Source organism: Pseudomonas sp. TE6288, from assembly GCF_054062095.1.
This window is the reverse complement of sequence record NZ_JBSSEW010000019.1, coordinates 1-113,446: the sequence shown is the minus strand read 5'-3', so window position 1 is coordinate 113,446 and position 113,446 is coordinate 1. Positions and strand designations below refer to the sequence as shown.

98 protein-coding genes, 3 pseudogenes and 1 riboswitch (1 of these 102 cut by a window edge) are annotated in these 113,446 nt (G+C 64.0%); of the genes and pseudogenes, 54 read left to right on the top strand and 47 right to left on the bottom strand.

Annotation, left to right across the window (positions count from 1 at the left end; all coding sequences use genetic code 11):
* The 6 genes from ACVWY1_RS20425 to ACVWY1_RS20400 form a co-directional block, all read left to right on the top strand.
* On the top strand, positions 1–700 hold the 3' portion of the coding sequence (locus ACVWY1_RS20425) for a DUF2066 domain-containing protein (RefSeq protein WP_110701159.1). It extends 356 nt beyond the left edge of the window; only the last 700 of its 1,056 coding nucleotides appear in the window; the start codon falls outside the window, past its left edge; it ends in the stop codon at positions 698–700.
* Positions 701–712: 12 nt separating this feature from the next.
* The gene (locus ACVWY1_RS20420; RefSeq protein WP_102683627.1) at positions 713–1,786 is read left to right on the top strand and encodes an AI-2E family transporter; all 1,074 of its coding nucleotides are present in this window, start codon (positions 713–715) and stop codon (positions 1,784–1,786) included.
* Positions 1,787–1,996: 210 nt separating this feature from the next.
* Positions 1,997–2,701 carry a DnaA regulatory inactivator Hda gene (hda, locus tag ACVWY1_RS20415; protein ID WP_031314897.1) on the top strand — a complete coding sequence of 235 codons (705 nt, stop codon included), beginning with the start codon at positions 1,997–1,999 and terminating at the stop codon, positions 2,699–2,701.
* A gap of 125 nt (positions 2,702–2,826) precedes the next feature.
* Entirely contained in the window at positions 2,827–3,462 is a 636-nt protein-coding gene (locus ACVWY1_RS20410; protein ID WP_031314898.1) for a C40 family peptidase, read from the top strand.
* A 145-nt stretch (positions 3,463–3,607) separates the two neighbouring features.
* A complete protein-coding gene (locus ACVWY1_RS20405) occupies positions 3,608–4,141 on the top strand; it encodes a C40 family peptidase (protein ID WP_102683628.1) in 534 nt (177 codons plus the stop codon).
* Positions 4,142–4,237: 96 nt separating this feature from the next.
* Positions 4,238–6,793, top strand: a complete 2,556-nt coding sequence (locus ACVWY1_RS20400) for a dermonecrotic toxin domain-containing protein (RefSeq protein WP_277505416.1) — start codon at positions 4,238–4,240, stop codon at positions 6,791–6,793.
* Positions 6,794–6,799: 6 nt separating this feature from the next.
* Here ACVWY1_RS20400 and ACVWY1_RS20395 read toward each other — a convergent pair whose 3' ends face one another.
* On the bottom strand, positions 6,800–7,378 hold the full coding sequence (locus tag ACVWY1_RS20395) for a hypothetical protein (RefSeq protein WP_457378686.1): 579 nt from the start codon (positions 7,376–7,378) through the stop codon (positions 6,800–6,802).
* Positions 7,379–7,527: 149 nt separating this feature from the next.
* Positions 7,528–7,745, top strand: a riboswitch (cobalamin riboswitch).
* 112 nt (positions 7,746–7,857) lie between these two features.
* Between ACVWY1_RS20395 and cobO the strand changes: the two genes are divergently transcribed.
* The 15 genes from cobO (at position 7,858) to ACVWY1_RS20320 (ending at position 20,329) form a co-directional block, all read left to right on the top strand.
* Positions 7,858–8,469 (top strand): cob(I)yrinic acid a,c-diamide adenosyltransferase, encoded by a 612-nt coding sequence (gene cobO, locus ACVWY1_RS20390; protein WP_046854540.1) that lies wholly within the window; start codon positions 7,858–7,860, stop codon positions 8,467–8,469.
* Positions 8,466–9,761 carry a cobyrinate a,c-diamide synthase gene (locus ACVWY1_RS20385; protein WP_102683631.1) on the top strand — a complete coding sequence of 432 codons (1,296 nt, stop codon included), beginning with the start codon at positions 8,466–8,468 and terminating at the stop codon, positions 9,759–9,761. The genes cobO and ACVWY1_RS20385 overlap by 4 nt, the downstream gene beginning before the upstream one ends.
* On the top strand, positions 9,758–10,408 hold the full coding sequence (bluB, locus tag ACVWY1_RS20380) for a 5,6-dimethylbenzimidazole synthase (protein WP_457378685.1): 651 nt from the start codon (positions 9,758–9,760) through the stop codon (positions 10,406–10,408). Before ACVWY1_RS20385 ends, bluB begins: the two co-directional genes overlap by 4 nt.
* The gene (gene cbiB, locus ACVWY1_RS20375) at positions 10,405–11,313 is read left to right on the top strand and encodes an adenosylcobinamide-phosphate synthase CbiB (RefSeq protein WP_102683633.1); all 909 of its coding nucleotides are present in this window, start codon (positions 10,405–10,407) and stop codon (positions 11,311–11,313) included. Before bluB ends, cbiB begins: the two co-directional genes overlap by 4 nt.
* Positions 11,306–12,298, top strand: a complete 993-nt coding sequence (cobD, locus tag ACVWY1_RS20370; protein WP_139673541.1) for a threonine-phosphate decarboxylase CobD — start codon at positions 11,306–11,308, stop codon at positions 12,296–12,298. Before cbiB ends, cobD begins: the two co-directional genes overlap by 8 nt.
* Positions 12,295–13,749 carry a cobyric acid synthase gene (locus ACVWY1_RS20365; RefSeq protein WP_457378684.1) on the top strand — a complete coding sequence of 485 codons (1,455 nt, stop codon included), beginning with the start codon at positions 12,295–12,297 and terminating at the stop codon, positions 13,747–13,749. The genes cobD and ACVWY1_RS20365 overlap by 4 nt, the downstream gene beginning before the upstream one ends.
* A 1-nt stretch (position 13,750) precedes the next feature.
* A complete protein-coding gene (cobU, locus tag ACVWY1_RS20360) occupies positions 13,751–14,272 on the top strand; it encodes a bifunctional adenosylcobinamide kinase/adenosylcobinamide-phosphate guanylyltransferase (protein ID WP_102683636.1) in 522 nt (173 codons plus the stop codon).
* On the top strand, positions 14,269–15,324 hold the full coding sequence (gene cobT, locus ACVWY1_RS20355) for a nicotinate-nucleotide--dimethylbenzimidazole phosphoribosyltransferase (protein ID WP_457378683.1): 1,056 nt from the start codon (positions 14,269–14,271) through the stop codon (positions 15,322–15,324). The genes cobU and cobT overlap by 4 nt, the downstream gene beginning before the upstream one ends.
* Positions 15,321–15,890 (top strand): alpha-ribazole phosphatase family protein, encoded by a 570-nt coding sequence (gene cobC, locus ACVWY1_RS20350; protein ID WP_457378682.1) that lies wholly within the window; start codon positions 15,321–15,323, stop codon positions 15,888–15,890. Before cobT ends, cobC begins: the two co-directional genes overlap by 4 nt.
* 1 nt (position 15,891) lies before the next feature.
* Entirely contained in the window at positions 15,892–16,623 is a 732-nt protein-coding gene (locus ACVWY1_RS20345; RefSeq protein ID WP_102683639.1) for an adenosylcobinamide-GDP ribazoletransferase, read from the top strand.
* An 84-nt stretch (positions 16,624–16,707) separates the two neighbouring features.
* Positions 16,708–17,898, top strand: a complete 1,191-nt coding sequence (locus tag ACVWY1_RS20340; protein WP_457378681.1) for a glycoside hydrolase family 5 protein — start codon at positions 16,708–16,710, stop codon at positions 17,896–17,898.
* A gap of 42 nt (positions 17,899–17,940) precedes the next feature.
* A complete protein-coding gene (locus ACVWY1_RS20335) occupies positions 17,941–18,345 on the top strand; it encodes a MarR family winged helix-turn-helix transcriptional regulator (RefSeq protein ID WP_102683641.1) in 405 nt (134 codons plus the stop codon).
* A 64-nt stretch (positions 18,346–18,409) separates the two neighbouring features.
* Complete coding sequence (locus ACVWY1_RS20330; protein ID WP_110701127.1) at positions 18,410–19,612, top strand: MFS transporter; 1,203 nt, start codon at positions 18,410–18,412, stop codon at positions 19,610–19,612.
* Positions 19,609–19,731, top strand: a complete 123-nt coding sequence (locus ACVWY1_RS20325; protein WP_256205968.1) for a hypothetical protein — start codon at positions 19,609–19,611, stop codon at positions 19,729–19,731. The genes ACVWY1_RS20330 and ACVWY1_RS20325 overlap by 4 nt, the downstream gene beginning before the upstream one ends.
* Before the next feature lie 46 nt (positions 19,732–19,777).
* A complete protein-coding gene (locus ACVWY1_RS20320) occupies positions 19,778–20,329 on the top strand; it encodes a glutathione peroxidase (protein ID WP_104445337.1) in 552 nt (183 codons plus the stop codon).
* A 38-nt stretch (positions 20,330–20,367) separates the two neighbouring features.
* On the opposite strand, the gene ACVWY1_RS20315 is transcribed toward ACVWY1_RS20320, so the two are convergent.
* Positions 20,368–20,628: a DUF2798 domain-containing protein gene (locus tag ACVWY1_RS20315; RefSeq protein WP_110701125.1), complete on the bottom strand. Its 261-nt coding sequence runs from the start codon at positions 20,626–20,628 to the stop codon at positions 20,368–20,370.
* A 115-nt stretch (positions 20,629–20,743) separates the two neighbouring features.
* On the opposite strand from ACVWY1_RS20315, the gene ACVWY1_RS20310 reads away from it, so the two are divergent.
* A complete protein-coding gene (locus tag ACVWY1_RS20310; protein ID WP_277505396.1) occupies positions 20,744–21,673 on the top strand; it encodes a LysR family transcriptional regulator in 930 nt (309 codons plus the stop codon).
* Positions 21,674–21,716: 43 nt separating this feature from the next.
* Here the strand turns inward: ACVWY1_RS20310 and ACVWY1_RS20305 are convergent, their stop codons facing one another.
* The 3 genes from ACVWY1_RS20305 to ACVWY1_RS20295 form a co-directional block, all read right to left on the bottom strand.
* Positions 21,717–22,994, bottom strand: a complete 1,278-nt coding sequence (locus ACVWY1_RS20305) for an OmpP1/FadL family transporter (RefSeq protein WP_102683646.1) — start codon at positions 22,992–22,994, stop codon at positions 21,717–21,719.
* Positions 22,995–23,138: 144 nt separating this feature from the next.
* Entirely contained in the window at positions 23,139–23,621 is a 483-nt protein-coding gene (locus ACVWY1_RS20300; RefSeq protein WP_102683647.1) for a hypothetical protein, read from the bottom strand.
* A 244-nt stretch (positions 23,622–23,865) separates the two neighbouring features.
* Positions 23,866–24,090 (bottom strand): hypothetical protein, encoded by a 225-nt coding sequence (locus tag ACVWY1_RS20295; RefSeq protein ID WP_102683648.1) that lies wholly within the window; start codon positions 24,088–24,090, stop codon positions 23,866–23,868.
* Positions 24,091–25,027: 937 nt separating this feature from the next.
* Between ACVWY1_RS20295 and ACVWY1_RS20290 the strand changes: the two genes are divergently transcribed.
* Both ACVWY1_RS20290 and rmuC read left to right on the top strand, forming a co-directional pair.
* Positions 25,028–25,447, top strand: a complete 420-nt coding sequence (locus ACVWY1_RS20290) for a tetratricopeptide repeat protein (protein WP_277505392.1) — start codon at positions 25,028–25,030, stop codon at positions 25,445–25,447.
* A 210-nt stretch (positions 25,448–25,657) separates the two neighbouring features.
* The gene (gene rmuC, locus ACVWY1_RS20285) at positions 25,658–27,016 is read left to right on the top strand and encodes a DNA recombination protein RmuC (RefSeq protein WP_198754057.1); all 1,359 of its coding nucleotides are present in this window, start codon (positions 25,658–25,660) and stop codon (positions 27,014–27,016) included.
* On the opposite strand, the gene ACVWY1_RS20280 is transcribed toward rmuC, so the two are convergent.
* Positions 26,988–30,464: a hybrid sensor histidine kinase/response regulator gene (locus tag ACVWY1_RS20280; protein WP_139673519.1), complete on the bottom strand. Its 3,477-nt coding sequence runs from the start codon at positions 30,462–30,464 to the stop codon at positions 26,988–26,990. The genes rmuC and ACVWY1_RS20280 overlap by 29 nt on opposite strands.
* 131 nt (positions 30,465–30,595) lie before the next feature.
* Positions 30,596–31,786 carry an MFS transporter gene (locus ACVWY1_RS20275; protein WP_258701402.1) on the bottom strand — a complete coding sequence of 397 codons (1,191 nt, stop codon included), beginning with the start codon at positions 31,784–31,786 and terminating at the stop codon, positions 30,596–30,598.
* A 159-nt stretch (positions 31,787–31,945) separates the two neighbouring features.
* Here ACVWY1_RS20275 and ACVWY1_RS20270 point away from each other — a divergent pair, with 159 nt between their 5' ends.
* Positions 31,946–33,085: a TDT family transporter gene (locus ACVWY1_RS20270; protein WP_277505384.1), complete on the top strand. Its 1,140-nt coding sequence runs from the start codon at positions 31,946–31,948 to the stop codon at positions 33,083–33,085.
* 6 nt (positions 33,086–33,091) lie between these two features.
* On the opposite strand, the gene ACVWY1_RS20265 is transcribed toward ACVWY1_RS20270, so the two are convergent.
* Together ACVWY1_RS20265 and ACVWY1_RS20260 are read right to left on the bottom strand one after the other, a co-directional pair.
* A complete protein-coding gene (locus ACVWY1_RS20265) occupies positions 33,092–33,661 on the bottom strand; it encodes a LemA family protein (RefSeq protein ID WP_102683652.1) in 570 nt (189 codons plus the stop codon).
* Between the two features lies 1 nt (position 33,662).
* Positions 33,663–34,778: a hypothetical protein gene (locus ACVWY1_RS20260; RefSeq protein WP_277505382.1), complete on the bottom strand. Its 1,116-nt coding sequence runs from the start codon at positions 34,776–34,778 to the stop codon at positions 33,663–33,665.
* Between the two features lie 272 nt (positions 34,779–35,050).
* On the opposite strand from ACVWY1_RS20260, the gene ACVWY1_RS20255 reads away from it, so the two are divergent.
* Positions 35,051–36,925 carry an MFS transporter gene (locus tag ACVWY1_RS20255; RefSeq protein WP_102683654.1) on the top strand — a complete coding sequence of 625 codons (1,875 nt, stop codon included), beginning with the start codon at positions 35,051–35,053 and terminating at the stop codon, positions 36,923–36,925.
* 16 nt (positions 36,926–36,941) lie between these two features.
* Here ACVWY1_RS20255 and sugE read toward each other — a convergent pair whose 3' ends face one another.
* The 8 genes from sugE to ACVWY1_RS20215 all read right to left on the bottom strand — a co-directional run bounded on the left by sugE (position 36,942) and on the right by ACVWY1_RS20215 (position 43,785).
* Positions 36,942–37,259 carry a quaternary ammonium compound efflux SMR transporter SugE gene (gene sugE, locus ACVWY1_RS20250; protein WP_023631604.1) on the bottom strand — a complete coding sequence of 106 codons (318 nt, stop codon included), beginning with the start codon at positions 37,257–37,259 and terminating at the stop codon, positions 36,942–36,944.
* 237 nt (positions 37,260–37,496) lie between these two features.
* Entirely contained in the window at positions 37,497–38,462 is a 966-nt protein-coding gene (locus ACVWY1_RS20245; protein WP_277505377.1) for a bile acid:sodium symporter family protein, read from the bottom strand.
* A gap of 42 nt (positions 38,463–38,504) precedes the next feature.
* Positions 38,505–39,158, bottom strand: coding sequence for an HAD family hydrolase (locus ACVWY1_RS20240; protein WP_139673503.1), 654 nt, complete (start codon positions 39,156–39,158; stop codon positions 38,505–38,507).
* Positions 39,159–39,171: 13 nt separating this feature from the next.
* Complete coding sequence (locus ACVWY1_RS20235; protein ID WP_139673499.1) at positions 39,172–40,161, bottom strand: ABC transporter ATP-binding protein; 990 nt, start codon at positions 40,159–40,161, stop codon at positions 39,172–39,174.
* A 1-nt stretch (position 40,162) separates the two neighbouring features.
* Complete coding sequence (locus ACVWY1_RS20230; protein WP_277505374.1) at positions 40,163–40,957, bottom strand: ABC transporter permease; 795 nt, start codon at positions 40,955–40,957, stop codon at positions 40,163–40,165.
* Positions 40,947–41,786: an ABC transporter permease gene (locus ACVWY1_RS20225; protein WP_094011831.1), complete on the bottom strand. Its 840-nt coding sequence runs from the start codon at positions 41,784–41,786 to the stop codon at positions 40,947–40,949. The genes ACVWY1_RS20230 and ACVWY1_RS20225 overlap by 11 nt, the downstream gene beginning before the upstream one ends.
* On the bottom strand, positions 41,783–42,589 hold the full coding sequence (locus tag ACVWY1_RS20220) for an alkaline phosphatase family protein (protein ID WP_046854568.1): 807 nt from the start codon (positions 42,587–42,589) through the stop codon (positions 41,783–41,785). The genes ACVWY1_RS20225 and ACVWY1_RS20220 overlap by 4 nt, the downstream gene beginning before the upstream one ends.
* A 137-nt stretch (positions 42,590–42,726) precedes the next feature.
* Positions 42,727–43,785: an ABC transporter substrate-binding protein gene (locus ACVWY1_RS20215; protein ID WP_198754019.1), complete on the bottom strand. Its 1,059-nt coding sequence runs from the start codon at positions 43,783–43,785 to the stop codon at positions 42,727–42,729.
* 336 nt (positions 43,786–44,121) lie between these two features.
* Here ACVWY1_RS20215 and ACVWY1_RS20210 point away from each other — a divergent pair, with 336 nt between their 5' ends.
* Complete coding sequence (locus ACVWY1_RS20210) at positions 44,122–44,835, top strand: UTRA domain-containing protein (RefSeq protein WP_102683661.1); 714 nt, start codon at positions 44,122–44,124, stop codon at positions 44,833–44,835.
* A 117-nt stretch (positions 44,836–44,952) separates the two neighbouring features.
* Here the strand turns inward: ACVWY1_RS20210 and ACVWY1_RS20205 are convergent, their stop codons facing one another.
* The 7 genes from ACVWY1_RS20205 to minC form a co-directional block, all read right to left on the bottom strand.
* Complete coding sequence (locus ACVWY1_RS20205) at positions 44,953–47,109, bottom strand: mechanosensitive ion channel family protein (RefSeq protein ID WP_277505370.1); 2,157 nt, start codon at positions 47,107–47,109, stop codon at positions 44,953–44,955.
* 44 nt (positions 47,110–47,153) lie between these two features.
* Positions 47,154–47,324: a hypothetical protein gene (locus tag ACVWY1_RS20200; RefSeq protein ID WP_167388396.1), complete on the bottom strand. Its 171-nt coding sequence runs from the start codon at positions 47,322–47,324 to the stop codon at positions 47,154–47,156.
* A gap of 132 nt (positions 47,325–47,456) precedes the next feature.
* Positions 47,457–48,746, bottom strand: coding sequence for a M18 family aminopeptidase (locus ACVWY1_RS20195; protein WP_110701091.1), 1,290 nt, complete (start codon positions 48,744–48,746; stop codon positions 47,457–47,459).
* A gap of 109 nt (positions 48,747–48,855) precedes the next feature.
* Positions 48,856–49,491 (bottom strand): RluA family pseudouridine synthase, encoded by a 636-nt coding sequence (locus tag ACVWY1_RS20190; RefSeq protein ID WP_046854572.1) that lies wholly within the window; start codon positions 49,489–49,491, stop codon positions 48,856–48,858.
* Between the two features lie 154 nt (positions 49,492–49,645).
* Positions 49,646–49,900 (bottom strand): cell division topological specificity factor MinE, encoded by a 255-nt coding sequence (gene minE / locus ACVWY1_RS20185; protein ID WP_023631120.1) that lies wholly within the window; start codon positions 49,898–49,900, stop codon positions 49,646–49,648.
* Between the two features lie 3 nt (positions 49,901–49,903).
* Complete coding sequence (minD, locus tag ACVWY1_RS20180; protein ID WP_023631119.1) at positions 49,904–50,716, bottom strand: septum site-determining protein MinD; 813 nt, start codon at positions 50,714–50,716, stop codon at positions 49,904–49,906.
* Between the two features lie 96 nt (positions 50,717–50,812).
* Entirely contained in the window at positions 50,813–51,574 is a 762-nt protein-coding gene (gene minC / locus ACVWY1_RS20175; RefSeq protein ID WP_277505362.1) for a septum site-determining protein MinC, read from the bottom strand.
* A 100-nt stretch (positions 51,575–51,674) separates the two neighbouring features.
* Between minC and ACVWY1_RS20170 the strand changes: the two genes are divergently transcribed.
* On the top strand, positions 51,675–52,610 hold the full coding sequence (locus ACVWY1_RS20170; RefSeq protein WP_102685446.1) for a lipid A biosynthesis lauroyl acyltransferase: 936 nt from the start codon (positions 51,675–51,677) through the stop codon (positions 52,608–52,610).
* Positions 52,611–52,670: 60 nt separating this feature from the next.
* Positions 52,671–53,813 carry a patatin-like phospholipase family protein gene (locus tag ACVWY1_RS20165; RefSeq protein WP_102685447.1) on the top strand — a complete coding sequence of 381 codons (1,143 nt, stop codon included), beginning with the start codon at positions 52,671–52,673 and terminating at the stop codon, positions 53,811–53,813.
* 118 nt (positions 53,814–53,931) lie between these two features.
* Here ACVWY1_RS20165 and ACVWY1_RS20160 read toward each other — a convergent pair whose 3' ends face one another.
* Complete coding sequence (locus ACVWY1_RS20160; protein ID WP_102685448.1) at positions 53,932–54,747, bottom strand: MlaA family lipoprotein; 816 nt, start codon at positions 54,745–54,747, stop codon at positions 53,932–53,934.
* A complete protein-coding gene (locus ACVWY1_RS20155) occupies positions 54,740–56,038 on the bottom strand; it encodes a serine/threonine protein kinase (RefSeq protein WP_102685449.1) in 1,299 nt (432 codons plus the stop codon). Before ACVWY1_RS20155 ends, ACVWY1_RS20160 begins: the two co-directional genes overlap by 8 nt.
* 217 nt (positions 56,039–56,255) lie before the next feature.
* Between ACVWY1_RS20155 and ACVWY1_RS20150 the strand changes: the two genes are divergently transcribed.
* Complete coding sequence (locus ACVWY1_RS20150) at positions 56,256–56,609, top strand: hypothetical protein (RefSeq protein ID WP_102685450.1); 354 nt, start codon at positions 56,256–56,258, stop codon at positions 56,607–56,609.
* Positions 56,610–56,724: 115 nt separating this feature from the next.
* Here ACVWY1_RS20150 and ACVWY1_RS20145 read toward each other — a convergent pair whose 3' ends face one another.
* The gene (locus ACVWY1_RS20145) at positions 56,725–58,272 is read right to left on the bottom strand and encodes a glycoside hydrolase family 17 protein (protein ID WP_277505357.1); all 1,548 of its coding nucleotides are present in this window, start codon (positions 58,270–58,272) and stop codon (positions 56,725–56,727) included.
* Positions 58,273–58,494: 222 nt separating this feature from the next.
* Here ACVWY1_RS20145 and ACVWY1_RS20140 point away from each other — a divergent pair, with 222 nt between their 5' ends.
* The 3 genes from ACVWY1_RS20140 (at position 58,495) to ACVWY1_RS20130 (ending at position 61,535) form a co-directional block, all read left to right on the top strand.
* Positions 58,495–59,355, top strand: a complete 861-nt coding sequence (locus ACVWY1_RS20140; RefSeq protein ID WP_031314875.1) for a glycine betaine ABC transporter substrate-binding protein — start codon at positions 58,495–58,497, stop codon at positions 59,353–59,355.
* A 207-nt stretch (positions 59,356–59,562) separates the two neighbouring features.
* Positions 59,563–59,874: a DUF485 domain-containing protein gene (locus ACVWY1_RS20135; RefSeq protein ID WP_102684287.1), complete on the top strand. Its 312-nt coding sequence runs from the start codon at positions 59,563–59,565 to the stop codon at positions 59,872–59,874.
* Positions 59,871–61,535: a cation acetate symporter gene (locus ACVWY1_RS20130; RefSeq protein ID WP_038706600.1), complete on the top strand. Its 1,665-nt coding sequence runs from the start codon at positions 59,871–59,873 to the stop codon at positions 61,533–61,535. Before ACVWY1_RS20135 ends, ACVWY1_RS20130 begins: the two co-directional genes overlap by 4 nt.
* Before the next feature lie 79 nt (positions 61,536–61,614).
* Here the strand turns inward: ACVWY1_RS20130 and ACVWY1_RS20125 are convergent, their stop codons facing one another.
* The gene (locus ACVWY1_RS20125) at positions 61,615–61,767 is read right to left on the bottom strand and encodes a DUF3309 family protein (RefSeq protein WP_046854586.1); all 153 of its coding nucleotides are present in this window, start codon (positions 61,765–61,767) and stop codon (positions 61,615–61,617) included.
* A gap of 225 nt (positions 61,768–61,992) precedes the next feature.
* On the opposite strand from ACVWY1_RS20125, the gene ACVWY1_RS20120 reads away from it, so the two are divergent.
* Both ACVWY1_RS20120 and ACVWY1_RS20115 read left to right on the top strand, forming a co-directional pair.
* Positions 61,993–62,805 carry an SDR family oxidoreductase gene (locus ACVWY1_RS20120; RefSeq protein ID WP_277505351.1) on the top strand — a complete coding sequence of 271 codons (813 nt, stop codon included), beginning with the start codon at positions 61,993–61,995 and terminating at the stop codon, positions 62,803–62,805.
* A 127-nt stretch (positions 62,806–62,932) separates the two neighbouring features.
* On the top strand, positions 62,933–63,118 hold the full coding sequence (locus ACVWY1_RS20115; protein WP_102684290.1) for a carbon storage regulator: 186 nt from the start codon (positions 62,933–62,935) through the stop codon (positions 63,116–63,118).
* 7 nt (positions 63,119–63,125) lie between these two features.
* On the opposite strand, the gene ACVWY1_RS20110 is transcribed toward ACVWY1_RS20115, so the two are convergent.
* The 5 genes from ACVWY1_RS20110 to ACVWY1_RS20090 all read right to left on the bottom strand — a co-directional run bounded on the left by ACVWY1_RS20110 (position 63,126) and on the right by ACVWY1_RS20090 (position 68,842).
* Positions 63,126–63,353: a YheU family protein gene (locus tag ACVWY1_RS20110; RefSeq protein WP_023630058.1), complete on the bottom strand. Its 228-nt coding sequence runs from the start codon at positions 63,351–63,353 to the stop codon at positions 63,126–63,128.
* 119 nt (positions 63,354–63,472) lie between these two features.
* The gene (locus tag ACVWY1_RS20105; RefSeq protein ID WP_110701073.1) at positions 63,473–64,657 is read right to left on the bottom strand and encodes an osmoprotectant NAGGN system M42 family peptidase; all 1,185 of its coding nucleotides are present in this window, start codon (positions 64,655–64,657) and stop codon (positions 63,473–63,475) included.
* A 90-nt stretch (positions 64,658–64,747) separates the two neighbouring features.
* Positions 64,748–66,493, bottom strand: a complete 1,746-nt coding sequence (gene ngg, locus ACVWY1_RS20100; protein WP_277505350.1) for an N-acetylglutaminylglutamine synthetase — start codon at positions 66,491–66,493, stop codon at positions 64,748–64,750.
* Between the two features lie 3 nt (positions 66,494–66,496).
* Entirely contained in the window at positions 66,497–68,284 is a 1,788-nt protein-coding gene (locus ACVWY1_RS20095) for an N-acetylglutaminylglutamine amidotransferase (protein ID WP_457378680.1), read from the bottom strand.
* A gap of 36 nt (positions 68,285–68,320) precedes the next feature.
* Positions 68,321–68,842 (bottom strand): site-specific integrase, encoded by a 522-nt coding sequence (locus ACVWY1_RS20090; protein WP_256582707.1) that lies wholly within the window; start codon positions 68,840–68,842, stop codon positions 68,321–68,323.
* Positions 68,843–68,949: 107 nt separating this feature from the next.
* Here ACVWY1_RS20090 and ACVWY1_RS20085 point away from each other — a divergent pair.
* A pseudogene (locus tag ACVWY1_RS20085) lies at positions 68,950–69,429 on the top strand (IS5 family transposase); the annotation flags it as partial.
* A gap of 463 nt (positions 69,430–69,892) precedes the next feature.
* On the opposite strand, the gene ACVWY1_RS20080 reads toward ACVWY1_RS20085, so the two are convergent.
* Complete coding sequence (locus tag ACVWY1_RS20080; RefSeq protein WP_457378679.1) at positions 69,893–70,834, bottom strand: LysR family transcriptional regulator; 942 nt, start codon at positions 70,832–70,834, stop codon at positions 69,893–69,895.
* A gap of 91 nt (positions 70,835–70,925) precedes the next feature.
* Between ACVWY1_RS20080 and ACVWY1_RS20075 the strand changes: the two genes are divergently transcribed.
* The 8 genes and pseudogenes from ACVWY1_RS20075 to ACVWY1_RS20040 all read left to right on the top strand — a co-directional run bounded on the left by ACVWY1_RS20075 (position 70,926) and on the right by ACVWY1_RS20040 (position 81,908).
* Entirely contained in the window at positions 70,926–72,236 is a 1,311-nt protein-coding gene (locus tag ACVWY1_RS20075; protein ID WP_457378678.1) for a D-serine ammonia-lyase, read from the top strand.
* Positions 72,237–72,332: 96 nt separating this feature from the next.
* Positions 72,333–73,673, top strand: a complete 1,341-nt coding sequence (locus ACVWY1_RS20070; RefSeq protein WP_430944485.1) for an MFS transporter — start codon at positions 72,333–72,335, stop codon at positions 73,671–73,673.
* Entirely contained in the window at positions 73,673–75,181 is a 1,509-nt protein-coding gene (locus ACVWY1_RS20065) for a M81 family metallopeptidase (protein ID WP_457378677.1), read from the top strand. Before ACVWY1_RS20070 ends, ACVWY1_RS20065 begins: the two co-directional genes overlap by 1 nt.
* 302 nt (positions 75,182–75,483) lie before the next feature.
* A pseudogene (locus tag ACVWY1_RS20060) lies at positions 75,484–75,777 on the top strand (hypothetical protein); the annotation flags it as partial.
* A gap of 302 nt (positions 75,778–76,079) precedes the next feature.
* The gene (locus ACVWY1_RS20055; RefSeq protein ID WP_457378687.1) at positions 76,080–77,522 is read left to right on the top strand and encodes a YadA family autotransporter adhesin; all 1,443 of its coding nucleotides are present in this window, start codon (positions 76,080–76,082) and stop codon (positions 77,520–77,522) included.
* 40 nt (positions 77,523–77,562) lie between these two features.
* Positions 77,563–78,714 carry an SDR family oxidoreductase gene (locus tag ACVWY1_RS20050; protein ID WP_457378676.1) on the top strand — a complete coding sequence of 384 codons (1,152 nt, stop codon included), beginning with the start codon at positions 77,563–77,565 and terminating at the stop codon, positions 78,712–78,714.
* A 129-nt stretch (positions 78,715–78,843) separates the two neighbouring features.
* Entirely contained in the window at positions 78,844–79,536 is a 693-nt protein-coding gene (locus tag ACVWY1_RS20045) for a response regulator (protein WP_430944482.1), read from the top strand.
* Positions 79,533–81,908, top strand: coding sequence for an ATP-binding protein (locus ACVWY1_RS20040; protein ID WP_457378675.1), 2,376 nt, complete (start codon positions 79,533–79,535; stop codon positions 81,906–81,908). Before ACVWY1_RS20045 ends, ACVWY1_RS20040 begins: the two co-directional genes overlap by 4 nt.
* Before the next feature lie 179 nt (positions 81,909–82,087).
* On the opposite strand, the gene ACVWY1_RS20035 is transcribed toward ACVWY1_RS20040, so the two are convergent.
* Positions 82,088–83,467 carry a sodium:solute symporter gene (locus tag ACVWY1_RS20035; protein ID WP_046854592.1) on the bottom strand — a complete coding sequence of 460 codons (1,380 nt, stop codon included), beginning with the start codon at positions 83,465–83,467 and terminating at the stop codon, positions 82,088–82,090.
* Between the two features lie 202 nt (positions 83,468–83,669).
* Positions 83,670–84,620 carry an agmatinase gene (gene speB, locus ACVWY1_RS20030; RefSeq protein ID WP_046854594.1) on the bottom strand — a complete coding sequence of 317 codons (951 nt, stop codon included), beginning with the start codon at positions 84,618–84,620 and terminating at the stop codon, positions 83,670–83,672.
* Positions 84,621–84,844: 224 nt separating this feature from the next.
* Between speB and ACVWY1_RS20025 the strand changes: the two genes are divergently transcribed.
* The 4 genes and pseudogenes from ACVWY1_RS20025 (at position 84,845) to ACVWY1_RS20010 (ending at position 88,204) form a co-directional block, all read left to right on the top strand.
* Positions 84,845–85,738: a LysR family transcriptional regulator gene (locus ACVWY1_RS20025; protein ID WP_102684298.1), complete on the top strand. Its 894-nt coding sequence runs from the start codon at positions 84,845–84,847 to the stop codon at positions 85,736–85,738.
* Positions 85,739–85,836: 98 nt separating this feature from the next.
* Positions 85,837–86,187: pseudogene (locus ACVWY1_RS20020) on the top strand (PAS domain-containing protein); the annotation flags it as partial.
* A 228-nt stretch (positions 86,188–86,415) separates the two neighbouring features.
* Positions 86,416–87,444, top strand: coding sequence for a methyl-accepting chemotaxis protein (locus tag ACVWY1_RS20015; RefSeq protein WP_371918135.1), 1,029 nt, complete (start codon positions 86,416–86,418; stop codon positions 87,442–87,444).
* Positions 87,445–87,604: 160 nt separating this feature from the next.
* Positions 87,605–88,204 carry a tRNA-uridine aminocarboxypropyltransferase gene (locus ACVWY1_RS20010; protein ID WP_277505343.1) on the top strand — a complete coding sequence of 200 codons (600 nt, stop codon included), beginning with the start codon at positions 87,605–87,607 and terminating at the stop codon, positions 88,202–88,204.
* A 138-nt stretch (positions 88,205–88,342) separates the two neighbouring features.
* Here the strand turns inward: ACVWY1_RS20010 and ACVWY1_RS20005 are convergent, their stop codons facing one another.
* The 3 genes from ACVWY1_RS20005 to ACVWY1_RS19995 all read right to left on the bottom strand — a co-directional run bounded on the left by ACVWY1_RS20005 (position 88,343) and on the right by ACVWY1_RS19995 (position 93,341).
* Positions 88,343–89,698 (bottom strand): HlyD family type I secretion periplasmic adaptor subunit, encoded by a 1,356-nt coding sequence (locus tag ACVWY1_RS20005; RefSeq protein WP_046854598.1) that lies wholly within the window; start codon positions 89,696–89,698, stop codon positions 88,343–88,345.
* A 56-nt stretch (positions 89,699–89,754) separates the two neighbouring features.
* Entirely contained in the window at positions 89,755–91,890 is a 2,136-nt protein-coding gene (locus tag ACVWY1_RS20000; protein ID WP_277505641.1) for a type I secretion system permease/ATPase, read from the bottom strand.
* 77 nt (positions 91,891–91,967) lie between these two features.
* Positions 91,968–93,341, bottom strand: a complete 1,374-nt coding sequence (locus ACVWY1_RS19995) for a TolC family outer membrane protein (protein ID WP_102684321.1) — start codon at positions 93,339–93,341, stop codon at positions 91,968–91,970.
* 489 nt (positions 93,342–93,830) lie between these two features.
* On the opposite strand from ACVWY1_RS19995, the gene ACVWY1_RS19990 reads away from it, so the two are divergent.
* Positions 93,831–100,214, top strand: a complete 6,384-nt coding sequence (locus ACVWY1_RS19990) for a retention module-containing protein (RefSeq protein ID WP_457378674.1) — start codon at positions 93,831–93,833, stop codon at positions 100,212–100,214.
* A gap of 41 nt (positions 100,215–100,255) precedes the next feature.
* Here ACVWY1_RS19990 and ACVWY1_RS19985 read toward each other — a convergent pair whose 3' ends face one another.
* Positions 100,256–100,621 carry a YbaN family protein gene (locus tag ACVWY1_RS19985; protein ID WP_110701035.1) on the bottom strand — a complete coding sequence of 122 codons (366 nt, stop codon included), beginning with the start codon at positions 100,619–100,621 and terminating at the stop codon, positions 100,256–100,258.
* Positions 100,622–100,629: 8 nt separating this feature from the next.
* On the bottom strand, positions 100,630–101,217 hold the full coding sequence (locus ACVWY1_RS19980; protein ID WP_023630694.1) for a YecA/YgfB family protein: 588 nt from the start codon (positions 101,215–101,217) through the stop codon (positions 100,630–100,632).
* Between the two features lie 244 nt (positions 101,218–101,461).
* On the opposite strand from ACVWY1_RS19980, the gene recQ reads away from it, so the two are divergent.
* Both recQ and ACVWY1_RS19970 read left to right on the top strand, forming a co-directional pair.
* Complete coding sequence (recQ, locus tag ACVWY1_RS19975; RefSeq protein ID WP_277505337.1) at positions 101,462–103,609, top strand: DNA helicase RecQ; 2,148 nt, start codon at positions 101,462–101,464, stop codon at positions 103,607–103,609.
* Between the two features lie 138 nt (positions 103,610–103,747).
* On the top strand, positions 103,748–104,185 hold the full coding sequence (locus ACVWY1_RS19970; RefSeq protein ID WP_102684306.1) for a MarR family transcriptional regulator: 438 nt from the start codon (positions 103,748–103,750) through the stop codon (positions 104,183–104,185).
* 80 nt (positions 104,186–104,265) lie between these two features.
* Here ACVWY1_RS19970 and ACVWY1_RS19965 read toward each other — a convergent pair whose 3' ends face one another.
* Positions 104,266–106,452, bottom strand: a complete 2,187-nt coding sequence (locus ACVWY1_RS19965; RefSeq protein ID WP_102684307.1) for a patatin-like phospholipase family protein — start codon at positions 106,450–106,452, stop codon at positions 104,266–104,268.
* A 66-nt stretch (positions 106,453–106,518) separates the two neighbouring features.
* Between ACVWY1_RS19965 and ACVWY1_RS19960 the strand changes: the two genes are divergently transcribed.
* Positions 106,519–106,800 (top strand): SelT/SelW/SelH family protein, encoded by a 282-nt coding sequence (locus ACVWY1_RS19960; protein WP_096049580.1) that lies wholly within the window; start codon positions 106,519–106,521, stop codon positions 106,798–106,800.
* On the opposite strand, the gene ACVWY1_RS19955 is transcribed toward ACVWY1_RS19960, so the two are convergent.
* The gene (locus ACVWY1_RS19955; RefSeq protein ID WP_102684308.1) at positions 106,801–107,688 is read right to left on the bottom strand and encodes a DMT family transporter; all 888 of its coding nucleotides are present in this window, start codon (positions 107,686–107,688) and stop codon (positions 106,801–106,803) included.
* Between the two features lie 170 nt (positions 107,689–107,858).
* Complete coding sequence (locus ACVWY1_RS19950; protein ID WP_102684309.1) at positions 107,859–108,632, bottom strand: helix-turn-helix transcriptional regulator; 774 nt, start codon at positions 108,630–108,632, stop codon at positions 107,859–107,861.
* A 124-nt stretch (positions 108,633–108,756) separates the two neighbouring features.
* On the opposite strand from ACVWY1_RS19950, the gene ACVWY1_RS19945 reads away from it, so the two are divergent.
* Complete coding sequence (locus tag ACVWY1_RS19945; RefSeq protein WP_102684310.1) at positions 108,757–109,572, top strand: UDP-2,3-diacylglucosamine diphosphatase; 816 nt, start codon at positions 108,757–108,759, stop codon at positions 109,570–109,572.
* Between the two features lie 66 nt (positions 109,573–109,638).
* On the opposite strand, the gene ACVWY1_RS19940 is transcribed toward ACVWY1_RS19945, so the two are convergent.
* Both ACVWY1_RS19940 and ACVWY1_RS19935 read right to left on the bottom strand, forming a co-directional pair.
* A complete protein-coding gene (locus ACVWY1_RS19940; RefSeq protein ID WP_214500429.1) occupies positions 109,639–110,223 on the bottom strand; it encodes an HD domain-containing protein in 585 nt (194 codons plus the stop codon).
* A gap of 101 nt (positions 110,224–110,324) precedes the next feature.
* The gene (locus ACVWY1_RS19935; protein ID WP_023631733.1) at positions 110,325–110,636 is read right to left on the bottom strand and encodes a DUF962 domain-containing protein; all 312 of its coding nucleotides are present in this window, start codon (positions 110,634–110,636) and stop codon (positions 110,325–110,327) included.
* Between the two features lie 154 nt (positions 110,637–110,790).
* On the opposite strand from ACVWY1_RS19935, the gene ACVWY1_RS19930 reads away from it, so the two are divergent.
* Entirely contained in the window at positions 110,791–111,837 is a 1,047-nt protein-coding gene (locus tag ACVWY1_RS19930; protein WP_102684312.1) for an AraC family transcriptional regulator, read from the top strand.
* On the opposite strand, the gene ACVWY1_RS19925 is transcribed toward ACVWY1_RS19930, so the two are convergent.
* Positions 111,794–113,248 (bottom strand): TrkH family potassium uptake protein, encoded by a 1,455-nt coding sequence (locus ACVWY1_RS19925; RefSeq protein WP_102684313.1) that lies wholly within the window; start codon positions 113,246–113,248, stop codon positions 111,794–111,796. The genes ACVWY1_RS19930 and ACVWY1_RS19925 overlap by 44 nt on opposite strands.
* Positions 113,249–113,446 lie beyond the last annotated feature (198 nt).

Genomic DNA, 113,446 nt, shown 5'->3' with positions numbered 1-113,446 from the left:
GTCGGTCCTGGGCTGGTGGCTGAACGACAGTGTCGAGGGCAGCAGCCTGGTCGGCGATGGCCAGGGCGCCGCTGAGCCATTGCGCCGTGCAGCCCAGCATCGCGGCCTGCCCCTGCGCCTGCCATTGGCCGATCTGCAGGAGCAACTGGTGGCCAATGCCAAGCTGCTCGAGGGTAACGACCCCGCGCCGCTGCGCGAGGCGTCCGAGCGCTATGGCGCCGATGCCTTGCTGGCGGTGCACGCCCATGAGGCCGACGGCAAGTGGCAGGGCAAGTGGCAGTTGTGGCTGGGCGACCAGCGTGAACAGGGCAATGCCGAGGGCAGCGATCAGGCGGCCCTGGCCGATGCGGTGCTGCTGGCGGTGAGCAACCGCCTGGCGCCGCGTTATGTCACGCGGCCAGGCGCCAGCAGCGACCTGCAGGTACAGGTGCAGGGGATGAACCTGCAGCGTTACGCCGAACTGAGCCGGGTACTGGAGCCTTATGGCGCCCGTTTGCAGATGGCCGAAGGCGGCACCTTGACCTACCGGGTCAGCGGCAATCGCGAGCAATTGCGCGCCCAGCTGGGCCTGGCCAAGCTGCAGGAGCTGCCTGCCGAGCCTGCAGCCGCCACGCCTGCGCCGAGCGCGCAGGGCGATACCGGCACAACGCCGCCCACCACTGCCGCAACGCCGTTCGACGGCTTGCGCTTTCGCTGGTAAGGAGTGGCGCAAATGACTGACATGCGTCGTTGGGTCTGGGTGGGCGCGGCCTTGGTGATCGCCGTGCTGCTGTACTTCCTGCACAACATCCTCTCACCGTTCCTGGTGGGCATCCTGCTGGCCTACCTGGCCGACCCGCTGGTCGATCGCCTGGAGCGGCTCGGGCTGTCGCGCACCTGGGGCGTGGTGGTGGTGTTCAGCCTGTTCACCCTGATCTTCCTGGCCTTGTTGCTGGTGCTGGTGCCGATGCTGGCCAAGCAGTTGCTGCGCCTGTACGAGCTGGCGCCGCAGATGCTCGACTGGCTGCAGCACGTGGCGCTGCCCTGGGTGCAGAGCCGCCTGGGCTTGGCCGACGGCTTCTGGAAGTTCGACAAGATCAAGGCCGCGATCGGCGAGCACATGGGCCAGACCACCGACATCGTCGGCGTGCTGCTGTCCCAGGCCACCGCCTCGAGCCTGGCGCTGATCGGCTGGCTGGCCAACCTGGTGCTGATCCCGGTGGTGGGCTTCTACCTGCTGCGTGACTGGGACCTGATGATGGCCAAGCTGCGCAGCCTGCTGCCGCGCCAGCGCGAGCCGCAGGTGGTGGGGCTGGCCGGCGAGTGCCACGAGGTGCTGGGGGCGTTCGTGCGCGGGCAACTGCTGGTGATGCTGGCGTTGGGCGTCATCTATTCCTCGGGGCTGATGCTGGTGGGCCTGGAGCTGGGCCTGCTGATCGGCATGCTGGCGGGGCTGGCGGCGATCGTGCCATACATGGGCTTCATCATCGGCATCGGCGCGGCGCTGGTCGCCGGGTTGTTCCAGTTCGGCGGCGACCTCTACCCCATGCTCGGTATCGTCGCGGTGTTCATGGTCGGGCAGGCGCTGGAGGGCATGGTGCTGACGCCGCTGCTGGTGGGCGATCGCATCGGCCTGCATCCGGTGGCGGTGATCTTCGCGATCCTGGCTGGCGGTGAGCTGTTCGGCTTTACCGGGGTGCTGCTGGCACTGCCGGTGGCGGCGGTGATCATGGTGTTGCTGCGCCATGTCCATGACCTGTACAAGGAATCGGACATGTACGCCGGGGAAGTAGACCCGGATCTGTGAGCGATCGCGGGGCAAGCCCGCTCCCATGCCTGGAGTCTGGAACACCCGGGGGTGGGAGCGGGCTTGCCCCGCGATGTGCTTACATTAAACGCAACTGCTTGATTTTACTTGTGCTATTCCCCTGCCGGATTGTGCCGTCCGCGTTGCGGGTATAGACTTTGCACACTGTTCATCAAAGGCCCCCTGTGGTCCCCGCGACCGCCCGCGAGCATGAAACCGATCCAGTTGCCCCTGGGTGTGCGTCTGCGCGACGACGCCACCTTCATCAACTACTACCCCGGCGCCAATGCCGCGGCACTGGGCTATGTCGAGCGGCTCTGCGAAGCCGACGCCGGCTGGACCGAAAGCCTCATCTACCTGTGGGGCAAGCAGGGCGTGGGCCGTACCCACCTGTTGCAGGCCGCCACCCACCGTTTCCAGCAACTGGGCGAGCCCGCCGTGTACCTGCCCCTGGCGCAATTGCTCGAGCGTGGCGTCGAACTGCTCGACCATCTCGAGCAATACGAGCTGGTATGCATCGATGACCTGCACGTGATCGCGGGCAAGGCCGACTGGGAAGAGGCCATGTTCCACCTGTTCAACCGCTTGCGCGACAGTGGCCGGCGCCTGCTGCTGGCAGCCTCCAGCTCGCCGCGGGAGCTGCCGATCAAGCTGGCCGACCTCAAGTCGCGGCTGACCCTGGCGCTGATCTTCCAGATGCGCGGGATGTCCGACGAGGACAAGCTGCGCGCCCTGCAACTGCGCGCTTCGCGTCGCGGCCTGCACCTGACCGACGAAGTCGGCCACTTCATCCTCACCCGTGGCACGCGCAGCATGAGCGCGCTGTTCGACCTGCTCGAACGTCTCGACCAGGCTTCCTTGCAGGCCCAGCGCAAGCTGACCATTCCCTTCCTCAAGGAAACCCTCGGCTGGTAGCGCTGAAAACACGGTGCCAGAGCGTCGAAACGGAAAAGTCACATGTTTTTCGATAAAATTTGCAAATGGGTCCGATAGAAGGCATAGTTTCCCCCTTCTAAAGGACTACAGACACGGTCGTGCCCATGCTGAAGCGCTTCGCACCCCTCGTGCCACTTGCACTTGTCACCCTTCTTTACGGCTGTGCCTCCACCGGCCCGGTCGCGCCTTCGCAGGATCAACGCATGGCCACCGAGCAATCGGTCAAGGCCAAGGCTTCAGCTTCTTCCGTATTCACCGAGGAAGAGCTGGCCAGCGAAGATGACCTCGAGGCATTTTCCAGCAACAGCAAGCCGTACCAGTTGCCCGTGCTGGCCGACAGCATTCTCGAACGCGGCATGGCGCTGATCGGTACCCGCTACCGCTTCGGTGGCACCTCCGAGAAGTCCGGCTTCGACTGCAGCGGTTTCATCGGCTACCTGTTCCGCGAAGAGGCCGGCATGAACCTGCCGCGCTCGACCCGCGAGATGATCAACGTCGACGCACCGAAAGTCGCGCGCAACAAGCTCAAGCCCGGCGACCTGCTGTTCTTCAGCACCAACGGTCGTGGTCGCGTCAGCCACGCCGGCATCTACCTGGGTGACAACCAGTTCATCCATTCCAGCAGCCGCCGCAGCGGTGGTGTGCGCATCGACAGCCTGGGCGATCGCTACTGGAGCAAGACCTTCATCGAGGCCAAACGCGCGCTCGCCATGGCGCCGACCACGATCTCGCGCAATTGAATTGATATCAAAATGCTGTACCCTGCCACGGCGGCGTAGCTGAAAAGCTCGCCGCCGTGCGCATTTACAGAAAGCGTCTAATCTAAATTCTCAACTCTTTTTACCTTCGGCCATGGCCGGGGCTCTCCGACAGGACGTTTACATCATGGCGATGTTGGCGCGCTTCGCATTCTTCTCCCTCGTGGCCCTGCTCGCGGCCTGCTCCAGCCGTGCACCCGCTCCGGCACCGATGGCCAAGGCCCCAATGGTGTTCAACCCATCGCCCTCGTCGCCTGCGGCGGACGATGTGCTGTTCCGCGCCATCGGCCTGGTGGGCACGCCCTATCGCTGGGGTGGCAATACCCCGGACTCGGGCTTTGATTGCAGCGGCCTGATTGGCTACGTGTACCGTGACGCCGCTGGCATCAGCCTGCCGCGCACCACCCGCGACATGATCGTCATGCGTGCGCCGAACGTGGACCTCGATGCGCTGCAGTCCGGCGACCTGGTGTTCTTCGCCACCAGTGGCGGCTCGCAGGTCAGTCATGCCGGGATCTATGTGGGTGAGGGGCGCTTCGTGCATGCACCGTCCACCGGTGGCACCGTGCGCCTCGACTACTTGTCGAACAGCTACTGGGCCAAGGCCTACCTCCAGGCCAAGCGGGTACTGCCGCCGGGGCATCTGGCGCAAAATCCCTGACGCCATGGCCGCCGCCGGGCCAGGCTAGACCTATCTAACGCACGCTTTTCGCGGTGTCGATGACCATGTTCGATTCCAATGAACCAGGAATCGAACATGAGTACCCTAGCGCAAATCACGCAACATAATCTGCAGGTTCTTGGCCTCGGGCATGCCCTCGCCCGGTTGGCCGACGACGTTCTGCGTGACTACCCCGAACCCTACCTGCTGGCGCGTCGTCATGCCCGTGCGCTGCTGCGCAAGCACACCGGTAAACCGCTGGATCCCGAGCGGGTGTGGTGGCATCAGTTCAACCAGTCCCATAGCAACAGCCGTAGCTTCAGCGGCTGGGCGCACAACGGCCCGCCCGGCAAATCCATCAGCCTGGTGCAGTTGCTGATTCAACGCTTTGACCTGCCATTCCAGGATGCTGGCGATGAACTAGATGTCTACGGCGGCTTCTATCACCAGGGCCCGCATGGCGGTGCGTACGACGAGCGCAACGAAGTGCCGATGCTCGGCAAGGATGTTCAGGCAGACCTGTGGGCGCTGGACCTGGGGGCGCGACACCGCGAACAAGTCACCCTGTTCTGGACGCGACATGCCGATAATTTTCGCGTTTTGGCCAAGGTCAACCTGCTGGCGCAGCTGGAGCTGGCAGGCAAGGCCGGTCGTGTCGACGCCGCGGATGCTGCAAGCCTGCGCCAGAGCGTGGCACCGCAGTGGCTGAACGCGGATGTGCAGAGCACCGTGCAAGCGCTGCGTCGTCAAACCGCTACGACCCTCCCGGCGCTGCACTATGCCCTGGGTGCGAGCGAACGGGCGGCGCTGTGCTGCCTGCATCTGCCCAATGGCCATGTGCTGCTGTACTTGCCCTGGATGGAGCAGGCTCTGCGAGGGTTCGATTCGCCGGTGGCGTTGGCTGGGTGGTTGCGCGGGGAGTTGCAGGAGGGGCGTCAGCGCGCGGCGTACCAGCGCGCCCTCGCTGCCGATCCGCATGACCAGGCGCAAGCGGCAGCGGTTGGCGAAGCATTGGCTGCGCTGGCGGCGGCGACCGATGCCAACGAGGCCTTGGCTTTGCTCGACGCATCGGCAAGGCCGCTGCCGGGCGACTTCTTTACTTGGCTGAGCGAAAGGGCCCGGGAGGACATGCAGCGCAGTGCTGAACGCATGATCAGCAATAGCGAGTTGCGCAAAGCCATGTGGCGCGGTTACCTCGGCGCTTTCCTGCAGGTGTTTGGCGGCTTCGCGCCGTTGGGATGGCCCGCTACCTTGGTGTTGCTGGGCGCGTCGCTGGGCCGGACCGCGCTGGACGTGGATGCGGCCGTGCATGCCTCGGACGCCAAAAGCCGCAAAGCTGCGCTGCGGGCTGCGATACTCGACAGCCTGTTCTCGGCACTGGGCATGGTCGAGGTCGGCTTCGGCAGCAGCTTTGCATCGCTGTCGTACGTGGCGCCTTTCCATGAAACCGGGGTTTCGCTCAGCTCCTGGACCCGTGCCGGCAGTCAGGGGGCGGGCGTGCTCGAGGCCCGTGTCGCCAACCAGGTGCTGATCGATCCGCTGCAGGGGCCTGGTTTGCTGCGCGGGATCACCCTGGGCGGCGATGGGCAGACCTGGATCGAGTTGCAAGGCATGCCGTACCGGGTGCGCTACAGCACGGACCTCGGTCATTGGCTGATCGTGCCGCCAGACAACCCGTTTGCCTATGTACCGCTGCGGCCGGTGCGCCTGTCGGCGGGTGGCCAGTGGGAGCTGCTGCAGCGGCCACGGCTGGTGGGCGGCAATCCGCCGCTGGCAGCCGGTCTGGAACGGCAGGGTTCGCCGTTCTGGGACGAGTACATGCGCACCGATGGCCAGCGCAGCGTGGATATGTCCAATGCTGCCCTGGCGCGCCATCGCGCCGTGCTTGCCGAACAGGATATTCCGCAGTTGGGCGAGGACGAAGGCAGCAGCCAGGATGACGACGGCTTCTGCCACATTTTTGTCAATGGCGAGCCGGAATACACCTATCGGGAAGGCGGTCACTACCGCAACGACCTCATCTACACCTATACCGAGGAAGATTCACGTATCAATGACTATCTGCGCGAGGGCAGGCGGGAATTCGATCACGGCGACGAGGTCGACTACATCAACAAGCTCGCCGATTCGATGGTCGAGTTACCCAGGGACAATGTTGTTCCGCTGTATCGGGGCGGGCACGGCGGGCGCGGCACCAGCGGTCAGCACTTTCGGAGCGGCCAGTTGAAGGTCGGCGATGTGCTGGTCAATACGGATCTGGCCTCGTTCACTGAAAACCCTTATATCGTCCGTCGTTTTGCCGCCGATACCGAGCAGCCTGCTCCGGGCGGGCGCGCCGGGCTGTTCGACGACACTTCGGTAGTGTTCGAATTGCCAACTGGCCACTATCAGCGAGGCGTACAGATCTCGTCGTTTTCCAGCCTGCCGGACGAAGCGGAAACGTTGTTCTTGCCGGGAAGCTGCTTTCGTATCGAGGCGTTGTGTGAAGTGGAGGGCGCCGACTACCACTTTGTCCATGTCACCCTCAGGGAGATTGCCCGGCCTGCCAGCGGGCCATTGCATGATCTGCGCACCGGCGAGGTGTTCGACCTGACGGCCTATGCCATGCGCCTCGGCAACCAGCAGTTGGCCAGCCGTTTCTTCGAGGACTGATCGGCCTCAGGCCTGCTTGAGCAGCAAGGCCACCCCCGGGAAGTACTGGCCCAGCTCGTTGTGCAGCTTGCGATAGGCATAAGGGAAGTACCAGGCGATCGCACAGGCGGTGTGCTTCTGCAGGTCATCGACCAGGTCCTGCAGCTCCTCGGGGCTGGCGTGCTGGCCGGCCTTCCACGGGGTGACGAACAACGCCCCGGCCTTGAGCTGGCTGGCGTAGGCGATCGCCTTGGCCTGGATGGCGCTTTCCTGCAGCGCCGACGCCAGGTCGAGACGGGCAATGCGTGGCCAGCGCTGGCTGGTGTGCAGGTGGATCGATTCCTCGGCGCTGCTGATGGCCAGGTCGCCACGGGCTTCGCGTTCGCCTTCGTCGCGCTGCTTCTTGCTCGTGTACTGCTGCAGCGCCACCAGCTCGGCCTGCCAGGCGGCGGCTGCGAGCAGCCCGGCATTGGCGGCTGCACCGTGCCAGTAAGGGGCTTCGTTGTCGCCCTGGAACTGGTTGAAGCGGTCGATGCAGTCGACCCAGCGTTCCAGGGCCGAGCGTAGGAATTCCAGGCGCGGGTTATTGATGATCAGGCCTTGCATGCTGCGCTCCTTGTATTTGTGATCGAGGTCAGCCGAAATGGTGGCTATGTGATATCACTGCTTTCAGTGTGGCACAAGCTGGCGGATCGGCCATTGATCCAGGCCAGATCGGTCCTCGTTCGATTGACGCTCCCGGTGCAACCCTCTAACCTTCGCGGCGTGTTTCAGGTGCCCGGCGAACCGAGGTTCGGCAGGGTGAAACTGGGAAGCCGGTGGGCGCCAGCAGGCGCGAATCCGGCGCTGCCCCCGCAACGGTAGGTGAGTAGAAGGCGGCGCATGGCCACTGGGTACAGGTATCCGGGAAGGCGCGTCGTCCGGGCATGGCCCGCTCACGAGCCCGGAGACCGGCCTGTCACTGCCAACGGCATCACGGAGGGTGATGTGCGGTGCGATGTGGCCTGGGGCCACGGCCCCTGCGCGTTCTCCGTCTGCCCGCCTTTTCCCTGTCGCCAACCGGCGACAGCCTGCGGAGACCCCTGATGAGCGAATCCACCGAACGCGACGAACGTCACCTGGCGCGCATGCTGCGCAAGAAGGCGATCATCGACGAGCGCATCGCCAATTCCCCCAACGAATGCGGCCTGCTGCTGGTACTGACCGGCAATGGCAAGGGCAAGAGCAGCTCGGCTTTCGGCATGCTCGCCCGGGCCCTGGGCCATGGCATGCAGTGCGGCGTGGTGCAGTTCATCAAGGGCCGCAACAGCACCGGTGAAGAGCTGTTCTTCCGCCGCTTCCCCGAGCAGGTGCGCTATCACGTGATGGGCGAGGGCTTCACCTGGGAGACCCAGGACCGCCAGCGCGACATCGCCGCTGCCGAAGCGGCCTGGGCGGTATCGCGCCAGTTGCTGCAGGATCCGTCGATCCAGTTCGTGGTGCTCGATGAGCTGAACATCGCCCTCAAGCATGGCTACCTCGACCTCGACCAGGTGCTATCGGACATCCAGGCCCGCCCACCGATGCAGCATGTGATCGTCACCGGCCGCGCGGCCAAGCCCGAAATGATCGAACTGGCCGACACCGTCACCGAGATGGGCATGCTCAAGCACGCCTTCCAGGCCGGTATCCGCGCACAGAAGGGCGTCGAGCTGTGAGTGACTCGCGCCAATGCCCTGCCGTGCTGATCGCTGCCCCGGCCTCGGGCCAGGGCAAGACCACGGTCACCGCCGCCCTGGCCCGCCTGCACCGCAACCTCGGGCGCAAGGTGCGGGTGTTCAAGTGCGGGCCTGACTTTCTCGACCCGATGATCCTCGAGCGCGCCAGCGGTGCGCCGGTCTACCAGCTGGACTTGTGGATGATCGGTGCCGAGGAGAGTCGTCGCCTGCTGTGGGAAGCAGCGGGCGAGGCCGACCTGATCCTGATCGAAGGCGTGATGGGGCTGTTCGACGGCACGCCGTCGAGCGCCGACCTGGCCCGCCATTTCGGCGTGCCGGTGCTGGCGGTGATCGATGGCACGGCCATGGCCCAGACCTTCGGCGCCCTGGCCCTGGGCCTGGCGCGCTACCAGCCCGACCTGCCGTTCGCCGGAGTGCTGGCCAACCGGGTTGGCAGCCTGCGCCATGCGCAGTTGCTCGAAGGCAGTCTCACCGAAGGCCTGCGCTGGTACGGCGGCTTGTCCCGCGAGCGTGGCATCGAGCTGCCCAGCCGCCACCTGGGCCTGGTCCAGGCCAGTGAACTCAACGACCTGGACGCGCGCCTGGATGCCGCCGCCGAAGCGCTCGGTGCCAGCTGCGATGCCGCATTGCCGCCACCGGTCGGTTTTGCCCGGCCTGAGCCGCTGGGCGTAACCACGCCGCTTGCCGGGGTGCGCATCGGGGTGGCCCACGACGAAGCCTTCGCCTTCACCTATGGCGCTAACCTGGACCTGCTGCGCAGCCTCGGCGCGCAGCTCGAATTCTTCTCGCCGTTGCATGATCGGGAGTTGCCTGATGTAGACAGCCTGTACCTGCCAGGCGGCTACCCGGAGTTGCACCATCAGGCCCTGGCCGCCAACGCTCCCATGCTGGGGGCGATCCGTGGCCATCACGCCGAGGGCAAGCCGCTGCTGGCCGAATGTGGCGGCATGCTCTACCTGCTCGACGCACTGACCGATGTGGCCGGTGTGCGTGCATCGCTGGCAGGCCTGCTGCCGGGCGAGGCAACCATGCAGAAGCGCCTGGCGGCCCTGGCCCTGCAGGCCGTCGAGTTGCCCGAAGGCACCCTGCGCGGCCACACCTATCACCATTCGCTGACCAGCACCGAGCTGGAACCGATTGCCCGTGGCCTGAGCCCCAATGGCGGACGCGGCAACGAGGCGGTCTACCGCCTGGGGCGGCTGACCGCTTCCTACGTGCATTTCTATTTTCCGTCCAACCCCGATGCGGCGGCGGCGCTGTTGCGACCATGAGCGAACACGCGTACAGCGCCGTTGAGCGCGCGGCGATCTACCGGGCCATCGGCGAGCGCCGCGACATGCGCCATTTTGCCGGCGGCGAGGTGGCGCCCGAGTTGCTGGGGCGTCTGCTGGCCGCCGCTCACCAGGCCCCCAGCGTGGGCCTGATGCAGCCCTGGCGCTTCATTCGTATCAGCCAGCGTGAGTTGCGCGAACGTATCCAGGCTTTGGTGGAGGAGGAGCGGGTGCGCACCGCCGAAGCCCTGGGCGAACGCTCCGATGAGTTCATGAAGCTCAAGGTCGAAGGCATCAACGACTGCGCCGAGGTGCTGGTGGCAGCGCTGATGGACAAGCGCGAGGCGCATGTCTTCGGCCGCCGCACCCTGCCGGAGATGGACCTGGCTTCGCTGGCCTGCGCCATCCAGAACCTGTGGCTGGCGGCGCGGGCCGAAGGGCTGGGCATGGGCTGGGTGTCGCTGTTCGAACCCCGGGCCCTGGCCGAGCTGCTCGGTATGCCCGCAGGCGCAAAGCCCATGGCGGTGCTGTGCCTGGGGCCGGTGACCGAATTCTACCCGGCGCCGATGCTGGTGCTCGAAGACTGGGCCGAGCAACGGCCGTTGAGTGACATGCTGTACGAGAACCATTGGGGAGAATGCCCATGAGCGTGGCCTTGCTGACCGTGGCCGGCGTGGCCTTGGATGCACTGCTGGGTGAGCCGCGGCGGCGCCATCCGCTGGTGGGCTTCGGCAACCTTGCCGCGCGCCTGGAGCAGCGCTTCAACGCCGGTGGCCGGGGCTGGCGCAGCCACGGTGTCACGGCCTGGTTCCTGGCGGTGGTGCCGCTGACCTTGCTGGCGCTGATCCTTTCCTGGCTGCCCGCTATCGGCTGGCTGGTGGACGTGCTGGCGCTGTACTGCGCCCTGGGCCTGCGCAGCCTCGGCGAGCATGTGCTGCCGGTGGCCCAGGCGTTGCGCCAGGGCGACCTGGAGGAGGCGCGGCGGCGCGTCGGTTACCTGGTCAGCCGCGAGACCCGTGAACTGGACGAACCTGCCGTGGCCCGGGCGGCCACCGAGTCGGTGCTGGAGAACGGCAGCGATGCGGTATTCGCCGCGCTGTTCTGGTTCGTCGTGGCCGGGGCGCCTGGGGTGGTGCTGTATCGCCTGAGCAATACCCTGGATGCCATGTGGGGCTATCGCAACGACCGTTTCGAGCGCTTCGGCTGGTGCGCGGCGCGCATCGACGATGGGCTGAATTATATTCCCGCCAGGCTGGTGGCGCTGACCTATGCGCTGCTGGGCAAAACCCGGTTGGCCCTGGCCTGCTGGCGCAAGCAGGCGCCGCTGTGGGACAGCCCCAACGCCGGCCCGGTGATGGCGGCGGGGGCCGGAGCCCTGGGGGTGGAGCTGGGCGGCCCGGCGGTGTATCACGGCGAGCTGCACGAACGCCCGCGCCTGGGCGAGGGGCCGATGGCCGACGCCGATGCCATCGAGCGTGGCTGGAGCCTGGTGCAGCGTGGTGTGTGGCTGTGGGTGCTATTGATCTGCGTGGGAGCCTACCTGAATGCTTGAGCACGGTGGCCGCCTGCTACGGGCGGTGAAACAGTACGCGATCCCTCGGCACCAGTGGCTCGACCTGTCCAGTGGTATCGCACCCTGGCCCTACCCGATACCGCCGATTCCCGTGGACGCCTGGGCTCGACTGCCCGAGACCGAGGACGGCCTGGAGGCGGCTGCACGGCGCTACTATGGCGCGCAACCGCTGCTGGCGGTAGCTGGCTCCCAGGCGGCGATCCAGGCCTTGCCGTACCTGCGCCCGACCGGTCGGGTCGGGGTGCTGACGCCATGCTATGCCGAACATCCGCATGCCTGGGAGCGGGCGGGGCATGCGCTGGTCGAGCTGGATGAGGTCCAGGTCGAGGACGTACTCGACAGCCTGGATGTCCTGGTGCTGGTCAATCCCAACAACCCCACCGGTCGCCGTGTGCCCCGCGAACGCCTGCTGGCCTGGCATGCGCGTCTGGCTGCGCGGGGTGGCTGGTTGTTGGTGGACGAAGCCTTCATGGACAACACGCCCGCACACAGCGTGGTCGATCAGGCCGGACAACCCGGGCTGATCGTGCTGCGCTCGTTCGGCAAGTTCTTCGGCTTGGCCGGCGTGCGGCTGGGCTTCGTCGTCGCCGAGGCGGATGTGTTGCGGCAACTGGCCGAGGCGCTCGGGCCCTGGACCGTCAGTGGCCCGACCCGCGTACTGGGGCAGGCGTGCTTCGCCGACGAGGCGACGCACCTGGCGCAGATTGCCCGGTGCGCCCTGGCCAGCCAGCGCCTGGCCAGGTTGCTCGAAGGCGCAGGCTTGCCACCCAGCGGCGGTTGCGACCTGTTCCAGTACGTGCGTGACGAACGCGCCACGCACCTGCACGACTACCTTGCCCGCCGGGGCATCCTGGTGCGGCTGTTCGAGCGACCGTGCGCGCTGCGCTTCGGCCTGCCCGCCACGGCGGCTGACGAACAACGCCTGGCCCAGGCCCTGGCGGACTACCACAAGGAATCGGCATGACCACCCTCATGGTGCAAGGCACCACCTCCGATGCCGGCAAGAGCACGCTGGTCACCGCCCTGTGCCGCTGGCTGCTGCGCCAGGGCGTCGCCGTGGTGCCGTTCAAGCCACAGAACATGGCGCTCAACAGCGCCGTGACCGCCGACGGCGGCGAGATCGGTCGCGCCCAGGCGGTGCAGGCCCAGGCCTGCCGGCTGGCGCCGCACACCGACATGAACCCGGTGCTGCTCAAGCCCAACAGCGACACTGGCGCCCAGGTGATCGTCCATGGCCGGGCGGTGACCAGCATGAACGCCGTGGCCTATCACGACTACAAGACCATCGCCATGCAGGCGGTGTTGGCCTCCCACGAGCGCCTGAGCGAAGCCTATCCGGTGGTGATGGTCGAAGGTGCTGGTTCCCCGGCGGAGATCAACCTGCGGGCCGGCGATATCGCCAACATGGGCTTCGCCGAGGCGGTCGACTGCCCGGTGGTCCTGGTGGCCGATATCAACCGGGGCGGCGTGTTCGCCCATCTGGTCGGCACCCTGGAGTTGCTGTCGGCGAGCGAGCAGGCGCGGGTCAAGGGCTTCGTCATCAACCGTTTCCGTGGTGACATCGCCTTGTTGCAACCTGGCCTGGACTGGCTGGAGCAGCGCACCGGCAAGCCGGTGTTGGGTGTGCTGCCCTACGTCACCGACCTGCACCTGGAGGCCGAGGATGGTATCGATACGCGCCAGGGCGAAAAAAGTGAGCGCCTGCTGAAGGTGATCGTCCCGGTGTTGCCGCGCATCAGCAACCACACCGACTTCGACCCGCTGCGCCTGCATCCGCAGGTGGACCTGCAGTTCATCGGCCCGGGCCAGCCGATTCCGCCTGCCGACCTGATCATCCTGCCCGGCTCCAAGAGCGTGCGCGGCGACCTGGCGCAACTGCGCGAGCGCGGCTGGGACACGGCCATCGCTCGGCACTTGCGTTATGGCGGCAAGCTCATCGGCATCTGCGGTGGCCTGCAGATGCTCGGCGAGCAGGTGCATGATCCCCTGGGCCTTGAGGGGCCGGCCGGCTCCAGTGATGGCCTGGGCCTGCTGGCGTACAGCACCGTGCTGGAATCCGAGAAGCAGTTGCGTAATGTGGCGGGCACGCTCGATCTCGAGCAGGCCCCGGTGGCGGGGTATGAGATCCATGCCGGCGTCACCAGCGGGTTGGCGCTGGAGCGCCCCGCAGTGCAACTGGCCGATGGCCGTGCCGATGGCGCCATCAGCGCCGACGGGCAGATCCTCGCCACCTACCTGCATGGCCTCTTCGAAGGTAGCCAGTCGTGCGCCGCGCTGCTGCGCTGGGCCGGGCTGGCCGATGCGCAGACCATCGACTACGAGACCCTGCGCGAGCGCGATATCGAGCGCCTGGCCGATCTGGTCGAGCAGCACCTGGACACCGCGCGCCTGCGCGAACTGTGTGGAGTCGCCTGAAATGCACAGCCTGATCCTCGGCGGCGCCCGTTCGGGCAAGAGCCGCCTGGCCGAGCAACTGGCCGAAGCCAGCGGCCTGCCGGTGACCTATATCGCCACCAGCCAGCCGCTGGACGGCGAGATGAATGAGCGCGTGCGCTTGCACCGCGAACGGCGTCCGCCCCATTGGGGGCTGGTGGAAGAGCCCGTGGCGCTGGCCGCCGTGCTGCACGCCGAAGCCGCCCAAGGGCGCTGCCTGCTGGTGGACTGCCTGACGCTGTGGCTGACCAACCTGCTGATGCTCGAGGATGACCAGCGCCTGGCGCAGGAGCGCGACGCGCTGCTCGCCAGCCTGGCGCAACTGCCGGGCACGATCATCCTGGTCAGCAACGAAACCGGCCTGGGCGTGGTGCCCATGGGCGAACTGACCCGCCGTTATGTCGACCTGGCAGGCACGTTGCACCAGGCCGTGGCCGAACGCTGCCAGCGCGTGGTGCTGACTGTCGCCGGCCTCCCTCTCATGCTCAAAGGACCAGCCTTATGACCCCGATGTGGTGGCGTGACGCCTGCCAACCCCTCGACAGCGCCGCCATGGACCTGGCCCGCGCCCGTCAGCAACAGCTGACCAAGCCGGCCGGTTCCCTCGGCCAGCTCGAAGGCCTGGCGGTACGCCTGGCCGGCCTGCAAGGGCGCGAGCGTCCCAGCCTGGAGCGGGTCGCCATCACGATCTTCGCCGGCGACCATGGCGTGGTGGAGGAGGGCATCTCCGCCTATCCGCAGGCGGTGACCGGGCAAATGCTGCGCAACTTCGTCGGCGGTGGCGCGGCGATCAGCGTACTGGCGCGCGAGCTGGACGCCGAGCTGCAGGTGGTCGACCTCGGCACTATCGACGCGGACCTGCACCTGCCAGGCGTGCACCACCTGCGCCTGGGCGCCGGTACCGCCAACTTCGCCCGCCAGCCGGCGATGACCGACGCGCAACTGGCGGCGGCGTTGCAGGCCGGCCGCGACAGTGCCTTGCGCGCGCTCGACAACGGCGCCCAGCTGTTCATCGGCGGTGAAATGGGCATTGGCAACACCACTGCCGCGGCCGCCCTGGCCAGTACCTTGCTGGGCTGCCCGGCGCGTGAGCTGAGCGGCCCGGGCACCGGCCTGGACAGCGCCGGTGTGCGCCACAAGGCCGAGGTGATCGAGCGCGCCCTGGTGCTGCACGGCCTGCGTGCTGACCAGCCGCTGCAGGCATTGGCCTGTGTCGGCGGCTTTGAAATCGCCGCGCTGGCAGGTGCCTACATGGCCTGCGCCCAGCATGGCGTGGCGGTGCTGGTCGACGGCTTCATCTGCAGTGTCGCCGCCTTGGTGGCGGTGCGCCTCAACCCGCAATGCCGCCCGTGGCTGCTGTTTGCCCACCAGGGCGCCGAGCCAGGCCACAAGGCCCTGCTGGCTGCGCTGGAGGCCGAGCCGCTGCTGGCCCTGGGCCTGCGCCTGGGCGAGGGCAGCGGCGCGGCGCTGGCGGTGCCGCTGATTCGCCTGGCTTGCGCCCTGCACGGGCAGATGGCGACCTTTGCCGAGGCCGCGGTGGCGGATCGCCCGGTATGATTCTCGAGCTGCTGCGTCATGGCGAGACCGAGCTCGGCGGCGGCCTGCGCGGCAGCCTCGACGATGCCCTGACCGAAAGTGGTTGGGCACAGATGCGTCATGCTGTCGCCGATGCCGGCCCCTGGGACGTGCTGGTCAGCTCACCGTTGCAGCGTTGCGCGTCGTTTGCCGAAGAGCTGGGGGCACGGGTCAACTTGCCGGTGCAGCGTGAGACCGGTGTGCGTGAGCTGCATTTCGGCGACTGGGAAGGGCAGAGCGCCGCCCAGATCATGCAGGCCGATGCTGATGCCCTGGGGCTGTTCTGGCGTGATCCGTATGCGTTCACCCCGCCTGCGGGCGAGCCGGTGCTGGTCTTTGCCGAACGGGTGCTGGCTGCGGTCGAGCGCCTGCGCCGCGAGCATGCCGGCAAACGGGTGTTGGTAGTGACCCATGGCGGGGTGATGCGCTTGCTGCTGGCGCGTGCACGCGGGCTGCCACGTGAGCAACTGTTGCAGGTCGAGGTCGGCCATGGCGCGCTGGTGCGCCTGGCCGTGGCTGAAGACGGTCAGTTGCGCGAGGTGCGCTGAGATGCTGCCGTTCTGGATTGCCCTGCAGTTTCTCAGCAGCCTGCCGGTGCGCCTGCCGGGCATGCCGGCGCCACAGGAAATGGGGCGTTCGCTGCTGTTCTATCCCGTGGTGGGGCTGCTGTTCGGTGTGTTGCTGTGGCTGGCCAGCCAGCTGCTGCATGGCGTGGCGGCCCCTCTGCACGCGGCCTTGCTGCTGGCGCTGTGGGTGTTGCTCAGTGGCGCGCTGCACCTGGATGGCCTGGCCGACAGCGCCGATGCCTGGCTGGGTGGGTTCGGCGATCGCGAGCGCACCTTGCAGATCATGAAGGACCCGCGCAGCGGGCCGATCGCCGTGGTCACCCTGGTACTGGTGTTGTTGCTCAAATTCTGTGCCCTGTGGGTACTGGTCGAGCGGGGGGCTGGTGGCCTGCTGGTGCTGGCGCCGGTGGTGGGGCGGGCGGCGCTGCTTGGGTTGTTCCTCGGTACGCCTTATGTGCGGCCCGGTGGGCTCGGGTCGGCACTGGCCGAGCATCTGCCGCGGCGCGGCGCCGCGTGGGTGTTGCTGGGCAGCGCGGCACTCTGCGTCACCTTGGGCGGCTGGTCGGTGCTATGGGTGTTGCTGCTGACGGCAGTGGCGTTCGCCTGGTTGCGACGGGTGATGTGCAAGCGCTTGGGAGGGACCACTGGGGACACCGCCGGGGCACTGCTCGAGTTGCTGGAACTGGTGGTGGTGCTTGGCCTGGCGTTGCAGTAGGTCGCATCCTGCGGGGAAAACGGAAAACCATACCAAGCACTTGTTCTATCCTCGTTCGCTCGCCAACCACCAGGAATGCCTCGCATGCACCACTGGATCCTCGCCGGCCTGCTTGTGCTTGCCGGCATGCCCGCCAACGCCGCCGACCTGATCGACTTCTGGGATACACCTCGCCATGGCGGCAACAGCTTCAATCGCCTGCCCCCGGACCAGGCCTACTTCGATGCCTTGAAAAGCTACGGTGCCAGCTGGGTACGCCTGTCGTACGACAAATGGCAGCCGGCCAAGCGCGATTTCCTGTTGGGCAATGCCGACGATTACCAAGGCTTGGCTGCCTGCGATCTGCGGCAGCTGGTCGAAGTGCTAGACCGCGCCCACGCCGCTGGGCTCAAGGTGGTCATTACGCCACTGTCGCTGCCTGGCATGCGCTGGGCGCAGAACAACCAGGGCCGTTTCGACGACCGGCTGTGGCACGACAAGCGTTTCTGGACCCAGTCCGCGCGTTTCTGGCGTGATGTTGCCCTGGCGCTCAAGGATCACCCGGCCATCGCCGCCTACAACCTCGTCAACGAGCCTGCGCCTGAGAAGCAGGGTGGTCTGGCCGAGCATGCCGATCTTGCCCGGATGAAGCGATGGTACGTCAGCGAGCAGGGCGGGACGCGTGACCTGCCTGCGCTCTATCGGCAACTGTTGGCGGCGATCCGCGAGGTCGACGGCAAGACGCCGGTGATGGTCGATGCCGGCTGGTACGCTGCTGCCGACGCCTTCGGCTACTGGCCCGCGGCGCTGGAGGGCGAGCGCGTGCTGTACAGCGTGCATATGTACGAGCCCTATGCCGCCACCAGTGCGCCGAACCTGGCGCGGCGCGAGCCATACGCCTACCCGGGGCCGGTACCGTTCGCCGGGAAGACGCAGCAGTGGGACGCCGGGCAAGTCGCGCGCTACCTGCAACAACCGGTCGATTGGGCCGATGCCATCAAGCTGCCGCGTTCGCGCCTGGTGGTTGGCGAGTTCGGTTGCATGCGCCGCCTGCCCGGTTGTCGGCAGTACCTGGAGGACGTCCTCACGGTGCTTGACCGCCAGCAGTTGCATTGGGCGTTCTATAGCTTTCGCGAAGACAGCTGGGACGGCATGGACTACGAACTGGGTTCGGCCAAGGTGCCGTGGCGGTACTGGCAGGCGATCGACACGGGAGCGCCTGATCCACTGGTGCGCAAGGCCGCGGCGGAGTTCGAGCCGATCCGTCGGCGGCTGCAGCCCGGAATCACCCCTTGAAATGTCTTGCAACGTCGTTGATGCGGGTATATACACGTATCCATGCTGACCAGTGAATGCATCTGTACCCATCTACGTCGTGCCGCCCGTGGGGTGAGCCGGCATTACGACGAGGCCCTTGTCGGCTTCGGCATCAATGTCGCCCAGTTTTCCCTGCTGCGTCATGTCCAGCGCCTCGACCGCCCCAGTATCACCTGCCTGGCCGAGGCCATGGGCCTGGAGCGCAGCACCTTGGGTCGCAACCTCAAGGTGCTCGAGGCCGAGGGCTTGGTGCGGCTGGCCGACGGAGAAGACCAGCGCAACCGTGTGGTGCTGTTGAGTGAGGCGGGCAGGGCATGCCTGGATGCCGCCTACCCGGCCTGGCAGCAGGCCCAGGCGCAACTGGTGAAGCGGCTGGGTGAGGGGCAGCGCGACGAGTTGGTGCGCTTGCTGGAGCAACTCGCCTGATACACGCCGATTAAAAGCGGGTATATACCCGCATAAACCTTGCGATGGGCTGGAGACAACGACAATGACTTCCCTTTGGCGGAGCAGCGGTTGGGTACTTCTGGGGGCGGCGCTGATCCTCGCGCTGTCGCTGGGGGTGCGGCATGGTTTCGGCCTGTTCCTGGCGCCGATGAGCGCCGATTTCGGCTGGGGCCGCGAGGTGTTTGCCTTCGCCATTGCCCTGCAGAACCTGATCTGGGGCCTGGCCCAGCCGTTCACGGGTGCCCTGGCCGACCGCCTGGGCGCGGCCAAGGTGGTGGTCATCGGCGGCATTCTCTACGCAGTCGGGCTGGCGATGATGGCCTTTGCCGATTCGGCCTGGTCGCTGTCGCTCAGTGCCGGCCTGCTGATCGGCATCGGCCTGTCCGGTACTTCGTTCTCGGTGATCCTCGGCGTGGTCGGCCGCGCCGTGCCGGCGGAGAAGCGCAGCATGGCCATGGGCATCGCCAGCGCCGCCGGCTCCTTCGGCCAGTTCGCCATGCTCCCAGGCACCCTGGGGCTGATCCAGTGGCTGGGCTGGTCGACAGCCTTGCTGGTACTGGGCCTGTTGGTGGCCTTGATCGTGCCGTTCGTAGGCATGCTGCGCGACCGCCCGCTGCCCAGCCATGGCGCCGAGCAGACCCTCGGCCAGGCATTGCGTGAAGCGTGCGCGCATTCCGGTTTCTGGTTACTGGCGCTGGGCTTCTTCGTCTGTGGTTTCCAGGTGGTGTTCATCGGCGTGCACCTGCCGGCCTACCTGGTCGACCAGCACCTGCCGGCGACTACCGGCACCACCGTGCTGGCGCTGGTAGGCCTGTTCAACATCGTCGGCACCTATACCGCGGGCTGGTTGGGTGGGCGCATGTCCAAGCCGCGCCTGCTGACCGGCCTGTACCTGCTGCGCGCCGTGGTCATCGTGCTCTTCCTCTGGGCGCCGGTGACCCAATACAGCGCCTACCTGTTCGGCATCGCCATGGGCCTGCTGTGGCTGTCCACGGTACCGCTGACCAATGGCACCGTGGCCACGCTGTTCGGCGTGCGCAACCTGTCGATGCTCGGCGGCATCGTGTTCCTGTTCCACCAGCTGGGTGCGTTCCTTGGCGGCTGGCTGGGCGGCGTGGTGTATGACCAGACCGGCAGCTATGACCTGGTGTGGCAGATCTCGATCCTGCTCAGCCTGCTGGCCGCGGCGCTCAACTGGCCGGTGCGCGAACGCCCGGTCGCCCGCTTGCAGGCCCAGACGGCATGAACCGCCTGCTCGGCCGCGGCCTGCTGCTGGTTGCCGCAGTGCTGGTGTTGGCGCTGGTGTGGTGGGGCTGGCACAAGGGCGGCCTGGCACTGATGCAGTTGGGCATGAGCCTGTGTTAAGCGCTACCCTGCACAGTCAAGGAATCATGTGCAGGAGACCGATATCATGCATGCCCGCTGGCTGACCCTACCCCTGCTGGCCCTGGCCGCCGCCACTTCGAGCTGGGCGGCGGACTGCCCGGCGCTGCTCCAGGGCAGCCTGCCCGAGCTGCGCGGCAAGGAGCAGATCGACCTGTGCCAGCGCTTCGCCGGCAAGCCGCTGGTGGTGATCAACACCGCCAGCTATTGCGGCTTCGCCCCGCAGTTTGAAGGCCTGGAGGCGACCTACAAGGATTACCGCGAGCAGGGCCTGGAAATGCTCGGCGTGCCGTCCAACGACTTCAAGCAGGAAGACGCCGACAGCGAGAAGACCGCCAAGGTCTGTTACGCCAACTATGGCGTGACCTTCACCATGACCAAGACCCAGGCTGTTCGTGGCAAGGATGCGATCCCGATGTTTGTCGAACTGGCTCGGCAGAGCAGTGCGCCGAAGTGGAACTTCTACAAGTATGTGGTGGATCGCAAGGGCAAGGTGATCGGTAACTTCTCCAGCCTGACCAAACCGGATGATCCGGCGTTCAAGGCGGCGATCGACAAGGCGATTGCTTCGCAGCCTTGAAGGCGTTCAGGAATAGGCGCGGGGTGTCTGGCCTAGCGTTATTCAGGGTGTACAGTCAGTGACACCAGCCGGAGGACTACAGGCCGAACCATCAGCACACAGAAAAACGCCACTGGCATCGCCAGTTGATAAGCCTTCAGCACATTGTGCAGGTAGTCGACATCGATCCCGCCGTTGGCTGCGGTAATCACAAAGCACATTAGCAGTGCCATGATGGCTGACATGTAAAAAGCAAAAACATAGGGCGTTGTGCCTCGGTGCAGCTTGCGTCGGCGGCGCGGGGTAGCGAATCCAGTCATGGTACTTCCTCGATGATGGGTGGATGCGCAGGTTAGCAACGGCTGTGCGAGGTGCTGTAGACCTTGATTGGTGAGTTCTTTATAAAGAGAAACTTACGAATCAGCCAGGCATCCCATGGACCTACTCAACGCCATCCGCAGTTTCATCAAGGTCGTCGAGGCTGGCAGCATCGCCGGTGGAGCCCGCAGCCTGGGACTTACTCCAGCGGCCGTGAGCCAGAACCTGGCACGGCTCGAGACACACCTGCAGGTACGGCTTTTGACCCGTACTACCCGCAACATGGCCCTGACTCCGCCTGGCAGCTTGTACTACGAGCGTGTACGGCATATCGAGCGCGACCTTGCCCAGGCCGAGCAGGTGGTTATCACCCCGGACAGCGAGCCCCAAGGGCGGCTGTGCATCGCCTCGACCTCGGCCTTCGGCCGGCATGTGCTGGCGCCGTTGATCCCGGCATTCAGCGCCCGTTACCCGCTGCTTTCGATAGAGTTGGTGATGGCTGATCGCAAGGTCAATCACGCCCTCGAAGATGTGGATGTCAGCCTGCGCATCACCCCGCAGTTGGAAGACCACCTGCTGGCCCGGCATATCGCCCGTATTCCATTTGTCTGCTGCGCGTCACCTGGCTACCTGGCCAGCGCTGGTCGGCCCGCTACCCCGGAAAACCTGCAAGACCACAGTTGCCTGGTGTTCCGCTACCCGGTGGATGGGCGCTTGCTGCCCTGGGGCTTCATGCGCGACGGGCTGCGTTTCGAGGCCCGATTCGGCAGGGTATTGATCAGTGACGACATCGATGCGTTGACCCAGATGGCCCTGAACGATGGCGGCATTACTCGCCTGGCGGAATTCGTCGTGCGTCCGCACCTGGATGCCGGCCGGCTGGTGCCGTTGTTTGAAAACAATGGCGGTGGCCACGCTTATGCGCGGACTGAACCGATGGATGTCTATCTATGCTTGGCCGACCGCTTTGCGCTGACGACCAAGGTGCGTGTATTCATGGAATACCTGCAACAGTGCCTGGGTGAACAATGGCCCGTGCAGGCATGAAAAAACCGCCACGAGGGCGGTTTCTTCATGCCGCGGGTGACACTCAGAAGCGGTAGGTCAGCGAAGCACCAATGCCGTGGGCGCTGTTTTCGTACTTGGCTTGGTAGCTGCCTTTGAGGCCGGCCTCGGTCAGGCTGTGTGGCTGGTTGTTGACCTTGGTGTCCTCTTCCCACAGGTAGGAGTAGGCCACGTCGATGGTCATGTCGTCGGACGGGCTCCAACCGGCACCGATGCTGAAGATCTTGCGATCGCCAGTGGGGATGCGCGGCGAACGGTTGGTGTTGTTGGTCGGCGACTGGTCAACCGAGAAACCGGTACGCAGGACCCATTCCTTGTTGACCTTGTACGAGGCACCAATGGCGTGAGCCCAGGTGTCGTGCCAGTTCTGCTCTTCGGTAATGGTCGCGAACTGCCCGGCAGGGCCTGCCGGCACTTCGTTGTTGACCGTGATGTTCTCCAGGCGGCTCCAACGGGTCCAGGTGCTGCCTGCGTACAGGGTCCACTGGTCGTCCAGCTCGTGGGTTACCGAGAAGTCCACCGACTCGGGGGTCTTGATCTTCAGGGTGGCATCGAACTTGTTGCCGTCCAGGCCCAGCAGCGGGTAGCTGACCTTGGTCTTGCCTTCGAGCTTGTAGTCGACCATCGAGTGGTAGGTCAGGCCGACGCGGGTGCGGTCGGTGGCCTGCACCAGGATACCGATGTTGTAGCCAACCGCGGTGTCGTCGCCCTTGATCTTAACTTCGCCATCGGCCGGACGCAGCGGCGAGATACTGGCCAGGTTGGAGCCCAGTTCACCCTCGATGCGGTTGATGGTCGGGCCGAAACCGATCGAGACCTTGTCGTTGAACGCATAGCTCACGGTCGGCTGGAAGGTCACGACCTGAACATGGCTTTTCTTGCCCCAGTAGCGCGCGGCATCGTCGCTGCCGTAGTCGGTGACCAGGCCGAATGGCACGTAGACGCCGAAACCGACGCTCCAGTGGTCATCGATGGACTTGACGTAGTAACCCATCGGCACGCCGACCAGAGGCACCATGTCGCCGTCCATTTCCCCCCCTTTGTTGCTGCCGCGTCCGGAAATATCGGACTTGGCGATGACCGCGGCACCGCCAACGGTCATTTGATCGCGCTTCAGGCGGGACATGCCCGCCGGGTTGCCATACACGGTGCTGGCATCTTCGGCAGAAGAAGAACGACCCGCAAAACCTGTCCCCATGCCGCTGATGCTCTGTTCGTTCAGGGCAAAGCCGCTGGCGAGCAATTGGCTGGAAGCGAGGGCAACGGCAACGCCGAGAGAGGTTTTGAGCATAACTTTTTTCATTATTAGAAACTCCTTGGGATCTCCGGGGCGAAACGCTACCAACAAATGTCGCGCTGCGCTATAGGCTAGAACGCAGGAGATAGAGCGGTTTTGTAGGACAATCCGACCAAAATTCCGTTTATTCCGGTTGTAGGACGTGGCTGTTCAGGAGGCGTGGGTAAGCATCGGCTCGATGCACTGGTGCCAGGCGTGGGTGAAATCCCGCAGGCGCCCCTGGGGGTGGAAGGTCTGCCGCCAGATCCGCGCCAGGCCCAATAGATCGTCGGCGGCCGGCAGCGGCGTGGCCTGCTCTTCTATCAGCATCCAGGCGATGGCGGTGGCATAGCGCAGGTTGACGGTGAGTTCGAGGTGCGGGCCACCGAGGAAGGCGTGCTGGCTGGCCAGGCCACGGACCAGGCTGGCCAGTTCGGGGTCGCGTGCGAGGTATTCGTCCCATAAACAACGGTGACGATTCTCACCGATCCGGTAAAGCCCATGGCCGCGTCGGTCATGCAGGGCAGCCCCCAGCCCCGACTGGCTTGCAGCAACGCCCAGTAACAAAGCTTCTGCGCTGTCGCAGTGGCGGCCCAGGTAGATCAGGGTCGGTCGGATCACGTATCGACTCAACTCGTTCGCAGCGATGCCCATGATGGCCTCTTACGAAAAGGGCCGACGGGCGCTGGAGCTTGGCAGCTGGTGAGTGGTCAGGCCCGCCGGAAGCGGCAGGTGCCGCTCGAGTTGAAGTGTAGTGTGATAACTGTGGTGTAAAGGGCTGTTTTTAAATCGATTGCAGCCAGAAGGCGCGGAGCATATGCCCGCTGGCGATTAAGCCAATTACCTTCAGGCTGGCGCGTGCAGGGTGTATTCATGACGCGAATTACCCCTCATTCATTCATGCCGTCAACGACTGGCGCGCACGCTCGATGACAGCCTGCAGCGGCTCGGCCCGGTTGTATTGTTCCGGATAGAGGCGCTCGCTGTGGCAGGCGACACCGTATTGGTCGACCAGGGTGAAGCTGAAGCTGCCCTTGCGTGGGGCAACGATAAGGCACTTGAGTGGAGCGAAGGCCTGGGAAAGGGTGCCAAAGGCAGCCTGGATTTGTTGATGGTTACTCATATTGTTGGATGTTCCTGCGTAAGACACGGTGATTGATCCGTGCACAATAGAAACGTTCCAGTGACGTCTTTATTAAGGAGACGCAGAACCTGACTGGAACAGGGCAGCCAGAGGGGCGCATGCAATAAATGGCGCTGGGCTGACTGGTAGGTACGACAGAAGGCAGGCAGCACACCGACACCAGGGTTCTGGGCATCGGGGAAGATCCTGATCAATCTGAAAACGTGATTCGTGCTGGGCAGGGTTTGCCGAGTGAATCATCGAATGGGCCGGTCCCGATGGGGCAGCGCCTGCTCGTCTTGAGCGTCGGGCTGTAGGGACTAAGTGGCCAGAATGACTTCAGCTGGGTACTAACAGGGCGCAACCCTACGCGAACATTCAAGGGTTGGCAAGTTTTTATTTCTTGCGGTAAGCCGACCATTATGTCGCCTATTGCACCTGCTGTGAAGAGGGGGAAATACCCCGGCAATTGTCTGGATGTACCCTTTTCGGGCGCAGTCGTGCCGTTTGTTGGTGCACTTGTACACACTCGCCCGGAGACTTGTAACGCTCTAGCAACATCCTGTGGAAGGCTCGCCAATGACTTGACTAAGGGCTTAAGTCAATGAAAAAAAACACTAATTTTTGCTGGTGAAAAAATCGACAGTTTGACTGAAAGCCCCATTTCACAGGGGTTTGCGGGCTGCCTTCAGGGGTTGTCCACCGACTTATCCACAGGTTCTGTGGATTGTCCCGGGCGCTTGCTCTAGGACGGGCGTGCCAGCTGTTTTGTCGATTGTCCGACAATGGGTGGCGCGGTCTGGCACGGGCATTTTCACCGTGAAAACGTCAAGAAAAAATCATCGAAAAAAATGTCGATCAGCCGAAAGTCGCCCGGGCCAGTTTGCGAAAAATCGAGTAGAGTGGCGCGCCTCTCGAGTCACCCTTGCTGTTGGTCATGAAGCTTCGCGGTAAACACTTCGCCAGTCCTGATGCCTCTCCATCGCTGCCGTCCCCCAAGCGCTTTTCCCTGAAAGTGGCCCTGTGGCTACTCGACAGCCCGCACCTGGGCGACAAGCCCAGTGTCAAGCACCTGGCCGGGCGCATGCTCAAGCAACCGGCGCGCCAGGGCGTGGTGGTGGCGCAAAGCCGCCTGGGGCAGATGCTCTGCCGGGACTGCGGCAATGCCCGCGACCGGCGTATCGGTCATGAGCTGTTGCGTCAGGCGGCCCGTGCCGGCGACCGTCGGGCACAGCTGGAGTTTGGCCGGTTGTGCCAGGCCCAGGAGCCTGAACAGGCCCGTTACTGGTTGGAGCTGGCAGCGGGGCAGGGTTCGCAGGAGGCGCGGCGGCTGTTGCGTCAGTGGTTCCCCGCCTGAACAGGCGCGGGCTTGCCCGCGACAGGGCTGCACAGGCAACCGCGTCAGCAGCCTGATAAGCTGCGCAGCATCAATCAGTGTTCGATCGGGGTAGGCATGACAGTGGATCTGACCAGCATTCTGCTGGGCTTGGTGGCAGGTGCCGTGCCTTGCCTGGGCTGGGTCATGCAGGTACAGCGCGGCCAGGGTGCGCGCAAGGCCGAGCAAGCGTTGCTTGCAGAGCGCCTTGCCGCCGCGCAGTTGGCCCAGGCCGGCCTGCAGGCGCAGTTGGAGGCCAGCCGTGACGAGATCAGCGACCTCAGCGAGGCCAACACCGTCAAGCAGACCCAGCTAGCCGCCCAGGGGCGTGAGCTGGAGTTGCTGCAGATCGACCGCGACAACAGCCGCGATGCCGCCCACGCCTGGCACCTCGAGCGCGCCACCCGTGAGGCCGAGCTGCGCCGCCTGGAGGCGCAGGCCGCACGGCTGGAGGCCGAGTTGCGCGAGCAGCAGGAAAGCCACCAGCAACGCCTGGAAGACCTGCAGGAAGCCCGTGACACCCTGCGCGCCCAGTTCGCCGACCTGGCCACCAAGATCTTCGACGAGCGCGAACAACGCTTCGCCCAGACCAGCCAGCAGCACCTGGGCCAATTGCTTGACCCGCTCAAGGAGCGTATCCAGGCCTTCGAGAAGCGTGTCGAGGAAAGCTACCAGCAGGAAGCCCGTGAGCGGTTCTCGCTGGGCAAGGAGCTCGAGCGCCTGCAACAGCTCAACCTGCGCCTGTCCGACGAAGCCACCAACCTCACCCAGGCACTCAAGGGCCAGAAGACCCAGGGCAACTGGGGCGAACTGATCCTGGAGCGGGTGCTGGAGCACGCCGGCCTGGAGAAGGGGCGCGAGTACCAGACCCAGGTCAGCCTCAAGAGCGCCGATGGCGAGCGGTTCCAGCCTGACGTGCTGATCATGTTGCCGGGCGACAAACAGGTGGTGGTCGATGCCAAGGTCAGCCTCACGGCCTACCAGCAGTTCGTCGGCAACAACGACGAGGCCGCGCTCAAGCAGCATGTGCAGTCGCTGCGCAATCACGTCAAGGGTTTGTCGAGCAAGGACTACAACCGCCTGGAGGGCCTGCACAGCCTCGACTTCGTGCTGTTGTTCGTGCCCATCGAGGCGGCCTTCTCGGCGGCGCTGCAGGCTGAGCCCAATCTGTTCCAGGAGGCTTTCGACCGGCAGATCGTGATCGTCAGCCCGACCACCTTGCTGGCCACCCTGCGGGTGATCGACAGCCTGTGGAAACAGGAACGCCAGGGGCAGAACGCCCGCGAGATCGCCGAGCGCGCCGGCTGGCTGTACGACAAGTTCGTGCTGTTCATCCAGGACCTGGACGAGCTCGGCGCCCGCCTGGCCCAGGTCGACAAGGCCTATGCCGCGGCACGCAACAAGCTGTGCGAGGGGCGCGGCAACCTGGTCAGCCGCAGCGAGCAGCTCAAGCTGCTCGGCGCCCGGGCCAGCAAGAGCCTGCCGGCCGAGCTGGTCGAGCGCGCCCTGACCGACGAGGCGCTTACTGAACCAGGCTCAGATGTCGATTGAGCAGGGCGCGCAGGGCTGCCGGCTTGACCGGCTTGGCCAGGTAGTCCAGGCCCGCGGCATGGACCAGGGCGATGGTCTCGTTGCGCCCGTCGGCGCTGATCACCACGCCGGGCACCGGCTCGCCCAGACGCGCCCGTAGCCAACCCATCAGCCCGGTGCCGGTCTCGCCGTCATCCAGGTGGTAGTCCACCAACGCCAGGTGCGGGCGCAGGCCTTTGGCCAGCAACGCCTCGCATTCGGCCTGGTTGCGCGCGGTCCACACCTGGCAGCCCCAGCGGCTGAGCAGGCTGTTCATGCCGATGAGGATGCTGTCCTCGTTGTCCACGCACAGCACCTGCAGACCGGCCAGCGGCTGGCCGGCCTGTTCCACGGGGGCGGGCGTCGCGGGCGCGGGGCTTCGGGCGATGGGCACGTTGACGCGGAACACGCTGCCCTTGCCCGGCCAGGAACGCACCTCCAGTGGGTGCGCGAGTACCCGGCACAGGCCGTCGGCGATCGCCAGGCCCAGGCCCAGGCCTTTTTCGGCGCGGGTCTGGTGGCTGTCCAGGCGTTTGAACTCCTGGAAGATCACCGCCAGCTTGTCGTCGGCGATGCCAGGGCCGCGGTCCCATACTTCCAGCCACAGGCTTTCACCTTTGCGTCGGGCGCCGAGCAGGATCGGGCCTTTGCCGTAGCGCAGGGCGTTGGTGAGGAAGTTCTGCAGCACCCGGCGCAGCAGCTTCATGTCGCTGTCGACCCGCAGGCGGCTGCCGCGCAGGCGGAACTCCAGGCCTTTTTCGGCGGCCAGTACCTTGAACTCGGTGCCGAGGGTATCGAACAGCTCGTTGAGGGCGAAGGGTTTGATGTCGGGGGTGACCTTGCCGTTCTCCAGGCGCGAGATGTCGAGCAGGTCGCTGATCAGCTCTTCGGCCGAGCGCAGCGAACTGTCCATGTGCCGCACCAGTTGCCGGGCTTCGTCGTTCATGCCCTCGGCTTGTTGCGACAGGGCGGCGGAGAACAGCCGGGCGGCGTTGAGCGGTTGCATCAGGTCGTGGCTGACGGCGGCAAGGAAGCGAGTCTTGGACTGGCTGACCGCCTCGGCGCGGCTCTTGGCCTCGGTCAACGCCTGGTTCAGCTGCGACAGTTCGTGGGTACGCTCGGCGACCCGTTGCTCCAGCCCCTCGTTGGAATCGCGCAGGGCCTGCTCGGCTTCGCGGAACGGGGTGATGTCGGTGAAACTCATGACGAAGCCGCCCCCGGGCATCGGGTTGCCGATCAGTTCGATCACCCGGCCATTGGGGAACAGCCGTTCGGAAGAGTGGGCGCGGCCCTGGCGCATCCAGTGCAGGCGCCGCGCCACATGCACCTGGGCCTCGCCCGGGCCGCACAGGCCGCGTTCGGCGTTGTAGCGGATGATGTCGGCGATCGGCCGGCCGACGCTGATCAGCCCGTCGGGGTAGTTGAACAGTTCGAGGTAGCGGCGGTTCCAGGCCACCAGGTGCAGGTTCTGGTCGACCACGCTGATGCCCTGGTTGATGTTCTCGATGGCCCCCTGCAGCAGCGCACGGTTGAACTGCAGCACTTCGCTGGCTTCGTCGGCGATGCGCACCACGTCCTCGAGCTGCATGTCGCGGCCTTCGATGGCGGCCTTGACCACCGCCCGGGTCGAAGAGGTGCCGAGCACACCGGCCAGCAGCCGTTCGGTGTGTTCAATCCAGTCGCCGTCGGCGTTCTGGTTGGGGTTGAAGCCCTTGCCCTGGCGGTAGGCGAAGCGGATGAAGCTCTGCCGGGCACGTTCCTCGCCGACAAAACGTGCGGCGAGCTTGAGCAGGTCGTCGATCTGTACCGCCAGCAAAGGTTTGCTGGAGGGGCGGGCGCTGGTCTGCTGGCCGATGAAGCGCCCGGCCTGCCAGTGCTCGGAAACCCGCGTGCGCGACAAGATCGAGACCCAGGCGAACAGGGTGAAGTTGCCCGCCAGCGACAGCACCACGCCCTGGGTCAGCGGGGTGATTGGCAAGTTGAGCGGGTTGCCGTGCAGCCAGGCCAGGCCCGGGAACAGTTGCAGCGACCAGCCCAGGCTGTGGGCGGCGATCGGCAACACCAAGGTGTAGAACCACAGGAAGATGCCGGCGGCCAGGCCCGCGAACACGCCGCGGCGGTTGGCCTGCTTCCAGTACAGCGCGCCGAGCATCGCCGGGGTCAGTTGGGTGACCGCGGCGAAGGCGATCTGGCCGATGGTCGCCAGACTCGCGGTGGAGCCAAGCAGGCGGTAGCTGACGTAGGCCAGCAGCAGGATCACCACGATGGTCACCCGCCGCACCGAGAGCATCCAGTGGCGGAACACCTCGAACGGCCGCTCGGCGTTGTTGCGGCGCAGCAGCCAGGGCAGCAGCATGTCGTTGGAGACCATGGTCGACAGCGCCACGGCCTCGACGATGACCATGCCGGTGGCCGCCGAGGCGCCGCCGATGAACGCCAGCAGGGCCAGGCTCGGGTGGGCCTCGGCCAGCGGCAGGCTGATCACGAAGGAGTCGGAGATCACCGTGCCCGGCAGCAGCATCTGCCCAGCCAGGGCGATGGGCACCACGAACAGCGCGGCCAGGGCCAGGTACAGCGGGAACACCCAGCGCGCCAGGCGCATGTCCTGGGGCTCGATGTTCTCCACCACGGTGACGTGGAACTGCCGGGGCAGGCAGATGATCGCCATCATCGCCACGGCGGTCTGCACCACCATCGACGGCCAGTTGATGGTTTCTTCCCAGTAGTCGTTCAGGTGCACGGACTGCCGCGCCTGGGTGAACAGGTCGTCGAAGCCGTCGTACAGGTTGAACACCACGAAGGCGCCCACGGCGAGAAAGGCCAGCAGCTTGACCAGTGATTCGAAGGCGATCGCCAGGACCATGCCGCGGTGGTGCTCGGTGACGTCCAGGCTGCGGGTGCCAAAGACGATGGCGAACAGCGCCAGCACCAGCGACACCACCAGCGCGGTGTCCTGCACCCGGCTGCCAGTGGCGTCGGCATTGGCGCCGATCAGCAAATTCACCCCCAGCACGATGCCCTTGAGCTGCAGCGCGATGTACGGCAGCACGCCGACCAGGCAGATCAGCGCCACGACCACCGCGAGGCTCTGCGACTTGCCGTAGCGGGCGGCGATGAAGTCGGCAATCGAGGTGATGTTCTGCTGTTTGCTGATCAGCACCATCTTCTGCAGCACCCAGGGCGCGAAGATGAGCAGCAGCACCGGGCCCAGGTAGATGGGCAGGAACGCCCAGAGCTGCTCGGCGGCCTGGCCGACCGCGCCGAAAAAGGTCCAGCTGGTGCAGTACACCGCCAGCGACAGGCTGTACACCCAGGCGCGCAGGCGCGGCGGCAACGGCGTGCTGCGGCGGTCGCCGTAGAAGGCGATGGCGAACATGATGGCCATATAGGCCAGGGCAACCACGGCGATCAGCCCGCTGGACAACGACATGCAAACTCCGGAGCAAAAAAGAAAACGCGGTCCCGATCAATCAGTCTGGCACGCAGGGCGCGGTTCGTCAGCGCCGACGATGGTCGCAGTGGCAGGACGTCGCAGGCCCCGTGACGGGCGGGTATTGCCAACTAAGCCTGTCGGGCCATGTGTGTCCCCAGCCAGTAGAACACCGCCGCCAGCATCACCGACCCGATCAACAGATAGAACACCGTCACCGGCACCACATGCCCCAGCGCCAGGCCCACCAGTATCGGGCCGAGCCCCGCGCCCAGGTTGGAGAGGTTCTGCGCGCCATAGTAAACCCCGCGCAGGTGCTCCGGCGCGATCAGGTCGATGAACATGAATTCGGCCGGAATCACGATGATCTCGCCCAGGGTGAACACCAGCATGGCCAGACACCAGACCAGCGCCGAAGCGGCCACGGAGAATCCCAGCAACCCGGCAACGAACATGGCCATGCCAGCCATCAGCCAAGGCATCAGGCGCTGACGGGTGATGCGTCGGCCAATCAGGTACTGCAGGCCGATCACTGCGAGGGCGTTGGTGGTGACCAGGTAGCTGGCCAGGCGCGCCACCTCGGCGGGATCGTGCTGAGTCACCACCAAGTACTGCGACAGGTAGGCGGTGAACTGGCCGAACACCACAGCACTGAGCACGCCGCCTAGGGTGAAGCAGACCAGCCGCCGGTCGCGCAGCATGCCCAGGGCGACCTGGGCGAAGCTCGCCGCCTGCCCGGCCTCGCGCAGGCCCAGCAAGCTGCGTTCGCCCAGGCGGTAGTAAGCCAGGCTCAGGCCGAGGCCGATCAAGGCCGACACCACGAACGGCAGGTGGTCGTCCGCCTCTATCAGCATCACCCCGAGCATCGGCCCTGCGGCCCAGGCGATGTTGTTGAACGTGTACTTGATGGCGAATACTTCGCCGCGTCGGTTCTCTGGCAGCAGGGCGCAGAACCCGGCCTTGGCGGCAATGTCGACCACCGTCTGGGCCAGGTAGGCCACCACCAGGAAACAGAAGAACGGCGCAGCCGAGGTACTGGCCACGATGCCGACGAAGGCCAGGGCGAACACCAGGGTGCAGGCGACGATCAGCGTATGGCTGCGCAGGGTGTCGACCAGGTGTCCGCCGTAGAGGCTGAGCAGGGATGCCAGGAGCATCGCGCCGCCGACCAGCAGGCCGGTCTGGCCGACCGACAGGCCCAGGTGTGTTGACAGGTACACCACCAGATAGGGCAGTGTGATCGCCCGCGCCATGGTCAAGGTGAAGGTGGTGAACAACAGCAGGCGAACCGCGGTGGGATAGCCTTTCAGGGCGCGGAGCATCGACTGATCCTTGTCATTGTCAGCGGTCAAGCATATGCCAGGTGCCGGACTGGCTGCTATATCTTTAAAATCGATAACAGATAGAGAAATTACCCGTTATATAGATATTCTATGCAGGCATAAGATATCTCTACCTTACACAAGGGCAGGAGACACCTTATGCCATGCACCCAGACCCGCGCGCCTTCCTGGCGCCCGTTCAGCCAGTTGGCCCATCCCCGCGAAGTGATTCGCCAGTTCACCCCCAACTGGTTCGCCGCGACCATGGGCACCGGCGTGCTGGCCCTGGCCTTTCATCAGGTCCAGGTGCCGGGATTGGACAGCGTGGCCGAGGGACTGTGGTGGCTGACCATCGGCCTGTTTACCCTGTTCTGCGTCCTGTATGGCGCCCGCTGGATAATGTTCTTCAATGAGGCGCGGCGGATTTTCGCGCATTCCACCGTGTCGATGTTCTTCGGCACCATCCCCATGGGCCTGGCCACCCTCCTCAACGGCGCCCTGGTGTTCGGCTTGGCGCGCTGGGGTGAGGCCGTGGTGCCGTGGGTTGAAATGCTTTGGTGGCTGGACGTGGGCCTGGCGCTGCTATGCGGCGTGGCAATTCCCTACCTGATGTTTACCCGCCAGGAGCACAGCATCGATCAGATGACTGCGGTGTGGCTGCTGCCAGTGGTGGCGGCGGAGGTTGCCGCCGCCAGTGGCGGGTTGCTGGCGCCGCACCTGGCGGACGTTCACGCACAGTTCCTGGTGGTCATCACCAGCTATGTGATGTGGGCGGTTTCGCTGCCGGTGGCGTTCAGCATCCTCACCATCCTCATGCTGCGCATGGCCTTGCACAAACTGCCGCCGGCCAACATGGCCGCCTCCAGCTGGCTGGCGCTGGGCCCGATCGGTACCGGTGCGCTGGGCATGCTGGTGCTCGGTGGCGATGCGCCGGCGGTGTTCGCCGCCAATGGCCTGGGCGGCCTCGGCGAGGTGGCCCGTGGGCTGGGGCTGGTGGCCGGTATCGTGCTGTGGGGCGCCGGGTTGTGGTGGTTGCTGACGGCGGTGCTGATCACCCTGCGCTACATGCGCCAGGGCATGCCGTTCAACCTGGGTTGGTGGGGGTTCACCTTCCCCTTGGGCGTGTACTGCCTGGCCACGTTGAAACTGGCCGCCTGGCTGGGCCTGGTCTTCTTCACGGTGTTCGGCCAGGTGCTGGTGGTGGCGCTGGCGCTGCTCTGGCTGCTGGTGGCCAGCCGGACCCTGCGCGGGGCGTGGCGCGGCGAGCTGTTCGTGTCACCGTGCATTGCCCAGCGCTGATCGGCCTTACAGGTTGGGTGTGTAGTCGAAGGCGCTGGCGGCTTGGATATCGGTGAACGGGGTGACGGCCGCATGCTTGTTCATCACGCTGTTGACCAGAGAGCCTGGGAACATCTGGATGCCGTTGTTGAAGCGTTCCACTTCGCCGTTGAAAATCACGATGGCCGCGCCGACGTTCTGTTGCTGCTCGGCGATTTCGCGCATGAGGTTGTTCATCAGTTCCGAGGCCTTGAGATCGGGGTAGGCCTCGAAGGCCACGCGCAGCCCGCCGAGCAGCGAACGGGTTGCGTCCTCGGCCTTGGCCAGGGTCTTGCCGTCCGCCTCGACAGGCAGCTCGGCAATGGCGCTGCGCAGGCGGGTGATTCCGGCCAGCACGCCTTGTTCATGGTCGCGGTACAGGCCGGCCTGCTCTTGCAGCGCATCGAGCACCTTGGTCTTCTGCCGCTCATAGGTCAGCACATCGGCCCAGGCGCGTTTGACCCGGTTATGGTTGCCGACGATGCCGTTGTGCAGGCTGATGACGATCAGCGGTACGCCGATCAGCACGGCGAGCAGGATAAGGGCGAAAAGGTCCATGTCATTGTTCCGTCTGTAGCTGTGCCGGGGTAGGCACGGTGAAATTGTCGTCGTGCTGCTCGGCCAGGATGTGCACGGCGTCGAGCAGAGCGCTGAGCTGAGGCAGGTGCACGCCGTGGTCGATCAGCAAGCGGAAATCGCTCGCGCGGGACAGCTCGCAAGTCAGCTTGAAAGCGAGCGGGTTGTCGTTGCTGCTCAGGCACAGTTGCCCGTGCTGCGAGAACTCCAGGTTGGGCGTATCAAGCTGGCGATGCAGGTCGATCAGGTGCAGCACCGTCACCGGCTTGGCGAAGCGGGCGCAGGCCATGGCCGAGCTGCCAGTAAGGCTGAAGGCGCGGTCGAAGTCGCTTGAGGCGGTCTTGAAGTGGTGCTCCATGTCGACCATGGATGAGCGGCCGCCGCTGCCGCCACCCAGGGCGATTCCCTGCACCCAAGGGAAGTCGATCACCAGGCTGTAGCGATCGTATTCCTGGTAGGAGGTCACGGTTTTCGAGGTCGTGCCGCCCTTGCCATCGGACTCGGTTTCCTGGTGGGTCTGTTTGTCCACGTAATGCAGGTGGTACCAGCGGTAGTTGAAGCTGTGCAGCCGACCCTGATAGTGGCCCTGCACGGCGCGGCGCAGGAAGCGCTTGTGGTTGCCGCGCACATAGTCGCGAAACTCGATTTGCAGGCCCTTGAGCAACTGGCTGTCGGTCACCGGGATTTCCTGCAGGCCGGCGGTGATCAGGCTGGAGCGCTCGGCCAGGTCGTAGGCAAGCTTGGGGATGAGCTTCCTGCGCTGATAAAGGACGATCAGGCTGAACGCAGCGCCACCGAGCAGGCCGAGCGTGAGGTTGGACGCAAGCTGCGGCACGCTCTGGCCCAGCAGCTTGGCCAGCGGCGCCAGCAGCGGCTCGTACGCCTGCAAGTAGCCTGCGATGCTGGCAATGGCCAGTGGTCCACAGAGCAGGGCCATCAGCCAGGGCACCCGGTTGTCGAACTGCATGTTGCCGTAAAAGGCGGCCATGGCGTCCACGGCGGCCAGCAGTTCCTGCTTGGTCGTCGCCGTGCGTGCGGTGTGGCTGGCCGCCCGCACTGTGCGTTTGAGCCGGGCGTTGTGGGTATTCAATTGAATCAATGGCTGGCCTTCATCCCTGTCCAGTTCGACCCCAAGTGGCGCACCTTTGCGCGTTGGTGAGGGGCGGCAGTCTGCCAGCTTCGCGGTTGCCGTTCCATCGTGTCGAGCGACAGGCGCTGAACTGACAGCCGCTGCTTCTGCCACAGGCGTGGCGCAGCCGAAACCTATGGAAGGAGCAACGGGCTTGCCTTCATCGTCCATTCCCGTGCAGATTTGTGGCTTTATGCGCTGAACGTGCCTCCAATGACAAAGCCCAACCAGGTACACGGACGATGAGTCACCCCTCGCAATTCACCCTGCTCGGCAAGCGGCGCTTCCTGCCGTTCTTCATCACCCAGTCGCTGGGTGCCTTCAACGACAACCTGTTCAAGCAGTCATTGATCCTGGCGATCCTCTACAAGCTGAGCCTGGAGGGCGACCGCTCGATCTGGGTCAACCTCTGCGCCTTGCTGTTCATCCTTCCGTTCTTCCTGTTCTCGGCACTGGCCGGGCAGTTCGGCGAGAAGTTTGCCAAGGACCGCCTGATCCGCGCGATCAAGCTGGCCGAGATCGTCATCATGGCCATTGGCGCGACTGGTTTCGTCACGCACCACCTCGAGCTGATGCTGGTGGCGCTGTTCGCCATGGGCACCCACTCGGCGCTGTTCGGCCCGGTGAAGTACTCGATCCTGCCCCAGGCCCTGCGCGAAGAGGAACTGGTGGGTGGCAACGGCCTGGTGGAGATGGGCACCTTCCTGGCGATCCTGGCGGGTACCATCGGTGCCGGCGTGCTGATGTCTTCCAGCCAGTACGCAACGTTGGCCGCTGCGGGCGTGGTGGGCACCGCGGTGCTGGGCTACCTGGCCAGCCGCTGGATCCCGCGGGCGGCGGCCGCCGCGCCGCAGATGAAGCTGGACTGGAACATCTTCAAGCAGTCATGGCTGACTCTGCGCCTGGGCCTGGGCCAGACCCCGGCAGTGTCGCGCTCGATCGTCGGCAACTCGTGGTTCTGGTTCGTCGGCGCGATCTATCTCACGCAGATCCCGGCCTACGCCAAGGACTGGCTGCACGGCGACGAGACCGTGGTCACCCTGGTGCTGACCCTGTTCTCGGTAGGCATCGCCGTCGGTTCGCTGCTGTGCGAGCGCCTCAGCGGGCGCAAGGTGGAAATCGGCCTGGTGCCGTTCGGCTCGTTCGGCCTGACCCTGTTCGGCCTGCTCTGGTGGTGGCATTCGGGGGACGTCCCGGTCGGAGCCGCGCCCCATGACTGGCTGACCTTGCTGGGCATGAGCCAGGCCTGGTGGATCATGCTGTCGATCGTCGGCCTGGGCATCTTCGGCGGCTTCTACATCGTGCCGCTGTATGCGCTGATCCAGGCACGCACCCCGGAAGGTGAGCGGGCCCGGGTGATTGCCGCCAACAACATCCTCAACGCACTGTTCATGGTGGTGTCGGCGATCATCACCATCGTCCTGCTGAGCCTGGCCAAGCTGAGCATCCCGCAGCTATTCCTGGTGGTGTCGCTGCTCAACATCGCGGTCAATGCCTACATCTTCCGCATCGTGCCCGAATTCACCATGCGCTTCCTGATCTGGCTGCTCAGCCACTCGATGTACCGGGTCGAGCACCGCGAGCTGCAGCGCATTCCCGACGAAGGCGCGGCGCTGCTGGTGTGCAACCACGTGTCGTTCGTCGATGCACTGCTGATCGGCGGCGCCATCCGCCGGCCGATCCGGTTTGTCATGTACTACAAGATCTACAACCTGCCGGTGCTCAACTTCGTGTTCCGCACCGCCGGTGCCATCCCCATCGCCGGGCGTGGCGAGGACGAGGCCACCTACGAGCGTGCCTTTGCCCGTATCGCCCAGTACCTGGCCGACGGCGAGCTGGTGTGCATCTTCCCCGAAGGCAAGCTGAGTTCGGACGGTGAGATCGATGTGTTCAAGGGTGGAGTGAACCGCATCCTGCAGGAGACGCCAGTGCCGGTGATCCCGTTGGCGTTGCAGGGGTTGTGGGGTAGCTTCTTCAGCCGTGACCCGAACAAGGGCTTCTTCAAGCGCCTGTGGTCGCGGGTGACCCTGGTGGCCGGCGCCGCCATCCCGGTGGAGGCGGCGCAGCCTGAAGTGCTGCGCGAGCAGGTGAGCCTGCTGCGCGGCGACATGCGCTAAGGGAAAAGGAGGGAGGTCAGCTGGCGCTGACCTTCAGGCCGACCAGGCCGGTGATGATCAGGGCGACACTGGCCAGGCGGATCAGCGCCATGGATTCACCGAACAGGATGATCCCGGCGATCACCGTGCCGACCGCGCCGACGCCGGTCCAGATGGCATAGGCGGTGCCCAGCGGCAGCTCCTTCATGGCAAGGCCCAGCAGGCCGAGGCTGATGACCATGGCGCCGACCGTCAGAACGGTGGGCAGGGGGCGGGTGAAGCCGTCGGTGTACTTGAGGCCGACAGCCCAGCCAACTTCGAACAGGCCGGCGAAGAACAGGATGATCCAGGACATGGTGATTCTCCATCGTTATCAAAGATGGGGCCGTCCCCGGTATGTTCACGCACAGCGTCGTGAGGCCGTCCTCACAGTGCGCACTATAGTGCCCATTTGCCGAAGCTGGGGCAAGTTTCAAGGATCGGTGGTTGCCTCATCGCCGGCAAGCCGGCTCCCACAGGGTTAGCGCATGGCTGGCTTCATGCGGTCGGTGTGGGAGCCGGCTTGCCGGCGATGAGTCCGGGGCAGGCAACATCAATTTCTGGCAGATACGATGTTCTGTACCTCGGGCTCAGGCTCCTCCATTCGCCTGAACCACGTCGACAGCAAAGCCCCGGAGATGTTGTGCCACACGCTGAACAGCGCACTGGGCACCGCGGCCAGGGGCGAAAAGTGCGCCGACGCCAGGGCCGCGCCCAACCCGGAATTCTGCATGCCCACCTCCAGCGCCAGCGCCTTGCGCTGGGCCAGCGGCAGCTTGCACAGCTTGCCGGTCAGGTAGCCCAGCAGGAAGCCGAAGCTGTTGTGCAGCACTACCACCGCCATGATCAGCAGCCCCGATTCGGCGATCTTCGCCTGGCTGACCGCCACCACCGCGCAGACGATCATCACGATGCTTACCACCGACACCAGCGGCAGCACCTGCACCGCCAGCTGCACGCGGGCGCCGAGCAGGCGCTGGGCGAGCACGCCGAGCACGATCGGCAGCATCACCAACTGCAGGATCGACCAGAACATGTCCATGAACGAGACCGGCAGCCACGCCGAGGCGAGGAACCAGATCAGCGCCGGGGTAAGCAGCGGGGCGAGCAGGGTGGTCACCGCGGCGATCGCCACTGCCAGTGCCAGGTCGCCCCTGGACAGCCACACCATGACGTTCGACGCCGTGCCGCTCGGGCAGCAGCCTACCAGGATCACGCCCACGGCGATTTCCGGCGGCAGTTGGAACAGCTGGCACAACAGCCAGGCCACCCCGGGCATGATCACGAAATGCGCCACTACCCCCAACGCCACCCGCCATGGCTGGCGGGCGACGGCGGCGAAGTCGTCGAGCTTGAGGGTCAGGCCCATGCCGAACATCACCAGGCCCAGCAGCGGCACGATGGCGACCTTGAGGGCGATGAACCACTGCGGCTGAAGGAAGGCCAGGCAGGCGAACACCAGCACCCACAGGGCGAAGGTGTTGCCGACGAAGCGGCTGAGGGCGGCGAGGGCACGCATGGGGCAATCCTTGTTGTTCTGTTCAGGTGCCCCCGATCATACTTAAGACCAGCTCAGAATGGGCCAGCCGTTGGTTTGCGCGTGCTCGCGCAGCACCGGGTCCGGGTTCACCACGTAGGGGTGATCCACCTTCAGCAGCAGCGGCAGGTCGTTGCGCGAGTCGGAATAGAAGCTCGCGCCTTCGAGGTTTTCCTGTTCCTGGTCGAGCCACTCCAGCAGGCGGACGATCTTGCCCTCGCGGTAGGTGAGCACGCCGTGGGTCTTGCCGGTGAATACGCCGTTGACCGCTTCCAGCTCGATGGCGAGGTATTCGTCCACCCCCAGGCGCGCCGCGATCGGGCCGACGAGGTGGGTGCCGCTGGCCGAAATGATCAGAATCCGGTCGCCACGCTGGCGGTGCTCGGCGATGCAGCGGCAGGCGTCGCCGTAGATGATCGGCTCGATCACATCCTCTACCCAAGGCTCGACCAGGTGCTCCACTTCTTCCAGGGTGCGCCCGGCGATCGGCTCCAGGCTGAAGGCCATGTAGTCCTCCATCTGCAGGTGGCCTTTGCCGTAGGCTTCCATCAGTTCATGGTCGCGCTTGAGGAAACTCTTGCCATCGACCCAGCCCAGCCGGGCCATCTGCTCGCTCCACAACGACGCGCAGTCGCCGTGGATGAGGGTTTCGTCCAGATCGAAAATTGCCAGTGCCATGCGTTGAATCTCCTTAGGCCACTTCCCGTAGCGCCGTGGGGTCGATCGACAAGGATACCCGTTGTCCGTCCGCGTGCAGATCGCTGGCGCAACGATTGAGTACGTCCACCACCAGTTCAACGCCGCGCACCTGGACGCGGTAGCGGATCACGTTGCCCAGCAGGCTGTGGCTGCGGATCTCGCCATCCAGCTCGCCGTTCAGGCTCAGGGTGATCGACTCTGGGCGGATCGCCAGGCGCGCGGCCACCGGGCGTTGCAGCAGGCGGCTGGCGCTGTCGGCGTCGAGCAGGTTGTAGTTGCCGATAAAGCCGGCGGCGAACAGGTCCACGGGCGCGGTGTAGAGGGTTTCGGCATCGCCGCTCTGGACGATGCGTCCCTGGTTCATCAGGACGATGCGGTCCGACATGGTCAGGGCTTCTTCCTGGTCGTGGGTGACGAAGATGGTGGTAAGCCCCAGCTCGCGCTGGATGGCGCGGATCTGTTCGCGCAAGTGCTTGCGGATACGCGCGTCCAGCGCCGACAGTGGCTCGTCGAGCAGCAGCAGGCGCGGGCGGGTGACCAGCGAGCGGGCCAGGGCCACGCGCTGGCACTGGCCGCCGGACAGCTGGTGCGGGTAGCGCGTGGCGAAGCTGCCGAGCTCGACCAGGTCGAGTACCTCGCGTACCCGTGCCTGGCTTTCGTCGGCCTTGACCTTCTGCATGCGCAAGCCAAAGGCGATGTTCTGTTCCACGGTCATGTTGGGAAACAGCGCGTAGCTCTGGAACACCATGCCGATGCCGCGCTTCTGCGGGCTCAACGGCACGATGTCCTGGCCGTCGAGCAGGATCCGCCCGCTATCCACCGGGGTCAGCCCGGCGATGCAGCGCAGCAGGGTGGACTTGCCGCAGCCGGAGGGGCCGAGCAGGGTGACGAACTCGCCGCGCTCGATCTGGCAGTCGATGTTTTCGAACACCGGGCTGCCGGCGTAGCTCTTTTGCAGTTTCTGTACGCTGACGAAGCTCATGTCAGGTCTTGTCCTTGTTCAGGCGGTTGGCGACCCAGGTCAGCACCAGCACGAAGGCGAAGTAGGAGATTACCAGGGCGCTGTTGAAGTGGCCGCTGCTGTTGCGCATGTTGTTCAGGTACACCTGCAGGGTCTCGTAGCGGGTGCCTACCAGCAGGTTGGCGAACACGAACTCGCCGAACAGGAACGAGAACGACAGCAGCAGCGCCACCATCAGGCCTTTGCGCAGGTTCGGCAGTACCACCAGGAACGCCGCCTGCCAGGTGCTGGCGCCGAGCAGTTGGGCGGCGTCCATCAGGTCGCGCAGGTTGATGGCCTGCAGGTTGTTGGTGATGGCTCGATACATGAACGGCAGGGCGATGGTGAAGTAGCAGCCGATCAGGATCCACGGCGTGCCGACCATGGCCATCGGTCCGCTGCCGTAGAGTTGCAGCAAGCCCACCGCAGACACCACGGGCGGCACCGCGAACGGCAGCAGGATCAGCACGTTCATCAAGGCGTCGAGCTTGGGGAAGTGGTAGTGCACCACGAACAATAGCGGCAGGATCAGCACTACCGACAGCACCAGCGCGCCCACGCACACCAGCAGCGACTGGCCGAAGGCTGCGAGAAAGCGCGGTTCGCTCCACAGCGCCACATACCACTTGAAGGTCAGCCCGCTGGGCAGCAGGGTGGCCGACCAGCTGGTGGCCAGCGAATAAAGCAGGGTGCCGGCCAGTGGCAGCAGCAGGATGAGGAACAGCAGGTAGACCACCACGCTGTGGTAGAGCCCGCCGGCTTTGTTTTCAGCGCGCATGGTAGCTCCTCTTGAGCAGCCATTGATGGGCCACCGTGACCACGGTCATCAGCCCCACCAGCACCATCGCCAGGGCGCTGGCCAGGTTCGGGTCGAGGCTGATGTCGCCGGCCACAAGGCCGGCGATACGGATCGGCAGCACGTTGAAGTTGCCGGTGGTCAGGGCGTAGACGGTGGCGTAGGCGCCCAGGGCGTTGGCCAGCAGGATGACGAAGGTGCCGAGCAGCGCCGGGGTAAGCACGGGCAGGCCGATGTGCCGCCAGAACTGCCAGTGGCTGGCGCCCAGCAGCGCGGCGGACTCACGCCAGTCTTCGCGCAGGGCGTCGAAGGCGGGGTAGAGCAGCAACACGCCCAAGGGGATCTGGAAGTAGGTGTAGACCAGGATCAGGCCGGTCTTGGAGTAGATGCTGAAGTCGCCGAGCAGCCCCATCTGCTTGAGCAGCAGGGTGAGCGCGCCATTGAAACCGAGCAGGATGATGAAGGCGAACGCCAGGGGCACGCCGGCGAAGTTGCTGGTCATGTTGGCAAAGGCGCTGACGAAGTCGCGCAGTTTCGAGTCGACCTGGCGCAGCGAATAGGCGCCCAACGTGGCGATGACGATGCCGAACAGGCTCGACCAGAAGCTGATCTCCAGGCTGCGTTGCAATGCCTGCAGGTAGAACTTCGAGGCGAAGATCTTGCTGAAGTTGGCCAGGCCCCAGCCACTCTCGCTTTGCAGGCTGTTGATGGCGACCCAGGCCAGCGGCGCGATCTGGAAAATGATGAAGAACACGGCGAACGGCAGCAGGCAGAGCAGGGCCAGGTAGCGGCCGCGATGGCTTGCATTCACTTGAGCAGCTCCCGGCAGACCGGTTTGTCGTGGGCGGCGCCGAGCAGTTCGCAGATCGTGCCGCACAGCTCGGTCTGCAGCGGCTTGGCCGCAGGGTCGAGGCTGAAGGCTTCGCCGAACACGAACAGCGGCACTTCACGCTCCTCGGCGAGCAGGCCGTTGTGCGAGCGGTCGTTGTTCATGCCGTGGTCGGCGGTGACCAGCACCTGGTAGCCCTCCTCGAGCCAGCGCGGCAGGTAGTCGGCCAGCAGGATGTCGGCGCTGCGCGCGGCGTTGCGGTACTGGCTGCTGTCCAGGCCGTGGCGGTGGCCGGCGTCGTCGATGTTCATCGGGTGTACCAGGAGGAAATTCGGCGCATGGCGGCGGCGCAGGTATTCGGCGTCGGCCAGCAGGTGCGAATCGGGGTAGTGGTCGGCGTAGTAGAACAGGCCGTGCTGGATCGGCAGCTTGGGGGCATGGGTGTGGCGGTCGCGCAGCGGGTCGAAGGGCGAGCGGTTGTACAGCTCGCTCATCCAGTGGTAGGCCGCCGCCGCGGTGCCCAGGCCGGCCTCGCGGGCGTAGTGGAACACGCTGCGCTGGTTGGACAGGCGGTTGATGTTGTTGTGCACGATGCCGCTGTCGATCGGCGGCACACCGGTGAGGATGCATTCGTAAAGTGGTCGTGACAGCGATGGCAGCTCGCACTCCACGCGGTACAGCGCGGCGCGGTCGGCCTCGACATAGGCGTGCAGGTGGCCCATGGCGTGGTGGGCGACCTGGTGGTTGAGGCCGTCGAGCAGGACCAGGATGACGTTGTGTTGCATGGTGGCTCCGCAGGGGTATCAGTCGGTAGCGCGTCGCCCTCATCGCTGGCAAGCCAGCTCCCACAGGTCTTGCGCTGACCTTGTGGGAGCTGGCTTGCCGGCGACAGGGCCGGTTCAGGCAGAAGGGAATCTGCCCCTTATTCCATCTCGATGATCACCTGCTCCTGCCACTTCTGTGGCAGGGCCTTGGAGGTCGCTTCCCAGGCCGCAGCATCTTTGATTGGCTGGGCGGCCTTGTACTGCTCGTTGGGCAGCAGCTTGGCCTGTACGTCCGCCGGCAGCTTCAGGTGTTCGGCACGGATCGGCCGGGCGTGGCCGATGGCCAGGTTGGTCTGGCCGGCATCGCTGAAGATGTATTCACGGGTCAGCTTGGCTGCGTTAGGGTGCTTGGCGTACTTGTTGATGATGGTGGTGTAGCCGGAGATGACCGAGCCATCGGAGGGGATCAGCACCTCGAAGCGTTTCGGGTCGATCTGTTCGCGGTAGCTCAGGCCGTTGAAGTCCCACACCACGCCCACTTCCACCTCGCCTTTCTCCAGGGTCTGGATGGTCGGGTTGGCCAGCGACAGACGCTTCTGCTGGGCCAGTTTGGTGAACAGTTGCAGACCTGGCTCGATGTTGCTTTCGCTGCCCTTGTAGGCGATGGCGGCGGCAAGCACGCCGTTGGCGGCCTGGGCGGCGGTGCCGACGTCACCGATGGCGACCTTGTACTTGCCCTTTTCCAGGTCGTGCCAGGTGCTTGGGCGGTCCTCTTTCTTCACCAGATCCTTGTTGATGATGAAGGCGATGGTGCCGGTGTAGGCCAGCGCCCAGTGGCCGTCCTGGTCCTTGGCCCACGCCGGGACCTGGTCCCAGGTGCTTGGCTTGTAGGGCTGGGTCACGCCCTTGGTGACCGCGATCGGGCCGAAGGCCGCGCCGACGTCGCCGATATCGGCGCTGGCGTTGTCCTTCTCGGCATCGAACTTGGCGACTTCCTGGGCCGAGCTCATGTCGGTGTCGCTGTGCTTGAGGCCGTACTTTTTCGCCAGGTCTTCCCAGGTGCCTTTCCAGTTGGCCCAGGCATCGGGCATGCCCACGCTGTTGACCGTGCCTTCCTTGCGGGCGGCGTCTTCAAGGGCCTTGAGGTCCTGGGCCATGGCCGAGGTGCAAAAAGCGATGGCCGAACCGAGCAGTGACGCCATGAACAACTTTTTCATCCGAAGCTCCTTTGGTGGGTGCCTTGCATTCGTTGTTATGAACGGAAGCGGTGCTTGCGACCCCTTGGTCTAGGTCAGCAAACCTTGCGCCAAGGTAGGCCTGTTGCGTGACAGTTTGATGTAAGGGGCGGGGGCGGGTGGCAGGCCCAAGGCCCTGGAACTACAGCGTAGACCAGATCGAAAGCCTTGATTCGCGTGGGCTGGCGCGGATCTGGCATATCTGGCAAGTGCCCTGCGGCGCCTGTGTCACAGGATGTTCATCAGCCGTGCCTAGGCTTGCACTACGCTCCAACTGCCCCGTTTCGGGGCTGGACTAGTCCAGATAGGTAACCTTTGATGCAAGCGACGCCACCGCGCGCGGTAACAGCCATCTGCCACGCGCTGCAGGAGCAGATCGAACACGGCTTGCTGGCGCCCGGCGGCAAGCTGCCGGCCGAGCGCAGGCTCAGCGAGGTGTTCGACACCACGCGTATCACGCTGCGCGAGGCCCTGGTGCAGCTCGAGGCCATGGGCCTGATCTACCGCGAAGAGCGGCGCGGCTGGTTCGTCGCGCCCGAGCGTCTGACCTACGACCTGATCGAGCGCAGCCACTTCCATGCGATGGTGCGAGACCAGGGGCGCGAGCCGCGTACGCAGCTGCTGTCGGCGCGGCTGCAGCCGGCTTCGGCGGCGATCTGCGCGCGCCTGCGGCTGCCGGCGCTGTCCAGCGTGGTGCGGATCTGCCGGTTGCGGCGTATCGACGGGCGGGCGGTGCTGTATGCCGAGCACTATCTCAACCCGCGCTACTTCCCAGGAATCCTTGAGCTGGACCTGGCCCGGTCACTGACCGAGATCTATGCGCGGGAGTACGCGATTCACTATGGGCAGGTGTGCTTCGAGATCCTGCCGACGGCGTTGCCGGTGGAGGCGGCGGCTGCCTTGAAGGTGTCGGCTGGCAGCCCCGGGCTGCATATCACCCGGGTCAACAGCGACCAGCATGGGCACCTGATCGACTGTGACCTGGAGTACTGGCGCCATGATGCGATTCGCATCCGCGCGCAGGCGGGGTAAGGGGGCTGCTGTGCAGCCCATCGCCGGCAAGCCGGCTCCCACAGGTTTGGCGTTAGTCTTGAAGGTCATGTGATCCCTGTGGGAGCCGGCTTGCCGGCGATGGGGTGCGAAGCGGCCCTAGCTGGCGGCTCCGCCGGCTTCAGGGATGGCACCACCCCCAGCCGTCACCACTTGCACCGACAGCCGTGGCGTCGCCAGATCCAACCCCGCTTCATCGAGCTGGCGCTTCAACGCCAGGTTGAACGCCCGCGAAACCTCCCACTGCTTGATCGGAGCGGTCTTGAACCGCGCCCGCAGGATCGCCGAGCCCGACTCGAAACTCTCCACCCCCTGCAACTCCAGCGGCGACCAGATGTTGCGGCGCATCAGCGGATCATTGCGCAGCTTCTGGCCCACTTCGCGGATCAGGGTGATGGCCTGGTCGATGTTCATGCTGTGCGGGATGGCCACACGGAAGATCGCGTAGCCGAACTCGCGGGAGTAGTTCTTGATGCTCTTGATCTCGCTGAACGGAATGGTGTGCACGATGCCATCGATGTCGCGCAGGCGCACGGTGCGGATGGTCAGGCCCTCGACCGTGCCCAGGTGGCCGCCGACATCGACGTAGTCGTCGATGGCCAGCGAGTCCTCGATGATGATGAACAGGCCGGTGATCAGGTCGGCCACCAGCGACTGGGCGCCGAAACCGATGGCCAGGCCGATGACACCGGCACCGGCCAGCAGCGGGGTGACGTTCATGCCCATGTTGGCCAGGGCGACGATCACCGCGATGATGACGATCACCACGAACATCACGTTGCGGATCAGCGGCATCATGGTCTGCGCACGGGCGTTGGCCAGCCCGCGCCGCGAATGCACCAGGGCATGGTGCACGGCGGTGTCGGCGAGGATCCACACCAGCCAGGCGACGATCAGCGTGCCGGCCAGGCCCAGCAGGCGCAGGCTGACTTCATGGCCGTCACCCTCGGCGAAGCTGATCATCGAGTGGCCCCATACACGCAGGCCCAGTTCGATGAACAGCAGCCAGATGAACAGGTGCACCAGGACATAGCCGAAGTTGCGCAGGCGTTCGGTGTAGACCGCCTGGCGCTTGTTGGCGCGCCTGGGCTTGGCGGCATGGCGGCGGACCAGGCCATTGAGCACCATGCACACCACCACCAGCACCGTGCACATCAGCGACTGGCGCAGGGCGGTGCTGGTGTCGCCGGCGGAGACGAAGGTGGCGAACAGCGAAATTGCCACCAGGATCAGCGCCGGGATATACCAGAAGCTGCCGAGCAGTTCGATGGTGTCGCTCAGGGTGCGCCGGGTCAGGCGCCGTGACAGGGGCTGGTTGCGAATCAGGTGGGCGATCGGGCGGCGGAAGCGCAGGATGAACAGCCCGGTGCACAGCGCGGCGATCACATTGGCCAGGGTTGCCAGGGCGTGGGCCAGGTGGCTGCCCAGCGCGGTGGTCAGGCGTGGGTCGCTCATCGCCTCGCCGAACGCGGCGAAGCTGCCGATCAGCCACAGCGGGCGGAACGCCTGGTGCCGCAGAATGTGAAGGGCACGGTGGCGATGTGGGCCATCGAGCAGCGAGAAGGCAATCACGCAGATCGCCGAGAACAGGGTGCCGACCACCAGCGCGTAGGCCAGCACCATGGCCATCGACTTGCCCAGCGAGGAGGGCAGGGCGAAGCTCAGGTACACGGTGAACACCAGCGCCACCAGCCATGGGCCCAGCTTGCGCAGGGCAAAGCGCACCAGGTCCCAGGTCCGCGGGTGCTGCGGCAGGTCTTCGGTCAGGCCGAAACGCAGGCGCACACGGTGGCCGATCCAGTTGAAGGCATAGGCCAGCAGGCCCCAGACCAGGATGACTCCGGCGAAGCCGAACAGGATCGCCGGCCATTGATGCACCGGCACCACCAGTGCGGCCAATTCGTCCTGGGCCTGGTCGATTTCCAGCGACCAGCGCTTGAACGGGCTGGCATCGCCGCTGAACTGTTTCTCGAAATCATGCAGGGCACCGCCGATCAGGCCGAGCACGCCCTGTTCGACGGTGGGTTGCGATTGCCGGGTGGCGTCGCGCAGCTTTTTCAGGTCGGCCAGCAGCTTGGCGCGTTGCTGGTCGTTTTCCAGGTTCTTGATCACCTCGTCCAGGGACTTGCCCAAGGGCTCGCTGGCCTCGGGCTGGGCGGGCGTGCTGGAACCGAGCAGGCCGGGCAGGCCGGCGGCATGCGCTGGGGTGGCGAGCAACAGGAACAGCAGCGTGATGCAACGCAGGAGGGCTGGCACCGGGAAATCTACCTCAGGTCAAACGTTTGCCCGAGTGTAGAGGTTTACGACGGCAGTTTCTCGAGGATCTTCCAGCAGGTGAGGCCGAAAATGCCGAGGGTGCCGATCCACATCATCAGCACGCCGACATTGCGCTCGCGCAGGCTGAAACCGATGGTCAGCAGCATCAGGAACAGGAACACCGGCACGAACAGGGACAGGAACGGCGATGACATGGACAGCATCCTTCTGTTTTGGGGGCCATGTATCAAGCATAGCGCTTTGCAAGCGAGGCGGATTGACCGGGGGCAGGCGGTGGGCAAGTCGCACCGCCGCTCCCACGGGGGCGCGTGGGAGCGGGTTGGCCGTCAGGGCAGTTCGCGGCTGCGGTAGAAGGCGCCGAGCACCTTCACCAGGTGGGCCAGGTCATGGCTGCCGCACAGCTCGCGGATCGAGTGCATGGCGAAGGTCGGCAGGCCGATATCCACCGTGCGCACGCCCAGGTGGCTGGCGGTGATCGGGCCGATGGTCGAGCCGCAGCCCATGTCGCTGCGCACCACGAAGCTCTGCACCGGTACTTCCTCGGCCATGCACAGGTGGCGGAAGAATCCTGCGGTTTCGCTGTTGGTGGCGTAGCGCTGGTTGTTGTTGACCTTGATCACCGGGCCGGCATTGAGCTTGGGCCCGTGGTTGCCGTCGTGCTTGTCGGCGTAGTTGGGGTGCACGCCGTGGGCATTGTCGGCCGAGACCATCAGCGAGCGCTGGATGGTGCGCACATAGTCGTCGCCATCGGGCAGCAGGCGTTGCAGGGTCTGCTCGAGCATCGGGCCATCGGCGCCGCAGGCCGAGCAGGAGCCGACTTCCTCGTGGTCGTTGCACACCAGTACGCAGGTCTCGTCGCCTTCGGCGTTCAGCAGCGCCTGCAGGCCGGCGTAGCACGACAGCAGGTTGTCCAGGCGGGCGGCGGCGATGAAGTCGCCGTTCAGGCCGATCAACGCGGCGTCCTGGGTGTCGTAGAAGCTCAGCTCGTAATCCAGCACCACGTCGGCGTTGAGGTCATGCTCGCGGGCCAACTGCTCGGTGAGCAGGGCGCGGAAGTCGATGCGCTCGTCGCCGGCGACCTGTGCCAGGATCGGTGGCAGCTCGGTCTGCGGGTTGATCTGCCAGCCTTCGTTGGCGGTGCGGTTGAGATGGATCGCCAGGTTGGGGATCACCGCGATCGGCAGCTTGAAATCGATCAGCTGGCTTTCCACCTTGCCGTCACGGCGGAAGGTGACCCGGCCGGCCAGCGACAGGTCGCGGTCGAACCAAGGGGCTAGCAGGGCGCCGCCATAGACTTCAACGCCCAGTTGCAGGAAGCCCTGGCGCTGCAGCTCGGGCTGCGGCTTGACCCGCAGGCATGGGCTGTCGGTGTGGGCGCCGACCATGCGGATACCGCCGATCAGCGGCGAATGCTTGCCGAGCTTGATGGCGATGATCGAGGAATCGTTACGGGTCACGTAGTAGCGACCACCAGGCGTAGTGGCCCAGCTGTCGCGCTCGTCCAGGCGCTGGTAGCCGGCGGCCTCGAGGCGTTGCGCGAGGCTGGCGGTGGCGTGGAAGGGCGTCGGGGAGGCCTTGAGGAATTCGATCAGGCCGGCGTTCAGGGCATCGCGCATAAGTCACTCCAGACAGCAGTGGCGCGAGTTTAGCGTAAATGCTCGAAAAATTGTGTCAGCCCTATCGCGAAGCGTGGGAGCAAGCTTGCCCCGCGATGGGGCCCGAGTCTCAGAACGGCGCCGGACACTCGAATTTCAGGCGTTCGCCAGACACCGGATGGGTGAAGCTCAGCATCGAGGCATGCAGGCACAGCCGCTCATGGGCCGCCAGCGCCTCGGGGTTGGCGTACAGCCGGTCGCCGAGCAGCGGATGGCCGATCGACAGCATGTGCACGCGCAGCTGGTGCGAGCGCCCGGTGATCGGCGTCAGTTCGACCCGGCAGTGATCGCCGCAGCGCTCGACGATGCGCCAGAAGGTCAGGGCATGCTTGCCCTGCTCATGGTCGACCACGTGGCGCGGCTTGGTCGGCGGGTCGTAACGCAGGGGCAGGTCGATGCTGCCGCTGTCGAGCGCGGGCTGGCCCCAGCACAGCGCGGTATAGGCCTTTTCGGTCTCGCGGTCGTGGAACTGGCGTGACAGTTCGCGGTGGCTGTCGGCGTCGCGGGCGAGCAGGATGATCCCCGAGGTTTCCCAGTCCAGGCGGTGGACGATCAGGGCTTCCGGGTAGCCGTTTTCCTGCAGGCGGGTGATCAGGCAGTCCTTGTTGTCCTCGGCGCGGCCCGGCACCGACAACAGCAGGGTCGGCTTGTTGATCACCAGGACGGCGGCGTCTTCGTGAAGGATCTGGATGTTCGACAGCGGCATTGCTAGGTCTCGGTGAAATGGCGGAAAGCACTGGGGCCGCCTTGCGGCCCATCGCCGGTAAGCCGGCTCCCACAGGATCCCGCGTTGTCTGTGGGAGCCGGCTTGCCGGCGATGGGCTGCAAAGCAGCCCCAATGATTACACCCAGCTGCGCGATCAGCGATCAGGCAGGGTGATGTTCAGTTCCAGAATCGAGCAGCTGCCCTGGTTTTCCAGTTCGATCTGTACGTCGTCGTTGCCGATGTTGACGTACTTGCGGATCACCTCGACCAGCTCCTTCTGCAAGGCAGGCAGGTAGTCCGGGGTGCTGCGTTGGCCACGCTCGTGCGCCACGATGATCTGTAGACGCTCTTTCGCTACCGACGCGCTGCTCTGTTTCTGTCTGCCACGAAAGAAGTCAAAAAGGTTCATGGTTTATTTGCCTCCAAACAGGCGCGCGAAGAATCCTTGCTTCGGCACTTCGATGAACCGCAGTGGCTTGGGCTTGCCCAGCAGGCGGTCGACGGTGTCGCTGTACGCCTGGCCGGCATCGCTCTGGTCATCGAGGATGACCGGGATACCCTGGTTGGAGGCCTTCAGCACGGCTTGGGATTCGGGGATGACACCCAGCAGTTCGACCGAAAGGATTTCCTTGACGTCCTCGACGCCAAGCATTTCGCCCTTTTCGACGCGCTCGGGGTGGTAGCGGGTGATCAGCAGGTGTTCCTTGATCGGGTCTTCGCCCTGTTCCGCACGGCGCGACTTGCTCGACAGCAGGCCGATCATGCGGTCGGAGTCACGTACCGACGAGACTTCCGGGTTGGTCACGACGATGGCTTCGTCGGCGAAGTACATCGCCAGGTGCGCACCTTTCTCGATACCGGCCGGCGAGTCGCAGACCACGAAGTCGAACTGGTCCTTGAGCTCCATCAATACCTTTTCGACGCCTTCCTTGGTCAGCGCGTCCTTGTCGCGGGTCTGGCTGGCGGCCAGCACGAACAGGTTTTCCAGGCGCTTGTCCTTGATCAGGGCCTGCTGCAGGTTGGCCTCGCCGTTGACCACGTTGACGAAGTCATACACCACGCGGCGTTCGCAGCCCATGATCAGGTCGAGGTTACGCAGGCCGACGTCGAAGTCGACGATGACCGTCTTGTGCCCGCGCAGTGCGAGGCCGGTACCGATGGCGGCGCTGGTGGTGGTCTTGCCCACACCCCCCTTGCCGGAAGTAACCACGAGAATCTTGGCCAAGGTGTTTCACCCCTAAATAATTCGGGACAGACGTCCCTGCAAATACAAAAAACGGCAACGGGAAAAAGTTGCGCTAAAAATGCCGGCAAGTATCCGTTAAAGACGGGTTATGTTCAACACGTCGCCGGACAGGCTGACTTGTACGCCCGAACCCCACAGCGGGTCGCGGCGCAGGTCTTCGCACACTTTGTACTGGCCGGCGATGGAGACCATTTCTGCGGTCATCTGCAGGCAGAAGATGCGCGCCTTGGTATTGCCTTTGATGCCGGCCAGGGCACGGCCGCGCATGGCGCCGTACACATGGATGTTGCCATCGGCGAGAAGTTCCGCGCCGGGGCTGACCGAGCCGGTCACCACCAGGTCGCCGCCCTGGGCGTAGATCTGCTGGCCGCCGCGCACCGTCGAGGTGATGATCCGCGTCGGGCGAACTTCGGGTTCGGCCGGCGCAGCTGGCGGCGCTGGCGCGGGCTCGGGCTTCTTCACCTCGGGCTCCGGCTCGAGCGGCCGTTCGCGGGCGCCGGACGGCGGCAGCACCGGCAGGTCGATGGCGATCGCGGCGGCGATGTCCTCGATGCGGCTGGCGCGGATCGCCAGGGTGCGCAGGCCATGGTGACGGCACACGCGCATCAATCCGGGCAGGTCAATGGCGCTTTCGTCATGGGGCAGCTTGTCCAGGGCCAGCACCAACGGTGTGTTGCTGAAGAAATTCGGCGCCTGCGCGACCTTCGCCGCCAGCTGGCGGTCGAGGGATTCGAGGTCGTTGCGCGCCAGTTCCAGCACGGTGATGGCAAGCATGCTGCCCTTGAGCTGGAACACGGGGGCGTTATCGGGTGTCGGGTTGGGGCTCATGGTCTGCATAGACGGCTTGTTGCGAAAAAAGTGCCCTGACTTATAGCGATAAGACCGTTTGCCCGCAACCGATGTAGAATGCCGGGCTCATGTCTTGCCGGAAGCTTCAATGGAACGCCCGCGTTTTCGATCCTCTTTCCTTCACCCGCGATTCTGGGGGCTGTGGCTGGGCCTGGGCCTGCTGTGGCTGGTCGCCCAGCTGCCGTACCGGGCTTTGCTGGGGCTGGGGCGCGCCCTGGGCGCGGTGATGTACCGGCTGGCGGGTGAGCGCCGGCGTATCGCCGCGCGCAACCTGGAGCTGTGCTTCCCGGCGCTGTCCGGCGACGAACGGCAGCGCCTGCTCAAGGAAAACTTTGCCTCCACCGGCATCGCCTTCTTCGAGATGGCCATGAGCTGGTGGTGGCCAAAGGCCCGACTGGCGCGCCTGGCCCACATCGAGGGCATCGAGCACCTGCAGGCCGCCCAGCGTGAAGGAGAGGGGGCCATTCTCATGGCCGTGCACTTCACCACCCTGGAGATCGGCGCTGCCTTGCTGGGCCAGGTGCACACCATCGACGGCATGTACCGCGAACATGGCAACCCGGTGTTTGACTTCATCCAGCGCCGCGGCCGCGAGCGCCACAACGCCGACTCGCTGGCGGTGGAGCGCGACGACGTGCGCGGCATGCTCAAGCTGCTGCGCAAGGGGCGGGCGATCTGGTACGCGCCGGATCAGGACTACGGCATCAAGCAAAGCATCTTCGTGCCGCTGTTCGGTATTCCTGCTGCCACCGTCACTGCCACCACCAAGTTCGCCCGGCTGGGCAAGGCGCGGGTGATTCCGTTCACCCAGAAGCGCCTGGAAGATGGCAGCGGCTATCGCCTGGTGGTGCATCCGCCGCTCGCGGACTTCCCCGGCGAAACCGAGGAGGCCGACTGCCTGCGCATCAACCAGTGGGTCGAGGGTGTGCTGCGCGAGTGCCCGGAGCAGTACCTGTGGGCGCATCGGCGCTTCAAATCGCGGCCTGAAGGCGAACCACGGCTGTACGACAAGAAAAAGCGTTAGGGAGCGGGCTTGCCCCGCGACAGGGCCGGTACTGGCAACCACTGACTCCAGGAAGGATGCATGACCTCAACCACCGGCCTGATCCTCTCCGGCGGCGGTGCCCGCGCCGCCTACCAGGTTGGCGTGCTGGCCGGCATTGCCGAACTGCTGCCACCGGGCGCCGCCAATCCTTTTCCGGTGATCGTCGGCACCTCGGCCGGCGCGATCAACGCGGTCAAGCTGGCCAGCGGCGCCACCCGCTTCGCCGAGTCGGTGGAGCAACTGACGGCATTCTGGCAGAACTTTCGCAGCCACCTGGTGCTGCGCAGCGACTGGCCAGGCGTGATCCGCCAGGCCAGCCGCTTCGTTGGCCACAGCCTGCTGGGGCTCGGCGGCCAGGTGCCGGTGGCACTGCTCGACAGCCGCCCATTGCGCCGCTTGTTGCACGAGCATCTGGACCTGGACGGCATCGCTCACTCACTGGCGGCCAATCAGTTGCGCGCCATCGCCGTGACCGCGTTCGGCTACGAGTCCGGCCAGGCGGTGACCTTCTACCAGGGCCGCGACACCATCGAACCCTGGTTGCGCCACCGCCGCATCGGCATGCCCACGCCGCTGACCATCGACCACCTGCTGGCCAGCTCGGCGATTCCTTTGCTGTTCGCGCCGGTGCGCCTGGGCGAGGAGTACTTCGGTGACGGCGCGGTGCGCCAGCCGGCGCCGATCAGCCCGGCGCTGCACCTGGGGGCCAGTCGCGTGCTGGTGGTCGGGGTCAGCGGCAACCCTCAGCGACCCTCGCCGCCCTTGCCGACCCAGCGCGTGTTCAGCGGCCAGCAACCGAGCCTGGCGCAGATCGGCGGACATATGCTCAACAGCACCTTCATCGACAGCCTCGAGGACGATATCGAGTTGCTGCAGCGGCTCAATCACCTCAGCCACCTGCTGCCGGCGCACCTGGACGCCCGGCGCCTGGGGCTGGCGCCGATCGAGGTACTGGTGGTGGCGCCCAGCCAGCCGCTGGACGAGATTGCCGCCCGTCATCGCCGCGAGCTGCCGGCGGCGCTGAGGCTGTTCCTGCGCGGGCCGGGGGCGACCAAGACCAGCGGGGCAGGGGTGCTGAGCTACCTGCTGTTCGAGGCGAGCTATTGCAGCGAACTGATCGAGTTGGGGCGCAATGACGCCTTGGCCAAGAAGCGGGAGCTGTGCCAGTTCCTGGGGATTTGAGGTTTCCTATACCGGCGCTCACAGCTACTGCATTGGCCTCAAGGGATGCATTGTCTCTGTGGGAGCCGGCTTGTCGTGGCGACGAACCGCGGCGAAAGGGCCGCGCAGCGGCCCCTGTTCACTCGGCGATCTGCAACTTGCGCGCCTGGGTATACACGTATCGCAGCTTCTCGTACTCGAACGGCGAGTTGGTCTGCCCGTAACGGAAGTTGGTGGTGTAGCGCTTGTCCACTGCCCGCAGCACGGTGAGTTCCGGGTGGTCGCTGGCGGTGTCGGGCACGTTCAGGTAGTTGATTTCCTTCTCCCCCACATAGTCCACCACCAGCCCGGTGGTGTCGCGCAGGTTCGACGGCCCGAGGATCGGCAGCATCAGGTATGGCCCGTCCGGCACCCCGTAGAAGCCCAGTGTCTGGCCGAAGTCCTCGCTCTGCCGAGGCAGGCCCATCTTGGTCGCCGGGTCCCATAGGCCACCGACACCGATGATGGTGTTGAACATCAGCCGCGCGGTGATTTCCGCTGAACGCTTGGGCTTGAGCTGCAGCACGCTGTTGAACAGATTGGGCACGTCGCCCAGGTTGTTGAAGAAGTTGCTCACCCCGGTGCGCACGAGGCCGGGTGTGACGTAGCGGTAGCCGTCGACCACCGGCAGGAACACCCACTGGTCGAAGCGGTAGTTGAAGTGGTAGATGCGCCGGTTCAGCGACTCCAGAGGGTCGTAGATGTTCAGCGCGGCCAGGGTCGAGCGTTCGAACTCGCGCTGGTCCAGGCCGGGGTTGAACTTGAGCTCGCGCAGTGGATCGACGAAGCCGTCGGCCTCCACGGTGAGGGTTTCGGTCTTGTCGGCCTCCACCACGCTGGCACGCGGCGCGACTTCCTCGGCCAGGGCGCAGCCGCTGGCGAGCAGGGCGGTGACGAGCAGCAGTCTGTTAACCACGGAAGAACTCCAGCATGGCGTCGCTGTTGACGCGGTAGTTGAGGTTGCCGCAATGGCCGCCATGGGGGTAGAGCGTCAGGCGTTCGCCGAACACCCGGCGCAGGAAGCCGATGTCGCCGGGGCCGAGGATCACGTCGTCGGCGTTGTGCATCACGGCAATCTTCGGGTTGTCGCGCAGATAGTCCTCCAGCGCGTACAGGCTCACCTGGTCGACCAGTTGCAGCAGGCTGTTGCCGTCGGTGCGCGCGCGCCACATGGGGATCACCTGCTCGGTCAGGTAGCAGTCGAAGTCGCATTGCAGGGCGCGTTTGAAGAAGGGCTCCAGGCTGCTGCCCTCGGTGATCGGAAACTTCGGCGGAATGATCAGCCCACGACGGTTGATCAGGTCGGAGGTGAAGGCGATGTCGGCGGCCGAGAAGCGGAACGAGGTGCCGATGAGCATGGCCATCTGCTCGTTGGACAGGTGCTGGCGCGACTTCTGGAAGTCGTAGAGCAACGCATCGTTGAGGTCGATGTAGCCCTTGTCCTGGAAGTAGCGGGTGAGCTTTTCCAGCATCAGTTCATAGAAGGTGGTGCTGCGGTCGATGCCCTTGACCCGGGTCTGTACCAGCTTGTCCAGGTTGGTGATCGAGGTGTACAGGTTGACCGGCGGGTTGAGCAGCAGCACACGCTTGAACTTGAAGCTCTGGCGGGTTTCGTCGAGCTTGCTGACGAACGCCGCGTCCAGCGCGCCCAGGCTGTAGCCAGTGAGGTAGTACTCGCTGACCGGCAGGCGCGCTTGCTGGGCGCGCACCGCCTGCATGACCCGGTACAGGTCCTTGGCGTCTTCGCTCGACACCCCCGGGGTGGCGAAGCGCGAGGCGGCGCTCATGAAGTCCCAACTGGTGGGCGAGGACAGCTGCACCACATGGTAGCCGGCTTGGTAGAACAGCTTCTTCAGGTACTCGTTGATGCTGCTGGAGTAGGGCGCGCCGGTGCCGGCGATCAGGAAGATCAGCGGCGCTTCGTGGTCTTGCTTGGCCAGGCGGTAACGCAGTTTCTTCACCGACCAGAAATTATCGGGCAGGGTGAACTCGCGTTCCGGGCGCAGGGTGAGGCTGTAGTCGGCCTGGTCGATGTCATCGTCGCTGGGCAGCGTCGGGCGCTGTTCCGGCGGAGTGGTGGCGATGGTCGCCTCGAACGGGTTGGTCAACGGGTAACCGTAGCTCGCGGCATCAATATCCCGCGCCGAGGCGGCCGCCGCCATGAGCAGGCCACCTAGCAGGGCGGCGAGACGCAAAGATCGAAGCATGAAGTCCCCCAAGGAAAACGCAAGGTCGTGCATTACGCAGGCTAGGACCACGACAGGCTGGACAAAGTTGCCCGTCGCCCTGTCGTTCGTCGCACCAGATGTTGCCGCGCCAGCCAACGTTTGTCTTGTGCAACATAGCTGCGGGGCCATGATTTTGCCTTTCAGCGCCCCTGTGAGGGATCATGCAGCGTTTCCATTACCGCTGTTGGAGAACCGGATGTCTCGTACCTGGCCACTCTTTGTCCTGCTGGTGGGCCTGCTCCTGTGGCTGGCGGCCAGCTATGGCGTGCGTTATGGGTTGATGGAGGATGCCCGTTGGGTCGGGTTGTGCAGTGCGCCAGGGGACATCTGGCAATGCCAGGCGCGATCGTTGCTCGGGCTGGGAATTCATTTCCAGGTCATGGCCTGGGGGGCATTGGGCCTGGCGCTGGTCTGTCAGTTGTTGCCGGGGCGGGGCGGCTGGTGGCTGGCGGTGCTGGCGTTGGCGCTCGGGGTTCCGGCGCTGGTGCTGTATACCGCGAGCATCGCGGTGTTTGCGTTGGTCCTGGCGGGGTTGCGGCTGGTACGGTAAATGCGCAGCCGTTGGGCGGCCCATCGCCGGCAAGCCGGCTCCCACAAGGTCTGATGCGCTTTTCTGTGGGAGTCGGCTTGCCGGCGAATCGAGGAAGAAGTCCTCGCGCTCGGTTTCACGCCGGGCGCAACCTCAGGCTGCGCCACAACGCCCCGACCATCAATACGCTGACCACCGCCCAGCCCCACGCCTGCGGGTTCTGCAGCCCTTCGCGGAACAACTGCGGCGCCACTCCGGCACCCACGATGAAGGCCAGCAGCGCCACCTCCGCCCGCCGCGCCGGTACTGGCCGCAACAGATAGACCACCGCCGGCAGCAGCAATGCCGCGCTGGGGAAACTGCGATAGCGCGGATCGAACACCATCGCCAGCATGCTCACCGCTGCCGCGAACCCTGCCGCCAGCAACCCTGTGCCCGCGTGCTTCTCGAACCAGGCGAACAGCCGCTGACGCCAGCCGTCACGGCGGGCCAGCGCCAGCGCGCCGTGGGCCAGCACCAGCAGGTTCAGGCCGACCAGGGCAAACGTCCACAGCCATTCGCCGGCAAAGCGGGCATTGGTGCGCATCAGCTCACCCCACAGCCCCAGGCAGCCAGCGCCCAGGGCCGCGAGCAACGGCAACAGCAGAGCGGCGCGCTGGTCGGCCGGGCGCCCGGCCAGGGCCAGGGCCGCCAGCATCAGGATCACGCTGGCCAGCAACCATTGTGGCCAGAGTGCCAGGTTGCTTACCGGACCTTCGAGCACGCCCTTGTCCTGACGGTCGGCGTCGTACAGTCCCCAGTAGCCGCCCACGGCGCCTTCGCTGGCGCGCTTCCACGGCTGGTCGAAGGCTTCGATCAGGTTGTAGCGCCAACCGTTGGCTTCAGCCAGGGCAACGAAGCCGCGGATAAAGCGTGCTTCGTTGACCCGGCTCGGCTCGGCGGTTTCGCGCTGGCGGCCCTCGCTGGGCCAGCCGGTCTCGCCGATCAGGATGTCCTTGGGCGCAAAGCGGTTGCCGAACACCTGGCGCACCTCGGCGACATGGGCCAGCGCCGCATCGATGCCGCGAGGGTCGTCTTCCCAGTAGGGCAGCAAGTGGATGGTCAGGAAATCCACCGCCGGTGCAATCTGCGGATGCTGCAGCCAGAACTCCCAGACATCGGCGTAGGTCACTGGCACGCTGACCTGGCTTTTGACCTTGGCGATCAGGCCGGCCAGGCGCTCGCCGGTGACTTCCTTGCGCAGCAGCGCCTCGTTGCCGACGATCACCGCGCTGACCACGTCGGGGTTGGCGTTGGCCGCGGCGATCAGCAGCTCGACTTCCTTGTCGGTGTCCACAGGGTTGGCATTGACCCAGGCGCCGAGCATCACCTTCAGCCCGTGCTTGCGCGCCAGCGCCGGGATCGCCTCGAGACCCGTCATCGAATAGGTGCGGATGCACTGGAAACGTTCGCTGAGCAACGCCAGGTCGGCGTCCATGCGCGCCGGGCGCAGCCGGAACGGCTGGTCGAAGGGAGACTGGTCCTTGTCGAACGGGGTGTACGAGGCGCACTGCAGCTTGTGCGCAGGGCTGGCGGCGTCGGGCAGGTGCACCGGCTTGCCCAGCCCATACCAGAGGGCTGTCAGACATAGGAAGGCGAGCAGGCTGGCGAGCAGGTAGATCGTGCGCAACATCGGGCGGTCCATCGTCGTATTCGGGAACTGGGGCCGCACAGCAGCCCCGAAGGCCAGTGATAGTAGCCCGGCGCCAAGCGTTTGGCATGCAAGGATCGCGCAGACCGCCATGCTCGCATGGCGCTAATGGCACAGTGCTGTCGCTGATCGCTCGCTGAAGGTCGCTGACAGAGCAGGTCGCAGGTGCCGGCAAGTCGATGATGCAATCTCCAAGACCTGACGAGGGATGCTTTGATGGCGACTATTACAAGAATGCGACGTTTCCTGGGCGTGGGCACCGCCCTGGTTTTGGCCATGAGTACTGCGCAGGCGATGGCCAAGGAAGTCAGCATCGGTTACGTGGATGGCTGGTCCGACAGCGTCGCCACCACCAACGTGGCCGCCGAAGTGATCAGGCAGAAACTCGGCTATGACGTGAAGCTGCAGGCCGTGGCCACCGGCATCATGTGGCAGGGCGTGGCCACCGGCAAGCTCGACGCCATGCTCTCGGCCTGGCTGCCGGTGACCCATGGCGAGTACTGGACCAAGAACAAGGACAACGTGGTCGACTACGGCCCCAACTTCAAGGACGCCAAGATCGGCCTGATCGTCCCTGAATACGTCAAGGCCAACAGTATCGAAGATCTCAAGACCGATCAGAGCTTCAAGCAGAAGATCGTCGGTATCGATGCCGGCTCGGGGGTCATGCTCAAGACCGATCAGGCCATCAAGGACTACGGCTTGACCGGTTACAAGCTGACCGCCAGTTCCGGCGCGGCGATGACCGCGGAACTGGGCCGCTCCTACGCCAAGCAACAGTCGATCGCCGTGACCGGCTGGGTGCCGCACTGGATGTTCGCCAAATGGAAGCTGAAGTTCCTCGAGGATCCGAAAGGCGTGTATGGCGCTGCCGAGACCGTCAACAGCATCGGCAGCAAGGAACTGGCGAGCAAGGCCCCGGAAGTGGCCGAGTTCCTCAAGAAGTTCCAGTGGCAGTCCAAGGATGAGATCGGCGAGGTGATGCTGGCGATCCAGGAAGGCGCCAAGCCGGAGGCTGCAGCCAAGGACTGGGTGGCCAAGCATCCGGAGCGGGTCAAGGAGTGGACCGGCAAGTAAGCGCTGGTCGAATCGCGGGGCAAGTCGCATCGGCGAACCGCCGCTCCCACGAACAATGGGAGCGGGCTTGCCCCGCGATGCGTTTGCGGTTGTTGCAAATTTTGCAAAACACCGTTGCATCTAAGACTAAGGTCGTCTGGTTGGCGTCCAGCGGCAGCATAAAGTGGAGTCGGGTTCTCCCTAATCTGTGCTGCTAGGACAAAAACAATGAACGACAGCATTTACCAATCGATACAGAACAGTCCGCGCTTCAAGGAACTGGTCACCAAGCGCGAGCGTTTCGCCTGGATCCTCTCGGCGATCATGCTCGGCCTCTATTGCGCCTTCATCCTCCTCATCGCCTATGGCCCGCACCTGCTCGGCGCCAAGCTCAGCGCCGGCTCGTCGATCACCTGGGGCATCCCCCTGGGGGTCGGCCTGATTCTCTCGGCATTCGTGCTCACCGCGCTCTATGTGCGCCGCGCCAACGGCGAATTCGACGAGTTGAACAAGGCGATCCTCGAGGAGGCCAAGCAATGATCCGACACGCCAAAACCCTGGCCGTCCTGGCCTGCGGTGCCTTCGCACCCGCCGTGTGGGCCGCCGATGCTCTGACCGGCGAGGTGCAGAAACAACCGCTGAACGTTGCTGCCATCGCCATGTTCGTGGCCTTTGTCGCCTTCACCCTGGGTATCACCTACTGGGCCTCCAAGCGCAACAAGTCGGCGGCCGACTACTATGCCGCCGGCGGCAAGATCACCGGTTTCCAGAACGGCCTGGCGATCGCCGGTGACTACATGTCGGCAGCCTCGTTCCTGGGGATTTCCGCGCTGGTGTTCACCTCCGGCTACGATGGCCTGATCTACTCCATCGGTTTCCTGGTTGGCTGGCCGATCATCCTGTTCCTGATTGCCGAACGCCTGCGCAACCTGGGCAAGTACACTTTCGCCGACGTGGCCTCGTATCGCCTCGGGCAGAAGGAAATCCGCACCCTGTCGGCTTCCGGTTCGCTGGTGGTGGTGGCGTTCTACCTGATCGCCCAGATGGTCGGGGCCGGCAAGCTCATCGAGTTGCTGTTCGGCCTGGACTACCATGTGGCGGTGATCCTTGTCGGCATCCTGATGTGCCTGTACGTGCTGTTCGGCGGCATGCTCGCCACCACCTGGGTACAGATCATCAAGGCGGTGCTGCTGCTGTCCGGCGCCAGCTTCATGGCACTGATGGTGATGAAGCATGTCGGCTTCGACTTCAACACCCTGTTCTCCGAGGCGATCAAGGTGCACGCCAAGGGCGAGGCGATCATGAGCCCGGGCGGCCTGGTCAAGGACCCGATCTCGGCGTTCTCGCTGGGCCTGGCGCTGATGTTCGGCACCGCCGGCCTGCCGCACATCCTGATGCGCTTCTTCACCGTCAGCGACGCCAAGGAAGCTCGCAAGTCGGTGCTCTACGCCACCGGTTTCATCGGTTACTTCTACATCCTTACCTTCATCATCGGCTTCGGCGCGATCCTGCTGGTCAGCACCAACCCCGACTTCAAGGACGCTGCCGGCGCCCTGATCGGCGGCAACAACATGGCGGCGGTACACCTGGCCGACGCGGTAGGTGGCAGCGTGTTCCTCGGCTTCATCTCGGCAGTCGCCTTCGCCACCATCCTCGCGGTGGTCGCGGGCCTGACCCTGGCCGGCGCTTCGGCGGTGTCCCATGACCTGTACGCCAGCGTCTGGCGCAAGGGCAAGGCCAACGACAAGGACGAGATCCGCGTGTCGAAGATCACCACCGTCGCCCTGGGCGTGCTGGCGATCGGCCTGGGGATCCTGTTCGAGAAGCAGAACATCGCCTTCATGGTTGGCTTGGCCTTCTCCATCGCCGCCAGCTGCAACTTCCCGGTGCTGCTGCTTTCGATGTACTGGAAGAAACTGACCACCCGCGGCGCCATGATCGGTGGCTGGATGGGCCTGGTCAGTGCGGTGGGCCTGATGATCCTCGGCCCGACCATCTGGGTGCAGATCCTCGGTCATGAGAAAGCCATCTACCCGTACGAGTACCCGGCACTGTTCTCGATGATCATCGCCTTCGCCGGCATCTGGTTCTTCTCGGTCACCGACAAGTCCAAGGCCGCCGAGAATGAACGTGCGCTGTTCTTCCCGCAGTTCGTCCGCTCGCAGACGGGGCTGGGCGCCAGCGGGGCGGTTTCCCACTGATGAGTAGATAGCACTCTGAACGAAGACGCCCCGGCATGCCGGGGCGTCTTCGTTTCCAGGTGTCTGTTGCAGGCTGAAGTCATATCCGCCCGAGCAACAACAGGATCAACAACACCACCAGCACCACGCCGATGATGCCGGAAGGACCGTAGCCCCAACTGCGCGAATGCGGGAAGACCGGTAAGCCACCGATCAGCAGCAGGATCAGGATGATGATGAGGATCGTGGTCATGGTGGAGTCCTTGCGTAATGGAAGGGCTGGGGCGGTCTGCTGGCCGCTTACTGTTTCCGACCAGTGGCTTCGCACAAAAATTCAATCGCCGTGGCGTAATGCTCATCTTCGCTACCCGTGCCATGACAGCGCGATGTCCACCTATTCAGCAGCCTGATGCCGCACCGCCCTCCAGCGAGTTCTGGCTAGACTCCAGCCCATTCCCACTGTTCAAGGCGCTCCACCATGCTCAACCGAATGATGATCACTGGCGCCGGCTCCGGCCTTGGCCGCGAGATTGCCCTGCGCTGGGCCCGCGAGGGCTGGCAGCTGGCCCTGGCAGACGTCAATGAGGCGGGCCTGCGCGAAACCCTGGCTTTGGTGCGCCAGGCCGGAGGCGACGGCTTCACCCAGCGCTGCGATGTGCGCGACTACAGCCAGCTCACAGCCCTGTCCCAGGCCTGCGAGGAAAAGTTCGGCGGCATCGATGTGATCGTCAACAACGCCGGGGTGGCCTCGGGCGGCTTCTTCGCCGAATTGTCCCTGGAAGACTGGGACTGGCAGATCGCGGTCAACCTGATGGGCGTGGTCAAGGGCTGCAAGGCGTTCCTGCCACAGCTCGAACGCAGCCGTGGGCGGATCATCAACATCGCCTCGATGGCAGCGCTGATGCAGGGGCCGGGCATGAGCAACTACAACGTGGCCAAGGCCGGTGTGCTGGCGCTGTCCGAAAGCCTGCTGGTGGAGCTGCGCCAGGTGGAGGTAGCGGTGCATGTGGTGTGCCCGTCGTTCTTCCAGACCAACCTGCTCGACTCGTTCCGTGGGCCGGATCCGGCGATGAAGGCGCAGGTGGGCAAGTTGCTGGAAGGCTCGCCGATCAATGCGGCCGACATCGCCGAGTACATTCATGAGCGGGTGGCTGCCGACGAGTTCCTGATCCTTCCCCATGAAGCCGGGCGTCAGGCCTGGAAACTCAAGTGCCAGGCACCAGAGCGGCTATACGACGAAATGGCGGACATGGCGGTCAAGATGCGGGCAAAGTCACGTAAAGCTAACTAATCAGAGATTTTCTGTAGGCTTTCTTTACCTTCACAAGTAGGAAATGTCTATTTCTGCGGCGAAGGATTGAGTAGGCGAAAGCTGGCGAGGCAGTCTCCGATTTTCCCTTGAGCGAGAGGCAACGGAGATGCTGGTTATCGGACGTGAAGTGGGCGAGGTCATCGTCATTGATGGGGGCATCAGGATTCAGGTGATGTCGGTGGAGAACGGCCAGGTGCGCTTCGGCATCTGCGCACCTCGAGAGGTGGAGGTGCACCGGGTAGAAGTCTACAAACGTATCAAGGCTCTGGAACTGGAGAAGCAGCGAGCCTGATGAGCCGTTACTCCAGCAGTTCCCGTGGTACTTCATGCCGGGCCAGCAACTGGCATTGCTGGCTTTCCAGGTCGAACAGGATGAACGCCTGCCCCTTGGCCAGCGCCTGGCGTACCCGCAGCACTCGGGTTTCCAGCGGCGTGTCGTCGCCATTGTCGGTGCCGTCGCGGGTGACGAAGTCCTCGATCAGGCGGGTGAGGGTTTCGCTTTCGAGTTGGTCGTGGGGGATCAGCATGGGTTTGGGCAGTGGTGATGGGGATGTGCGCATGCTACGTGAAATCCTCTGTCATGCGCAGTCGATTGGCGTAGGAAGCCTGTGCAGGAGCGGCGTAGCGCCGCTCCTGCAGATTGCTCTCAGCCCTTGTTGCCCACCAGGCTGTCCACCGCCGGCACCCGGGTGTCGCTTTCCATCTGCGCATCGTGCTCCAGCTGGTGGCTGAAGCGCTCCAGAGACGCACTGGCCGGCTGCGAGTCGCTGGCGAACACCGGGGGGCTGAGCAGGTAGGCGCCGAGCAGCCGGCTGAGCGCCGCCAGGCTGTCGATATGGGTGCGCTCATAGCCGTGAGTGGCATCGCAGCCGAAGGCCACCAGGGCGGTGCGGATATCATGCCCTGCGGTCACCGCCGAGTGGGCGTCGCTGAAGTAATAGCGGAACAGGTCGCGGCGCACCGGCAGGTCGCGGTCGCCGGCCAGTTTCAGCAGGTGGCGCGACAGGTGATAGTCGTAGGGCCCGGACGAGTCCTGCATCGCCACACTCACCGCGTGCTCGCTGGATGCCTGTCCCGGTGCCACCGGTGCGATGTCGATGCCGACGAATTCGCTGACATCCCAGGGCAGGGCGGCCGCGGCACCCGAGCCGGTCTCCTCGGTGATGGTGAACAGTGGGTGGCAGTCGATCAGCGGCTGCCGGCCACTTTCGACCACGGCCTTGAGCGCCGCCAGCAACGCAGCGACACCGGCCTTGTCGTCCAGGTGGCGTGCGCTGATATGGCCGCTTTCGGTGAACTCCGGCAAGGGGTCGAAGGCGACGAAGTCGCCGATGGCGATGCCCAGTGCTTCGGCGTCGGCGCGGGTGGTGCAGTAGGCGTCCAGGCGCACCTCCACATGCTCCCAGCTGATCGGCATCTGGTCGATGGCGGTGTTGAAGGCGTGCCCGCTGGCCATCAGCGGCAGTACGCTGCCGCGGTACACGCCGGTGTCGGTGAACACGCTGACCCGGCTGCCCTCGGCGAAGCGGCTCGACCAGCAGCCCACCGGCGCCAGGGCCAGGCGGCCATTGTCCTGCAACTGGCGAACGCTGGCGCCGATGGTGTCCAGGTGCGCCGAAACGGCACGGTCAGGCGAGCTCTGGCGGCCCTTGAGGGTGGCGCGGATGGTGCCGCGACGGGTCAGCTCGAAGGGGATGCCCAGTTCATCCAGGCGCTCGGCAACGTAGCGCACGATGGTGTCGGTGAAGCCGGTGGGGCTGGGGATGGCGAGCATTTCCAGCAGGACGCGTTTGAGGTAGTCGAGATCGGGTTCGGGGTGTTTCTCAGGCATCAGGATCACTCCTTCGTTTCGAGGGCCTCATCGCGGGGCAAGCCCGCTCCCACGCAATCACGTGGGAGCGGACTTGCCCCGCGATGGATTTCAGGCCAAAGCCCGGCTATGCGGGAACAACAAGTCGACGAAGCGCTCGGCCGTCGGTTGCGGCTCATGATTGGCCAGCCCGGCGCGCTCATTCGCTTCGATGATCACGTAATCCGGGTGCTCGGCATCGCGGACCATGAGGTCCAGGCCGACCACCGGGATCTCCAGGGCGCGGGCGGCGCGCACGGCGGCGTCGGCCAGCACCGGGTGCAGGCGTTCGGTGACATCCTCCAGGGTGCCGCCGGTATGCAGGTTGGCGGTGCGGCGCACGGCCAGGCGTTGCCCGGCGGGGAGGATGTCGTCGTAACCCAGGCCCGCGTCTTTGAGCGTACGTTCGGTTTCGTCATCCAGCGGAATGCGGCTCTCGCCGCCCGTGGCGGCCTGGCGCCTACGGCTCTGCGCTTCGATCAGTGCCCGGATGCTGTGCTTGCCGTCGCCGACCACCTGCGCCGGGTGACGGATCGCTGCCGCCACCACTTCGAAGCCGATCACCACGATGCGCAGGTCGCAGCCGGCATGGAAGCTCTCCAGCAGCACACGGCTGTCGAAGCGCCTGGCCTGCTCCACGGCATGGCTGACTTCATCGATCGTCGTGAGGTTGACCGCCACCCCTTGGCCCTGCTCGCCATCAACCGGCTTGACCACCACTGCGCCATGTTCGTCGAGAAACGCCAGGTTGTCGTCGGCGTTGCCCGCAAGCTGCTGCGCCGGCACCTGCAGCCCGGCATTGTGCAGGGCGTGGCGGGTCAGGCGCTTGTCCTGGCACAGGGTCATGGTCACGGCGCTGGTCAGGTCGCTCAACGATTCGCGACAGCGGATCCGCCGCCCGCCCAGGCTGAGGGTGAACAGGCCGCTGGCGGCATCGTCGACCTGCACCTCGATGCCGCGCCGCAGCGCTTCGTCGACGATGATCCGCGCATAGGGGTTGAGCGTCGCCTCGGGGCCAGGGCCGAGGAACAGTTGCTGGTTGATGCCGTTCTTGCGTTTGATGGCGAAGGTCGGCAGGTTGCGAAAGCCGAGCTTCTTGTACAGCCGTTTGGCCTGGCGGTTGTCGTGCAACACCGACAGGTCGAGGCAGGCCAGGCCGCGGCTCATGAAGTGCTCTATGAGGTGGCGTACCAGCACTTCGCCGACGCCGGGCCGCGTGCACTGCGGGTCCACCGCCAGGCACCACAGGCTGCAGCCGTGTTCGGGATCGTCGAAGGCCTTGCTGTGGTCCAGGCCCATGACGCTGCCGATCACCGCCTGGCTGTCCTCATCCTCGGCCAGCCAGTACACCGGCCCGCCGAGCTCGCGCGGGGTGAGCAGCTCGGGGTCGACCGGCAGCATGCCACGGGCCTGGTACAACGTGTTGATTGCCTGCCAGTCCGCCGGGCCCTGCGCCCGGCGGATGCGGAAGCCGCGGAACACCCGTTGCGCGGGGCGGTAGTCGGTGAACCACAGGCGCAAGGTGTCGGAGGGGTCGAGGAACAGTTGCTGCGGGGCCTGGGCCAGCACCTGCTGGGGGGCCGCGACGTACAGGGCGATGTCGCGCTCGCCCGCCTGCTCCTGCAGCAGGTCTTCGGCCAGGCTGAGCGGATCGGGGTAGGTATGCCCGATCAGCAGCCGGCCCCAGCCACAGTGCAGTGCCCGTGGCCGGTCGTGAGGCTCGCTGCCATCACCGGCCAGGCGCGCCTGCAGGCGCTCGTAGGATGGCGCCTGGCCGCGCAGCAAGCGCTGGCCGTAGGCGATCTCTTGGGCTTTCATCGGTCAGATTCCTTGTTCGCTGAGCCACAGGTTCAGGGCCGCCAGCTGCCACAGCTTGGAGCCGCGCAGTGGCGTGAGCTGGCCGTGCGGGTTGCTCAGCAGGCGGTCGAGCATGGCCGGGTCGAACAGGCCGCGATCCTGGCTCGGGTCGGTCAGCAGCTCGCGCACCCAGCCCAGGGTTGCGCCTTCCAGGTGCTTGAGGCCGGGTACCGGGAAGTAGCCCTTTTTGCGGTCGATCACCTCGTGGGGGATGACCCGCCGCGCCGCCTGCTTGAGCACTTGCTTGCCGCCATCAGGCAGCTTGAAGCGCGCCGGGATGCGCGCCGACAGCTCCACCAGGCGGTAGTCGAGGAACGGCGTGCGCGCCTCCAGGCCCCAGGCCATGGTCATGTTGTCGACTCGCTTGACCGGGTCGTCCACCAGCATCACCGTGCTGTCCAGGCGCAGCGCCTTGTCCACCGCGTCCGGCGCGCCGGGGCGGGTGAAGTGTTCGCGCACGAAATCGCCGGCCGCGTCGGTATCCAGACGCCAGGGCGCCTGCACGGTGGCGCGGTACTCGGCGTGGCTGCGGTCGAAGAAAGCCTCGCGATAGGCCGCGAAGGCATCCTCGGCGCCATCGACCTGCGGGTACCAGTGGTAGCCGGCGAACAGTTCGTCGGCGCCCTGGCCGCTCTGCACACCCTTGCAATGCTTGGCCACTTCCCGGGACAGCAGGTAGAAGGCGATGCAGTCGTGGCTGACCATCGGTTCGCTCATGGCGCGAAATGCCGCCGGCAGTTGTTCGATGATCTCGTGCTCGGCGATGCGCAACTGGTGGTGACGGGTGCCGTAGTGCCGGGCGATCAGGTCGGAGTACTGGAACTCGTCGCCGCGTTCGCCGCCGGCGTCCTCGAAGCCGATGGAGAAGGTCGACAGGTCGTCTACCCCGGCCTCGCGCAACAGGCCGACCAGCAGGCTGGAATCGACACCGCCGGAGAGCAGCACGCCGACATCCACCGCCGCGCGCTGACGGATGGCCACGGCATCGCGGGTGGCGTCGAGCACGCGGGTGGTCCAACCCTCCAGGTCGAGTTCACGTTCGTCAGGGTTCGGGCCGTAGTGCAGCTGCCACCAGGTCTGGCGCTCGACTTCGCCATGGCGGTCGATGCGCATCCAGGTGCCGGGCTCGAGCTTCTGCACATTGGCCAGCAGGGTGCGCGGCGCGGGTACCACGGCGTGGAAGTTCAGGTAGTGATTGAGCGCCACCGGGTCGATCACCGGGTCGATATCCCCGCCCTTGAGCAGCGCCGGCAAGGTCGACGCGAAGCGCAGGCGCTCGCCATTGCGCGACAGGTACAGGGGCTTGACGCCCAGACGGTCGCGGGCCAGGAACAGGCGCTGGTTGTCGCGCTCCCAGATGGCCAGGGCGAACATGCCGTTGAGCTTGGGCAGCAGTGCCGCGCCCCAGGCGTGATAGCCCTTGAGCAGCACCTCGGTGTCGCCGTCCGACCAGAAGCGGTAGCCCAGGTCTTGCAGTTCCTGGCGCAGCTCGGGGAAGTTGTAGATGGCGCCATTGAAGGCCAAGGCCAGGCCCAGGTCATTGTCGACCATGGGCTGCGCCGAGCCGTCGGACAGGTCCATGATTTTCAGGCGGCGATGGCCGAGGGCGATCGGGCCCTGGCTATGGAAGCCCCAGGCGTCCGGGCCGCGGGGCGCCAGGTGATGGGTGATGCGCTCCACCGCGGCGAGGTCCGCCGGGCGAGAGGCTTGGTCGAGGGGGCTGAAACGTAACTCTCCTGCTAATCCGCACATGTAACGTAGACCCTTTGAGTTTCGGCACTCTTGGCGTTACTGGCTTTCAGCTCGTACCACTTTTGTACCACTTTCCAGCATTTTCAGCTTATCAAGCTCAGCCCAGTCGTTAGGCGAGTTGATCCACTTGGCGTACGTGGAAAGCAAAACCTGCACGCTATGCCCGAGTTGCGCGGCGATGAATGCCGGGTTCATGCCGGCCATCAGGCACATGGTCGCGTACGTGTGGCGCGTGTCGTACATCCTGCGGCGCCTGATACCAAGCTTTCGCAGTGCTGCCAGCCAGTAGCGTTTTTGACTCGTCTCGGAGCGAATGAACATCCCCGAGCGGTCACCCGTCCCACTGGGCGCGAACACATAATCTGAACGAGCCTCGGTGAGCGGTCTGGCTTTTTCGAGCGCATGAAGCGCGCGATCGTTCAATAGAACTTTCCGGGTGCGCTTCGTTTTAGGGCGATCCTGGATCACACCACGGATCTGAATGCGGCACACGTTGGCCGTCTTTCCGCGCCTGTCGATCTCGCTCCAGCGCAGGGCCATCACCTCGCCTGGCCGCATTCCGGTGTAGAAGCATTACTCGAAATAGGCTGCGTAAATTGCCGTCATGCCGTTCGTCGTTTCGTACAGGTGGGTAAAGATCGAATCCGCCTCATCTTTGCGAACCCTATCCATTGGAAACCATGTTGCGCATTAATCTACTGCAAAACTGGTTTTCACTGAGTGACCCGGCCATGGAAGAAGCATTGTACGAGATCACCTCGATGCGCCAGTTTGGTCGACTGACGCTCAGCGCCCCGATCCCCGAGGACACGACGATCATGAATTTCCGACACCTGCAGGAGAAGCACCAGCTGGCGGGAGGTATCCTGGAGACCATCAACGGGTACCTGCGAGACAAAGGCTTATCGCTGCGCCAGGGCACGATCGTCGATGCCACGATCATCCACGCGCCCAGTTCGACCAAGAACAAGGAAGGCCAACGCGACTCGGAAATGCACCAGACGAAGAATGGAAACCAGTACTTCTTCGGCATGAAAGCGCATATCGGAGCCGACGCTGAATCGGGTCTGGTACATCATGTTCATGGCACCGCCGCCAACGTGGCTGACGTGACGGAAGTTGCCCATCTGTTGCACGGTGACAAAGCATGTTGTCTGTGCATGCAGAAAAACCGGAGGCGTCTCAGTTTTTTTGTGTAATGCGCGGCTGAAAAACCCGCTGAACCGACGCTGTCTGCGATCAGGGGCCGGATATCTGGTGACTTTTTCCGAGCATCCCTAGGAAGGCCCTGGATCTTTGTCACCAGAAATACCGTATTTGTAGGGGTAGGCCGGTGTATTCGGGTCCAATTTAAGAATGAATTTCTATTCAGGTGAAGGGCCTGAGAATTGTGCCTGCGATTGAGGGAGTGCTTTCAAGTGCTGTAAAAATGCAAAAATGTTCAGGCGGCGTTGCGTAATTCGATAAATTTTTAATAATCATGCCAGCCATTAAAAATGGCTACTGCATCTCAAGAGCGTGAGATAATCCTATGACTTTCGAGTAAAGCTGCAAGTTCTGCTGCTCAATCAGGTTGCTCAATCGGATAGATCAGCTTAGTCGCGTTGCTTAACGCCCAAGTATTATGTCACGAGCCGTTACGAACTGAGTGCAGACGGATGAAAGCCATTGCGCGAACACCTTAACGCGGTGGTCCTCCGCGCTGCGTCGCAGCATCACGTAACGCGCTGGAGCCTTGACATATTTCCCAAAGGGGTTGACTAGCCGACCACTGATCAAGTCGTCGTAGACCAATGTAGCCCGTCCCATAGCAATCCCTTGGTCGTTAAGCGCTGCGCTGATTGCCAGGCAGGAGAGGTTGAATTGTGGCCCCTCTATGTGGCCGTGATATTCAGGCATGTGTGCATCCAGCCAGGTCTTCCATTCGATAAACTCCGGTGCTCCTGACCAAGGCGTCGCATCGTGTAGCAGCACGGCTTTATCAAGCGCCAGCCCGTTATCATGTTTTAGATTTTTTTCCACATAACGAGGCGTGGCGACGGGTACTAGATATTCGTCCATCAGGAAATCAGTATGCAGATGGCTGTAGCTCTCGGGATCATAGCGGACCGCTAGATCAATTTCTTGTTCGTCCATTAATTGCCGATCCAGCGCCTGAAACTCTGCTTTCAAACGCACCTGTATGCTGGTCTCCAAGCGATTAAACTCCGGCAAACGCGGCATGAGCCATTGCAGCGTGAAGGACGGTAGGCAATTTATTTGCAGCGGTGCATTGGGCGCTGCAAGACGGTTGATCGTCTGCTGCATCTCATTGATCAGACGCGTACTCACTTCGAACAATACGGCACCGTTCGGTGTGAGTGTCAGCGCCCGAGGTTTGCGTATAAACAAAGGGTAACCAAGCCGTTCCTCCAAGTGGCGGATCTGTTGGCTCACCGCACTTTGAGTCAAATTCAGATGGGCTGCAGCCTGAGTAAAGCTCAGGGTTCGGCCGGCGGCCTCAAAGCACCTGAGGCTACCCAACAGGGACGAATCGAGAGTGATAGCCATAAGGTGTCCTAATGCATTTGTTAGAAAAAATCGTTATAGGCAATTGTCGTGGAGCTCTAGTATTCCAAGCATCACGGTGCAGGATCAGACGATGCCTATCTCGAAAATTGAACGCAGTATATTAGAACAGCTTAGATCAAGGCAGCCTATGCTATGGGTCAACCCAACCCTTGGCCGGGCAGGCTCGAGCGACATGCAGGAGGATCAACAGATCGAGGATGCCCGGCTGCGTCTTGCACGCTGTGCCCCCCTGTTGGCCAAGTTATTTCCTGAGCTTGAGCCTTGTAATGGCGTGGTGGAGTCCGAGCTGCAACCTGCCGGGCCTCTTCAGCAAGCGGTGTTCGCAGATGACACAGTTGCAGGGCATTGGTTCATCAAACGAGATGATCAGTTGCCGGTAGCGGGCTCCATCAAGGCCCGCGGTGGGTTTCATGAGGTCTTGGCTTTTGCAGAAAAAGTAGCACTGGAGAATGGCTTGCTGCGTGACTCTGATGATCGGAGCGCGATGGCGAGCCAAAAAGCCCGTGAGCTTTTCTCGCGCTATGCGGTAGCAGTCGGAAGCACCGGAAATCTAGGTTTGAGTATTGGTGTGATGGCTGCGGCATTGGGGTTCGACACTGTTGTGCACATGTCTGCTGATGCGAAGCAGTGGAAGAAAGATCGCCTGCGCAATCGTGGCGTCAGGGTTGTCGAGCATGCTGGTGATTACGCCCAAGCGGTTGCCGCCGGTAGGGCACAGTCAGATCAGTCTCCGCTTAGCCATTTCGTCGACGATGAGCGGTCGCCGTTGTTGTTCTACGGTTATGCCGCTGCTGCTGAACACTTGGCCAAGCAATTAGCCGAGCACGGCCGAAGGGTTGAAGTCCAGAGTCCTCTATTCGTATACATACCCTGTGGCGTAGGTGGTGCACCAGGGGGAATCGCCTATGGTCTCAAGCTAATATTTGGTGATCATGTTCATTGCTTCTTCGCCGAACCTGTGGCTTCCCCATGTGTACTGGTGCAAATGGCGGCGGGTTGCGAAGAACCTGTCTCGGTGTACGACGTCGGGTTGGATAACCAGACGGAGGCTGATGGATTGGCTGTTGGCCTTGCATCGGAGTTCGTTTGTCCGTTGATGGTTGATCGGCTTTCTGGTGTGTATACCGTCGCCGACGACCAGCTCTACCTGAACATGCTGTCACTAAGAGACGCCATGGGCGTAGAGATCGAACCTTCTTCGGCAGCGGCGATCGACGGCCCCGGCTGGCTGGTCAAAAGTGTGGAGGGGCAGGCTTATGTTGAAGCCTTAAGTCTTAATTTACAAAATGCCACTCATGTGATCTGGGCCACTGGCGGCTCTCTCGTTCCTCGTCAGGAGCTTAATCGCTTCATTGAATACGCTCAAAGCATCAGCCGTTGATTACTATTTCATCGGTGGATGCGGGTACGTAATAACGATTGACCAGTGCCCATTCCCTAAACTGCCAAAATGCCAAAAATTACAAGGAGCAGTCTCATGGAACACTCATCATGCGCCATCAGCGATCAAGCCGCTAAAAGCTTTGCGGATAAGACCTATCGCAAAGTGGCGTTGCGTTTTATCCCGTTTCTCATGCTATGTTATGTGATCGCCTATCTGGATCGAATTAACATCGGTATTGCAAAGCTAAACATGCAGGCGGATCTACAGTTTAGCGAAGCCGCTTACGGTTTAGGAGCAGGCCTGTTTTTTATCGGTTATCTTATGTTTGAGGTTCCGAGTAATTTGATTCTGCACAGGGTGGGCGCTCGCATATGGATCGCGCGGATCATGATAACCTGGGGCATCCTGTCCGGAATGATGGCGTTCGTAAGTGAGCCTTGGCATTTTTACACCCTCCGATTTCTTCTCGGCGTGGCTGAGGCCGGTTTCTATCCAGGGGTAATTCTGTTCCTGACCTACTGGTTTCCCAACCATCGACGGGGAAAAATGACGGCGATTTTTCAAGCAGGTATTCCAGTTGCGGGTCTGGTCGGTAGTCCTCTGTCCGGTTGGATCATGGAGCACTTCCACATGATGGGTGGTCATCCTGGTTGGCAGTGGATGTTCGTGATTGAGGCTTTGCCAACTCTGCCGCTGGCCATCGGTGTTTTGTTGATTTTGTCGAACCGGGTTCAAGATGCGAAGTGGCTCAGTGCAGAAGAGAGGAGCCTGATTGAGCATGATTTGGCTCAGGATGATCGGGGTAAAGAGCACATGACTTTCATGCAGGTGCTGCGGGACACTCGAATCATCCGCATCATTCTGATGACCTTTGCAGCCATGATGGCGCTGTACACACTGGGCTTCTATCTGCCGACCTTGATCCGTGATGCCGGTGCGACGGGCGCCACTGAAATCGGAGTGCTCAGCGCAATTCCCTATTTTGTAGCAATAATTACCATGGTGCTGGTAGGGCGTAGCTCCGACAAGCACGGGGAACGACGCTGGCATCTGGCTGGGGTGATGCTGGTTGGTGCACTTGGGCTTATTGGCAGTACGTTTGCAGGGCAGAATTTGGTCTTGGCAGTGATCTGCCTGTCCATTGCTGCAGGAGGGATCATCAGCTTTTCTCCAATAATGTGGACATTGCCTACCGCGTTTCTTGGGGGGGCGACGGCAGCTGCTTGCATTGGTGTGATTAACAGCTTGGCTAACTTGGGTGGCTTCGTTTCGCCTTATATGATCGGTTGGATCCGTGATACCTATCAGAGCACTACTCCTGCTGTTTACCTGGTTGCAATTGCCCTGATTATCGGCGCGATTATTTCGCTTACGCTTAGTAATAAAAGGTTTAGTAATCATGGCCGTTCAAATTCTGTCGCGGAGGCAGATTGATGAATAAGAAAGCACCGATCCGATTGGCAGTCGCCGGGATCATCCATGAAACTAATACCTACACCACCAGCGTTACAGGTGCTACAGAGCTGAAAAGCTTCGAGCAATATCAAGGGCAGGAGATTGTTGAGGCATTTGCTGGTGCAAACCACCAGGTTGGTGGCTTCATTGAAGGTGCCAGCAAGCTTGGCGCATGCCTTGAACCGTGCTACCTGGGGCAGGCGACCCCGTCGGGTACCATCTCTACAAACGCTTATGCCGCAATGAAGCAGGCGATCGTGAGCGAGATTCAGCGCGTCCTGCCAATTGATGGTGTGTTGTTGGCGCTACATGGCGCAGGGGTAGCGGAGGGGGTTGAAGACATCGAAGGGGACATTGCCCAGGCTGTACGTGACCTTGTGGGGCAGAACGTGCCTATCGCTGCGGTGTATGACCTGCATGGAAACGTCACTATACAGATGCAAGAGACCTGCGATATTTCCCTACCATGCCGTTTGTATCCGCACACTGATTTTCGTGATCGTGGCGTCGAGGCAGTGGAGTTGATCCTGCGCATGCTCGATGATGAGCTTAAGCCGGTTAGTGTCATTCGCCGTTTGCCCATGCTTCCCTATATCGTCGCTACACAAGAGGGATACACACCGTTTCAGGTAAATGAGCTTTGTCGGCGTTTGATGGAGCAGTCAGGAGTCGTTGACTGTTCATGGTTCCACGGTTTTCCTTATGCCGACATTGCAGCACCGTGCCCAACCGTGATCTGTACCACCAACGGTGATGAGCAGTTAGCTCAGCGTTGTGTCGATAAAGTAGCCGAGTGGATCTGGGCCAACCGAGAAACGTTCAGGCCTGAGTACCCGTCCCCTGAAAAGGGTGTGGCCATGGCGCTTGAGCATGCTGGCAAGCCGATCGTGATCAACGAATACGCCGATAATCCTGGGGGCGGCACACCGGGTGATGGCACGCATCTCTTGAGGGCGTTGCTTGACGCGAACCCTCCACCTGGGGAGTGCTGTTTCGCCGCTATTAATGATGCAGCGGTTGTCCGTCAAGCGCAGCATGCAGGTGTAGGCGCAACCATCCGTGTCTCTCTCGGTGGTAAACAGGGTGAATTACAGGGAAGCCCTATCGAAGTTGATGCATACGTCAAATCCATTACCGATGGACGCTTTGCCAATCGGCCAGGCGCTATGTTTGCGGGGGTGAAATTCGATCTGGGCGCGATGTGTCGACTGATCATCCAGGGAATTGATGTCATCGTCGCTTCACGCGCAGAGCAGATCTATGACACGGAGCCGTTTGCGCTGCATGGTTTGGACGTTAGCGGACACAAAATCATTGCAATCAAGGGGGCTAACCATTTCCGAGCCTACTTCAACGGTATGGCGGAGCAGATTATCACGGTCGACAGCGTAGGATTGAGCACAGCGAACATCACGAGCTTCCCTCGTAGCCGCTTGCGAGGCCCATTCTGGCCCCTTCAAGAACTAGATGGGCCTTATAGGTTTTGAGAAAACTGCATGCCCTGCCTGATGTCTCCCGCGTGGGTAAATCTGAGCTTTCAAAGGACGTACTGGCGCGCGCTGACAGGCTTAACGCCAGAAAGCCACTAGTGGCTTTCTGCGCGTAGCCGATCGCTTTGATTTTCCAGTAAGTGTGATCGGGAAAGGTGGATAAGTGGAGGCTACGGGGATTCCAGGAGATGTTGGCGTCGCTTCAACATATGACCCGACCAAGCTCGCAAATCACGTTGCAAAAAAATAGCAGAAACATATCGCTGGTGGTGTCGAGGTCCGTGATTGGACAGAGCGTACACGTCGACGGATATCGAATACAGCCGGTCATCCCGCTTCGCTCAATTAAACGCAAACCTAAGCTTGGCTTGCCGAGGATGTTTGTTCGCCCCAAATATCAACAGCGCAGCATCATCGAGCGTATGCTCGGCTGGATAAAAGGGAGCCGCCGAATCGTCAGTCGCGTCGACAAGCTCACAAAAAGTTATGCTGCCATCGTCTCGCTGGTTTGTGTCATGCGGTGTATGCGACGGCTTTTTCAGACGGAGTCTAGCAGTCGTACCGCTACCTCTGTGGCAGTTTATGGCAGGTAAAGTCAGAACGTGCTATGGCCTGTGAAAAACCAGGCGAAAATGCATGCTCAGAACAGCGATGATCTCTATCAGTCAGCAATCATTGATTTTTAGGGAAGTTCCGATATCTCTAGCAAGACTTCACCTAGATTATTGCACTCACGTTTTAGCTCTGCGGCGCGTTTGAGGCGGCAAGCTGAATCTATATTTCAACTGAGTGATTTTTTGGTGCGTAGCACGTCGTTCGGCCTTGCATGGCTACGGCGATTTCGTGTCAAGAGGGAGGGTGAGTTATGCTGTCAAGGTTAGAGGCATTGGCCGTTGTGTCTAAGCGGCGCGGGGCTGGAAGTGTATTTGCTGTATTATTGACTGCTGCCGGTAGTTCACAAGTAGCTGCCGCGGCAGGAGAAACAGAGCTAGAAGAGCGCCTCTATACCAAAATGGTTAACCAATTTGAAGAGGAGCTTTTCCAGATTAGTAAGACGTGGGAAAGTTTTATGGCGCCGCACGTAAATTTCGTGATGGCTAGTATAGACGCGCGTTTGGACGCAACTGACGCTGGATTCGATCATCTTGCTAACGCACTTGGCGGAGGGGGTAAGGTCAAGATTGATCCGAGTACTACGAGTAACACAAACTTTGAGCTGCCAGTATTTGGCATTACGCAGGTTGATTCAGCAGGCAATATCCATGCGATACCTGGCAGCAGTAATAGTGTAGCTGGCGCCGTGGATGGCTTGGGGGAAAGTATCAAGAACACGGCCAACGCAGCGGTCAAGTACGACAACCCAGGCAGCAAGGCCCAGTTAACCCTGAACCCCGGCGGCGAAGCTACCCGGCTTGCGAATGTACAAGCGGGCGCGTTGACGGCTGACAGTACAGACGCGGTCAATGGCAGCCAGCTGTCTTCTTCAAACGGGCGTATTGGCCAACTGGATGCGCAGTTCAGTGAACTCGCCACGCGTACAGGTAATGACATAGCAGCTGCCAGGGCGCATACCGATTCGAATGTGGTCGCCGTGCGCGAATCCATCCAGGCAGTGGAGGGCGTTGCTGCCGATGCGGCGCGCACAGCGGGCAAAGTAGGCGCCGAGGTCGCAGAGCTGCGCAAAGGGGTCGGCAAAGCCTACCAGACTGATGCCAAGAGCACGCTCAGCAAGCCCCAGGCCTCCGGCAGTGACGCCGTGGCCGGTGGTGGCGGTGCCCGTGCGGTGGGTGAGGGCAGTGTGGCGATGGGCGCCCAGGCCCACGCCGAGGGCAGCAAAGCCAGTGCGGTAGGGCGCGGCGCGGTGGCCGTGGCCGATAACAGCGTTGCGCTGGGCGCGGGCTCCGTTGCCGAGCGCAACAACACTGTTGCGGTGGGACATGCCGGGAGCGAGAGGCAGATCACCCACGTGGCTGCGGGCACTCGGGGTACGGATGCGGTGAGTGTGTCGCAGTTGGCAGGTGCCACGGCGTCGGCCACCCAGCAGGCGCACGCCTATACCGACCAGCGCTTTGCACAGATCCACCATGACCTGAAGGAGCAGGACAACACCCTTAGTGCAGGTATCGCCGGTGCCATGGCCATGGCCAGCCTACCGCGCTCCCTGGTCGCCGGCAGCAGCATGACGTCGGTGGCAATGGGTAACTACCGCGGTGAGTCAGCGCTGGCGGTCGGTGTCTCGTACGTGTCGAACAGCGGTCGTTGGTCTGGCAACTTCATGGGTACAACCAATACCCGCAACGATGCTGGCGCGGCGGTGGGTGTCGGTTATCAGTGGTAGTGCATTCGACTCACTCTTCAAAGGCGAGCGTTGGACGAGCATGCAGGTATACGGTAAGTCGAACAGGGGGCTAGCGGTTGGGGAATGTCTTCTGATCACCGGTGCCACAGGCTTCATCGGCGGTGCGGTGGCGGCCCAGTTGATTGCCGAGGGCTGCGGCAGTCAGTTGTGTTTCCTGGTGCGTGCCGCCACCCCTGAGCAAGGGCTGCAGCGCTTGCTTGCCAACCTTTACCTGCATGGCCTCGATGGAGGGAGCTGCCGAGCGCTCAGTCCAGCTCAGATCATCTGTGGTGATTTGCTCGACCGATCGTGGCTTGAGTGCACGATGCCTAGGCTGATGAAGGTTGACCGGGTTATCCATTGTGCTGCTGTGTCGTCGCTTTCAAAGAGCCCAAGCCTGTGGCCGGTCAACGTTGAGGGTACCTTCGCCTTCGCCGAAGTCATGAGTAACTCATTGCGCCTGAAGCGCTTTGTGCATGTAGGGGCGGCTATGAGCTGCGGCTTTGGCTGTGCATCACCTGTCAGCGAATCTTGGCATTTTCCCGATGCTCAGCGGCAGTTGGCGCCCTCCCTGGCTGCCAAGGCCGAGGTTGAGCGGCGCATGCGCAAGGCGTTGCCCGGGCTGCCGTTGCTCACTGCGCGCCCGTCAATGGTTGTAGGGCACCGCCGATTGGGGTGTCAGGCCTCGGGAAGCCTTTTCTGGCTATACCGAATGGCCTTCATGCTGGAGTGCTTCACCTGTGAGCGCGACCAGAAGCTCGATGTGATTCCGGTCGACTATTGTGCCGAGGTGCTGATCGCCTTGGCGATCAGGCCGCACTTGGCCCACGACCTTTATCACATCTGTGCAGGTATAGATGGTACCTGTGCCTTCGCCGATATCGATCGGGCGTTCGCTTTGGTTTGTGGCACTGAGCCGGCAGGCGAACGCTGCCGGCAACGGCCGGTTGACGATCTGCACGCCTTGGCGGGCAGCTTGAAATCAATGTTCGGGCCAAGTAATGCGCGCAGGATCTTGTGCGCTTTACGCCGGTACAGCCGTTTTGCCACGCTCGGTTATGTGTTCGACAACAGTCGACTGCTCGATGAAGGTTTCACGGCGCCCCCCTGCTTTACCGACTACATAGACGTGTGCGTAGAGTCGTCCAAGGGGGTGCCAATCACTGAACAGATGCAATGGGACTTCAAGTGACAGGGGGATGGCGCGTTACTGTCATATGCGCTGGAGCCAAATGCCCGTGCAAAGGCCACGGCCCAAGCTTGCAGCTCGACTTTTAAATCATCTGGGTGTCTCGTAGTTTTTGCTCTCAATGGAGTCAACATGGGCAGTTCATTGGCCACCATTCGTGTTGCCGTGCTGGACGATCATGCCGTGGTACGTTGCGGCGTGCTCGCGCGTCTGGCCGAGGAAGCGGATATCCACGTGGTGGGAAGCTACGCGTCCAGCTGCTCGATGATCGCAGGTTTGCGCGGTGCCCCTGCCGATGTGCTGCTGGTCGACTACTCGCTTGGCCCTGACGAAGTGGATGGGGTTTCGCTGATACGCGGGCTCATGGCCAAGTTCCCCACCTGCGCGATCGTGGTGTTTTCTTCGCACCATGAGTTATCGATTGTAAACCTGGTATTGCGGGTGGGGGCGCGGGGGTTTGTCAGCAAGAACCAGGATCTGGGGCAGGTGGTCACTGCAATCCGCAGTGCGAGCCGGGGCAAGACCTACCTCGACACCGACATGACCTTCCGCTTGGCACAAGCGAGTGTCGATTCACCGATAAGGCAACCCTCGGTACAGGCCACGGAATGCAGTTCGGTCAGGCTGGAAGGTGTGCGGCTGTCCGCCAAGGAAAGCGAAGTCATTCGCTGTTTCCTGGAAGGGTTGAGCGTTCGCGAAATCGCTAAAAAATTTGAACGCAGCGAAAAAACCATTAGCACACAGAAGTGGGCGGCCTTTCGCAAACTTGGCGTGATGTCAGATGCCGAGCTGTTCAAGCTCAAGCATCAATTGAGGGGCTTTTGAGAGTACTGGTACTGCTCGGCTTTTTCGCTCTGTTGACCTGGGCTGAACCGGCGTTGGCCCAACTGGTACTGACTGCAGAAGAGCGCGCCTGGATTCAGATGAACCCGGTTGTCAGGGTGGCGGCCGACCGCAACTGGATGCCGATCGAGTACTTCGAGAACGATAAGCTCAAGGGGCTTTCCGCCGAGTTTCTTACTGTCATTGCGCAAAGTACGGGGCTGCGTTTCGAGCCTGTTTTCGGTGCGGACTTAAATGCCGTGGCTGGCATGCTCCAGCGCCATGAAGTAGACATGGTGCTTTCGCTGGTGCGTGGCTTTGCGCAGCCCGCGTTCGCAGACCTGATTACGCAGACCCGCACCTACTACATCGGCAACAGCTTCATCTTTGCACGTGAAGACAATCCGATGATCTTCGATGTGAAGCAATTGGAAGGGCAGGTCGTCGCGATCAAGGGTGGGGGGGAATACGAAGCCAAGCTGCGGGCGCGTTACCCCAAGATCAAGCTGCTGGGCGCCCGAACGCCTGAGGATGCCTTGATCGCAGTGATCGAAGGGCGTGCCGATGTTGCACTGGGTGCAGGGCAGACGATGCTGCCTTACCTGCGTAGGAAGTACGACGGGCTGCTGCAGGTGTCTGGTGGCATCGCCAGCCTTTCCGTCGAGCTGAGGATGGGCGTCAGGCGCGACCTAATGATATTGCACGGTATTGTGGACAAGGCGCTCGCTGCGATCACAGCAGAACACGCCTATGAGATCGAGGAGCACAGTTTCGACGATGCCACCTACGGTGCGCCGACCTTGAGGGTGATGCTAAGTTACTACGGGACGGTCATTGCGCTGGTTGTCATCAGCCTGTTGTTGGTCGTCTTTTTTGCGTGGCATGCCCGAAAGGAACGCTTGCTGGCCATTCGCAGCGAAAGTGAGAAAAGCATGTTTATCGCCGTGCTGAGCCATGAGATACGCACGCCCATGAATGCAATCATTGCAGCCATCGAGTTACTGGGGCGAGACGATGAGCTGTCGCGGGAGTCGCGTCACTTGCTGGACTTGGCCAGAGGTGGGTCTGAAAACCTGCTGTACCTGCTCAACAATGTGCTGGATGTGTCGAAGCTGGAGGCGGGGCGGTTGCAACTCGACTGTGTGCCCACGGATGTTGTCGAACTGATGGGCTCTATCATCGACCGGCTCGCCATCAAGGCCTGCGAGCAGGGGCTGACCCTGGAACTTGTACAGGCTTCTCCCATCGAGCAACTGCTGATGCTGGACAGGCTGCGCCTGGAGCAGATTCTGCAGAACCTGATCAGCAATGCAATCAAGTTCACCTCCGTGGGCGGGGTGACCGTGAGTGTGGGCCTGAACGCAGATGCCGCTTCGACAGGCGTTGGCGAGTTGCAGATAAAGGTTAGCGATACCGGAGTTGGTATAGATCCCAAGAACCTGGAAAAACTGTTCCAACCCTACGCGCAAGCCAATGAGCAGGCGACCCACCGCTACGGCGGTACGGGGCTGGGGTTGTTGATCTGCCGCCAGTTATGCGAACTCATGGGCGGGTCGATTCAGCTGGACAGTGAGCCAGGCAATGGCACGCAGGTAACGGTGAAGCTTGTGTGCAAGAGTCATGGGCCTCGCACTCGGCGCGCGCCCCACACATTAGCGGACCCACGTGCAATAGAGGTACGCCCGGTAGAGCATGTGCTTCGCGTGTTGCTGGTGGAGGATACGCCTGCCAACCAGATCGTGCTGCAAGCCCAATTGGAAGTGCTGGGGTGCCAGTCGACCCTGAGGGCGACCGGCGCTGACGCCCTGCTGGCGCTGGAGCAGAACCGCTACGACATCGTCCTGCTCGATTGCCACCTGCCGGACACTACTGGCTATGAAGTAGCGGGGCGTTGGCGGCAAACCGAGATCGTGCGGGGGGTGGCGCCGACGCCGATCGTCGCGTTGTCGGCACAGAACGATGCCGAACATACGATTGCCTGTTTCGATGCCGGCATGAACGGGGTACTGAGCAAGCCGATCAGGCTGGGCAAGCTGCGCGACACGCTGCAGCTCTGGGCTGACATGCCCCTTATCGAAGCGGCGCAGGAATCGTTGTCCATTAGCAGCCTGGAAGCGGCCATCGAATCGCTGTGGGTCGATACCGATGCCCTCGGTGGTGCCATCGAACACCGCGACAAGGAAACGGCGCTTTTTATCGCCCATCGGTTACTAGGCGCCTGTGCGGTGATGGGATACTCCAGCCTGATCCTGTGCCTGAAAGACCTTCAGGCTCAGTTGCTGGTGGAGGATTTCGTTCAGGCTCACGCCTGGCTGTTGCAGTTGAGGGAGAACTTGGCACAGAGCATTTGTGCGCAGGCACCGTCCAAACATTAACCGGTTTTGCCGTTGGGGAGGGTGTGCCGCGAAAGTGGGCACTTAGGTAGTGACCGGGGCAGGATGCGAGAGTTTTTAGATCGATTCGTTATATAAGATGAAGGGTCGCCTGTGGGCCATTCGCCGGTAGGCGGCCCGTACGAAAAGGGGCCGCACCGCCGGCGATGAGGTTCCAGGTGTCAGGCCAGGTTCACCGTTGCCACCGGCTTGCGTGACGCCAGGCTGACCAGCACGAAGCTCGCCAGGCCGATGGCCAGGCTGTAGTAGATCGGCGAGTTGGCGTCCAGGCCGTCCTTGAACATGAAGAACAAGGCGGTGGCGAAGCCCAGCGTCATGCTGGCGATGGCGCCGGCGGTGGTCGCGCGCTTCCAGAAGATCGCACCCATCAGCGGGATCAGCATGCCGCCCACCAGCAGGTTGTAGGCCAGGGTCAGGGCGCTGATCACGTCATTCACCGCCAGGGCGATCCCCAGCACCACCAGGCCGGTCAACAGGGTGAACAGGCGGTTGATACCCAGGCTCGACTGCTTGCCGCCGCGCAGTTTCGGCAGCAGGTCTTCGGTCAGGGTGGTCGAGGCGGCCAGCAGGCCCGCGCTGGCGGTGGACATCATCGCGGCCAGGGCGGCGGCCATCAGCAGGCCACGGATGCCCTCGGGCAGCTGGCCCTTGATCATCTCGGCGAAGGCGTTGTTCGGGTTGGCCAGGTCCGGCATCAGCACGTGGGCGGCCATGCCGATCAGCGCGCAGGCCAGGCCGTACAGTACGCAGTAGACACCGGCGGTGGTGCCGGCGCGCTGGCAGACCTTCTCGTCACGGGCGGTGAATACCCGCTGCCAGATGTCCTGGCCGATCAGGATGCCGAAGAAGTAGATCAGGAAGTAGGTGATGATGGTATCCCAGCCGATGGTGGTCCAGCTGAAGCTGGCCGCCGGCAGCTTGGCCACCAGGGCGTCCCAGCCGCCGGCCTTGTACAGGCACACCGGCAGCAGGATGAACATCAGGCCCACGGTCTTGATCACGAACTGGACGATGTCGGTCAGGGTCAGCGACCACATGCCGCCGATGGTCGAGTACACCACCACCACACCGCCGCCGAACAGCAGGGCCATCCAGAAGGGAACGTCGAGCAGTACCTGCAGCACGGTGCCCATGGCCAGGGTCGAGGTCACCGCGATCATCAGCGCGTAGGCGAGCATGATCGCCGCGCTGGCCTGGCGGGCCATCGGGTTGTAGCGGCGCTCCAGCACCTGGGTCACGGTGAAGATCTTCAGGCGCAGCAGCGGCTTGGCCAGGAACAGGTTGAGCGCGATGATCCCCAGGCCCAGGGCGGCGCACAGCCAGAAGCCGGAGATGCCGTGCACATAGCCCAGGCGCACGGTGCCGACGGTGGAGGCGCCGCCCAGCACGGTGGTGGCCATGGTGCCCATGTACAGGGTCGGGCCGAGGTTGCGCCCGGCCACCAGATAGTCTTCGTGGGTCTTCGCGCGCCGCATGCCGTACCAGCCAAGCGCGAGCATGCCGGCGGCATAGATCAGTACAACGATGATGTCCAAGGCCATTGGGGGTCTCCCGATTATCTTTATTATGGCGAGATCGGCCGTCCGGACGGTGCAAGGCGCCCGGCGGTTCTGTCTTGTGTTGGCGGGCCTCTATGGCCCTCCCGAATGGCTCCTGCCGGGGTGTTTCACTGCTGGTGTCGTGACGTCTTCATCGCTGCAAGCCAGTTCCCACAGGAAGCCGGCTTGCCAGCGATGGGGTATCTCAGCGGCGCACCACGCCCGGCAGCACGCAGAGCATTTCGAACAGCAGGTTGGCGCCCAGCAACGAGGTGTTGCCGGTGGTGTCATAGGGTGGGGAAACCTCGACCAGGTCGCAGCCGATCAGGTCCAGGCCGTGGCAGCCGCGGATGATCTCCATCGCCTGGATGGTGGTCAAGCCGCCGATCTCCGGGGTGCCGGTGCCGGGCGCCCAGGCCGGGTCGATGCCGTCGATGTCGAACGACAGGTACACCGGGCCGCCACCGACTTTCTCGCGTACTTCGGCCATCAGCGGCGCCAGTGACTTGTGCCAGCACTCCTCGGCCTGCACCACGCGAAAGCCCTGGCGGCGGCTCCAGTTGAAATCGTCGGCGGTGTAGCCTTGGGCGCGCAGGCCGATCTGCACCACGCGGTCGCAATCGAGCAGCCCCTCTTCCACGGCGCGGCGGAAGGTGGTGCCGTGGGCGATTTTCTCGCCGAACATGTGGTCGTTGACGTCGGCGTGGGCATCGATGTGGACCAGGCCGATCTTGCCGTGCTTCTTGTGCAGGGCACGCAGGATCGGCAGGGTGATGGTGTGGTCGCCGCCCAGGGTCAGCGGGATGACATTGTGCTCGACGATCTCGTCGTAGGCCTCTTCGATGATGCGCACGGCGTCGAGCAGATTGAAGGTGTTGATCGCCACGTCACCGATGTCGGCCACCGACAGCGAGTCGAACGGGGCGGCGCCAGTGGCCATGTTGTAGGGGCGGATCATCACCGACTCGGCGCGGATCTGCCGCGGGCCGAAGCGGGTGCCGGAACGCAGCGAGGTGCCGATGTCCAGCGGCACGCCGATGAACGCGGCGTCCAGGCCTTCGGCGCTTTGCAGGTGGGGCAGGCGAAGCATGGTGGCGATGCCGCCGAAACGCGGCATTTCGTTGCCGCCCAGTGGTTGGTGGAGAATCTTGTCCACGGTGGGCCTCATCAGTCGGTCGATTGTTCTGTTTGTTCGAACCTGTGCCGCCGCGCGCCTGGATCATCTGGTCATGCTGGCGGGCAGGGACATTTCGCCGCAGTCTGCGCAAGGTAGTGGCCGGGAAGAATCGCTACCGACAAATACTTACTTCAGGATTCTCTGAACTATCGGCCGGCAAGCGGGTTAGACTCTGGCGATTTCCACCCTGCGGAGCCTGCGCCATGGCCTCATCGCTGCCCGACCTGAAACTGCTGCGCATCTTCGCCAGCGTGGTGCGCCACCAGGGGTTCGCCAACGCCCAGCGAGACCTCAACCTGTCGACCTCGGCGATCAGTACCTACATGAGCCAGCTTGAAGGCGCCCTCGGGATCGTGCTCTGTCACCGTGGCCGGGGCGGCTTCAGCCTGACCAGCAAGGGCGAGTTGTTCCATCAGGAGACCCTGCGCCTGCTGGGCGAGCTGGACGGCTTCGAGCAGTACGCCGCCGCGCTCAAGGGCGAACTGCGCGGCACCCTGAACCTGGGGGTGATCGATTCCACCGTTGGCGACAGCGCCCTGCCGCTGGCCGAGGCCATCGGCGCCTACAGCCAGGAACACCCGGCGGTGCACCTGCACCTGTCGGTGTCCAGTCCCTATGAATTGCAGCTCGGCGTGCAGGACAATCGTCTGGACCTGGCCATCGGCGCGTTTTCCTCGCGTATGAGCGGGCTGCTCTACCAGCCGTTGTACCGCGAGCAGCACTGGCTGTATTGCAGCAGCCGCCACCCGCTGTTCGCCGAGCGACGCATCCCCGAACCGGTGGTCACCCAGCAGCGCATGGTCGGGCGTGGCTACTGGAGCCAGGCCGAGCTGGCCCGGCATGGTTTCAAGCACAGCGCCGCTACCGTGGAGAGCATGGAGGCACAACTGATTCTGATTCTCTCCGGCGCCTACATCGGCTACCTGCCCGAGCACTATGCCCAGGCCTGGGTCGACAAGGGCGACCTGCGCGTCTTGTCGCCGGCCACCTTCGGTTACCAGGCGCCGTTTTCCCTGATCATTCGTCGTGGGCGCAGCCGGGAACCGTTGATCCAGACGTTTCGCGACCTGCTCAAAAGCCAGCTCAACGTGGGCTGAAGCAGGCGTTGTTCAATCCGCTCGGTCAGGTCGAGCGAATTTCCTACAAAACTTGACCGCTGGCGTGCTGGCCTTCTGCTAAATATCTACTTGCTTTGATGATTTTCCCACTCATCTGGATAAGCAAGGGATCGCCAACGATGCGCATGAATTTGCCCGTCACCGAGCACGAAAGAACCTTTCCCCAAGACCAGCGGCTGATCTCCACCACCGACCTGAACAGTCGCATTACCTATTGCAACGACGCATTCGTGGCCATCAGCGGCTTCACCTACGACGAACTGGTCGGCCAGCCGCACAACCTGGTGCGTCATCCCGACATGCCGCCAGCGGTCTTCGGGCATATGTGGGACACCATCAAGCAAGGCAAGCCCTGGATGGGCGTGGTCAAGAACCGCGCCAAGAACGGCGATTTCTACTGGGTCAGCGCCTACGTCACGGCGGTGTACGAGAACGGCCGCATCAGTGGCTACGAATCGGTGCGCTCAGTGCCGAGTCGAGAGCAGATCCGCCGGGCGGAGCAGCTGTATGCCCGTCTGCGCGCGGGGCGTTCGCCGGTACCCCTGGCGGCGCGCCTGGGACACGGGATCGGCCACGGCTGGCCATTGATCGGCGCGGGCCTGCTCTCGGCCGCCGCCTACCTGTGTTTGCCGCCCTACGCGGCGCTGGGGGTGCTGATGGCCAGCCTGCTGGCGGCCTGGTACGTGGTCGAGCACCGGCAGAACCAGTCGATCCGTCGCACCCTCGAAGAGCACCCCAAGGCCTTCACCAGCCCGCTGGTGGCCCTGACCTACAGTGACAACCCCGGCCTGCAGGGCCAGCTCGATCTGGCCATCATCAGCGAAGAGGCGCGCCTGCAGACCGCGTTGACCCGCCTGGTGGATGCCGGTGTCGGGGTCAAGTCACGGGCCGCGCAGTCCGCCGGGCTGTCCGATGCCCAGGCGCGGATGCTCGACCGCCAGCGCAGCGAGACCGATCAGTCGGCCACCGCCATCGCGCAGATGGCGGCGACCATCCAGCAGGTGACCCATAACGTGCAGACCACCGCCCACGCCGCCAGCGACGCCGACCAGCTGGCCCAGCAGGGCAGCGACCTGGCGCAGCAGAGCCTGCGCGCCATGGGCAGCATGAACGAGGCGGTCAGCGACATCGGCCAGGCGGTCAACGCCCTGGCCGAGCAGACCCAGTCCATTGGCAGCGTGGTGGACGTGATCACCTCGATTGCCGAGCAGACCAACCTGCTGGCGCTCAATGCTGCCATCGAGGCGGCGCGGGCCGGCGAGCAGGGCCGGGGCTTCGCCGTGGTGGCCGACGAGGTGCGGTCGCTGGCGCAGCGCACCCGCGCCTCGACCGAGGAGATCCACCACATCATCTCCACCCTGCGTTCCGGTGCCGACCGCGCGGTGGCCAGCGCCAGCCGCGGGCAGCAGATCTCCAGCGACAGTGTGCACAGCGTCGAGGCGGTGCAGGAGGCGTTGTCGGGTATCGCCCAGGCGATCAGCCGCATCACCGGCATGAGCCAGCAGATGGCCACGGCATCCGAGCAGCAGAGCCATGTGGCCGAGGACATCAACCAGCAGATCGTACGCATCGCTCATTTGTGCGACGAGAGCGCGGGGCAGGCCAAGCAGGGCGCCGAAATCAGCCAGGACCTTGAGCGCATGGCGGAGTACCTGCACAGCCTGGCGGAGCGGTTCAACCGGTGACGTGCGTTGCCTTCATCACTGGCAAGCCGGCTCCTACAGGGACAGCGCAAGGCTTGAGGTTCGCGCGGTCGGTGTGGGAGCCGGCTTGCCGGCGAAAGGCCCGCAAAGCGGGCCCAAATTTCCAGCCTGTGGCAAAATCCCTCCGCCAACGGAGACTCCCATGCCCAGACCCCGCTGCGAGCGCTGCCAGCGCCCGCTCGCCCATTGCCTTTGCGCACTGATCCCGCACCTGGACAGCCGTACCCGCGTGGTCGTGCTGCAACACCCCAGTGAAACCGCCCACGCCCTGAACACGGCTCGCCTGGCGGCCCTTGGGTTAGTGAATGCAGAGTTGCGGATCGGCGAGGTGTTCGATGACCTGGAGACCTTGCCGGCGACACCGGGTTATCGCCCGGTCCTGTTGTTCCCAGGTGATGAGGCAGAGGTCTTGCAGGCATACGGGCAGGGTGATGATCTGCCGTTGCTGCTGATCGTACCTGACGGTACCTGGCGCAAGGCACGCAAGATGCTCTACCTGAACCCGCAGCTGGAAGCGTTGCCACGGGTGACGCTGGGCGCGGTCCTGCCTTCGCGCTACCGGTTGCGCAAGGCACCTGAGCCAGGCGCCGTATCCACCCTCGAGGCGATCGTGCAGGCGCTGAACGTGCTGGAAGCACCTGCTGGCTTCGATGCGTTGTTGCGCCCGTTCGAGGCCTTGATCGACGGGCAGATCGCAGCCATGGGCGCCGAGACGTTTCAACGGAATCATGGGCAGGACTGAGCTAATGACGCATTGCTTTGGGTAGACCTCTGTAGGAGCGGCTTTAGCCGCGATCACCCGCGAAGCGGGTTCCAGGCACCGCGTCGCCGGCATCGCGGCTGAAGCCGCTCCTACAGAAGTCCCTGCTATGACGTGAAGTTACCGCTCGCGCAAGGCCTCGGTCCGGGCCTTCATCACCGGCTTCAACAGATAGTCCAGCACGCTCTTCTGCCCGGTGATGATGTCCACCGTGGCGACCATCCCCGGGATGATCAGCAGCGGCTTGTTGTCGCCACCCAGATGGTTCTTGTCGGTGCGCACCTGGATCAGGTAGAACGCATTGCCCTTGTCGTCGGTGACGGTGTCCGCGCCGATCAGTTCCAGCTTGGCCTTGAGCCCGCCATAGATGGTGTAGTCGTAGGCGCTGAACTTGACCATCGCGGTTTGTCCAGGATGCAGGAACGCCACATCTTGCGGCCGTACCTTGGCCTCGATCAGCAGGTTGTCCTCGATCGGCACGATCTCCACCAGGTCGCTGCCGGGCTGCACCACGCCGCCGATGGTGTTGACCTTGAGCAGCTTGACGATGCCGCGCACCGGCGACACCACGGTGGTGCGGTTGACCCGGTCGTCGATGGCGATGCTGGTGGCGGTGATCTTCGACAGTTCGGTGCGCTTGTCGTTGAGTTCCTTGGCGGCGTCGGAGCGAAAGCTTGCGTCCGATTCCTGGATCTTGCTGCGGATCTCGGCGATCGCCGCCTCGGCGCGGGGTATGGCCAGGTTGGTCGCGTTCAACTGGCCGCGCGCCTCGACGCTGCGCTGCTTGAGGCGCAGGATCTCCACCGGGGAGATGGCGCCCTTGCTCACCAGCGGCGAGGACATGTCCAGCTCCTGCTGCAACAAGCCCACCGCCGAGCGGTACTGGTCGACCTTGGAACGGAACTCGGCCAGCTCCTGAGTCTTCTGCCGCAGCTGTTCATTGAGGGTCTGCTTCTCGCTGGTCAGGCGGCGCTGTCGTGATTCGTACAGCGCGGCCTCGTCCTCGGCCACCTGCGGCGCCTTGGCGCGGACTTCGCTCGACAGCACGAAGGGGCGGCCTTCGGACTCGGCCGACAGGCGTTCCACCTGCGCGCTGAGGGCGTAACGGTCGGCTTCGCTTTCACCCTTGTTCGACTTGAAGCGCGTGTCATCCAGGCGCAGGAGGGTGGCGCCCTTGTCGACCATCTGCCCCTCTCGCACGAAGATCTCGGTGACGATGCCGCCTTCGAGGTTCTGCACCACCTGCACCTTGCTCGACGGAATGGCCTTGCCTTCGCCGACGGTAACTTCGTCGAGCACCGCGAAGTTGGCCCAGACCAGTGCCACCAGCAGCAGGATCGCCGCCAGCCACACGGTCAGCCGTGACAGGCTGGGGGATTCCTGCAGGGTGGCGCCGGCCAGCTCTGGCATATAGTCGCGTTCGGCGCGGCTGTCGCCGCCCTGGAGGTAGCTGCGCACGCTGTGGCTGATGGGCATGTTCTACCTCCGATGCAGGCCGGGGCCCGCTCCCACAGGGATTCAAGAGTGTTGGTTCACAGCGCCGCGCCGATACGGCCCTTGCGCAGCGCGTCGATGACCGCATCCTTCGGCCCGTCGGCAACGATCTTGCCGTTGTCCAGCACCAGCAGCCGGTCCACCAGGCTGAGCATCGAGGTACGGTGGGTGACCAGCAGCAGGGTCTTGCCGGGCACCCAGTTCAGCAGGCGCTGGCGCAGCTGTTCCTCGCTGCTGTTGTCCATGTGGCTGGTGGGCTCGTCGAGTATCAGGATCGGCGGCTCCAGCAGCAGGGCCCGGGCCAGCAGCACGGCCTGGCGCTGGCCGCCGGAGAGCAGCTGGCCGCGCTCGCCCACCGGGCGGTCGAAGCCTTGCGGGTGTTGGCGGGCCAGCTCGCTGACGCCGGTCAGTTCGGCCACCTCGAGCATGCGCGCGTCGCTGACGTGCCGTGCGCCGAGGGTTAGGTTGTCGCGCAGGCTGCCGGCCAGCAGCGGCAGGTCGTGTGCCACGTAGCCGAGCTGGCTGCGCAGGTCGCTGATATCCAGTTGGCGCAGGTCGAGGTTGTCCAGCAGCACCTGGCCTTCGTCGGGGTGATGGAAGCCCATCAACAGCCGGGCGAGGGTGCTCTTGCCCGAGCCGCTGCGGCCGATGATACCGATGCGTTCGCCCGGCTTGAGGGTGGCGCTCACGTCGTTGAGGGCTGGCGCCGTTTGCCCGGCATAGCGGAAGGTGGCGTGGTTGATGGTGATGCCACCTTGCAGCGCGGTGTGTTCCAGCGCCTGGTGCTCGGCCTCGCGCTCCTGGGGCAGGCTCATCAGGGCATCGGTGCTGCGCATGGTCAGCTGGGCCTGCTGGTAGCGGGTGATCAGCCCGGCGATCTGGCCGAGCGGGGCGAGCACCCGGCTGCCGAGCATGTAGCTGGCCACCAGCGCGCCGACACTGAGGTTGCCGGCGATGATGCTGTACACCCCGGCGACGATCGTCGCCATGCCGCAGAACTGCTGGATGAACAGGGTGCCGTTGCTGGCCAGCGACGAGAGGTTGCGGGCATGGGCGTCGAGGCGGGCGATGGCGCCGTTGGTGTGTTCCCACTGGTACTGGCGTTCGCTTTCAGCGCCGCAGGCCTTGAGGGTTTCCAGGCCGCCGAGGGTCTCGATCAGCAGCGCCTGGCGCACTGCGCCGAGGCTCAGGCTTTTTTGCACGGTGTCACGCAGGCGCACCTGGATGAACAGCGCCAGGCCTACCGCCAGCGGGAAGGCGATCAGCGGGATCACCACCAGCCAGCCCCCGAGCAGGCCGATCACCAGCAGCATCAGGGCCACGAACGGCAGGTCGATGATGCTGGTCAGGGTCACTGCGGTGAGGAATTCGCGTAGCCCCTGGAAGTCATGGATGCTCTGGGCGAAGCCACCGATGGTGGCCGGGCGCGCCTTCATGCTCATGCCGGTGATGCGTTCAAACAAGGTGGCGGAGAGAATCAGGTCGGTCTTCTTGCCGGCCTGGTCCAGCAGGTGGGCACGGACCATGCGCAGCACCAGTTCGAAGGCGGTACCGATGAACAGGCCGGCGACCAGCACCCAAAGGGTGGACAGCGCCTGGTTGGGGACCACGCGGTCGTAGGTCTGCATGACGAACAGCGGCACCATCAGGCCCAGCAGGTTGATCAGCAGGCTGGCCAGCAGGGCATCACTGTACAGCCAGCGGGAGTGGCGCAGGGTGTCGCGGAACCAGGCGTTGACCCGCGGGATGAGCGGCGCGCGCACGTCCTCCAGGGTATGCCGTGGGCGGGCGAACAGGGCCTGGCCGCTGTAGGCCTCGGCCAGGGCTTCGCGCTCGACCCACTGCTCACCGCCTTCGGCCTCGCATGGCAGCAGCAATGCCCGGCCGTTTTCACCCCACCGTTGCAGCACGGCGCTGCGGCCGTCATCGAGGATCAGCAGCACCGGCAGGTTGAGTGGGGAAATGGCGTCCAGGTCACGCCGCAGCACGCGAGCCTGCAACCCGGCGCGCGCGGCGGCGCGGGGCAGCAGGCCCAGGGCCAGGCGTTGCTCGGCCAGCGGCAGGCCACTGCACAGGCTGGCACGGCTGGCCGTGCAGCCATGCAGCTTGCACAGGATCAGCAGGCCATCGAGCAACGGATCATCAACATCCAGGCGCGGTTGCGCGCTTTGCATACTGGTCACGATGGCCTACTCCTGCCGCGGTGGACGGGAAATGGGCGCTGGCGAAAAATCCCTTGTCTCGTCAGAACCTAACGCATGTCAGGCAATTTCGCCTCGTTGCGCACTTCGGTCTTGGCGATGGCTTCCGGCGGCAGCGAGATACGCTGCTTGCTCAGCAGCTCGCCCATGGTCGCCAGTACCCGGTACATGGAGAACTCTTCGGTATAGCGCACCTCGGTGTAGCGACGGTTGGCGTTGTACAGCTCGTTCTCGCTGTCGAGCACGTCGAGCAGGGTGCGCTGGCCCAGGCCGAACTGGTCCTGGTAGGCGGCGCGCACGCGCTGGGTGGTCTCGGCGTACTCGCGGGCGCTCGGGGTCTGCTTGCGGGCATTGTTCATCGCGTTCCAGGCCAGGCTGAGGTTTTCGTTCAGCTCGCGCAGGGCATTGTTGCGGATGTCCATCGCCTGGTTGATCTTGTGCGCGTCCGACTGCAGGCGGGCCTTGTCGCTGCCACCGCGGAACAGGTTGTAGCTGAGCTCGACGCCGGCCTGCCAGTCATTGTTGTCATGCCCTTTCTGGCCGCCGAGGTTGTTGTTGGCACCGGTGGCCAGCACCGCGTCCAGGCGTGGGTAGAAGGGCGACTTGGCCACTTCGTACTGCTGCTCGGCGGAGCGCACATCAGCCTGCGCCGACTTGAGGTAGGGGTTGTTCTCCAGCATGCCCTGGCGGGCATTGAGCAGGTCGCCCGGCACTTCGCCCTTGATTGTGACGGGTGTTTCCAGTTCATCGGGGAGGCGCCCGACTACGCTGTAGAAGTTGGCCTCGGCGTCGGCCAGGTCGACCTCGGCGGTGTCCAGGTTGTTTTCGGCCAGGGCGCGACGGGCGCGGGACTGGTCGAGGTCGGCGGTGCTGCCCACGCCGCGTTCGCTGCGCAGGCCGATCTGGTCGTTGACCCGCAGGTGGGCCTGCAGGTTGTTCTTGGCCAGGGTTACCAGTTCACGGCGCTTGAGTACCTCGAGGTAGACCTCGATGGCACGCAGGGCGATGCTCTCGGCGGTGGCCTGGGTGTAGTAGGCACGCGAGGTGGCCACCGCTTCGGTGCGGGCGACCTCGTTGGAGGTATTGAAGCCGTCGAACAGCATCTGCCGCAGACGCAGCTCGGATTGGGTGTAGTTGAGCGTTTCCTTGTTGTGGTTACGCGTGCCGTCCGGGTTGAAGCCGCGGGTGTTGGTGTTGTCCGAACGTTGCCGGCCGTAGCCTGCGACCAGATCGACGGTTGGGTAGTACCCCCCGCGGGCGAACTTCACATCCTCGTCGGCCGACAGCCTGCTGTTGCGGCTGGCGCTGATCTCGGGATGCTGGTCCACGGCGTTCTGGACAGCCTCGGTAATCGACATCGCCTGACTGTTGGCACACGCCATGGCCAACAAAATCGCACTGGTGATGGGGGTTAAAGCGCGCATGGGGTACATCTCCCTGGTCTTGAATAATGTCCTGCTATTCGCCAAAAAAATGACGAAAAATTAGAATCAAACCGTTTCAGGTTTGTAACAACAGAGCTAAGAACATTTGTCGGGCGAGCTAAGAAGATTTTTTCATAAGATATATGCGAAAAAAAACTTATGCGGTCTAAGGAATCCGGGACATTGTTTCATTCAGGTGGTTACGGGAATTGGCTGGGACAGGCGATTTTCGGGCCTTGGTGAAAGTTCCAGATTTTTTGCAGCTAAGGAGACAGGGGAGGAAGGCGAAAGCGGAATTTGGCGACAAAAAAATGGCACTGAATAATGGCCATTCGCCCTGTTCACTATCGCGGCAGTCGTCACAGGGAGCGTGGTTTCTCACGAACGTGACAGCAGTGGTTCCAACAACCATGGCACTTGGACCGTTGCGCACATTACCCGGCACGCCTTGATCTGCGAAAAGCCCATCGGCAGGGGAGGCGTACGCTCATGGCTAAATTAGTCGGTGTGGTCGGCAAGGTAGTCGGCCAGGTATTCGCGGTGGGCGATGACGGTCATCGCCGTCTTTTGGTGGAAGGGGATCGCCTGTTCGCCGGCGAGCAACTGGAGACCGGGAGCGAGGGCGCGGTGGCGGTGCGCTTGCAAAACGGTGCCGAACTGACCCTGGGCCGTGGCAGCAGCCTGGAGATGACCCCCGACCTGCTGGCCGATCGCGCTCCTCATGTACAGGCGCCGGACGCGCAGCCCAGCAACGCCCAGCTCAGTGACGTCGAGCAACTGCAAAAAGCCATTGCCGCAGGCGCCGACCCCACGCAGGAAGCCGAAGCGACCGCGGCGGGTGGCAACCCTGGTGGCGTGTCGGGTGCGCTCGGTGGCGGCCACAGTTTCGTGATACTGACCGAGGTGGCCGGTCGGGTGGATCCCACCATTGGTTTCCCTACGGCGGGCTTCAACGGCTTCCCTTTGCTGGCCAATCTCGAGCTTGGTGGGCTCGATGGCAATGACGCGGCGCCCCTGCCGGCCGGCGCGCCACCCGCCGACAATCCGGTCAGCCTCACCGGCCTGGATGTCAGCCCGGCCGAGTTGATCCTGGACGAGGCGAACCTGCCCCAGGGCTCGGCCAGCAATCCTGCGGCCTTGACCCAGTCGGGCAGCTTCACGGTGATTGCCGCCGATGGCGTGTTCAACCTCAGTGTCGGTGGCATCAATGTGGTCACCGCAGGCGTGGTGACCGGCGTCGGCCAGTCCATCGTCACCGGGCTCGGCAATGTGCTGACCATCACGGGCTACAACCCGGCCACGGGCGTGGTGAGCTACAGCTACACCTTGACCGGCGCGGAACATCATCCGGACGGTGCCGGGACCAATACGTTGGGCGAGCAGTTCCCGGTGCTGGTCAGCGATACCGATGGCGATGTGGCCAGCGGCACGCTGGACGTTATCGTCCGTGACGACGTGCCACGCGCCGTGAACGACAGCAATGCCAGCACCGCTACCGAGCAGCATCTGGAACTCAGCGGCAATGTGCTGACCAACGATATCCAGGGCGCGGACCGCATTCCCAGCGGCCCGGTGGTGGCCGGTACCTTCGTCGGAACCTACGGCACCTTGGTGCTGGTCGCGGATGGTTCCTACACCTACACCCTCAATACCAACGATCCGGATTTCAAGAACCTGCACGGTGGCGGCAGTGGGGTGGAGAACTTTACCTACACCCTGAAAGACGCCGACGGCGACACCAGCACCGCGACCCTGACCCTCAACGTCAGCAACCTCAATGACCCGGTGACCCTCGGCGGGCTGGACGTCAATGGCGGCGAGCTGACCGTCTACGAGAAGAACCTGGCCGACGGCAGTGCGCCCAATCCCGGTGCGCTGACGCAGAGCGGCACCTTCACGGTGGCGGCGCCCGATGGCCTGCAGACCTTGAGCGTCGGCGGTATCACCGTGGTCAGTGGCGGCGTGGCGGCAAGTTTCCCGCAGTCGATCACCACTGCGCTGGGCAACACCTTGACCATCACCGGTTTCAACCCGGCCACGGGTGTGATCAGCTACAGCTACACCTTGCTGGACAACGAGAACCACGCCAGCGGCGACGGCGCCAACAGCCTGTCCGAGCACTTCACCGTCACCGCCACGGACACCGATGGCAGCACGGCCACTGGCTCGCTGGACGTGAACATCATCGACGACCTGCCCAAGGCCAATCCCGATGCGGCCAGTGTCGTCGAAGGCGGCACGGTCAGCGGCAATGTGCTCGACAACGATACGTCCGGCGCGGACGTGCGGGCCGATGGTCGTTATGTGGTGGGTGTGCGAGCCGGCTCCGATACCTCGACATCGGCCAGTGGCCAATTGGGCGATCCGGTCCAGGGCCAGTACGGTTACCTGACCCTCGATGCCCAAGGCAACGCCACCTATCACGCCAACCCCAACCCCAACCCCAACGCCGTCGCTCCGGCGGGCGCCACGGATGTCTTCGTCTATACCGTGCGTGACAGTGACGGCGACGAAAGCACCACCACCATTACCATCGACGTGCGCGATTGCTCGCTGATCGCCGGGCCTGACAGCGAGGTCACGGTCTACGAGAAAGCGCTTGACCTGAACAAGGATGGCAACGACCTGGCCGGTGGCAATGTTACCGGCAGTGAACCGGGCTCCACCGGCGAGACGGCCAGCGGTTCGTTGGCCAGTTCCGTCAGCGGTGGCGTGGGCGGGCTGACCTTCACCCTGGTCGGCAACGCCACCGGCCAGTATGGCCAGATCCAACTGAATTCGGACGGCACCTACACCTACACCTTGACCTCCGCGCCGAACTCGCCGAATCACGTGAACGACGGCCCGAATGTGTTGACGGAATCCTTCACCTACCAGGTCAAGGATTCGCTCGGCAACACCACCACCAGCACCATCGTGATCAACATCGTCGACGACGTGCCCAAGGCTCACAGCGACTTCGCCAATGTCTACGAAGGCGGCACTGTCAGCGGCAATGTGCTGGTCAACGATGTGGCCGGCGCCGATGTGCGGGCCGACGGGCAGTATGTGGTCGGCGTGCGTGCAGGCAGCGACACCTCGACATCGGCCACCGGCCAGCTGGGCAGCAACGTGGCGGGGCAATATGGCTACCTGACGCTCGACGCCCAGGGCAATGCCACCTATCACGCCAATCCCAATTCGGTGGCACCGGCCGGTGCCATGGACGTGTTCGTCTACACCATCCGCGATGCCGATGGCGACGAAAGCACCACCACGATCACCATCAACGTGCACGACAACTCCCTGGTCGCCTGCCCGGATGACACGGCCAAGGTCTACGAGAAAGCCCTGGACCTGACCAAGGACGGCAACGACCTGGCAGCGGGCAATGTCACCGGCAGCGATCCGCAGTCCAGTGCGGAAACCACCAGTGGTTCGCTGGCAGGCTCGGTCAGCGGCGGTATCGGTGGGTTGACCTTCACCCTGGTCGGCAATGCCACCGGCCAGTATGGCCAGATCCAGTTGAACAGTGATGGCAGCTACACCTACACCCTGACCTCGGCGGCGAACTCGCCCAATCACGTCAACGATGGCCCGAACGTGGTCACCGAGAGCTTCACCTACCAGGTCAAGGATTCGCTCGGCAACACCACCACCAGTACCATCGTGGTCAGCATCGTCGATGACGTGCCCAAGGCCCATTGCGACGTGGCCTCGGTCAAGGAGGGCGCCAGCGTCAGCGGCAACGTGCTGGACAACGATGTGATCGGCGCCGATGTGCGTGCCGACGGGCAGTACGTGGTCGGTGTGCGCGCCGGCTCCGACACCTCGACCTCGGCCATCGGCCATGTCGGCGACTCCATCGTCGGCCAGTATGGCTACCTGACCTTGGACAGCCAGGGCAACGCCACCTACCACGCCAACCCCGACAGCGTGCCGGCCGCCGGCGCGACCGACAGCTTCGTCTACACCATCCGTGACGCCGACGGCGACGAGAGCACCACGACCATTCGCATCAATGTGCAGGACAGCAAACTGGTGGCGTGCGAGGACAACGACGTCACCGTGTACGAAAAAGCGCTGGACCTGCACAAGGACGGCAATGACCTGGCCGCCGGCACCGTCACCGGCAGCGAGCCGGGTTCCACTGGCGAGACAGCCTCTGGCAGCCTGGTGGGGTCGGTCCAGGGCGGCGTCGGCGCACTGACCTACAGCCTGGTCGGCAATGCCGTGGGCCAGTACGGGCAGATCCAGCTCAATGCCGACGGTTCCTACACCTACACCCTGACCTCGGCGCCGAAGACCCCGGGTGGTGCCAACGACGGCGCCAACACCGTCAACGAGTACTTCACCTACAAGGCTACCGACGCCTTGGGCAACAGCGTCACCAGCACCATTGCCATCAACATCGTCGACGATATGCCGACGGTGCAGTGCGCGGTACGCAGCATCACGCCCGGCCAGGTGGACTCCAACATCCTGCTGGTGGTGGATGTGTCCAGCAGCATGGCGGCAAGCTCCGGCGTGCCGGGGCTGACCCGCCTGGAACTGGCCAAGCAGGCGATCAATGCCTTGCTCGACAAGTACGACGAGATGGGCGACATCAAGGTGCAGATCGTCACCTTCGGCACCGGTGCGCAGGTGCAGACCCCGGTGTGGGTCACGATCGGCGAGGCCAAGAACCTGATCGCCGGGCTCAGCCCAGGCGGCTCGACCTACTACGATTCGGCAGCGACCAAGGCCCAGGAAGCCTTCGCCACAACGGGCAAGCTGGTGGGCGCGCAGAACATCAGCTACTTCTTCTCCGACGGTGAGCCCACCAATGGTCATGCCATGACCGCGCCACGGGAAGCCGCCTGGGAATCCTTCCTCGACAGCAACGGCATCAAGTCCTACGCCATCGGCATGGGCAGCGGGGTCAACGAGGGCAATCTCAATCCGCTGGCCTACGACGGCAGCAGCCATACCGACACCAACTCGGTGGTGGTCACCGACCTCAGCCAGCTAGGCGCGGTGCTTTCCGGCACGGTGCAGGGCGCACCGATTACCGGCAGCCTCATGAGTGGCGGTGATTTCGGGGCTGATGGCGGCTTCATCAAGGCGCTGCTGGTCGATGGCACCACCTACACCTACGATCCGAAGGCCAATGCTGGGCAGGGCGGTTACGCGGCCAGCGGCGGCGTGGACAAAGCCACCTTCGACACCGTGAGCAACAGCCTGAACATCAAGAGCGGCCTGGGCGGCACCCTGGTGGTGAACATGGACAACGGCGAGTTCACCTACACGCCACCGAAAGACAACGGCAGCGGCCAGGTGGAGAAGTTCGGCTTCACCGCCAGCGACAACGACGGCGATACCCGCAGTGCCAGCCTGACGATCAACATCAACAGCAATGGCGCGCCGGTCGCGGGTGCCGACCACATCATCACCAATATCAAGGGCGCCACCCTGACGGTGCCGGCAGAGGCGCTGCTGGCCAATGACCGCGACCCGGACCACGACACCCTGAGTGCCGCGCCGACCACCTTCAATACCAACTTCGCCGACAAGGGCGCGGGCTTCACGGCGGGCATCCAGGCACAGACCATCAAGTTCGATGCCACCGCCAACAAGGCCGAGAACCAGTTGCGCGACCTGGCCCGCAGCGAGTTCACCAGCCTCAACGGCAGCATGACCGCTGCCCTGGTGGTGGCTGGTTACCTGGGCTCGATCAGCACCGCCAATGCCAACGACGAGGACACCCTGACGGTGACCCTGCGCAAGGGCGAAACCCTCACTCTCGACCATGACCGGCCCGCGGGAAACCTGCTGATGGAGTGGAAGGATGCCGGCGGCAGCTACCAGTCCATCGTCGACGGCGGCAGCTTCACGGCCACCCATGACGGGGTGTACAGCATCCATGTGATCAATACCGAGAACGCCGCTGGCAACAGCAAGGCTGCCGAGAACTACAAGCTGAGCCTGGTGGTGGACTACAGCAATGCCAGCAACGAGGACTATCACGGCAGCTACACCGTCAGCGACAACCATGGCGGCAACGGCAGCGGAGCGGTGGATATCACTTACCAGGCCGGCAACACCCTTACCGGCACCGGCGGTGACGATGTACTGCTGGCCGGGGCCGGCGATACCACCCTCAACGGTGGCGCCGGCAATGATGTGCTGGTGGCGGGGGCGGGCAACAACAGCCTGTACGGTGGTGATGGCGACGACCTGCTGATCGGTGGTCCTGGCAACGACCTGCTCGACGGCGGAGCCGGCAATGACACTGCCAGCTACGCCAAGGCCACCGCCGGCGTGGCCGTGGACCTTGGCCATGTCGGGCAGCAGAACACCGTCGGTGCCGGGCTGGACACCCTCAGCGGTATCGAGAATCTGATCGGCTCGGACTACAACGACACCCTGACCGGCAATGACGGTGACAACCTGCTCAACGGCGGCGTGGGCAACGATGTGCTCAAGGGCGGTGCGGGCAACGACATCCTGATTGGCGGGCCGGGCAACGACACGCTCACCGGCGGCAGTGGCAATGACAGCTTTGTCTGGCAGAAGGGCGAGACCGGGCACGACACCGTGACCGACTTCACCCCTGGCAGTGATCGTCTGGATCTGTCGCAACTGCTACAGGGCGAGAACGCCACCAGTGCGTCGCTGGACGACTACCTGCACTTCAAGATCAGTGGCACCGGCACCAATGTGGTGTCGACCATCGAGGTCAGCAGCGTCGCCGGCGCGGCGCCGACCCAGACCATCGACCTGGCTGGGGTGGACCTGGCGCAGCATTATGGCGTTTCGGCCGGGGCAGGGGGGCTGATCGCGGCCGGGCATGACACCGCGACCATCATCAACGGCATGCTCAATGACCACTCGTTGAAGGTGGATACGGTGTAAGCCAGCAGCGCATCGCGGGGCAAGTCCGCCCCGCGATGGCGTCACTGTGGCCGGTGCAAGGTCTTCTGCTTGAGGATCCAGGCACTGACCAGTACCGCGCTGGTCAGCATGAACGCCCGCGCCCAGAACAACGGCACCAGGTAGCAGGACAGCCCGATGCTCGCCCACATCAGGCCGATCGCATACACCTTGCCCTTGAGCGGGATCCCCTCACCGCTGAGGTAGTCGCGTATCCACGGTCCGAGTTTCGGGTGGTTCACCAGCCAGTGGTGAAAACGCGGCGAGCTGCGGGCGAAGCAGGCCGCCGCCAGCAGCAGGAACGGGGTGGTGGGCAATACCGGCAGGAAGATCCCCGCCACCCCCAGCGCGACGCTGAGCCAGCCGACGGCCAGCAGCAGGTAGCGCACCACCTTGGTCAGTGGTGGCGTGGCTTGAGCAGGGCGGGCTTCTCTTCGGGGGCGTGCAGCAGCAGGAACAACGCGCTCAGTGCCTCGGGGATCTGCACGATCATGTCGTCCTGCAGGTTGGCGTTGCCGGCAATGTCGGCAAACTCGGGTTGTTCGTCGAACAGGCCCGAGCCGACCATGATCGGCAGCAGCATTTCGCTGACTTCTTCCTCGGCATTCTCGAACCAGGCCTCTTCACGCAGGAACACGCCCTCCATGAAGCCGATGCACCAGCCGCGCAGGTCGGAGTCGTCCGGCTCTTCGGTCAGGTCAAGCTCACAAGGCAGGTCGAATTCCTCGTCGCTGGCCAACTGGCGGGCGATGTGCCCCTTGAGCGCGACCAGGGTGGCCTCGATCTCGGTGCGTTGGGCATCGCTGGCGTAATGGGGTTCTTCGGCGAACAGCGCATCGATCCATTCGCGTTCTGGAACTTCTTCAGAGCAGATCGACAGCGCGGTCAGGTAGCCGTGGGCGGCGACGTAGTCCAGCGCTTCTTCGTGCAGCTCATCGGCGTCGAGGAAGGCTTGCAGGCGGGTCAGTTGCTCGGCGAAGGACATTACAGGGCTACCTTGGGGAATAAACGATGCTGAATTCTAGCACCTTGCGGCGCTCGCGGGGCAAAGGGAACGTCCGTCACCGGGGCATGCCGGGGGGCGCGGCAGTCGGGTATACTCCGCGGTTTTTCGTGCCAGGTGGCGTTTTGCGGCCATCCGGCAAAAACCGCTTACGCATTCGGTGTGTGCGCGGCGGATTTATCGTCCAGCCTGAGTCCAGGATGGTACGGCGATTTTGGAGTGGCAAATGCTCGAACAGGCTCAGCGCGTCCTCAAGGATGTCTTCGGTTACGACAGTTTCCGCGGGCGCCAGGCAGCGATCATCGAATGTGTGGCGGGCGGCGGCGACGCACTGGTACTGATGCCCACCGGTGGCGGCAAGTCCCTGTGTTTCCAGGTGCCCGGCTTGCTGCGCCCCGGCTTGACGGTGGTGGTGTCGCCGCTGATCGCGCTGATGGACGACCAGGTCGCCACCCTCGACGAGCTGGGCGTGGCCGCCGCTGCGCTGAACTCCACGCTCAGCGCCGAGCAGCAGCGCGACCTGGCCGGGCGCCTGCGCCGCGGTGAGGTGAAAATGCTGTACCTGGCCCCCGAGCGCCTGGTGCAGCCGCGCATGCTGGACTTCCTGCGTGGCCTGGACATTTCCCTGTTCGCCATCGACGAGGCCCACTGCGTCTCGCAATGGGGCCACGACTTCCGTCCGGAATACCTGCAACTGGGCCAGCTTGCCGAGCTGTTCCCCCATGTGCCGCGCATCGCCCTGACCGCCACCGCCGACATGCGTACCCGCGAGGAGATCGTCCAGCGCCTGCACCTGCAGGGCGCCGAGCGTTTCCTGTCGAGTTTCGACCGACCGAACATTTTCTACCGCATCGTGCCCAAGGAGGCGCCGCGCAAGCAGTTGATGGCGTTCCTCGGCGAGCGGCGCGGCAACGCCGGCATCGTCTATTGCCTGTCGCGCAAGAAAGTCGACGAGACCGCGGCCTTCCTCTGCGAGCAGGGCTTCCCGGCGTTGCCGTACCACGCCGGCCTGGCTGCGGAGACCCGCGCCGCCAACCAGCATCGCTTTCTCAACGAGGAAGGGCTGATCATGGTCGCGACTATCGCCTTCGGCATGGGTATCGACAAGCCCAACGTGCGTTTCGTCGCTCACCTCGACCTGCCCAAGTCGCTCGAGGCCTATTACCAGGAGACCGGCCGTGCCGGCCGTGACGGCCTGCCATCGGACGCCTGGATGGCCTACGGCCTGCAGGACATGGTGATGCTCAAGCAGATGCTGCAGAACTCCGAGGGCGACGAGCGGCATAAACGCATCGAACAGCACAAGCTCGACGCCATGCTGGCCCTGTGTGAGGAAACCCGTTGCCGTCGCCAGTCATTGCTGGCCTATTTCGACGAGGTGCTGGAGCAGCCCTGCGGGCACTGCGACAACTGCGTCGACAATGTGCAGACCTGGGACGCCACCGAGCCCGCGCGCCAGGCCTTGTCGGCAGTGTTCCGCACCGGCCAGCGCTATGGTGTCGGCCATCTGGTCGATGTGCTGTTGGGCAAGGACACCGAGAAGGTGCGCAATTTCGGCCACGAGAAACTGTCGGTGTTCGGCGTCGGCAAGACGCTGGCCGAGGCCGAATGGCGCTCGCTGTTCCGCCAGTTGGTGGCGCGTGGCCTGGTGGACATCGACCTGGAAGGCTACGGCGGCCTGCGCCTGTCCGACAGCTGCCGACCGCTGTTGCGCGGTGAGGTGAACCTGCAACTGCGCCGCGACCTCAAGCCGCAGACCGCGGCCAAGGCGTCCGGCGGCAGTGGCGGCAGCCCGGCCAGCCAGCTGGTGCGCGCCGAGGAACGCGAATTGTGGGAGGCGTTGCGCACCTTGCGGCGCAAGCTGGCCGAAGAGCACAGCGTGCCGCCTTATGTCATCTTCCCCGACTCCACCTTGCTGGAGATGCTGCGCAGCATGCCTACCAGCCTCGGCGACATGGCCCAGGTCAGTGGTGTCGGTGCGCGCAAGCTGGAGCGCTACGGCCAGGCCTTCCTTGAGGTGCTCAATGGCGCCGGTGGCACCGATGAAGCGCCGAAGGTGGTGCTCGACCTACGCCACGAACTGGTCAGCCTGGCCCGCGCCGGCATGACACCGGCACAGATCGCCGGGCAACTCAACTGCACTGAGAAGAACGTCTACAGCTTGCTGGCCGAGGCCATCGGCCGCCAGGAGCTGAGCCTGGAGCAGGCACTGGACCTGCCTGAAGAGCTGATGATGGAAGTGCAGGACGCCTTCCTCGACGGCGAGGGCGAGCTGCCTGCGGTGTCCGCTGTGGCATCGCTGTTCGGCCAGCGGGTGCCGGAAGGTGTGCTGCACTGCGTGCGGGCGGCGCTTGCCGTGGAGTTCGGTGTGTGATTGCCGGCATTTGTGCCATTTGCTGACCTTTGTCATACCCTTACATGATTATCAGTCATTTCCGTGGCGTCGAACCTTGCCTGATCGGTCGGGCCATGGTTAGCTGGCTAATAATTAGTTCTATTCATTGAGTTACTTATGCCCCTGACCGACAACCAACACCGCTTCGGCATGCAGCTGGCCCAGATGTCCCGAGGCTGGCGCGCCGAGCTGGATCGCCGCCTGGCCGGGCTCAACCTGTCGCAAGCCCGTTGGCTGGTGCTGCTGCACTTGGCCAGGTTCGAGGAGGCGCCGACCCAGCGCGAGCTGGCCCAGAGCGTCGGCGTCGAGGGCCCGACCCTGGCGCGCCTGCTCGACAGCCTGGAAAGCCAGGGATTGGTGCGCCGCCAGGCGGTGATGGAAGACCGTCGGGCCAAGAAGATCCTGCTGTGCCCGCCGGCCAAGCCGCTGATCGACCAGATCGAGACCATCGCCAATGCGTTGCGGCTCGAGTTGTTCACCGGGGTCGATGAGGCCGACCTGGAAGTGTGCATGCGCGTGCATGCGAAGATTCTCGATAATCTCGAAAAGTCCTGAGCTTGACGTAGATCGCGGGGCAAGCCCGCTCCCACAAGATTCTGCTTGGCTTGTGGGGGCGGCTTGCCCCGCGATCATTTCTAGAAGGTATGCCCCAGGTTCAGGTACACCGCCTTCTCATGCGCATCGTTGGCGCCATAGCTCAGGTTCAACGGCCCCAGCGGCGTTTCCAGCCCCAGGAAGATACTCGCTGCATTGATGTAGCCGCTGTCGAACTCGTTGTCGTTGTTCCACGCCCGCCCGCGCTCCAGCGACCCGCCCAGGTACAGCGGGAAGTCCAGGGGCAGGTAGGCCCGTGGCGTCAGGCGGCGGTAGTAGACCATGCGCAGCAGGCTCATGTTCTGCCCGGAGATCGAGTCCTGGCGAAAGCCCGATAGCTGGCGTGCCCCGCCGAACACGAAGCTTGAGGTGACCACCTCGGCATCGTCCAGGGTGCGCCCGTAGCGCCCGCCCAGCACCAGGGTGTTCGGCCCGCTGCTGATGGCCTTGTCCAGGTTGAACAGCCACTGCCGGTAGTTCTGGTCCGAATCCAGCGACTTGTCGTACTTGCGCACGGTCAGGCCGATGTCTTCGCCGCTGTGCGGGAAGTAGACGTTGTCGAAGGTGTCGAAGGAGTACTTGAGCTCGTAGAAACCCTCGTTGAAGCTGACCTTGGGCAAGTCCTGGTCGCCAATGCGCACCTCGGCGTTGCCCCAGGCCTTGCCCACGCCCAGGCGCACCTCGCCGTAGGTGCCGATCTGCCGCCCGACATTGAGCCCGAAGCCGTAACGTTCTAGGCGGTACTCGGCCACCGGGTCGTTGTCCAGGATGGCCTCCACATTCTGCGAGCCCAGGGCCAGATAGGGGGCGATGAAGTAACGCGAGCCCACGTCCAGCGGCTGGTAGAACTCGCTGTACAGCTCCTGGTCGTCGCCGATCTGGGCCCGGGTCAGCCATTCGCCGCCGAGCCGGTTGATGCCGTTGACCCGGTAGCTGGCACCAAGGTTGAAGGCGCTGTCGCCGCGCAGGTCGTCCGACAGGTTCAGGCCCAGGCGCAGGTAATCGGTACCGCCACGCCGGCCGCGGGCGCTGATCACCAGGGTATGTTCATCGCCCTTGTGCGCGACGCGGTATTGCACCTGGTCGAAGTAGTCCAGCCCGTAGAGGGTGCCCATGTCGGTTTGCAGGCGGCCGAGGTCCAGCGGCTCGCCTATCGGTTGGCGGATGTAGTAGCGGACCACGTCGTCGCTGACCTTGGAGTCGTTCTCCACCTTGATGGCCGTGATGATCGGCGTGCGTTGTTTCGGCGAGCGCGCCACCGCCAGGTTGCTGTCGCCCTCGGGCTGGCGCAGCGCCGCCAGGCGCGGATCGAGGGCGCGGGTGGCGCGGTAGCCGGCATCGATCATGTCCTGGGCGCGGCCGAAGTCGGTGACGCCGAACGCGGACAGCGGCGGCTGGACGAGAATGTCTTCGCGGCGCAGGCTGGCCAGTTGCTCCTCGGAGTTGCGCCGGGTCATCAGGGTGATCGACTGGTTGAGCACATCCACCACCGTGGCCAATTGCTTGCGGTTGCGCAGCGGGGTGCCGATGTCGACGACGATGGCCATGTCCACGCCCATCTCGCGCACCACGTCCAGCGGGATGTTGTCGGTCATGCCGCCGTCCACCAGCAGCCGGCCGTCCAGTTCCACCGGGGCGAACACTGCCGGGATCGACATGCTGGCGCGGATCACCTGCGGCAGGTGGCCGCGACGGAAGATCACTTTCTCGCCACTGGTGATGTCGGTGGCCACGGCGCGAAACGGGATCGGCAGCTTGTCGAAGTCGCGCACGTCGGCGGCATGGGCCAGCTTGCTTTCCAGCAGCAGGGCGAGGTTCTGGCCCTGGATCACGCCCAGCGGCAGGCCCAGGCTGCCGTCGTCGCGAAAGCTCAGTTTCTGCTTGACCAGGAAGTCGCGGTCGTCCTGCTTGCGCCGGAACGGCACGTCCTTGCGCGGCGGGGCGTCGGACAGGGCCTGTTGCCAGTCCAGGGTGGTGGCCAGTTTCTCCAGCTCGGCGATGCTGTAGCCCGAGGCGTACAGGCCCCCGACCACCGCGCCCATGCTGGTGCCGGCGATGGCGTCGATGCGTACGCCCTGTTCTTCCAGGGCCTTGAGTACGCCGATATGGGCCAGGCCGCGGGCGGCACCGCCCGACAGCACCAGGCCGATTTTCGGGCGCGCCGTTTCGGCGGCATGCAAGGTGATGGAAGTGAGCATCAGCAGGAGGCAGAACAGCAGGCGGCGCATCGTGAGTCTCAAACCAGAGGGTAAAGACCGCTAGTATAAGCGGCCCTTCCTACGGAGTTCCCCGACATGGCCGACAGCAAGCCGCAAATTGTCATCACTTATTGCACCCAGTGCCAATGGCTGCTGCGTGCCGCCTGGCTGGCTCAGGAGTTGCTCAGCACCTTCGCTGACGACCTCGGCCAGGTCGCCCTGGAGCCTGGTACCGGCGGGGTATTCCGCATCACCTGCGACGGCGTGCAGATCTGGGAGCGCAAGGCCGACGGCGGCTTCCCCGAGGCCAAGGTGCTCAAGCAGCGGGTGCGTGACCAGATCGATCCGCAGCGCGACCTGGGTCACAACGATCGCTGATCAGGCGCTTTCGGCCACGGTCTGCCGGGTGGGTTGCTCGGCGGCCAGACGGCTGGACAGGACGATGGCGAAGATGATCAAGGCACCACCGGCGAGCATGCGCAGGGTTGGCTGTTCAGCGAACACCACCCAGGCCACGGCGATGCCATAGACCGGCTCCATGCCGAACACCACCGCGGCGGTGCGCGCCTTGATCACCGCCAGGCTGGCGACGAACAGGCTGTGGGCGACGCCGGTGCAGAAGATGCCAAGCAGGGCGATCCACAGCCAGTCCATGGGCGCCACGGCAGTCAGGCCCGGCGCGGCGAACGGCAGCAGGCACAGGCTCACCACCAGGTTCTGCCACAGCGCCGCCTGCACGGCGGGCAGGCGCCCGGAACCGGCACGGTTGGTCAGCGACAGCAGCGAGAACAGCAGGCCTGAGAGCAACGCCCAGAGCAGCCCGCCGGTGGCCTCGCTGGCCAGGTCGAAGGCGGGGGTGACCAGCACCAGGCCGATGCTCACCAACAGCACCAGCACAGCCTCGTTGCGGCGGATGCGTTCACGGAACAACAAGCCTTCGAGGATCACCGTGAAGGCTGGGAAGCTGGCGAAGCCGAGGGTGGCGATGGCCACGCCGCCGACCTTGACCGCGATGAAGAAGCTCACCCAATGCCCGGCCAGCAGCACCCCCCCCAGCAGCAGCCGGCGCAGGTCCTGGCCGCGCAGTGGTTGCCAGGCCTGGCGCGCCAGGCCGGCGAACAGGCCCAGGGCCAGGACGGCGAACATGGCCCGGCCGAAGACGATGATCGTAGGACTGGCACTGGCGGCCAGTTTGCCGAAGACGCCGGTCAGGCCGAAGAACAGCGCGCCGATATGCAGGGCGCCGAGGGCGGTGCGGTGGTTCATGGTGGTCCCTAGAGTGTGAGGTTTCCTTTACCGCCCCTTCGCCGGCAAGCCGGCTCCCACAGAGGTGCGCTCGATCCTGTGGGAGCCGGCATGCCGGCGAAGGGCCGGTACAAGCGCCAGAAATAGTGGCAGCAGTGTAAAAAAAACTGCAGGCGCTTTCTGTCGCCCAGCTAGCGTTCCTTGTCGCCAGACTCGCGCCGCAACGCCAGCGGCGTGCAGCCGAACGCCCGCAGCACCGCCGCGCTGAATGCGCTCTGCGAGCCATACCCCACGCGCGCGGCGATCTCGCCCACCGGCAACACCGTCTCACGCAACAGCCGGCGCGCCATCGTCAGCCGCCGTTGGCGGATGTAGTCCATCGGCGTCATGCCGCACTCGCTGGCAAACCGCGCATGCAGCCGCGCACTGGACAGCCCGGCCAGCCGCGCTAGGTCGGCGACCTGCAGCGGGTAGGCGGCGTGCTGCTCGATATGGCGGTCGAAAGCGGCATAGGGCAGGCGCCTGCTGGCCAGCACCGGGGCGCAGGCTGGTGGATTGAGGCTGGCCAACAGCAACACCGCGCCCTGGCGGGCAATCAGCGGGTCGTCCACGGGGCTGGTTGCCAGCCAGTCCACCAGCTGCTGTTGTCGGCTGTCCAGGCTCAGGGGGCCGGGGCGGTCGAGCAGGCGGCGGCTGTCGTCGGCGTGCTCGCCGAGATGATCGCCGAGCCAGTGTCCGCCCGGTACGTCCAGTACCAGGCAGTCGCTGCCCTCGCGGCTCCCGCAAGTGTGGTGGGCACCGGCGGGAACCACCATCAGATCCTGGCGAGCGACCCGGCCGCCGCGTCCATCCACCTCGAAATCCAGGCGCCCGCCGAGGCCGAACACCAACTGTGGATGGTCGTGGCTGTGGGCGATCAGGTCGTGGCGGTAATGGCGCAACGAGAGCAAGGGGCCGGCGGTCATGGTGAGTCCTCACGGGGCAGGCGAAGATTGTACACCTGCAGGCGAGGGCAGGATGGTCATGTACCTGCCACCAATCTGTCACCTGCGCCTGCCAGTCTCCAGCAAACAGCGCCGGAGCCTAGCCATGACCCACGCCGAACCCCTCCGCCCGTCACGCAAGCAGCGTGTCCGCACCCTGTGGATTTCCGATGTACACCTGGGCACCCGCGACTGCCAGGCCGAACACCTCGCGCACTTCCTCAAGGGCTACCAGGCCGAGCGCATCTACCTGGTCGGCGATATCATCGATGGCTGGAAACTGCGCAGCGGCATCTACTGGCCCCAGGCCCACACCAATGTTATCCGCCGCCTGCTGACCCTGAGCAAGCGCGGCACCGAGGTGATCTACGTTACCGGCAACCATGACGAATTCCTGCGGCGTTACTCGAAACTGATCCTGGGCAACATCCAGCTGGTGGACGAGGCCGAACACCTCACCGTTGACGGCCGGCGCCTGCTGGTGATCCATGGCGATCAGTTTGACGTGATCACCCGCTACCACCGCTGGCTGGCGTTCCTCGGTGACCGGGCGTACGAGTTCACCCTGGTGCTCAACCGCTGGCTCAACCACTGGCGCGCCCGTTACGGCTATGGCTACTGGTCGCTGTCGGCGTACCTCAAGCACAAGGTCAAGGGCGCGGTGAATTTCATCAGCGACTTCGAGGACGCCATCGCCCACGAGTGCACCCGGCGTGGCTTCCACGGCGTGGTATGCGGGCATATCCACCATGCCGAAATCCGCCAGGTGGGCGAGGTGGATTACCTCAACTGCGGCGACTGGGTGGAGTCGTGCACGGCGCTGATCGAACACTGGGACGGGCGGATTGAGCTGTACCGGTTTACCGAGGCGCAGGCGCGGGAGGCGGCGTTGCGCTTGGCGGAACTGGGCGAGCCGGCCTAGCTTCTCGTCGGCCTCGCCTGTGATCGCGGAGCAAGCCCGCACCTGCAAGTAATCGGTAGTGGCGGATCAGGCGGTGGCTGGCAGGGCGGCCTTGTAGATCGACTGCCTGGGCTGGGCGAACAAGCGCTCCAGCATCGGCTCGAAGAACGCCAGCGGCAAGCTTTCATAGTCCGGATCGAACGCTGCCGCGTCATAGCGTGCGCAGAACTCGAGGGTTCGCTGGTAATGCGGGTGATCGCGGTATTGCTCGCGCAGGTGACGGTCCATGCCCAGGTGGTGGAAGAAGTAGTAGCCCTGAAAGATCCCGTGTTTCTCGATCATCCACAGGTTCTCGTCGCTGACGAATGGCTTGAGGATCGCCGCGGCGATATCCGGGTGGTTGTAGCTGCCCAGGGTGTCGCCGATGTCGTGCAGCAGTGCACAGACGACGTACTCTTCATCGCGGCCGTCGCGGTGGGCGCGGCTGGCGGTCTGAAGGGAATGGCTCAGGCGGTCGATGGGGAAGCCGCCGAAGTCGCCGTCGAGCAGGCGCAGGTGGGCGAGAATGCGTTGGGGCAACTGATGGGCGTAGGCGCGAAAGTCGTCGGCGATGATCGCCCAGTCCTGGGCGGTACCATCGCGCATGTGGCTGAAATTGGCTTGCTTGCTCATCACCGCGTGCCGCTCGTGTCGGGGAACATACCGCAGTGTTGGCCAGGATCCGGGCTTTGGCAGTGGCCCGCCGGGACGCGAACCTGGCCTTGCGGGCCGATTCAGAGGCTCAGGCGGCCCAGCAGGATGTCGCGGAACATGGCGAAGTCGCCGACCAGGCTGTACCAGGGGTGGCTGAAGGTGGCGGGGCGGTTCTTCTCGAAGAAGAAATGCCCGGCCCAGGCGAAGCCGTAGCCGGCCAGTGGCACGGCCAGCAGCAACAGCCATTTGCCGCTGCCGATGCTGTAGGCGAGCAGGGCGATTACCAGGCTGGTGCCGACGAAATGCAGGCGGCGGCAGGTGGGGTTGCTGTGCTCGCCCAGGTAATAGGGGTAGAACTCGGCAAAACTGCGGAACTGCGCTGTGCGGGTCATGGCGGGCTTCCGGATCTGCGGGTCTTGCTGACAGGATACACGGCGTGGAGCCTGAATCGAGTCTAGAGTCACTGGGGGCCGTGGCCAGTGACAATAGGCGCCAATTGAGTATCCTTTCGGTTCACCGCAGGAGCGGTCAGCACAAGAGCCTGTCATGAGTGAGAGAACCACGTCAGCCAGCTGGGCATCAGGGATCGTCAAGGCACTCGAGCTGGAAGGGCTCGATTGTCCGGCCATGTTCAAGCAGCTCGGGCTCGACTTCGCCGCACTGGACGACCCCGACGCGCGATTCACCCAGGATTCGATGACCCGCCTGTGGCAGCTGGCGGTCGAGCTGTCGGGCAACGAGGCCATCGGCCTGAACATGGCCAGGGTGGTGCGGCCGGCCTCGTTCCATGTGGTGGGCTATGCGCTGATGTCCAGCCGCACACTGGCCGAGGGCTTCGAGCGCCTGGTGCGTTATCAGCGCATCATCGCGGAGAGTTCGGACCTGAGCTTTCGCCACGAGCCCGACGGCTATGCCCTGGTGCTGACCGTGCACGGCGACCACCTGCCGCCGACCCGGCACAGCGCCGAAGCCTCGCTGGCCTGCGCCCTGGCGTTGTGCACCTGGCTCAGCGGGCGGCCGATCCAGCCGCGGCGGGTACTGATCCAGGGCGCACTGCCGAAAAATGTCGAGCCGTACAAGGTGGCTTTCCACGCACCGCTGCAATTTGGCGCGCCCCATGATGCGCTGGTGTTCGCCCGCGCCGACATGGAGGCGCCGTTGCCGACCGCCAACGAGGCGATGGCGGTGCTGCACGACCGTTTCGCCGGTGAGTACCTGGCGCGTTTCTCGGAAAGCCGGGTGACCCACCGCGTGCGCCAGGTACTGTGCCGCATCCTGCCCCAGGGCGAGCCCAAGCGCGAAACCGTGGCCCAGGCCCTGCACCTTTCGCAACGCACCTTGCAGCGGCGCCTGCAGGACGAGGGCACCAGCTTCCAGACCCTGCTCGACGACACCCGCCGCGAACTGGCCGAGCAGTACCTGGCGCAGCCAGGCACCACGTTACTGGAAACCGCCTACCTGCTGGGTTTCGCTGACCCGAGCAACTTCTACCGGGCGTTCCGCCGCTGGTTCGACAGCACGCCGAGCGAGTACCGCACACGCCTGTCGGTCAGTGACGCCAGAACGCCGGCATGCACAACACCAGCACCGTGATGATCTCCAGGCGACCGAGCAGCATGCCGCCGGCAAGGATCCATTTCGCGGCATCTGGCAGCGTCGCGTAGTTGCCGGCCGGGCCGATCACTTCGCCCAGCCCCGGGCCGACACCCGACACGGTGCCGGCGGCGCCGGTCAGCGCGGTCATCCAGTCCACGCCCAGCAGCGACAGCAGCAGGGCGATGATGCAGATGGTGATGGCGAAGAAGAACGAGAAGGTCAGGATCGAGCGCACGATCTCTTCGTCGAGGCGGTGGCCGTTGTATTTCTGCTTGATCACCGCGCGCGGATGGATCAGCTGGTTGAGGTTGGCCTTGAGCAGGATGTAGGCGACCTGGAAGCGGAAGATCTTGATACCGCCGGCCGTCGAGCCGGAGCAGCCGCCGACGAAGCCCAGGTAGAAGAACAGCATCAGCGAGAAGTTGCCCCACAGGCTGTAGTCGCCCAGGGCAAAGCCGGTGGTGGTGACCACCGAAGTAACGTTCAGCGCCACATGGCGCAGGGCATCGAGCCAGTGCAGCTCGGTGGTCGCCCAGTACCAGGTGCCAAGCACCAGCCAGGTGGTCACCAGCATGGCCAGCAGGCCCTGTACCTGCTGGTCCTTGATCAGCGCCCGGCGGTGGCCGCGCAGGGTGGCCACGTACAGGGTGAAGGGCACGCTGCCCATGATCATGACCACCACCGCGACCCAGTGCACCGCAGGGATATCCCATTTGGCCAGGGACTGGTCGGAGGTCGAGAACCCGCCGGTGGAGATCGCCGACATGGCGTGGTTGATCGCATCGAACAGGCCCATCCCCGCCCACCAGAAGGCCAGGCTGCCGAGCACGGTGATGCCGACGTACACCGCCACGATCGACTTGGCGACCATGTGCGAGCGCGGCATGACCTTCTCCGAACGGTCGGAGGACTCGGTCTGGAACAGGCGCATGCCGCCGATGCGCAGCAACGGCAGGATCGCCACGGCCATGCCGATGAAGCCGATACCGCCCAGCCAGTGCAGCATCGAGCGCCACATCAGGATGCCCGGCGACATGCTGTCCAGGCCGCTGAGCACGGTGGCGCCGGTAGCGGTGATGCCGGACATGCTTTCGAAGAAGGCGTCGGTGTAGCTGATGTGCTGGGTCAGCAGGAAGGGCAGGGCGGCGAACACGCAGACCACCAGCCAGCTGCTGACGGTCAGCAGGTACATGTCGCGGGGGCGCAGGTGCACGTGCTCGGGGCGGCCGGGGATGACCAGGCCCAGGCCCGCGAGGAAGGTGATCAGGCTCGACCAGAGGAACGACGGCATGTCGCCGGTGCGCTCGAAGACCACCAGGGTCGCCATGGGCACCACCATGCTCACCGCCAGGGTGATCAGGAAGATGCCGATGATGAAACCAATGATCCTTAAGGTCGGCAACGCCATGTGATCTGCTCTGACTCGCTACGGAAAGGGCGCCATTCTACCTGTGGGCCGGGTCTTGTAAACGCCGATTGGTGGCCTCCACGGAGCGGGGGGGGGGCCCCCCGGGCCGCGGGGCCGGGCGCCCCCCCCCCCCCCACCCCCCCCCCAGGGCGCGGATCGGGCCCCCAAAAGAAAGCCCCCGGGGGGGCCACCGCGGGG

Coding starts and splice junctions, on each gene's coding strand:
- ACVWY1_RS20420 (WP_102683627.1), top strand. CDS start 713: ATGACTGACATGCGTCGTTGGGTCTGGGTGGGCGCGGCCTTGGTGATC.
- hda (WP_031314897.1), top strand. CDS start 1,997: ATGAAACCGATCCAGTTGCCCCTGGGTGTGCGTCTGCGCGACGACGCC.
- ACVWY1_RS20410 (WP_031314898.1), top strand. CDS start 2,827: ATGCTGAAGCGCTTCGCACCCCTCGTGCCACTTGCACTTGTCACCCTT.
- ACVWY1_RS20405 (WP_102683628.1), top strand. CDS start 3,608: ATGGCGATGTTGGCGCGCTTCGCATTCTTCTCCCTCGTGGCCCTGCTC.
- ACVWY1_RS20400 (WP_277505416.1), top strand. CDS start 4,238: ATGAGTACCCTAGCGCAAATCACGCAACATAATCTGCAGGTTCTTGGC.
- ACVWY1_RS20395 (WP_457378686.1), bottom strand. CDS start 7,378: ATGCAAGGCCTGATCATCAATAACCCGCGCCTGGAATTCCTACGCTCG.
- cobO (WP_046854540.1), top strand. CDS start 7,858: ATGAGCGAATCCACCGAACGCGACGAACGTCACCTGGCGCGCATGCTG.
- bluB (WP_457378685.1), top strand. CDS start 9,758: ATGAGCGAACACGCGTACAGCGCCGTTGAGCGCGCGGCGATCTACCGG.
- cbiB (WP_102683633.1), top strand. CDS start 10,405: ATGAGCGTGGCCTTGCTGACCGTGGCCGGCGTGGCCTTGGATGCACTG.
- cobD (WP_139673541.1), top strand. CDS start 11,306: ATGCTTGAGCACGGTGGCCGCCTGCTACGGGCGGTGAAACAGTACGCG.
- ACVWY1_RS20365 (WP_457378684.1), top strand. CDS start 12,295: ATGACCACCCTCATGGTGCAAGGCACCACCTCCGATGCCGGCAAGAGC.
- cobU (WP_102683636.1), top strand. CDS start 13,751: ATGCACAGCCTGATCCTCGGCGGCGCCCGTTCGGGCAAGAGCCGCCTG.
- cobT (WP_457378683.1), top strand. CDS start 14,269: ATGACCCCGATGTGGTGGCGTGACGCCTGCCAACCCCTCGACAGCGCC.
- cobC (WP_457378682.1), top strand. CDS start 15,321: ATGATTCTCGAGCTGCTGCGTCATGGCGAGACCGAGCTCGGCGGCGGC.
- ACVWY1_RS20345 (WP_102683639.1), top strand. CDS start 15,892: ATGCTGCCGTTCTGGATTGCCCTGCAGTTTCTCAGCAGCCTGCCGGTG.
- ACVWY1_RS20340 (WP_457378681.1), top strand. CDS start 16,708: ATGCACCACTGGATCCTCGCCGGCCTGCTTGTGCTTGCCGGCATGCCC.
- ACVWY1_RS20335 (WP_102683641.1), top strand. CDS start 17,941: ATGCTGACCAGTGAATGCATCTGTACCCATCTACGTCGTGCCGCCCGT.
- ACVWY1_RS20330 (WP_110701127.1), top strand. CDS start 18,410: ATGACTTCCCTTTGGCGGAGCAGCGGTTGGGTACTTCTGGGGGCGGCG.
- ACVWY1_RS20325 (WP_256205968.1), top strand. CDS start 19,609: ATGAACCGCCTGCTCGGCCGCGGCCTGCTGCTGGTTGCCGCAGTGCTG.
- ACVWY1_RS20320 (WP_104445337.1), top strand. CDS start 19,778: ATGCATGCCCGCTGGCTGACCCTACCCCTGCTGGCCCTGGCCGCCGCC.
- ACVWY1_RS20315 (WP_110701125.1), bottom strand. CDS start 20,628: ATGACTGGATTCGCTACCCCGCGCCGCCGACGCAAGCTGCACCGAGGC.
- ACVWY1_RS20310 (WP_277505396.1), top strand. CDS start 20,744: ATGGACCTACTCAACGCCATCCGCAGTTTCATCAAGGTCGTCGAGGCT.
- ACVWY1_RS20305 (WP_102683646.1), bottom strand. CDS start 22,994: ATGAAAAAAGTTATGCTCAAAACCTCTCTCGGCGTTGCCGTTGCCCTC.
- ACVWY1_RS20300 (WP_102683647.1), bottom strand. CDS start 23,621: ATGGGCATCGCTGCGAACGAGTTGAGTCGATACGTGATCCGACCGACC.
- ACVWY1_RS20295 (WP_102683648.1), bottom strand. CDS start 24,090: ATGAGTAACCATCAACAAATCCAGGCTGCCTTTGGCACCCTTTCCCAG.
- ACVWY1_RS20290 (WP_277505392.1), top strand. CDS start 25,028: ATGAAGCTTCGCGGTAAACACTTCGCCAGTCCTGATGCCTCTCCATCG.
- ACVWY1_RS20280 (WP_139673519.1), bottom strand. CDS start 30,464: ATGTCGTTGTCCAGCGGGCTGATCGCCGTGGTTGCCCTGGCCTATATG.
- ACVWY1_RS20275 (WP_258701402.1), bottom strand. CDS start 31,786: ATGCTCCGCGCCCTGAAAGGCTATCCCACCGCGGTTCGCCTGCTGTTG.
- ACVWY1_RS20270 (WP_277505384.1), top strand. CDS start 31,946: ATGCCATGCACCCAGACCCGCGCGCCTTCCTGGCGCCCGTTCAGCCAG.
- ACVWY1_RS20265 (WP_102683652.1), bottom strand. CDS start 33,661: ATGGACCTTTTCGCCCTTATCCTGCTCGCCGTGCTGATCGGCGTACCG.
- ACVWY1_RS20255 (WP_102683654.1), top strand. CDS start 35,051: ATGAGTCACCCCTCGCAATTCACCCTGCTCGGCAAGCGGCGCTTCCTG.
- sugE (WP_023631604.1), bottom strand. CDS start 37,259: ATGTCCTGGATCATCCTGTTCTTCGCCGGCCTGTTCGAAGTTGGCTGG.
- ACVWY1_RS20245 (WP_277505377.1), bottom strand. CDS start 38,462: ATGCGTGCCCTCGCCGCCCTCAGCCGCTTCGTCGGCAACACCTTCGCC.
- ACVWY1_RS20240 (WP_139673503.1), bottom strand. CDS start 39,158: ATGGCACTGGCAATTTTCGATCTGGACGAAACCCTCATCCACGGCGAC.
- ACVWY1_RS20235 (WP_139673499.1), bottom strand. CDS start 40,161: ATGAGCTTCGTCAGCGTACAGAAACTGCAAAAGAGCTACGCCGGCAGC.
- ACVWY1_RS20230 (WP_277505374.1), bottom strand. CDS start 40,957: ATGCGCGCTGAAAACAAAGCCGGCGGGCTCTACCACAGCGTGGTGGTC.
- ACVWY1_RS20220 (WP_046854568.1), bottom strand. CDS start 42,589: ATGCAACACAACGTCATCCTGGTCCTGCTCGACGGCCTCAACCACCAG.
- ACVWY1_RS20215 (WP_198754019.1), bottom strand. CDS start 43,785: ATGAAAAAGTTGTTCATGGCGTCACTGCTCGGTTCGGCCATCGCTTTT.
- ACVWY1_RS20210 (WP_102683661.1), top strand. CDS start 44,122: ATGCAAGCGACGCCACCGCGCGCGGTAACAGCCATCTGCCACGCGCTG.
- ACVWY1_RS20200 (WP_167388396.1), bottom strand. CDS start 47,324: ATGTCATCGCCGTTCCTGTCCCTGTTCGTGCCGGTGTTCCTGTTCCTG.
- ACVWY1_RS20195 (WP_110701091.1), bottom strand. CDS start 48,746: ATGCGCGATGCCCTGAACGCCGGCCTGATCGAATTCCTCAAGGCCTCC.
- ACVWY1_RS20190 (WP_046854572.1), bottom strand. CDS start 49,491: ATGCCGCTGTCGAACATCCAGATCCTTCACGAAGACGCCGCCGTCCTG.
- minE (WP_023631120.1), bottom strand. CDS start 49,900: ATGAACCTTTTTGACTTCTTTCGTGGCAGACAGAAACAGAGCAGCGCG.
- minC (WP_277505362.1), bottom strand. CDS start 51,574: ATGCAGACCATGAGCCCCAACCCGACACCCGATAACGCCCCCGTGTTC.
- ACVWY1_RS20170 (WP_102685446.1), top strand. CDS start 51,675: ATGGAACGCCCGCGTTTTCGATCCTCTTTCCTTCACCCGCGATTCTGG.
- ACVWY1_RS20165 (WP_102685447.1), top strand. CDS start 52,671: ATGACCTCAACCACCGGCCTGATCCTCTCCGGCGGCGGTGCCCGCGCC.
- ACVWY1_RS20155 (WP_102685449.1), bottom strand. CDS start 56,038: ATGCTTCGATCTTTGCGTCTCGCCGCCCTGCTAGGTGGCCTGCTCATG.
- ACVWY1_RS20150 (WP_102685450.1), top strand. CDS start 56,256: ATGTCTCGTACCTGGCCACTCTTTGTCCTGCTGGTGGGCCTGCTCCTG.
- ACVWY1_RS20145 (WP_277505357.1), bottom strand. CDS start 58,272: ATGGACCGCCCGATGTTGCGCACGATCTACCTGCTCGCCAGCCTGCTC.
- ACVWY1_RS20140 (WP_031314875.1), top strand. CDS start 58,495: ATGGCGACTATTACAAGAATGCGACGTTTCCTGGGCGTGGGCACCGCC.
- ACVWY1_RS20135 (WP_102684287.1), top strand. CDS start 59,563: ATGAACGACAGCATTTACCAATCGATACAGAACAGTCCGCGCTTCAAG.
- ACVWY1_RS20130 (WP_038706600.1), top strand. CDS start 59,871: ATGATCCGACACGCCAAAACCCTGGCCGTCCTGGCCTGCGGTGCCTTC.
- ACVWY1_RS20125 (WP_046854586.1), bottom strand. CDS start 61,767: ATGACCACGATCCTCATCATCATCCTGATCCTGCTGCTGATCGGTGGC.
- ACVWY1_RS20120 (WP_277505351.1), top strand. CDS start 61,993: ATGCTCAACCGAATGATGATCACTGGCGCCGGCTCCGGCCTTGGCCGC.
- ACVWY1_RS20115 (WP_102684290.1), top strand. CDS start 62,933: ATGCTGGTTATCGGACGTGAAGTGGGCGAGGTCATCGTCATTGATGGG.
- ACVWY1_RS20110 (WP_023630058.1), bottom strand. CDS start 63,353: ATGCTGATCCCCCACGACCAACTCGAAAGCGAAACCCTCACCCGCCTG.
- ACVWY1_RS20105 (WP_110701073.1), bottom strand. CDS start 64,657: ATGCCTGAGAAACACCCCGAACCCGATCTCGACTACCTCAAACGCGTC.
- ngg (WP_277505350.1), bottom strand. CDS start 66,493: ATGAAAGCCCAAGAGATCGCCTACGGCCAGCGCTTGCTGCGCGGCCAG.
- ACVWY1_RS20095 (WP_457378680.1), bottom strand. CDS start 68,284: ATGTGCGGATTAGCAGGAGAGTTACGTTTCAGCCCCCTCGACCAAGCC.
- ACVWY1_RS20090 (WP_256582707.1), bottom strand. CDS start 68,842: ATGCGGCCAGGCGAGGTGATGGCCCTGCGCTGGAGCGAGATCGACAGG.
- ACVWY1_RS20080 (WP_457378679.1), bottom strand. CDS start 70,834: ATGGCTATCACTCTCGATTCGTCCCTGTTGGGTAGCCTCAGGTGCTTT.
- ACVWY1_RS20075 (WP_457378678.1), top strand. CDS start 70,926: ATGCCTATCTCGAAAATTGAACGCAGTATATTAGAACAGCTTAGATCA.
- ACVWY1_RS20070 (WP_430944485.1), top strand. CDS start 72,333: ATGGAACACTCATCATGCGCCATCAGCGATCAAGCCGCTAAAAGCTTT.
- ACVWY1_RS20065 (WP_457378677.1), top strand. CDS start 73,673: ATGAATAAGAAAGCACCGATCCGATTGGCAGTCGCCGGGATCATCCAT.
- ACVWY1_RS20050 (WP_457378676.1), top strand. CDS start 77,563: ATGCAGGTATACGGTAAGTCGAACAGGGGGCTAGCGGTTGGGGAATGT.
- ACVWY1_RS20045 (WP_430944482.1), top strand. CDS start 78,844: ATGGGCAGTTCATTGGCCACCATTCGTGTTGCCGTGCTGGACGATCAT.
- ACVWY1_RS20035 (WP_046854592.1), bottom strand. CDS start 83,467: ATGGCCTTGGACATCATCGTTGTACTGATCTATGCCGCCGGCATGCTC.
- ACVWY1_RS20025 (WP_102684298.1), top strand. CDS start 84,845: ATGGCCTCATCGCTGCCCGACCTGAAACTGCTGCGCATCTTCGCCAGC.
- ACVWY1_RS20015 (WP_371918135.1), top strand. CDS start 86,416: ATGGCCAGCCTGCTGGCGGCCTGGTACGTGGTCGAGCACCGGCAGAAC.
- ACVWY1_RS20010 (WP_277505343.1), top strand. CDS start 87,605: ATGCCCAGACCCCGCTGCGAGCGCTGCCAGCGCCCGCTCGCCCATTGC.
- ACVWY1_RS20005 (WP_046854598.1), bottom strand. CDS start 89,698: ATGCCCATCAGCCACAGCGTGCGCAGCTACCTCCAGGGCGGCGACAGC.
- ACVWY1_RS20000 (WP_277505641.1), bottom strand. CDS start 91,890: ATGCAAAGCGCGCAACCGCGCCTGGATGTTGATGATCCGTTGCTCGAT.
- ACVWY1_RS19995 (WP_102684321.1), bottom strand. CDS start 93,341: ATGCGCGCTTTAACCCCCATCACCAGTGCGATTTTGTTGGCCATGGCG.
- ACVWY1_RS19990 (WP_457378674.1), top strand. CDS start 93,831: ATGGCTAAATTAGTCGGTGTGGTCGGCAAGGTAGTCGGCCAGGTATTC.
- ACVWY1_RS19980 (WP_023630694.1), bottom strand. CDS start 101,217: ATGTCCTTCGCCGAGCAACTGACCCGCCTGCAAGCCTTCCTCGACGCC.
- recQ (WP_277505337.1), top strand. CDS start 101,462: ATGCTCGAACAGGCTCAGCGCGTCCTCAAGGATGTCTTCGGTTACGAC.
- ACVWY1_RS19970 (WP_102684306.1), top strand. CDS start 103,748: ATGCCCCTGACCGACAACCAACACCGCTTCGGCATGCAGCTGGCCCAG.
- ACVWY1_RS19965 (WP_102684307.1), bottom strand. CDS start 106,452: ATGCGCCGCCTGCTGTTCTGCCTCCTGCTGATGCTCACTTCCATCACC.
- ACVWY1_RS19960 (WP_096049580.1), top strand. CDS start 106,519: ATGGCCGACAGCAAGCCGCAAATTGTCATCACTTATTGCACCCAGTGC.
- ACVWY1_RS19955 (WP_102684308.1), bottom strand. CDS start 107,688: ATGAACCACCGCACCGCCCTCGGCGCCCTGCATATCGGCGCGCTGTTC.
- ACVWY1_RS19950 (WP_102684309.1), bottom strand. CDS start 108,632: ATGACCGCCGGCCCCTTGCTCTCGTTGCGCCATTACCGCCACGACCTG.
- ACVWY1_RS19945 (WP_102684310.1), top strand. CDS start 108,757: ATGACCCACGCCGAACCCCTCCGCCCGTCACGCAAGCAGCGTGTCCGC.
- ACVWY1_RS19940 (WP_214500429.1), bottom strand. CDS start 110,223: ATGAGCAAGCAAGCCAATTTCAGCCACATGCGCGATGGTACCGCCCAG.
- ACVWY1_RS19935 (WP_023631733.1), bottom strand. CDS start 110,636: ATGACCCGCACAGCGCAGTTCCGCAGTTTTGCCGAGTTCTACCCCTAT.
- ACVWY1_RS19930 (WP_102684312.1), top strand. CDS start 110,791: ATGAGTGAGAGAACCACGTCAGCCAGCTGGGCATCAGGGATCGTCAAG.
- ACVWY1_RS19925 (WP_102684313.1), bottom strand. CDS start 113,248: ATGGCGTTGCCGACCTTAAGGATCATTGGTTTCATCATCGGCATCTTC.